Here is a 99,655-nt window from a genome sequence, read left to right on the forward strand (position 1 = left end):
GAATATCCATGATTTATGGCCAAGGGGAATGACATAGACTTAGAAAATATCTCTATGAAGAAATGAAAATATGAGAAAAAGCGAGTTAACAAGAGAAAAACAAAGATTATTATGGGAGGACAGATATGAGTGTTGTTATCGTAGGAGGGCATGACAGGATGGTCTGCCAATATAAAAAAATCTGTAAAGAGTTCAAATGCAAGGCAAAAGTGTTTACACAGATGTCTGCAAATTTAAGCAGTCAGATCGGTTCACCGGATCTGATCATTTTATTTACGAACACCGTTTCACATAAAATGGTTCGCTGTGCAGTTGCCGAAGCAGAGAAGTGCAATGCAGATATTGTAAGATGCCATACAAGCAGCGGAAATGCATTAAATGAAATCTTAGAGAAAGCCTGCTCATAAGAAATATTCTGAAATTATTCTGAAATTATTCTGAAATTGTTAAAAAATTATGAAAAATAACGGAAAAGATTTACTTTAACCTATTCTTGTTATACAATATAAACATACATATTGTATAGAATCAGACAATATAACAATACAAGGAAGATTAAAGGAGGTAGTTTCCAATGGCAAGATTTACATTACCGCGTGATCTCTATCACGGAAAAGGTGCACTTGAGGCTTTAAAATCATTTCAGGGTAAGAAAGCCATGATATGTGTTGGCGGTGGTTCTATGAAACGGTTCGGATTTTTAGACCGTGCAGTAGACTATTTAAAAGAAGCAGGTATGGAAGTAGAATTGTTTGAGGGGATCGAGCCGGACCCATCTGTAGAAACAGTGATGAAGGGTGCAGAAGCAATGCTCCGCTTTGAACCGGACTGGATCATTGCAATGGGCGGTGGTTCACCGATCGATGCAGCAAAGGCAATGTGGATCAAATATGAATATCCGGATATTACCTTTGAAGATATGTGCAAGGTATTTGGTATACCGAGCTTAAGAAAGAAAGCACATTTCTGTGCGATTTCTTCTACATCGGGAACAGCTACAGAAGTAACTGCATTCTCTATCATTACAGATTATGAGAAAGGTATCAAATATCCGATTGCAGACTTTGAGATCACACCGGACGTTGCGATCGTTGATCCTGACTTAGCAGAAACCATGCCGCAGAAATTAGTAGCGCATACCGGAATGGATGCAATGACACATGCGATCGAAGCATATGTATCTACTGCTAATTGTGACTTTACAGATCCGTTAGCATTACATGCGATCAAGATGATCCAGAATGATCTTGTCGATTCATATAACGGAGATATGGCTAAGAGAGATGCAATGCATAATGCACAGTGTTTAGCTGGTATGGCATTCTCAAATGCCCTGCTTGGAATTGTACATTCCATGGCACATAAGACCGGTGCAGCGTTTGCAGATCATGGCGCACATATTATACATGGCGCAGCAAATGCAATGTATCTGCCGAAAGTTATCGCATTTAATGCAAAAGATGAAACAGCAAAGAAACGTTATGGCGATATTGCAGATTTCATGGGATTAGGCGGCAATAGCTTAGATGAAAAAGTAACATTATTGATCGATTATCTTAGAAAGATGAATGATGATCTTAAGATCCCGCACTGTATTAAGAATTATGGTGCAGACAGCTATCCGGCAGAACAGGGATTTGTACCGGAAGATGTATTCTTAGAAAGACTGCCAGAGATTGCAGCTAATGCGATCTTAGATGCCTGTACAGGTTCGAATCCTCGTCAGCCGAGTCAGGAGGAGATGGAGAAACTGTTGAAATGCTGTTACTATGATACAGAAGTGGATTTCTAAGCAAACATTAAAAAGTGTTCACATATGGACTGCATCCGGAACATATTCCGGGTGCAGTTTTTTTCGGAGGCGGAATACGGCCGAAAAAGACATCATTTAATGCCGTCATTATAATATGGCAGAATAGTTATCAAAAATCCCGGGTTATTTCTTGCATAATCAAAAAAAACGTGTGATAATAGTAAGAGAACGTTCATACTTGTGTAAAGGAGAAGTGATATGAGAAAAAGTATCGGTAAGAAGATCACGGCATGGATCACGTTATTAGGTGTGTTTATGATCTTGATTTGTGTATTGGATTTGGGGGCATTAAACAAGATAAATCAGTACAAAGTAGGGATTGTACAGAATGTGGAAACGATAAAAACCGCAGGGAGCGGTGGTGATGCGGCAGATCTGGCAGCAGTGCAGGAGAGTACGGACTATCTGTTAGATAGGATAGGTATCCGGATCGAAGGGACGGTGCTGTTCAATATCATTTTGATCGTTGTTGCAATCATGATCTATGTGGTAATACTGATCGTTATCCGGCAGACAATAACGAAGCCTGCACAAGATGCCAGCAGGCATTTAGGCGAAATGGTGGATAAAATAGAAAATGACGAAGGGGATCTGACACAAAGACTTGCAGTACGATCTAAGGATGAGATTGGTCAGATGGCAAATGGGGTCAATGAATTTATCGCACAGTTACAGGGATTGATGTTAAAGGTACAGGAAGAGTCAGCAAACATACTGCAGTCAGTATCGGAAGTATCCTCGCAGGTCAGCGATTCAAACCAGAGTGCACTGAGTATTTCTTCTGCAATGGAAGAATTAGCAGCAAGTATGGAGGAGATTTCTGCTACAGTAGAACATATCGCAGCAGGAACAACAGAGATTTTAGGCAGTATTCAGGACATCAGTACACGGGCAGACAATGGTGCAGAAACGATCGCTTCCATCAAAGGACATGCTGAGGAACTGCATACACAGACGATAGACAGCAAGGAAAAGACTACGGCTATATTTGAGGAGATCAGCAGAGTATTAAATGCATCTGTGGAAGAAAGTAAAAATGTAGAAAAGATCAACGAGCTGACCGGAAATATCTTAGATATTGCAAGTCAGACAAATCTGTTAGCATTGAATGCATCGATCGAAGCGGCAAGGGCAGGTGAAGCAGGAAAAGGATTTGCAGTTGTAGCAGACGAGATCCGTAACCTTGCAGATAACAGCAGAGATACCGCAAATGATATCCAGAATATCAGCAACATGGTAACAGGTGCGGTTGATGCACTTGCAGGCAATGCAGAGAAGATGATACAGTTTATCTCAGAGCATGTAATGAAAGATTATGATGGTTTTGTGGATGTGGCAGACCAGTATCAGAATGATGCAGATGAAATGAACCTGATTCTGATGGATTTTGCAAAGAAAGCATCTACAATCGCAAATACCATGACAGAGATGGACAGCGGTATCCGTAACATTTCCGTTACGGTAGATGAGAGTGCAAATGCCGTCACGCAGGTAGCCAATGATACAGCAACACTTGTCAACGCTATGTCACAGATCCAGACAGAAACAGATCATAATCAGGATATCTCTGTTAAATTGGGAAATGAAGTAAAACGTTTTAAACAGGTATAAGGAATCAACCGTATGGAAGGACATCGGTATTCACAGACATTATGTTTGTGGGTGCAGATGTCTTTTTTGGATTATAATAGCAAATTACAATAAAACTCTTATTTTATACGCAGAATGAGTATATTATGTGCAAATCGAACATGGAAAATAATAGAAAAACCCTGCGGTGATATAATTAATCTGTAATTGTCTGGCTTTTTGAAATACTTTACAGATGATAAATAAGGAGAATGTATGTTACAGATAGCCATTTGTGATGATGTAGTAGAACAGACTCTTGTGTTACAAAATTATGTACGTGAGTACTGTGAAAGGAGAAAAATAGAATATAAATTGTATATTTATACGTCAGGAATCGAAATGCTCGCTGATGCAGAGAAAATGGATATTGTTTTCTTAGATATTGAAATGCCAAATTTAGATGGGATCGAAACAGGCAGACAGATACGGAAGAAAAATAGTGTCTGTCGGATCATAATGGCAACCTGTATGGTCGAGAGGATGAAAGAAGCCTTTTTCATTGAGGCTTTTCGTTTTATTGTCAAACCATTTGATCAGAAAGAGGTGGAAGAAGCATTAGATGCCTGCATGAAAAAGATATTAGGAAGCAGGAGTATTTTATTGTATCTTAATCGGAATATCTATGAAGTTCATCAAAGTGAAATTCAATATATTATCACCTATGATAGTGCGTGTGAATACAGAGTCAGGGACAAGATGCTGAGAAGTGAAACTTCTTTAAGAGAGCTAGAAAGCCAGCTTGATAACAGACTCTTTTTTCGTGTGCACAGAAAATATATTGTGAATATGGCGCATATCCGTTCTTACAAAAATGGGCAGATCCAGATGAAAGATGTGAAACTGCCTGTTTCAAGGAGAAGAAAGAAGGAGTTCGAACAGGCATACATGGAATTTGACTTGAAATATCGTTGAGGTGGAATATGCAGATTTTAATACTTTGTGGAATTTATGCAGTGGAACTGTTTTGTTATCAGTTGGGATTGCGGATTTTATTTGAGGTTCAGTTAAAGACGAAGGTATGGATGTTTGTAGGGCTGGTATTGCCGGTGCTGATCGGGGTGATGGCGGTGGATGCATCGGGGAAGAATGTGCTGGTGTCTTTGGTAGTGATCGCAGTTACGTTTTTGACTGTTGAGGGCAGAGTGCTGGAAAAAGGAGTGCGTATTATTTTGACACTCCTGTTATTGATGTGTGTAGAAGAAGTTTTTGCATATATTTGTAAAGAATTCGTTGTGTTTCAGAGTGCATACCGCATTAACATAAATTACTTGAAAATTAAGTGTTGTGCAGGGATTGGGACGCTGTTGCTAAATCAGATTAAGTTGAAAATAGTAAAAAATGAAAAGATACATATAAACTCGATGATTTATTTTGTATTGGGTATTATCGTGTTTTCAATGATGACCTGTTTAACAGCTTTGAATTATACAAAAACCTTACTTAAAGATACAAATTTTAAAATGTTCTGCAATATATTAGATATTGTAATTTGTTGTGGAATATTCTTATTGATTGTTTTTGTTGTATATATTAAAAATACTCATGAACGCATGGAACGTTTACTTAAAACAGAGCAGTTAATGAAAGAATCGCAGGTAAACTATTATAAACAGCTTTTGAAAAAAGAAAGTGAAACCAGAAAATATAGACATGATATGGTGAATCATCTGGTATATTTGCAGGAAGTTCTTAAGAACGATCAAGTGGAGAATGCCAGAAAATATGTAGAAGATATTTTAGGTGGGTTTAAACGAATCCAAAATACCTATTATGTAACTGGAAATGAAATGGTCGATACGATCATGAATTATTTTTTAGGAATGCTGCCGGAGAGTGTAGATATAGAAATTCATGGAAAGTATCCGGTTGAACTTGCCATGGAAGACATTGATATATGTACAATATTTGCCAATGTCTTTCAGAATGCAGTAGAAGAAATTATAGAAAATCCGATACAAGAGGCGGCAGTAAAAGTAGAAATCACAAAGGGAAAACAGTATGTGGAATATAAAATCAAAAATTCCATATATACAGATATTGTGATTGGCAGAAATGGTCTGCCAAAATCAGAAAAGAGTGATAAGAAAAATCATGGAATTGGTATGGTGAATGTGAAAGAAACCATAGAAAGGAATGAGGGAAGATTTCAGTGGTGTCAAAAAGAAGGATTTTTCTGTGTGGTACTTACATTACCGATAAAAAATATGACCGCTTAGGGGGAAAAGTGACCGTTTAGGGTGTTATCCTAGTGCAGAGAAATATGAACATCTACTCTATTTATGTAGCTTTGAAACAGGTGATAAATAGAGGAGGGTGTCATGTACAGTATAGTCGCTTTAACTATATTAGATGAGTTATTTAGATGGATTTTTGGTTAATTCAGTACAGAATCATACGAGGTGTCTGCATCAGCAATGAAGCAGACACCTAAATTATTTTACATGTAAAATCGGGAGAGATACATATGACAACGCATGAAGCCAAAGAAATCTATTTAAATTCGGATTGTTCATATTTTTTGATGTGTACAAATGATTATTCGGGATATATTGAGTACCGGCAGTTAGGACTGCAAAAGGCACAGGAAGAAGTCTGGAAAAATGAAAAGCTGCAGATGCTTTCCATGGAAATCAAAAGAACCGGAGATTACAGGCTCTTTCGCAGAATGTATGAGATTGCAAAAGAATTTCATGATCATGAAAAGTTGAATATCATGTTAGATGCCCTTTCAAGGATCAAAAGTCCGATGACACCGGAGCAGAGAGTGGATGTTGCAGAAACGATTTTAGGAAGAAAGTTTATGCGTGTGAGAAGCGGGCTGATCTACTGGGCATATGATACCGGACAGAAAGGAATCGCCATTTTGTTAGCAGATGCAGTGATCACTTATTTGAATCTTTCGACTGTGACATCTGTCGATTTAGATAAAAGGATTCAAAAAGGAAGAAGGCTCTGCCATAAGATCACAGAAGAATTGAAATTGAATTTTTCGGAAAGAGACTTTGCAGAAGGGGAAGATTATTACAAAAAAGCATATGTCACAGAGAATGCAAAACCGACGGATATCTGGAAGAGGGCTTGAGGAACATGCTGATTTGTATGTGATATTAAATGATAGATCAAATAGATCCAAACCATGAAAAAATGCAAATTTGTTGATTTATGCATATTCAGTCAGGATATGTATAATTTATCATAAATAGGTCATAAATAGGATAAGCTCAATATAAAACAATAAAATGTTTAGGCATTGAAAATTAAAGCATAATACTGTAATATATGACTTGGGTAAAACAAAAAACTGGTTTGGAGGTATACTATGGTATTGAATTATAAATTTGAAAATTTTCTGTCATTTCGTGATGAAGTCGAATTTTCGATGTTAGCTCCAAAGACAAAAGTAAAAAATAGATTTCCTAATAATTATATTTCTGCAGAAAATGGAAGTGAGATATTAAAAACGGCTGTGATTGTAGGGGAAAATGCAGGTGGAAAGTCTAATTTTGTTAGGAGTCTGGACTATTTTAAATCGCTTTTTAAAGATAATGAGGCTAGAACCTTTAAAGGACTGATAAATATTAATAATATTGAGGGAAACTGTCCAAGATGTTTTAATACGTGTTCAAAATTTGAAATTGAAGTTCTGGTAAATGGGGATTGTTTTTACTTATATCATTTGGAAATAGATTTTACAGGTATAGTAAAGGAAGTACTAAGTTATAAAAAAGGGTATAAGCAAAAATATCAACAGATATTATCAGTCAGCCGAACAGAATTAGATTATAAGTGTAATGAAGCTGAATGTAAAGAAAGTTCCAGATGCAAGCCAAGTACATCAGGTACTTATGAATTACAAATTGAAGAATTTGATTCAGATTTAGAAGAACCATTGAAGAATGCCACACAAAATCAAAAGAATATTGGATTGTTTATTACAAAATTAGCAATATTGGGAAGTGAACACGCCATTCGATTTACTGAATGGATAAAACATGATCTTTGCCCAGAAACAAATGTGATCAATTATGATCTATATAAATCCATGCGTAATGAAGAAGAAGATCTTAGAATATTAAATGATGCAAGATATTTAGAAATATTTCGAATGATTGATTACAGTATCAGAGAGATTAAAGTGGATGAAGAAAAGCCATTTTCTAAAACGATAGTAATAAGAAAAAAGAAAGATGGAAGTATTTTTTCACGAGAGATAGGACATGATTCTAGTGGGGTCAGAGAGTTTTTTGCATGGGCAGTTCAGATATTTAAAGTTATTTATGAGAATAAGGTTGTTTTTGCAGATGAGATGGATAGAGTCTTAAATCCGGTACTATCGGATAGAGTCATTGCATTTATCAATGGGAAAAAACATTATGGACAGTTTATTTTTACAACACATAATGTTTTACATCTGAATTTAAAGAACTATATGAAGGAACAGATTTATTTTATAACAAAAGATGCGGAAAATCTTGAATCAGAGTTATATTCACTGGCTGATTTTCCAGAGATCCGTTATGAAACTACAAAAATATATGAATTTTATATGAAGGGTATTTTAGGGGGAACTGCTGTTGAGTAGAAAAATACGCAAGATAGAAAAACATTTTAAAGTTTTTTGCGAGGGAGATACGGAGTATCATTATATTGATGCAATGAAAGTCAATATGATCTGGAATTGGGAAAAATTAGGGCGTAGAGGTTCAAATATAAATGAGTTTTTTGACGTTATCACAAGTTTTTAATGCATATTCAAATACACCACCCAAGGAGCAATAGAACATGAACATAAACAATATCCCGCAGCTATCCATAAAAAACAACCACCTGCACATGGACGGCAGGGACATCGTAGAAATTGCCGGTCATTACGGTACACCACTATACATCGGTTCCGAACAGCGGATCGAGGATAATGTCAGAGAAGTGCAGCAGGCATTCCAAAAATATCATGCCAACACGACGGTGCATTATGCAGCAAAAGCAGAAACATCGCTTGCAACATTAGAGATCGTCCATATGGCAGGCGGTAGTTTAGAGGTCAATTCCGGTGGGGAACTGTATAAGGGTATGCGTGCCGGATTTGCAGGAAAAAATATCATATTCAATGGTGTGGCAAAAACAGAAAAAGAGATAGAATCTGCGATCGTAAATGAGATCAAGGCGATCAACGTCGATTCTCCATTTGAATTAGAGCGGATCGTAGAAACAGCCATGGCATGTAAAAAGCAGGCAAATGTCCTGCTTAGGATTGTGCCGGATGTGGCGAGTGGAGTTGCAAAAGGAGTGGAAACCGGTACACATGAATGTAAATTCGGAACGATGCTAGAAGATGTTCCGGCAATGCTTCACTATGCAAAAGAACATGAGAAGTGGGTGTGTGTGCGGGGATTTCATTTCCATATCGGGACACAGACATATCATCTTACATCTTTTTTGGAGTCTTTACAGGTACTTTTGGAGTTTGCCGCAAATATCTATAAAGAGATGCAGTTTTTGCCGGAGATCATAGATATAGGTGGAGGACTGCCAATCCCGTATTTTATAGATGCGACGGCAAGCCAGTATATGCAGCCATCGATCTATCAGATGCTTCGTGGTGTGCTGACAACAGACGAGATCGCAGAAGCGGTTGCAGGAAAACTTCATGCGTATGATGGAATATTTAAAGACTGTGAATTACTGTTAGAACCGGGACGCAAGATCGTCGGAGATGCATTTGTGATGGTCAGCCGTGTGGAAAATAAGAAATACCGCAGAGCAATGAATGAAAACTGGATCATGTTAGATGCCGGATTGAATGTTATGTCAGAAGTGAAAAATTATCATTGGTATTTCCCGATGGTATGTGCAAATAAGATTACAGAACCACATATGTATCCTGTTAAAATTGCAGGCCCGTTATGCGAGTCGGGTGACGTGTGGATGGACTATGACGGACATAAAGACTTGCCGGATTTTCGTATGATGCCGGAATCGGTTACCGTCGGAGATTATATTGCAATGTTAGAAACGGGTGCTTATGGTACTTCCATGATGAGCCGTTACAATGGAAGACCGATGGCAGGTGTGATTATCATCCGGAAAGACGGTTCCCTGTTTATGGCAAAAAAACCGGAAACATATGAGGATCTTCTGACGGGTGAGTTTTCTATTGCGGAATGATAATATAAAATGATACACATGAGGAAGTAGAGATTTCCCTTCAAAATAGGCGGATTCCGAATGTGCATTAAATGGCGGGAACTGTGTGGCAGCTCCCGCCATTTCTTAGGATATATTGTATAAAAATTTACTCATACCGCAATGCTTCGATCGGATTTAATTTTGCAGCACGGCTGGCTGGATAATATCCAAAGAAGATACCGAATGCCATAGAGAATGCAACACAGAAGGTAATGCTGCCGATAGAAGCAGTTCCGCTGTAACCCATGAAATGTACAGCAACCATACCAAGTGCGATTCCGATAAGGACTCCGATAAATCCACCGATCATACAGATCACAACAGCTTCGGTGATAAACTGCAGGCGGATAGATCCGTTCGTTGCACCTAAGGCTTTTCTTGTACCGATCTCTCTGGTACGCTCTGTGATGGAAACAATCATAATGTTCATAACACCGATACCACCAACTAAAAGCGAAATTCCGGCAATGGCTGCAACTGCTAATTTGATCGTCGAGATCATGCTTGTAAGCTCAGAAAGCATAGCATCCATACTGTAAGTGCTTACCTGAAAATATTCACTGTCTTTATAATATCTCTGGTTAAAATAGTTCGCAATTTCATTAGACAGACTTTGGGAATCTGCCCCTTCTTTGGCAATGATCGTAAAGTCGGTAAGGGTTTCCTCAGCATGGCTTTGTTTGACACCTGTTTTGTAGGGGATATAACAGTTCGTCGTAATATCTTTTCCGCCGGTTTTCGAAAAACCGTCCTGTGACTCACTGTATTCATAGACACCCACTACAGTATAAGTATAGTACCGGTTATCTACTTTAATATCGATCAGCTGTCCGAGTGCGGATTGTGCATCACCGTTAAACATATTTTCTACATAACGGTCGGAGATAACAGCAACTTTTTTCCCATTTTCCTGATCTTTTTTTGCTAAATTTCTTCCTGCAACTATGTTTAATTTTTTATCCAGTAAAAATCCGGTATTTGCACCAATGATACTGACATTGGCATAATCTTTTCCTTCTGTGGCTTTTCCGTCACCGACAGAAACCTGTAAGGAAACGGCTTTGATCTCATCTGAATATTTTTTTAACATTTCTTCGATCATATCAGTGGAAATGCAGTCTTTACCTTCCATAGCCGGAAGATCCTGATTAAAATCGAGATCATCACGATAACCTAAATACAGTTCAATATTGTTAGCACCGATATCGCCCATAGACGAGGTGACGGAATTGTTTACGGCATCACCGACCGTCATAATTGCGATTACGGATGCGATTCCGATAATAATACCGAGCATCGTAAGGAATGAACGCATCTTATTTGCTTTCAGACCTGCCAGTGCAAGTAATATATTTTCTTTTAACAGCATGATATGCTTCCTTTCCTTTCTCCAATGATTTCTCCGTCTTTTAAAGTGATGATACGCTGTGTTTCTTCGGCAAGTTCATTTGAGTGCGTGATCAGAACAATGGTGATGCCCTGTTCTTTGTGGAGTTTATGGAACAAATCCATGATCTTACGGCCTGTAACAGAATCAAGCGCTCCGGTTGGTTCGTCAGCAAGCAGGATCGCAGGGTGGTTGACAAGTGCCCTTGCGATCGCAACTCGTTGTTTCTGACCACCGGAAAGCTCATCCGGTGTATGCTGCATACGTTCTTCCATGTCTACTAATTGCAAAAGTTCTTTTGCGCGTGCCCGTCTGGTCTTTCGGTCGATTCCGGCATAAAGCATAGGTAATTCGACATTTTTTAAGGCAGAAGTCCTAGAGATCAGATTATATGTCTGAAATACAAAACCGATCTTCTTGTTACGGATATGGGAAAGCTCCCTGTCCGGTGCATGGCAGACATCGACATCATCTAAGAAATATTCTCCCTCTGTGGGACGGTCAAGAATGCCGATCAGGTTCATCAGTGTTGTTTTACCGGAACCGGATGCACCGACGATCGATACAAATTCCCCTTCATATACTTTTAGATCTATTCCATGTAAGATCTCAAGTTCATTTGGTTTGCCAACATAAAAACGTTTGACAATATGTTCAAGATTGATGATTACTTTTTCCATGGTTCCTCCTAGTAAACAGAATAGCTCACACTGTCGTCCATGCCTGACATATCGTCCATTTCGGTTACATCAGGAATGATGACATTCATGCCTTCGGCCAGTTCGTCAGAGGAGATCTCTGTGTAGTAATCTGTTTTTAGACCTGTGGTTACAGTAATGCTGCGTGGTTCTCCATTTTCTAATATCTGAATGGCAGAATTGCCATCTTCGTCTTCACTGATGCAGTCATCCGGTACAGCAAATACATTTTTTACTTCTTCCTGTATCAGCGTGACTTTGGCAGTCATACCGATTCTTAAACGTTCACTTGGATTGTCTACAGTAATACGGATTTCATATCCATTGCCGGAAGAACCTGATGAGGAGTCAGAATTGTCAGAACTTGCAGCCATGGAAGCTGGAACCGGAGAAACAAAAGTAACTGTTCCGTTCATTTCTTCTTCACCGGTCGTATCTGTCTTGATCAGTGCTTTCATATCTTTTGTGATATCACTGATATCATATTGATCGACCATTGCCGTTACTACATAATTTTTTTCATCCTGTATCGTTGCTAAGACACCGTTATTATAGGTATCACCGACTTTTGCACTGACAGTTGTGATAACACCGCTGCTGGCAGCTTTTACGGTACATTGTTCTAATTGCTCCTCATAGCTTTTTACGTCCTGGCCGGACTGGCTGTCGGCGGAACTGGAACGTCTGGCATTATCAAGTGTATCTTTGCTGTCTGCAACACTTTTTGCATTGCTCCGATTGCTGTCATCTCTGTCGTTTTGTGCCTGCTGCAGACTGCTCGAAGCGGAGTTTACGACATCACCGGCGGAAGTTACCTGTGACTGGCGTTCTGCCTCTGCAGCTTTTAAAGAAGCAAGTGTTGCCTGTGCACTTTCTAATGATTTGTCTGCCTGTTTCTTCTGGCTGGCAGCAGCATCATAAGCAGCCTGTGCAGATGCGATTGCCTGCTCATCACCGCTCTTTTGGGCTTCTTCTAGGCTTTTCTTTGCACTCTTTTCATCTTTTTTTGCATTAGCAGCAGCTTCTTTTGCTTTCTTTACAGCTTTTTCCTGTGATTTCCGGTCAGAAACAGCAGACTGGTAAGCACTTTCTGCAGTGGCTTTTGAGGAAACAGCAGCGTTATAAGCGTCAGCTGCCTGATTGACTGACTGGTCACTCCGTCCGGATTCTACATTCTGCGTTGTCTGTGCATCAGCATAGTTTCTTTCATTGCTTGCAATTTCAGCAGCGTTGGCTGCCTGTTCATTTGCTAAAGCCTTTTTGGCAGCTTCTAATTTCTGCTCGATCTCACTGCTGTCAAAGCGGAACAGGACATCGCCTTCATTTACAGTATCACCGACCTGTACGCAGACTTCTTTTACTTTTACTCCTTCTAAGGTAGAAGAAACACTTTCGCTGTGGGCACTGTCAAGTGTACCGCTTAGACCGATCTCTTTAGTGACATCCTGTTTTTCAAGCGGAGTCGTCTGATAGGCTTCTTCTGCGACAGTATCGGTAGAAGCCGCTTTTCCTTTACGCATCAGGGAAACGACTACAATTATGATAACAAGCAGCAGAACAATACCTGCGATCAGAAAGGTGGTTTTTTTCTTATTTGTAACATGTAACTTCATAATAATCTGAATCCTCCATTTTTTACTTATAAACTGGTATTTATTTTATCGTGAAAATATGAAGTTTGTCGGTTTAATTGCTTAATATTTACCTCGGAAATAGTTAATTATTTCTTAATATAGAAGAATGCCTATGTAAAAAATATGTAAATTCTTCATGCAGCCGTCACATAGACCTGCTAGAATCCATAGTGAAGGGAAAAAATTACAGTGAGCAGGGGGCTCTGAAATCTGTAAGAAGGAGGAGGACAATGATCCCACAGGAAACTTTTAAGTGATATGAGAAAAAGTATCTGTTAAACGAAGTGCAGATGCAGAGTGAATTAGAATATGCAATCGAAAAATATGGATTAAAGCCGGCAGTCTACCTTTCTTATGAAAGAATGGCTTATTTTGGAAAAGAACAGCTTGATCTTCGGGAAGGCAGTTTCGGAATACCTTTATTAGAGCAGGGAGAAAAACTCATGGAGATAAAGATTCCGGAAACAATGCCATTATGGCTTGCCCATGCGTTATCGGAATGTGGGATCTTTCCAATCTCGTTCTCGATAGATGCTGCGTAATTTAAATATAGTAGATTTTACAGTCTCCAAAATTGATATTTCCCCGAACAGTTACCTTTGGAACCGCATCAGCAGGAATGGATAGTTTATGGATTTCTGCAATATCTCCGAATGAAGTAGTGACAGATACGTTCACATTCCAGTCTTTTGGCAGGAATAAAACAGTTTCACCAAAAGAATTCTCTACAAAGATTTCAGCAGACTCGCCGGCAATTGTGGTGTGGTCAAAGTAGACCTTTAAAGAACCGAAACTGCATTTTAAGTAAGCTCTTTTAAAAGCGGCAGCATTGATATATTTTGTACTTCCGGCAAAAGAAACATTGCAGTTGACATCAGAGCCGGTCATACGCTCACCAGAAGCATTATCATTTGGTTTCACGGGTTCTTCCGGCTGAAAAAGAGGCTTTTTCGGAAATAGGAAAGTAAGACCGATACTGCCTAATACTGCAGCTGCAAGCAGTGGAAATGGCGAAACGGAAGTCAGATGAAGTTCTTCATCATACATGATCAGGATGACAGCAAGTGGTAACAGTACGCCAAAGAACTCCCGTACGGGGATGTTTTTTAACATTATGTAAACAAGAAGCAGTGCAATAATGATTTTTGTAATGTGGATATCTTCGAAGTAACCTAAATTACTGAGCAGTACAAAAGCTGCTGCGAGGATGAAGATCACTCCCCAGAAAAAATTTTTGTTTTTCATAGATATTACCCGTCTTTCCTTTTTTTATGTACTCTCGGAATCTTTTAAACGAAGAATTCCGAGAGTATATTTTTATTGTCTGGTATGCCGGAGAGTTTTCCCCGGCAGTTCTATCGTATCTGATTTTGGGTGGATTGTAAACCAAAGTTTGATAAATTAAAAAAATATTAACTTACAGGCGTTTGCATTGACACGTAAAATAGATACAGATACAATAGAAAATCATTAGATCAATAAGAAAGAAGAGTGGTAAAAATAATGAAACAGTCAACAAAATACTGGAAAATTTTCTGTAATCTGGCTTATGCAGCGGTTTTACTTTTAGCAGCCGTTTTTTTACTGCCGAGGGTGCTGGTTTTCTTTATGCCGTTTGTAGTTGGATTTATCTTATCATTGATTGCAAATCCGATGGTACGTTTTTTAGAAAATAAGATCAAAATGAAGCGTAAATATGGTACGGTTTTGATCATAATCGCAGTCATTGCAGTTATTGTACTGCTGTGTTATGGTGCCGGTGCGGCTTTAGTCGCAGGCTTAAAAGGTTTTTTTGATTATCTGCCGACAATGACTGTAAATGCACAAAGCGAGATCACTTCTGCTATCGACGGTGTGCAGAATGCGATTGACAAAATACCGTTTCTGCATAATGTAGATATCCGTGAATGGGGCGTGGAATTAAAAAATGTATTCGGTTCTCTTGTATCGGGTGGAGATTCGCCGACGATCATGGCACTCAGCGGATTTGCAAAAAGTATCCCAAATGTGTTAGTAAGCGTTGTTATGGGGCTTTTAGCGACATACTTCTTTATTGCAGACAGGGATAAATTAGCGGAATTGATCACCGCACATCTGCCGGAATCTTTCCGGAAAAAAACAATGCAGATGTACAGTCAGATCTTAACGGCAGTCGGCGGATATTTTAAAGCACAGTTTAAGATCATGATCGTGATCTATGTGGTGATCACGGTAGGGTTAGTACTGCTTAAAGTAGATTATGCATGGCTGATCGGGTTTGGAATAGCCTTTTTGGATATGCTGCCGGTTTTTGGAACAGGAACAGTATTAGTGCCCTGGGCAGCCGTAAAACTATTTTCCGGTGCTTATGGGACGGCGGCCGGCATGATCGTTTTATATGTGGTATCGTTACTTGTCCATCAGCTGATACAGCCGAAACTAATCGGGGAATCCGTTGGCATGAATCCATTTGCAGCACTGTTTTTCATGTATATCGGTTATCAGTTTGCAGGGGTATTAGGAATGATCATTGCAGTACCGGTGGGGATGCTGCTTATCAATTTTTATAAAGCAGGTGCATTTGATACATTAGTCTGGTGTATAAAAGAGATTGTAGGTGATTTCAACAAATTTCGGAAAGTCAAATAGTTACAGATGGAAAAATGAGGAGATCACTAATGAAAAAGTTACAAGTTAGAAATTCTATTTTATTGCTGATCACGGCAACGATCTGGGGCTGTGCTTTTGTAGCACAGAGTGTTGGCATGGACTATGTCGGTCCGTTTACATTCACTGCCATCCGTTCTCTGATCGGAAGTGTATTTTTAGTGCCGTGTATCTGGATGCTTGGAAAGTTTAAAAATACAGAAAAGCAAGTAGAAAAAACGTCTGTAGAAACGCAGAAAGATAGAAAAGAACTGCTTGTAGGTGGTATCCTCTGCGGGATCGTGATCTGTGTGGCATCGAATCTACAGCAGTTTGGAATTATGTATGCAAGCGTGGGGAAATCCGGATTTTTGACAGCACTTTATATCATACTTGTACCGGTGCTTGGTATTTTTATAGGAAGAAAGCCGGGAAAAAAGATCTGTTTAGCGGTATTTTTAGCGGTCATCGGACTGTATCTGCTCTGCATGAAAAGCGGTATGTTAAAGATTGAATTTGGCGACATTTTACTTTTACTGGGTGCTTTGACATTTTCAATCCATATTATGGTGGTGGATCATTTTACACAGAAAACAGACGGCGTGAAATTATCCTGTATACAGTTCTTAGTTTGTGGAATGCTATCAGCTATTGTGATGTTTCTGTTTGAAAAACCGTCATGGACGGATATTTTTACGGCATGGGCACCGATCCTCTATGCTGGAATCTTATCCTGTGGTGTTGCATATACGCTTCAGATCGTAGGACAAAAGGGCATGAATCCAACCATTGCATCCCTGATCATGAGTTTAGAATCAGTCGTATCTGCAATCGCAGGCTGGATCATTTTAGGGCAGGTATTATCGGCAGGAGAAATCGCAGGGTGCATCATTATGTTTGCGGCAATCATATTGGCACAATTGCCTGAGAAAAGTTGAAATTGTGTAGGAAAGCTGTTAAAATTATGTGTAGGATTGTGGGAGTTGCACAGCAACGGAGCAATTCGTGTATCATATATATGAAGTAGGATGATGTTGATTCTGTAATATAAGAAGGAAAGAAGGAGTTGCCCATGACCGTATTTATCTGGTTAGGAATTATGATCATACTGCTGTTGGCAGAAGCTGCAACCGTGGGACTTACAACCATCTGGTTTGCTGCAGGAGCATTAGCAGCGATGGTACTCTGTGCACTGGGTGTCGGAGCGTTTGGACAGTGGACGGTATTTTTTGTTGTATCACTGGTGCTTTTATATTTTACAAGACCGATCGCATTAAAATGGATGACACCGCACAAGCTGCGTACAAATTATGAAAATGCTGTGGATAAGACCGTCAGGATCACAGAACGTGTAGATAATATTGCCGGAACAGGAACAGCTGTATTAAATGGACAGGAATGGACGGCGAGGATGCAGCAGGATGATGTGACTTTAGAGCCAGGAGAACTTGCAACGGTAGCAGCAGTAGAAGGCGTAAAACTGATACTGATACCTTTTGACAAAAAAGAATGATATAACTATGAGTGTACTGCATAGTTATCAATATAGTAGTGCTTAAAGTACAGAAGAAAGGGGAACTTACGTATGGAAGCAAAAAAGAAAAAAGGACTACAGTTAATGGGAAAGATCTCTGTAGTAGTCGCAATACCGATGGCAGCATTAGTGCTCTTAGGTTGTCTGATAGGTGTCAGCGGAATGAATGGAGTATCGGATATCCTGATGAAGGAACAGTTAGAGAGTGCAGAATATTCATTTGGACAGATCATGGATGGACTGTCCGATGGTGATTACCGTTATGAAAACGGTACCTTATATAAAGGCGATTATGACGTGACGGCAAATGAAAATGTCTTAACAGAATTTAAAGAGAACACAGGCATTGAAGTTTCTATTGTTGTAGGAAATGTCCGTGGTGCAACGACAATGTCGGATGCTGATGGAAAAAGCATGAAAGGTCAGTCGATCTCTGAAACTGTATATGAAAAGTTAAAGGCAGGGGAAGCTGACTATGACCAGAAGTTAAAGATCGGTTCTAAGAACTATCTGGCTTATTATATGCCAATCAAAAATGCATCCGGTGAAATCTATGGCAGTTTGTTTGTCGGATACGACAAGAATACTGTTTCTGCTATGACACGCAGTAATATCTATAAGATGGTAGGAACGCTTTGTGTGATCGCAGTAGCTGTGATGGCAGTCATAGCTTTTCTGATGCGTTCCATTGGAAAAGTACTGCACAATACCGTAGACCACTTAGAAGAAGTGGCTGATGGTTCCCTGAATGTTATGGTACAGAATAAAGTCTTAGAGAGAAATGACGAGTTAGGCGAAGTATCAAGGTCACTTCAGAAGTTAGTATCATCCTTTAAAGAGATTGTAAAAAATATTATGACTGCATCTGCTGAGTTGGATAGTTTCTCAGGAGAATTTAAAGAATCATTTGATAATATCAAGGAGTCGATCAGTAATATCAATACGGCAGTCGATGAGATCGCTAACGGAGCTACACAACAGGCCGGGGATACCCAGAAAGCTAATGAAGAAGTCATTAACATGGGTGATGCACTTGATGCTACGGCAGGCAATGTCATTGCATTGACAGACAGTGCACAGAAAATGAGTGATTATAACAGTTCTGCAAATGAAATCTTAGAGGAACTGTTAGAGATCAGTAAAAAGACAAACCAGTCGGTGGATGATGTACAGAAACAGACAGATGAAACAAACCGTTCTGCAATGGAGATTCAGGAGGCAACAGAACTGATTGCAAGTATTGCAAGCCAGACGAACCTGCTTTCCTTAAATGCAAGTATTGAAGCGGCGAGAGCCGGAGAACAAGGAAGGGGATTTGCAGTTGTAGCAGGTGAGATCCGTACCTTAGCAGACCAGTGTAGTGAATCCGCAGACAAGATCGCAAATGTTGTCCACGAACTACTGGATAATTCAAACCAGAGTGTACATACCATGAATGAAGTCATGGTATCGATCGAACAGCAGAATGAGAAATTAGAAAATACATTAAAGATGTATGCACAGTTAAATGATGAGATCCATATTGTCAGTCAGGCGATCCATGAGATTTCTGCACAGGTAGACGGTTTAGGAGATACAAAGAATGCAGTATTAGAACTGTTAGAGAGTTTATCAGCAATCTCCGAAGAAAATGCAGCAAGTACACAGCAGACATCTGCTTCTATGATCGAACTTAGCAATATCGTAGAAGAATGTACCGAAAAGACAGCAGGACTTTTAACACTCTCTGCAAACTTAAGAGATAATACAACAAAATTCAGTATTGATGTTATCAAAGATAATATCAATGATATGAAACTGTAAATAAAAAACTCTGCATAGGAACACAATTGGGATTTTGTGGACTTATACAGGGTTTTTGAAATGGAGCGTTCAATATGAAACTTGGAGTTGTGATGGAAGGCGGTGCGAGCAGGACAGTATTTTCCTGTGGCGTAACGGACTGCTTTTTAGAAGAAGGCATTATGCCGGATTATTTTGTAGGTGTATCGGCAGGAATTGCTTATGGAGTATCCTATCTGTCCGGCCAGATAGGAAGAAATAGGGAAATATTTGAAAAATATATGCCGGACAAGCGGTATATGGGACTGAAATACTTATTTGACCGGCATATGAAATCTTACTATAATATCCCATTTGTATTTGGGGAAGTACCAAATAAATTGGTTCCGTTCAATTTTGATGCTTTTCGTGCATATCAGGGAGAAGCAGAGGCAGTTGTTACGAATATCCGTACCGGCAAGGCAGAGTATCTTCCGGTTGACCGCAATGATACGGATTTTAAGACGATCGTGGCAAGCTGTGCACTTCCGGTTTTATTTCAGCCGGTCAAGATCGGAAAAAGATATTATTTAGACGGCGGAGTGGCGGATTCGGTACCTTACCGCCATGCCTTAGAAAAAGGCTGTGATAAGCTGATCGTGATCTTAACAAGAGAACGCAATTATATTAAGACGACAGAGCGTTCTATTAAGATGGCGGCAAAATTATATAAGCATTACCCGAATCTTGTGGAGAGCTTGGAAAATCGTGCTGCTTCATATAATCAGTGTATGAAGGAACTGTATCAGGCAGAAAAAGAAGGTAAGGTATTTATTATTGCACCTAAAAGCACACTTAGAGTCGGACGTACGGAGTCCTCTCCTAAAAAACTGCTTGAACTATATGACGAAGGGTATTATCAGGCAAAAGAAAGCATGCATGCATTAGATTTGTATCTGAATGATTACAAATGATCAGAAGTTACTGTTTCACAGTACCCAAACACTTGCTGTTTGGGTACGTAAGAAAGTGATTCAGGTGTTTGCAGGATTCTTTTGCGAAGCAAAATATAAATAAGCCTGCAAATGTTAGAGTTTACTGGTATGCCAGTAAACTCTAACCAGACAGAGGATAAGGAGAACACATGGAATCTGGGAAACAGTATAATAATGCAAAATATTGGCAGATCGGATTTTTTTCTTTGAATAATGCAGCAACAAATTTATATCTGGCATTGATGGGATATGTGTCTTATTATGCGAATTCCATGGCAGGTTTTGGTGTGGTTTTGGTATCTGGACTTTTAACAGGCTTAAATGTCTTTGATGCAGTCACAGATCCGGTCGTAGGATTTATGGTAGACAGGACAAAGGGGCGATTTGGTAAATTTCGCCCTTTTATGCTATGCGGAAATATCATTATGGCAGTCAGTGCGGTTTTATTGTACTTTACGACACATGAAGTCAATCATTATATCCGGGTGGTGTATTTTGTACTGATCTATGGTTTGTTTATCTTAGGCTATACCTGTCAGACAGTCGTGGCAAAATCCGGTCAGGCAGTAATTACAGACAATCCGAAACAGCGTCCGGTATCAACCTATTTTGACTCATTATTTATCATGGCAGCTTATGGCGGAACGGCTGTATTTGTTGCTAATTATTTAGTCCCGAAATATGGCGGGTTTACCAACGAAGCGCTTTATCAGGAATATGTTTTATGGGTAGTAGGATTGTCTTTCATCTGTACGGTCTTAGCAATGATCGGGATCGCAAAAAAGGACAGGGCAGATATTTTGGCAAATCATACAAAAGTGCCTAAGATCAAAGTACGTGATTACTGGGAGATCATATGCCATAATAAACCGATCCGTATGCTGATCATCGCAGCCTGCACCGATAAATTTGCAGCTACGGTCTATTCGCATACGACGGTCGGTGTCATGCTCTATGGGATTATGATGGAAAATTATGGGATATCGGGGCTGATTGGTTTGGTCACAGCCATTCCGACACTATTTGTTGTCAGCGCCGGCATACAGGTGGCACGACGGATGGGACAGAAAAAAGCATTGGTCTTATTTACTGCGTTAGGGATCGTATTCCAGACGGTCATGCTGTTTGTGCTGATGCAGGAAAATATCAACACGATCAGTTTTTCACTGAAAAAGATCAATGGGATCACGTTATGGTTTGTCGGAATTTACATATTATTAAACGGCTGTAAGTCCATCACAAATAATATGGTCGTGCCGATGATCGCAGACTGTTCCGATTATGAGCGGTATCGGAGCGGTAAATTTGTACCGGGACTGATGGGAGCGTTGTTTTCCTTTGTGGATAAAGTGTTTGCGGCACTTGGTACAGCGTTCGTTGGAGTTGTCATGTTTATTATGGGATATAACAGCAGACTTCCGCAGGTCGGTGATCCTATGACAGCAGAGATCAAGTGGATCACACTCTTTCTCTATTGCGGGATTCCGGTTTTAGGCTGGGTTTGTTCGCTGATCTCCATGCGGTACTATACCTTAGATAAGCGGAAAATGTATGAGATCACACAGGAACTTCACAGGGAGAGCCTGGGAGAAAAACTGCGTGACAAGCGGGAAGAATGGAAAGAACACCAGAAAGAACATCAGATACAAAAGAAGATAAAAAAAGGAGAATAGCTATGAAAATCGTATTTTTAGATGCAAAATCGATTGGTGAGGATATCGATCTGTCAGGTTTTGATGTATTAGGGGAGGTTGTAAAATATGATTTTACAACCGATGAAGAAGTACCAAAGCGGGCAGCCGATGCAGATATCATTATCGTCAATAAAGTCAATATCAATGAAAAAACAATCGGTGGTGCAGAACATGTAAAAATGGTATGCGTGACTGCCACCGGTACAAATAATCTCGATAAGGAATATTTAGAGAGCCGTAAGATCATCTGGCACAATGTAGCCGGATATTCGACAGAATCCGTTACACAGCATACATTTGCAATGGCGTTTTATCTGTTAGAGAAACTGCGTTATTATGATGATTATGTCAAAGATGAAAAATATATTGATGATACGATCTTTACACATTTTGCAAACCGGTTTTTTGAATTAAGTGGGAAAACATGGGGGATCATCGGTCTTGGCAACATCGGAAGAAGGGTTGCAGGGATCGCAAAATCGTTTGGCTGTCGTGTGATCTATTATTCAACATCGGGAAAAAATCATAATAAAGAATATGAAGAAGTGGATTTTGATACGTTATTAGCAGAATCTGATATCTTATCCGTCCATGCACCATTAGATGAGAACACACAAAATCTGATGGACAAAGATGCGTTTGAAAAAATGAAGAATACGGCGATCTTCTTAAATTTAGGACGGGGACCGATCGTCGTTGAAGCGGATTTAGCAGATGCCTTAGAGCAGGGACGCATTGCGGCAGCAGGACTTGATGTATTGTGCATAGAGCCGATGAGTCCTGATAATCCGCTGCGTCGTATCAAAGACAGTGATAAACTTCTGATCACACCGCATATCGGCTGGGCGAGCGTAGAAGCACGTACCAGACTGATGCAGACGATCTTAGGTTACTGCTCAGAAGCAAAATGATAAAAGTCATGATCTAAGCAGTATGTCACAGGGTATCTAAACCGCTGTGATAAGAGCGTTTCCCAAGTGAAGCTGATAATTTTTCAAGAGCCGTTTCTGCTTCAGGCAGGGACGGTTCTTTTTCAAAAAAGTCCGCAACAGCATTTAAAATGTCAGCGTATTCCTCCTGTGCTGCTTCAAAAAGATCAAAGAAACTTTCACTTGATGAATGGTCTGATGCCCATGGATTCTGCCATATCGCATGTCTGCTGTTGCAGGGATCTTTGTGGAAAAGTAACGTATCACTTGGAATCATTGGGGATATCACGGGATATCCCGGACAGATCGATTCTATCCTGCGTAAAAGCAGTTTTTTCCGCCCACTCGGATCGTAGAGCAGTTTTGTCCCTTTCTGCATGGCATGGATCGCAAGTAAGATCCGGTGTCTGTTCAGGTGAAGATTGGGATAAGTGTTCGAAAAAGCATAACTTAAGGCAGCAGAAATCACATCTGCCTGTTCTTTGGAGAGTGCGATACTTTCATTCTGATGAAATTCACTTGGATGCCTGCGCTGGTAAAACCACAAAAGTGTGCTGTCAATGTCTGTTTCTAAACGGATATGATGTGCTAAGTATCCTTTTTTTTCTTTTTTGGGACAGTCATAATGCGTTCTTGCATAAATGTATGGATGGCAGGCGGCATCTAACAGATAATGTCCGATAAAACCTAAGATATAGGCATGGGCGATCAGTTGTTCCTCTTTCGTACAAAAAATAACAGGACTTTTCAAAAGATGTTTCAGAAACGTTCCGGTACTTGTTGTATGGGCGATCGAACCCGGATGTATACGGCATACTGCGGAAAGCGGATCATAGAAAAAAATATCCGGTCCCTGTAAACCTAAACAGAAAGCAGTATGATTCTTCTGGATCGTGCGTTTTAAAGTTGATGTATGAAGCTGCTGGTAAGTCTGCTGACCAAACAGATAATGTGTTGTAAAACCCGGCATGAAAAAAACTCCTTTATCTACTAACAATAATTTTTTAAATAGTATACCCCCGAATGCTGGAAAAAACCAGTCCGATATGCTATACTTACGGACTGGATAAAGATAATGATATATTGACAAAAGAAGGATTGATATGAAAGTAAAAGTAAATATTACAAAAAAAAATCTCATATGTGCGGCAGTGGTCGCCGTGATCACCATTGGTGCACGTATTTTCTCAGGCATTTCGATATTTAATGTATTCCTGTTTATCCTGTCGTATCTTTTTGTAAAAAATTTAGAAGTAGAATTAAGCGAAAAATTAAGCGGATTGTATACGGCAGCAGCCATGGCAGCAGGAAGTGTGATCACGACATATCTGATGCAGTATCTGTTGCTGGTAGAAGATCTAAGAAGCAGGATCTCCCATGAAAAAATGTTTTTGAATATCTGTAGTACGCTGATCGTCTATCTTTTCATACAGGCATGTACGAATAATGCAGGACTGACCTGTATTATTTCACATATCCTGCTGATCGTATTTGCAGGTGCAAATTATTTTGTCTATGCATTCCGTGGAAATGAACTGACCTTTGGTGACTTGAAAACCGTATTTACCGGCCTAAGCGTTGCATCGAATTACCGGTTTTCGTTAAATGCACAGGCAATGAATACTGTACTTGTGACTGTCGTGCTTGTCGCAGCAGCCAGGAAGATCAAAGTAAAATGCAAGTACCACTGGGTTATGCGTGCCCTCTGTATTTCCCTGGCCATACTTTCTTTTTTCTATGTGACAAATAAAACGACAGGTACGATGACGGAAACATGGGAACAGAAAGGAACTTACCGGAACGGCTATCTGTTAAACTTCATATTAAGTATACGTGATTCCTTTATTGATAAGCCGGAAGGCTATACAGAAGAAGTCATTGCGGCATTAGAGAAAACCTATGCAAAAGAGAATGAAACAGATGCAGCAGAAAAACCGACGATCATTGCGATCATGAATGAGTCGTTTGCAGATTTCCGGGTGATCGGCAATTTAGAAACAAATCAGGAAGTGATGCCGTTTTATGATTCCCTGGCAGAAAATACGACAAAGGGATATGCTTTATCCTCTGTATTTGGTGCGAAAACACCGGATTCTGAATGGGAATTTCTGACAGGAAACAGCATGGCATTCCTGCCTGCAGGTTCTGTACCATATCAGCAATATGTCAGTGAAAAAAATGCATATTCACTTGTGGATATTTTAAAACAGCAGGATTACACTTGCGTAGCCATGCATCCGTATTATGCAACCGGATGGAGCAGAGATAAAGTATATCCGGAATTAGGATTTGACGAGATGTATTTTTTAGATGATTTTGACCAGAGTAACCTGATGCGTAAATATGTGTCGGATTCTACGATGTATCAGAAACTGATTTCCCGCTATGAAGAAGGAAAAGGAAAAGAAAATTTATTCTTAATGGGGATCACCATGCAGAATCATGGAGGATATACAGATACCTATGATAATTTTAAAGCAGATGTCTATGGCACGAATATCCGTTACTTTGATGTAAACCAGTATTTATCTTTGGCGCATCAGAGTGATCTTGCCCTAAAAGAACTGATCACGTATTTTTCAAATGTCGATGAACCTGTGGCAATCTGCTTTTTCGGGGATCATCAGCCGAGTTTAAACACATCGTTCTACCAAAGATTAAATGGAAAAGGTTTGTCAGGACTGACACTCGAAGAATTAGAAGCATTGTTTGAAGTGCCATATTTTATCTGGACAAATTATGAGAGTGAAAGCAGCGAGGGAGAAATGGCAAGCCTGAACTTCTTATCGACGATGCTGTTAGAAAAAGCCGGGATCGACCTGCCATCCTATCAGTCATTTTTAAAGGATCTGAAAGAAGTGATCCCGGCAATGAATGCAAGAGGGTATTATTCGAAAACGTTAGGTGAATATGTACACTATGGTGATGGTACGGCAGAAGAAGACGAGTGGTTAAAGAAATATCAGATTTTACAATACAATGACCTGTTTGATAATAAAAACAGAAGTCAGGTATTTTTCAGAACACAGAAAGCAGGTAAAAAATGAAAACAGTACTAACGATCGCAGGGAGTGACTGCAGCGGCGGTGCAGGAATTCAGGCAGATATTAAGACGATCACAATGCATGGTGCATATGCCATGAGTGCCATTACAGCATTGACCGCACAGAATACGACAGGGGTATATGGAATTTTTGAAGTGACACCGGAGTTTTTAAAACAGCAGTTAGACTGCATATTTACCGATATTTTTCCGGATGCAGTAAAGATCGGAATGGTTTCCGATGCGAAACTTATCCATACGATCGCAGAAGCATTAAAGCAGTATCAGGCGAAAAAGATCGTGTTAGATCCGGTCATGGTATCTACGAGCGGTTCAAAATTGTTAAAAGATGATGCGGCAGATGCACTGGTAACAGAACTGATCCCATTAGCCGGTCTGATCACGCCGAATATCCCGGAAGCGGAAGTGCTCACAGGCATACAGATCCACAGTGCAGAAGATATGGTTTCAGCGGCAGAGCGTTTAGCGGAAAAATATCTGGGCGCCGTACTGATAAAGGGCGGTCATGGAAAAAATACGGCAAATGACCTTCTGTATGAAACTGGGAAAAGCAGCTGGTTTTATGGAGAACGGATAGATAATCCGAATACCCATGGTACAGGCTGTACGTTATCGTCAGCGATCGCATCGAATCTTGCAAAAGGATATGATATGGAAAACAGTATCCGCAAGGCAAAAGGGTATCTGACAGAAGCATTAAAGGCAGGACTTGACCTTGGCAGGGGAGATGGCCCGCTGATGCATAACTATGTGTTAAACACTAAGACAGAAGTATCGGAATATTAAAAATAGTTACAATATTACAAAAGATAAGAAGGAGTAGAATATGAAAAACAAGATCAACATAAGAAAGATCACATTAACCGGAATTTTTATTGCAATCTCAGTCGTAGGTTCTTTATTTTCGTTTCCGGTATTAGGTTCAAAGTGTGCACCGATACAGCATCTGATGAATATCATGGGTGCAGTATTTTTAGGTCCATGGTATACATTAGCAGCAGCGTTTATTACAAGTATTCTTCGTAACCTGTTAGGACTTGGAACACTGATGGCATTTCCGGGCAGTATGTGCGGGGCACTTTTATCCGGCGTACTTTATTATTATAGTAAGAAATTGTATCTTGCATATATCGGAGAAGTTGTCGGTACAGGGATCATCGGCGGGCTTTTAGCATATCCGGTGGCAGCATTTGTACTTGGAAATACACAGGCAGCAGTATTTGCATTTGTTGTGCCGTTTCTGATCAGTACCTGCGGAGGTGCAGTTTTAGCAGTCATCATAGTAGGCGGTATGAAAAAGAGCGGTATTGTGGAACGATTCGATTTTTAATGTGGTTATAGACAATTTACAGATATGCAGGAGGCAGAATAGATGGAGTCATATGCATTGATGATAGAAGAAATGAGAGAAAAAGCTGCTGCCATATGGAAACGGATGCAGCAGAAAGCACCGTTGGTACATTGTATTACCAATATTGTTACCGTCAATGACTGTGCCAATATTCTCTTAGCAGCAGGTGCAAGACCAACCATGGCACACCATGAAGCAGAAGTGCAGGAAGTGACAGGCGGATGTGAAGCACTTGTCTGTAATTTAGGAGCTACAGAAAACTATCATGCAATGGAGCTTGCGGCAGCAGAAAGCATCAAAGAGAAGCACCCGGTCATTATCGATCCGGTAGGTGCAGGCGGTTCATCATTCCGCAGAGAACAGATAGAAAAACTGCTTTCTTATGGAAATATTGCAGCGATTCGGGGAAATGCCTCAGAAATGCGTGCGGTATTTGAAAACTGCAGGACAGTCACAGGCGTAGATGTGGGCGTGGAAGATCTGATCCATCCTGAAAAGCTGATAGAGGCAGCCCGCCGGTTTTCGAAGGAACATGATTGCGTCAGCATTATTTCAGGGGAAAAAGACATTATTACAGATGGCGATATGGTGTTATCGGCTGCAAACGGAGATCAGCTGATGTCAAAAATTACAGGAACAGGCTGTATGTCGAGTGTTTTATTAGGAGCAGCATTTGCAGTCTGCGAAAAGGGTGAGTATGTGCAGGCGGCGGCAGCAGTTACAAGTGCCATGGGGATCTGCGGAGAATTTGCAGCAGAAAAATGCAGGGAAAAACAGGCTGGAATCATGAGTTTTCATCTTTATCTGATCGATGAAATGTCGAAATTTTCAGAAAATATACTACAAAAGCATAGTAAAATCGATGTATTTATATAACCCAAAATAAGTAGAAAATGAAATTTTTGTGTACTAAACTTGCAAAAAAAGGCTTTTTTACAATAAAGTTGCAAAGATTTAAAGAAATAAAGAAAAAAGCATTGCCAAATTATTCATTTCATAATAAAATAGATGCAACGGGCAACTATCCATTTTTCTATTTTATAGAAAAACGATCGGAATATTAGGGTCGGATGAGATAGTAGCGGAAGAAAGAATAAAAAAGGAGATTGAAAAATGAGTTACGTTGATGAAGTACTTGAGAGAGTAAAAGCAAAAAATGCATCTGAACCAGAATTTTTACAGGCTGTTGAGGAAGTATTAGAATCCTTAAGACCGGTAATCGAAGCAAATGAAGAAACTTACCGTAAAGAAGCTCTGTTAGAGAGATTAACTGAGCCGGACAGACAGTTCAAATTCCGTGTACCTTGGGTTGATGACAAGGGACAGGTTCAGGTAAATACAGGATACAGAGTTCAGTTTAACAATGCAATCGGACCTTACAAGGGAGGATTACGTTTACATCCATCTGTTAATATCGGAATCATCAAATTCTTAGGATTTGAGCAGATCTTCAAAAACTCTCTGACAGGACTTCCAATCGGCGGTGGTAAAGGTGGTTCTGACTTTGATCCTAAGGGCAAATCAGACAGAGAAGTTATGGCATTCTGCCAGAGCTTTATGACAGAACTTTGCAAATATATCGGAGCAGATGTAGACGTTCCAGCTGGTGATATCGGAACAGGTGCAAGAGAGATCGGATATATGTTCGGACAGTATAAGAGAATCCGTGGTATGTATGAAGGTGTACTTACAGGAAAAGGTTTAACATACGGTGGATCTTTAGCACGTACAGAAGCTACAGGATATGGTTTATTATACATCACAGAAGAACTGATGAAATGCCATGGAGAATCTATGGAAGGCAAGACCGTTGTTGTATCTGGAGCAGGTAATGTAGCAATCTACGCAATCCAGAAAGCACAGCAGATGGGTGCAAAAGTTGTAACATGCTCTGATTCTACAGGCTGGATTTATGATCCGGAAGGAATCGATGTAGCATTATTAAAAGAAGTAAAAGAAGTAAAACGTGCTCGTTTAACAGAGTATGCTGCTGCACGTAAGAGCGCAGAATACCATGAAGGACGTGGCGTATGGTCTGTCAAGTGTGATATCGCATTACCATGTGCAACACAGAATGAGTTACTGATCGACGATGCTAAGACATTAGTGGCAAACGGCTGTAAAGCAGTTTGTGAAGGTGCTAATATGCCTACTACATTAGATGCAACAAAATACTTACAGGATAACGGAGTATGGTTCATCTGTGGTAAAGCATCTAACGCAGGCGGTGTTGCTACTTCCGCACTTGAAATGACACAGAACAGCGAGAGATTAAGCTGGACATTCGAAGAAGTAGATGCAAAATTAAAAGACATCATGGTAAATATCTACCACAACATCGACGATGCTGCAAAACGTTACGGACATGAAGGAAACTATGTCATGGGTGCTAACATTGCAGGATTTGAGAAGGTTGCAAAGGCTATGTTAGCTCAGGGTGTTTGCTAATCAATAAAAATAAGATGTAAAAATATCAGAAAACCTCGGAATTGTAGTGATTCCGGGGTTTCCTTTTTGCTATTGAAAAATATTTTGTGCCTATAGATTTATTTTCTGCATTGAATTTAACTGCCTTTTGCGTATACTATAATTATTGAAAAATACGATCAAATTTGACAAAACAGCAGAAAACGGAGGCTCTATGATTCAGGATATTGCACCACACCAATACGATGTCACATATAAAAATGCAAAAGCAGAACCGGATAACATCATGCTGATCTATGACAAAGGAAGCCTTTTATGTCATATGGAAGGAAATCAGATCAGTTATCCGACAGTACGGGAAATAGCAGAAGTATTTCCGATGATATACGAAAAAGCAAAATTTTTATTCCATATAGATGAAGAAGATTATTTTGAACTGCATCAGCCGAAAATCGAGCCATTTGGCAAATGGCAGTATCTTCCAAAAGAAGGACTGCGGAATGCCAGACCGATCTGGATGGCGTATGCCGGAATTACGGGATTCCAGATACATAAGTGGTATACCGAGCATAGATTTTGCGGAAAATGCGGAAAAAAGATGAAAGCAAAGCAGACAGAAAGAGCCATGCAGTGCCTGGATTGTGGAAGGGTGGTATATCCACAGATCTGTCCAAGTGTGATCGTTGGGATCACAGACGGCAGCCGGATACTGATGACAAAATATGCAAGCAGCCATAGTAACTATAAAAAATACGCTTTAGTTGCAGGCTATGCGGAAATCGGCGAAAGTTTAGAGAATACAGTTGCAAGAGAAGTCATGGAAGAAGTCGGATTGAAAGTAAAAAATATCCGTTATTATAAAAGCCAGCCATGGTCGTTCAGTGATGCGTTACTGGTGGGCTTTTTCTGCGAAGTGGACGGAAATGCAGAGATTAAAATGGATACAGAAGAACTTTCGGCAGCAGAGTGGTTTGAGAGAGATGCGCTGCCAAAAGAACGTTCAGAAGCGTCGATCAGCCTTACAGGAGAAATGATCGATGCATTTCGGGACGGCATAATCTAAATTCATGCTTGACAAGAATAGTTGTCATATGTATAATCAGAAATGACAAGAATAATTGTCAATATGACAATGAAAATAGGCAAGCTGAATGGAGGTATGAATATGCCATTGTATAACCGGTTGAAAGAATACCGTGCAAAGATCTCAGTGAACCAGCATGAAATGGGAAAACTGGTAGGGGTTTCCAGACAGACGATCAGCCAGATCGAACGGGGAGATTATTCGCCATCTGTTTCACTGGCGCTAAAAATTGCAAAAGTATTTGAAGTTCCTGTAGAGGAGATATTTCAGTATAAGGAGGATGCATATGAGTCAGGAAAGCATGAGGATTAAATCAGAAGATAAAAAAGCATTTGGAAAGTTTGCGGCATATATGGCTGCGGCACTTATTATCGGAGTATTACTTGGCGTTGGTATGGGATTTGCAAAATTAAATGGAATGGATATGACAGGTCATACCGTATTAAATGCCATCTTTTTTGCATTGCCCTATGGAATACCGGTCGTTACGCTGTTTATTCTCGTTGTGGTTGCTGTGATATACCACAGATCAAAAAAAGTATTTTTAGCATGGAATGGTGAAGATGAAGAATGTATGGATGCAGTAGAAAAGCAGTTATCCTGTGCATTATGGCTTTCATCGATCAATATGATCTGGAATTTCTGCCTGTTTGGTATGGGATTTTGTTTAGATAATGCGGAATCCATGGAAGTACATTATGAATTAGAAACATCCATGTTGTTGATCGGTGTGTTTGTAGCAGGACTTATCATTCTTACCATAGAACAGCAGAAACTTGTCAATTTGACAAAAGAGATCAACCCGGAGAAAAAGGGAAGTATTTACGATGTCAAATTTCAGAAAAAATGGGAGGCAAGCTGTGATGAAGCAGAATTATTTGCAATCTACAAAAGTGCGTACCGGTCATACTGCATTACACAAAGACTTTGTATTATTTTGTGGCTGTTCTGTATCATAGGTGGATTTGTCTGGGGATTTGGAGCAGTACCAGTCCTGCTCGTGTCCATAATCTGGGGAACGATGATCACAAGTTACAGTTATTATGCGATACATTTGAGCAACTAATTTGAAAAAAGAGTGACGATTTCTTGGTTTAGCGTTATACTAGAAAGTACAAATGAAAAAAAGCATATAACTATCAAGGGCTTGAATAGTTAGGAAGGATAAGGAAATCATTATGGCAAAACAGAGTGCAGGAGAAAAAAGGCAGGGGGAAGAATCGGCAGTGAAAGAAGTGATAAGCTGGGTGGTTACGATTGTGCTTGCGGTTGCCGCAGCATTGGTCATCAAAAATTACGTGATCATCAATGCAAATATACCATCAGGATCTATGGAGAATACGATTATGACAGATGACCGGTTGTTTGGAAATAGATTAGCCTATAATAAAAACAGAACTCCGCAGCGGGGAGATATTATCATTTTTAAGTTTCCCGATGATGAAAGCGAAAATTTTATCAAACGTGTCATAGGATTACCGGGAGAAACCGTTGTGATTGAGGATGCCAAGATCTATATTGATGGATCACCTGTTCCGTTAGATGAAGATTATCTGAAAGAAGAATGGGTGATCGCCACAGGTCCATATACGTTTGAAGTACCTGAGGACAGTTATCTGGTATTAGGAGATAATCGAAATAATTCAAAAGATGCAAGATTTTGGGAAAATACCTATGTTAAGAGCAATAAGATCCTTGGAAAAGCAGTTTTTAGATATTATCCATTCAACAGAATGGGAACTTTGCATTAAAATGACATCAGATAAGTTGTTTTGGGTGTAACACAGGGTGATCAGGGAAACAAAACTTAAGCGAGAAAATCCTTGACACACCGGGTTACGTGTACTATAATGTCTAAGTCTGTAAATAGTATAGAAATGCAAACCAAAGCCCCGGCGAGCATTTGACTATAGATTTGACTTTTGAATTGGCAGAAGGATAGCGTCCGGACATACGAGATTCTGATGCCGACAGAAACATGGCAGTTTGATAATTTCAAGGAGGTAAACCAATGAAAACATTTATGGCCAGCCCTGCTACGATCGACAGAAAATGGTATGTAGTTGACGCTGATGGAATGACATTAGGACGTTTAGCATCTGAAGTTGCTAAAGTATTAAGAGGAAAAAATAAACCGATTTTCACACCACACATCGATACAGGTGATTATGTGATCGTAATCAATGCAGAGAAGATCAAAGTAACCGGTAAGAAGATGGATCAGAAGATTTACTATCATCACTCCGATTATGTAGGTGGAATGAAAGAAACTACATTAAAAGAAATGTTAGCAAAGCATCCTGACAGAGTAATTGAGTTAGCAGTAAAAGGAATGCTTCCAAAGGGACCTTTAGGAAGACAGATGTATAAGAAATTATTCGTATACGCTGGACCGGATCACAAACATGCAGCTCAGAAGCCAGAAGCTTTAACATTTTAATCGGTAAGGAGGTAAATTACAGTGGCTAATACAAAGTATTACGGAACAGGAAGAAGAAAATCATCTGTTGCCAGAGTATATTTAGTACCGGGAACAGGTAAAATCACAATCAACAAAAGAGATATTGATGAATATTTTGGTTTAGAAACCTTAAAAGTTATCGTTCGTCAGCCATTAGTAGCTACAGAAACAGCAGATAAATTTGACGTTTTAGTAAACGTAAAAGGTGGCGGATATACAGGTCAGGCTGGTGCAGTACGTCATGGTATCGCAAGAGCATTACTTCAGGTAGATGCTGACTACAGACCGGTATTAAAATCAAACGGATACTTAACTCGTGATCCAAGAATGAAAGAGAGAAAGAAGTACGGCTTAAAAGCAGCTCGTCGTGCTCCACAGTTCTCAAAGAGATAATCATTTGGAACAAAAAAAGACATACAAAACCCCAGAAACCGCGTGCTTCTGGGGTTTTTCTTTACCCATTGATTTCTCTCGGACGCCCAGATATGTGGTGGGAATTTTTGTGAAATATTTTTGTACACTAGATAATCACATAATTGAGATTATTTCTTTTTTAGCCATACCAAGGAAAAATCTGTGGTACAATATGGAAAATATTATTGATATACAGGGATAGCATTGTGAGTATCCGTACCGGAGGAAATAGGATTTGCAAAATATATTAGTTGTCGAAGATGATTATGATTTGAATCAGGCAATCTGTTATTGCTTAAAAAAATCAGGATATGGTGTTTATGGTGTGACTTATATGGAGAAAGGAAAGCAGATTTTTATTGAGAATCAGATAGATATGGTTCTTCTGGATGTGAATCTTCCGGATGGAGAGGGCTTCTCTTTTTGCCGGTGGGTAAAAGAGCAAAAAGAAGTTCCGGTGATTTACCTGACAGCCAGAGATATTGAGGAGGATGCTCTGATAGGATATGAATCTGGAGCTGAAGACTATATTACAAAGCCATTTTCAATGAAAATTTTACTCAAAAAAATAGATGTTATTTTAAAAAGAACTGCTTCGATAAATCGATTGATTTTTGTAGATGAGAATTTATACATAGATTTGGATAATGCGAGAATGACGGTAAAAGGTCAGGAGTGTCTCATCACACCAACAGAGTGCCGTCTGCTTCGTCAATTTCTTATGAACCGGGGACAGCTTCTGACTTATGATCTGTTATTGGAGCGGTTGTGGGACAGTGGAGGACAGTTTGTGGACAAGCACACACTGGCAGTAAATGTGAATCGTCTGAGAGGAAAGATTGAAGATAAGAATCACAGGTATATTTCAAATGTATATGGGATGGGATATCAATGGATTGGCTGATGTGTGTCATGATGATAATTTTATTTGCAGCAGTACTGGTATTGTTATGGAAAAACTACCGGATAAAAAAAGAAGCGAAGTCGTTTGCTGAAAAGGTGGAAGATGCTCTGGATGCTATCGTAACAGGAAAAGAATGGAATTTAGAAGAGGAATTGGAAGATAGTCTTTGGGGAAGAACAGGAACACAATTAGCGAAAGCTGGGCACGTATTTCGGAAAAAAGAAGAAGACGGTTTTCGTGAGAAAGAAAGAGTAAAGGGATTGATTTCTGATATATCCCATCAGACAAGGACGCCCATTGCCAATATAAAACTATACCTGGAACTCCTTGAGGACGAGGAGTTTTCGCAAAACGGTCAGGAGTTTTTGGAAAAAATCAAAGGACAGGTGGAAAAAATTGATTTTTTAATGCAGAGCATGGTAAAAATGTCAAGGCTTGAAACGGGAATTCTGCAAATACATAAGGAAGACCAAAATCTATACGAAACAATTCGCCACGCAGTTGCCGATGTGGTTCCGGAGGCGGCGTTGAAGGGGATTGATCTATATGTGAACTGCGAAGAAAACATGATGATTCGTCATGACAGCAAATGGACGGAGGAAGCAATTTATAATATTCTGGATAATGCACTCAAGTATACCGAACCCGGTGGAAAGATCCATATTCAGACAGAAAGACAGGAATTATTTTTTAAGATCAGTATTTCCGATACTGGAAAAGGGATTGCCCCGGAGAGGCAGGCAGAAATCTTTACAAGATTTTACCGCGAGCCGGAGGTTCATGATAAACCAGGAGTTGGGATCGGATTATATCTTGCAAGAACAATCATGGAGCTTCAGAAGGGCTACATAGAAGTACAGTCTGAAATGGGAAAAGGAGCGTGTTTTCGCCTGTATTTTCCAGTGAATGAATCGTAACATAACCGATCGGAGATTGTCACAATCTTGTGATAATTGAGAATTGAGACAGGTTTGTGATTATTAGGAGATATTCTATAGAATATCAAAAGAAGGAGGCAAACCAATGGAAAAATACATTGTAGAGACAAGAAACTTAAAAAAATACTATCAAATGGGTGAAAATACGGTAAAGGCATTGGATGGCGTAGATTTTCGTGTGAAAGATCAGGAATTTGTTGCTATTATCGGAAAAAGCGGATCCGGGAAAAGCACACTTTTGCATATGCTGGGTGGACTGGATGTGCCAACAGAAGGGGAGGTGTTGGTAGAGGGTAAGTGCCTTCTGGGTCTGAAAAAAGAACAGCTTGCCATATTCCGCAGAAGAAAGATCGGGTTTATTTTTCAAAATTATAATCTTGTCCCGGATCTTAATGTATATGAGAATGTTATTCTTCCGGTGGAACTGGATGGGAGAAAGGTTGATGTGGAGTATGTGGATGGGATACTCGAACTGTTAGGGTTGTCAGAGAAGAGGGAAGCTCTTCCTGGAACATTATCTGGTGGACAGCAGCAGAGGGCTGCGATTGCCAGGGCGCTTGCGGCGAAGCCCGCCATTATTCTGGCTGATGAACCGACGGGAAATCTGGATTCGGTTACCAGCCATGATGTACTTGGACTTTTGAAAATGGCAGCAAGACAGTTCAGCCAGACATTGATCCTGATCACGCATGACAGAGACATTGCACAGCTTGCAGATCGTATCGTACATATTGAGAACGGAAAGATTGTAGGAGATACCAGGAAGGGAAGTGATTCCTATGCTTAAGAATCCGAATCAGAAAGTGATCAAGAGGATGGCACGGAATGCTTTAAAAGAAAACAGGAGAAAGACCATTACTTTGTTCCTGGCGGTTCTTCTTTCTTCCTTTTTGGTATTTACAATATTCACAGTTGGAGATTCTTATTTTAGATTTCAGAAAATTCAGAACATCCGTATGTCAGGAGCTGAATTTGATGCAATCATGTATGGAGTGACGGATGAACAGAAGCAAATGTGTGAGAACAACCCGGATATTGTTTTGACTGGTACGGCGGGAGTCTGTGGATGGGTAGAAAAAACAGATCAGGATTCCACACCTAATGTGGGACTGATCTGGGCAGATGATGGATATTGGACACAGATGATGGAGCCGGTCAGAGAAAAGCTGGAAGGAAGCTATCCGACAGCTTTGGATGAGATAATGGTAACAAAATCTGCTTTAAAAGAATGTGGTTATGAAGATCTTGAGGTAGGTGATACCCTTGATATGTCTTACGGAACACAGAAGGGAATCTTTACAGGGACTTTTCGAATTAGTGGAATCTGGGACGGATATGGACCAAAGAAACAGTTTTTTGTCTCGAAAGAATTCTACGATCAATCGGGCTGTAAGCTTTCTGAGGCATCTTCCGGTCGTTACTTTATGGATTTTAAGCAAAAAATAATGACAAAAACACAACAGAATGCTTTTATCGAAAGTATGAACCTTGGAAAGCAGCAGAATCTTTTCTTTATGGGTGATCTTGGCGCATCTGTTCAGATCTTGGCTGGCATTATTGGCTTGATTGTGGTTACCTGTTTGTGTGCGTATCTGCTTATTTATAATATTATGTATCTTTCCGTAGCTGGAAAAGTTCGTTATTATGGGCTGCTTCAAACGGTCGGAATGACTGAAAAGCAGGTGAAAAAGATGATGAGGGACCAGATGTTTCTAATAGGATCTGCGGGGACAGTAATAGGATGTCTGTCAGGTGGACTGGTATCCTTTTTCCTGATTCCAGTTGTAGTAAAATCACTTGGAATCAAAAGTGGCTATGTTGGAGCAGAGATGATTCGTTTTCACCCGGCTGTTCTGCTAGTAACCATCTTACTGGTTGGAGTCACCCTCTTATTGGCCTGTCAAAAACCGGCAAAAATGGCAGCAGATATTTCTCCAATAGAAGCGCTTGGTTATCGGCCGACCCACAAAATCGTAAAAGCAAGAAAAGTAGGGAAGAGGAAAGTAATAGCCGGACTTTCCTTGAGGCAGTTTACAAAGGATAAGAAAAGAACTGCGGTGGTACTGTTGTCTTTGGCGGCAAGTTTGTCAGTGTACCTTTGTATTGTGACCATGCTGGATAGTCAGGCGGCAAGAACCATAGTGTCAAATTATATGGATACAGATATGGTTATTACAAACGATACGGCATGCAAAGAAAAATCAGAAGACAGAAGAGACATTCTGGATGATTCTTTTGTGAAGTCAATCAAAGAAAATACTGGAGTCTCTGAAGTACATTCTGTGGAATTTGCCGAGATTACAGTTCCATGGGAACCGGATTTCGCTGAAATGTGGATGAAAGAATTTTATGCAAAGTGGATGAGTGTTCCATATAGTCAGGATAGAGATGAGTATCAGAATCATCCTGAGAATTTTGGCTCATCTTTGATTGGAATCGATGAACAGGAATTTGATTATTTAAATAACAGCCTTGAACATCCGATAAATAAAGAGAATTTCCTTTGTGGAAAAGCATGTATTGTTTATCGAAATGGTTTGGATTTTGCAGATGCTGACATAATAGGAAAAAATGTAACATGTGCGTTGTATGAAGATCAGCAAACGACAAAAACTTTTGTTATAGAAGGAGTTACGGACGAGAATTATTATACGGCACTTCTGGGATATCCACCGACTATTATAACCAGTGATCAGGTGGTGAATACATTTGCCAATAATCCAATTAGGCTAAAGACCGGCATAAAATATCACAAAGAATATGATAGAGATACAGAGCAAGAAATTTTGTCGTTATTAGAAGAAAATGACAATGCAAAAGATTTTTCCTGGGAATCCAAAATCGAAGATGCGGATGAGATTGAAAAAGCACAGGGCTATATGCCACAAGTGGGAATCGGGATTGTGTTGATTCTTGCTTTTATCGGAATTATGAACTATATGAACACTTTTGTAGTAAATGTGCAGAGCCGAATGACGGAGCTTTCGGTTATGGAGAGTATCGGGATGACTCCGAAGCAGCTTCTTGGAATGCTGGTCAGGGAAGGTATTCTCTATGTAGGCGGCGCATGGCTTGTTACACTAACAGTAGGACTGGGAGGAACGTATCTTCTGTATGAATCTATGAATTATCGGGGAATTACGTTTTCAGTGCCAATACTTCCGTTTTTATTTACAGTAGGAATTAGTGTGCTGGTTTGCACTATGATTCCGGTGCTTACCTGGGTAATTTTGGAAAAGAATGGAACTGTTGTTGAGAGAATTAAGGGTGTTGAGTGATATTGAAGCAACGCACCATAATGGTGACACCATAATTTAAGGTGGTGCTTGATGTTGTTTTGGATTTAGGTGATACTATAATCACATCTGCAGATGATAAAATCAAAATGAAAGGAGCAGATTTGATATGGTCGAATTTGGCGAACAACTAAGAAGAGCAAGAGAAGGTAAGGGAATGACTCAACAATCTCTTGCAGAGCAATTATACGTAACAAGGCAGTCTGTTTCCAGATGGGAATGTGGTGACAGATATCCTGATTTGCTTACAACAAAGAAAATATCTCAGATTCTGGATGTAAGTCTTGACGATCTACTGGCTGGAAAAGATATGGTAAAATTGGTAGAAAGAAATCCTGTAATAGAAAAAAAGAGTGCAAATTATATAATGATTGCTCTCTATACGTTTATTGTATTCTCATTCTTAATTACAATAATTGATATGATAATTAGGTTTCCGCTGCAATCACAGGCAGTTGGTTACAGTGATATTCAGCTTATTGTGATTAATATATTGGGAATAATCATTCAGATTGTATTTTTTACTTATGGATTATATCAAGCTGTAAAGGGCACATTATCTCCAAAAAGGATGGGGGTTGTTATTGTAGCGTATTTTGGTGCAATGTGTATAACAGGATCTGAAAATATTATTAGATATGCAACATGGCAACTTGTTTGTGTTGGAATTGCTTTAATAATTCCAAGCATCATAGGTGCTATTGCATCCTTTTACTATTTTATACGTTGTAAGAATGATAAGATATGGTCGCGTTTGATTTCGGTGGCAGCAATCTGGGGAATTATCCGAATTGTAATCAATAATTATCAGATGATTAGGTATGCAGAACAGTATTTGTCAATGAACACCACAGTAAGATTAGTATTACAAATGGCCATCTATGGATTGATTCTATATCAAACATTTACGTTGACCAAGAAGCGAAAGAATGCTATAGAGATTAGCAATACAGAAAAGCAATAAAAATTGATTGACTAAAAACCGTAGTCACAATATAATATGTGTAGGAGAGAAGCCTGCGTAAGCGAAGTAAAAGTAGACGGGACAGCCTACTTCCTGATGGGGGGCAAATAATAGCCATAGAAGATTGACCGGTGTATTCCGATCCGCTGTCCATATTAAGAGATTAGGCGTCTGTGAAATATCAGACGCTTTTCTTTTACATGAGAATATGGAAAGATTTCTAAAACGAAATTCTTTGAAGAAATCGAAAACGGACTTGATTTAGATTCATTCATGGAGAATAAAAAAGCGTTTGAATGATTTTAAACATAGAATTCGGATGTTTGGATGCATATATCAGATCATGAAAGATGAGGAATTGTTTTATATTAAAGACAAACAACTTAAGGATAGTTCCGTAAAAGCTGATTATATTAAATATGCTCTGATCGATAACAATGGAGCCAATGTGGGAATCAGATGTTTTGAGAATCAGTATATTGCATATACAATGTTGATTGACAGAAGTATCAATCCAACTGCAACAGTTGAAGGGTTAATCCCAATACGAATAGAAAAATTGGAAATAATTCGAGACGGTGAGATTGTTGAGACGATAGTACATAAATAAAAGCCAGATACCATCTCTGATACCTGGCTGTGAAGAGAAGTGCTCAGTTGTTATAGGATGCTGTGGGTTTGCAGCAAGTATGCAGCACATATATCCGCAAAGCCTTATTTTACGGGTTTCCACAGTTTCGCAAACGTTAATTTCGGTTCACAAAGAGATAATCTTTTACAATCCAAAACGTTTTATGGCGTTTCAGAAAAGTATGTTACACCTCGGAATTCCGATTCCGGGGTTTTTTTTGTGAACTATGATAGAAAAGAGTTACTGTTCACACCTGACAGTGTAACCAGCAACGATTACAGCCCATTTAAAATGCCTCTACGAAGCAGTCTTCGTCTGAAATGGCGGGTACTAGGTTGCGGTTTGGGATTTCCTGTGGTATCTTTAATGTGTCTTTATACCGTCGTAGTGCCGCCGGCAAAAAACGAGGGTGGAGAAGGCACACATTACGAAAATAAGAAAATCTAAGTTTCACCCGAATCTAAAAATAAATCAAAAGGAGAATCCAAAACATGAAATTTGCAATATTAGCACCGGGAAAAATTGCACATATGATGGCAAAAACCGTTACACAGTTAGAAGAAGTAGAATGTTATGCAGTAGCATCCAGAAGCTATGACAGGGCAGAAGTATTTGCAAAACAGTGGAATTTTGAAAAAGCCTATGGTTCGTATGAGGAATTAGCAGAAGATCCGGAAGTGGAACTGGTATATATTGCATCGCCACATTCCCATCATTATGAACACGCAAAATTATGTTTAGAACATGGTAAACATGTACTGTTAGAAAAAGCATTTACAGTCAATGCAGCACAGGCAGAAGAACTCATTGCACTTGCAAAAGAGAAAAAACTGTTGCTTGCAGAAGCAATCTGGACAAGATATATGCCGGGCAGAAAACTCTTAGATGATCTTTTAGCAGATGGTGTGATCGGAAACGTGACATCATTAACAGCCAATTTAGGATATGTCCTGACAAATGTAGAACGTATGATAAAACCGGAATTAGCAGGTGGAGCATTGTTAGATGTTGGAGTATATCCGATTAATTTTGCATTGATGACATTTCACAGTGAGGTTGCAGAAATCGACACAACCGCAGTGATGTCTGATAAGGGCGTAGATCTGATGAACAGTGTTACACTGACGTTTGCAGATGGAAAAATGGCAGTTTTACACAGCAGTATGCAGTCTTTGACAGACAGGGAAGGTGTGATATTCGGAGATCAGGGATATATCGAAGTGCAGAATATCAATAACTGTGAAGAAATCCGGATCTATGATCTTGACAGAAATTTAGTCAGACGCGTCAATGTTCCGGAGCAGATCACCGGTTATGAATACGAAGTATTATCCTGTATCAAAGCGATCAGAGAAGGAAAAAGCGAATGTCCGGAAATGCCGCATGAGGAAACACTCCGTGTTATGCGCCTGCTCGATGAGATCCGCAGTAAATGGGCGTGACATATTACTGCCTGCTGTCAGCCGATGAACAGTAACGAACAGTCACTATTATGAACAAGTTCCCTACAGATTCTCTTGAAAAATCTCCATTGCCTTGTTACAATCGTTTAATACGATTTCATATGTGCAGCAAAGGAGAGCAGACAGATGAATGAAGAAGCCTATTTAGATCTTGTGATGGATGCGCTGCATCAGAAGATTAAGGAGATCAATACCAAAATAGCAGGCAATGAAAAAGATATTGAAAGTATGCATGACTATTTCTGGGAAAATTATACAGAATTTGATGAATATGGTTATGAGATATACGATAACAGCAATGCCTTAAAAAGCAGAATGAAAGAACAGGACGATTATGCGAAAATGCGTATCCGGTATGAAAAAATGCTGGACGCACCATATTTTGGCAGAGTGGATTTCTGCTATGAGGGAGAAGATGAACCGGAAACTTATTACATTGGCATTGCAAATCTGGCGAAAAAGCGTGCAGAGAATCCATATGTATTTGACTGGAGAGCACCGGTGTCAGGGCTTTTTTATGATTATGATAAAGGTGCAGCACAGTTTACGGCACCATCTGGCGTATTGACCGGTGAAATCACTAAGAAGAAACAGTATAAGATCCGCTATGGAAAGATCATTTATATTTTAGAAAATGATATGAATATCGACGATGAGATCTTACAGCAGACCTTGTCGGAACATGCAGATGCCAGTTTAAAGAGCATCGTTACGACGATCCAGAAGGAACAGAATAGCATTATCCGTGATACCACACACAGGATTCTTGCTGTTCAGGGCTGTGCCGGAAGCGGAAAAACATCTGTTGCCTTGCACAGGATCGCTTATCTGCTCTATCATAACCGGAAAAATTTAAGTGCCGCACAGGTATTGATCTTATCCCCAAACAGTATTTTTGCAGATTATATTTCAAGGATACTGCCTGAATTAGGAGAGGAAAATATCTGCGAAATGACACTTGATGACTTTGCCTATCGGGAACTGCGTTCCTATGGGGAGGCAGAAGACCGCTACGATGAAATTGAAAAACGTCTGCACATGGATAGCATGGGGGATTTCCTGACAGAAGAAGCAGATGCGAAACAGACCAAAGAATACGTGGAAGAATTGAATGCATTTGCCCTAAGTTTGGAGTGGGAACTGATGAACTTTAAAGATTTTCATTATAAAAAAATGGAAATGAAAGAAAGTGAGATCTCCGATCTGTTTTATGAAAAATTTGCAGATGTTCCGATCTTAAGCCGTATGGAAAAAATCGGGGAATATCTGATCGATGCCGAGGAAACCTTGCGGAATAAAAATATGGAAGACGATCAGAAACAGGAAATTTTTGACCGTTTAAACCGTATGTATGAAACGAGAAATATTCTGAAATTGTATCTGCGTTTCCTCTCAGAAAGTAACAGAGATGGCTTTTGCATCAGAAATGGCATGATACGTTATGAAGATGTATATCCGCTTTTGTATTTAAAATATACATTATTAGAAGCACCAAAACGCAGGGAAGTCAAGCATCTTGTGATCGATGAGATGCAGGACTATTCTTATTTGCAATATGTATTGTTATCCCGGATATTCCACTGCCCGATGACGATCCTTGGCGATAAAGTACAGACTATGGCAGAAAACAGGCAGGACGTACTTACATTTTTGCCAAAGATCTTTGGAAAAGAAGTACACCGGGTATATCTGAACAAGAGTTACCGTTCCACATCGGAAATCACAGAATTTGCCAGCCGTTTGCTGCAGGAAGAAAATGTTCAGACCGTAGAGCGTCATGGAGAATTGCCGCAGACAATCTCCTGCTACAGCACAGAAGAAATGTATGAAACGCTGGCAGAAGATATAAAGGGCAGAGAAGATGCGGAAACAATCGCAGTACTTTGTTTAGATGCAGCAGATGCCAAAAAGACAGCAGAACAGTTGCAGGCAAAACTCCCAGAAGATATACCGGTCACATTGCTGACAAAAGACAGTATGAAGTTTGGCAGGGGGATTTCCGTAATGCCATTTTATCTGGCAAAAGGACTGGAATTTGATGCGGTCTTTATACCGGAAACAGAAAAATATGTGACATCGCTCCATAAGCAGGCACTTTATATTGATGCGACGAGGGCATTACATTTTCTGCGTCTGTATGAGGTACAGATTTAACAGGAGTTTTTTGACAAATCATAAAAGCCGTGATAGTATAAAAAAAGAGTAAGTCAATCAAAATTTTAGGAGGTGCATACAATGGATATTGCAGGATTATCAATGGCATTAGCACAGACAAGTGTGCAGAATGATGTCAGTATGGCAGTGTTAAGTAAAGCAATGGACGCAAATGAAACAATGGGAGATGGCATCGCAAAGATGATCGATGCTGCTGCAATGGAGCGTTCCGTAACACCTCATATCGGCGGCAATATCGATATTTCCATCTAAAATTATTGCTTTACAGATGAAGAAGCGTATGCTATAATGAGCGGCAGAGTGATAAAGAGAGTTTATTCTGGTTGTCACAAAAGATAATTACATAATGATACATAGAGTGAATGACAGCATGAGCTGCGAAGATATTGAGGTTCACGAAGGGGTACACCACCGCGGGTGTATTCTTTCGTGAACTTTTTTTGTGTCTTTGGGCTCATAAAATGCACCGCAAATGGTTTTTATTTTGTCTGCTCTTATGTATCCGTACAGAAAGGAAAACAAAACATGACACTTACAGTAAATGGAAAAACAATGCAGTGTAATGATGCGGTCACAGTCGCAGATCTGTTAGCCGAAACCGGCTACAAAGAAGTCTACGTTGCCGTAGAATTAAATGAGGAGATCGTGCCAAGAGAGAATTTTAAGACATGTGTTTTAAAAGAGAACGACGTTGTTGAGATTGTTACATTTATGGGTGGCGGCAGTCAGGAATACAAAAAAGAAGAAGATACATTCAAATTAGGAGGACATGAATTTACGTCCCGTTTTATCTTAGGTTCCGGAAAATATTCATTAGATCTGATCGAAGCAGCCGTAGAACATGCAGGGGCACAGATCATCACGCTTGCTCTCCGCCGGGCATATCAGGGTGGAGCCGCAAATATCATGGATTACATTCCAAAGGGAGTCACTTTACTGCCGAATACTTCCGGTGCAAGAAATGCCAAAGAAGCTGTCCGCATTGCAAGATTATCCAGAGAGATCGGCTGTGGGGATTTTGTAAAAATCGAAATCATGCGGGATTCGAAGTATCTTTTACCGGATAATCAGGAAACGATCAAGGCAACTGAAATGTTAGCTAACGAAGGATTCGTGGTCATGCCATATATGTATCCGGATCTGAATGTTGCAAGGGATCTAAAAGAAGCGGGAGCAGCCTGCATCATGCCACTTGGAGCACCGATCGGTTCAAATAAGGGACTCTGTACAAAAGATTTTATCAAGATACTGATCGATGAGATCGATCTGCCGATCATTGTAGATGCCGGTATCGGCTGTCCGTCGCAGGCTTGTGAAGCTATGGAAATGGGAGCTGCTGCAATTATGAGCAATACCGCTATCGCAACCGCCGGAAATATTCCATTGATGGCTGAAGCTATGAAAGATGCGATCGCAGCAGGAAGAAAAGCATTTTTAGCCGGAAAAGGACGCGTGATCGAATCCGGTGCACAGGCATCTTCCCCATTAACCGGATTTTTACATGACTGATCAGAATAAAGGAGCAGAATATGAGCACCAAAGTAAATGAAAGTATTTTAAATGATGAAATCAGGGAACACCAGAAAGAAAACCGGATCGACCATATGAAATATCTGCCGGGTATGGAAGTATTAGATTCTGACATTCCGGATCAGGTGATCACGGCAATGGATGCATATGACTATGACCGTTATACTGATGCAGATGTAAAAGCGGCATTATCACATGAAGTCTGTACGGTAGAAGATTTTAAGGCGCTTCTTTCACCGGCAGCACTGCCGCATTTAGAGGAAATGGCAAAGCGGGCACAGCAGGAAACCAGAAAGCATTTTGGAAATTCCGTCTATATGTTTACGCCGAGTTATATTGCAAATTACTGCGAAAACTATTGTATTTATTGTGGATTTAACTGTCACAACCATATCCACCGTGCAAAATTAGATGCAGATCAGATCGATGAGGAAATGAAGATCATCGCAGAAAGCGGTTTGGAAGAAATTTTGATCTTAACCGGAGAGAGCCGGAAAATGTCTGATGTGGCTTATATCGGAGAAGCCTGCAAGATCGCAAAAAAATATTTTAAAGTGATCGGTCTTGAAGTCTATCCGATGAACAGTGATGAATATGCGTATCTCCATGAATGTGGAGCAGATTATGTCACTGTTTTTCAGGAAACATATAATTCTGACAAATACGAAACCCTGCATTTAGCCGGACATAAACGTATTTTCCCATATCGTGTCAATGCACAGGAGAGAGCGATCTTAGGCGGTATGCGGGGGGTAGGATTTGCGGCTTTGTTAGGTTTAGATGATTTCCGCAAAGATGCATTTGCCACAGGCTATCATGCATATCTGATCCAGAAAAAATATCCACATGCAGAGATCGCTTTTTCCTGTCCAAGACTGCGGCCGATCATCAACAATGATAAGATCAATCCGATGGATGTCCACGAACCACAGTTATTACAGGTCGTATCGGCATACCGTATTTTCATGCCATTTGCAAGTATTACGGTATCAACCAGAGAATGTGCGAGGGTCCGGGATAATCTGATCCAGATCGCAGCAACGAAAATTTCCGCAGGTGTTTCTGTGGGCATCGGAGAGCACTTAGAGGAAGAAGATGCAAAAGGTGACGGCCAGTTTGAAATTTCTGATGGACGAAGCGTAGATGAAGTGTATCAGGCGATTTTAAATGTAGGAATGCAGCCGGTCATGAGTGATTATATCTATGTGTGATCTGATCGCAGTTACCAACAGACATTTGTGTAAGGGAGATTTTTTAGACCGGATCCGTCTGCTTGTGGATTGCAGAGTGCCAAAGATATTGCTGCGGGAAAAAGATCTTTTGCCGGAAGCATATGAAGAACTATCACACAAAGTCTTAGAGATCTGCCGTGCCACAGATACAAAATGTATTTTACATAATTATGTAGATGCAGCTTTGCACGAAAAAGCAGATGCGATCCATCTTCCCTTACAGACTGCCCTGACAGAAAAAGAGAAGCTGACTGCATTTTCGCATCTGGGAATTTCTACGCATTCCATAGAACAGGTAAGAAAAGCAGAAGATATCGGGGCAGCATATGTGACGTATGGTCATGTATTTGCAACAGACTGTAAAAAAGATGTACCGCCAAGAGGACTTGCATCACTTGCAGAGATTACAGCACAGACCGAACTTCCGGTATATGCGATCGGCGGAATCCATATAGAAAACGTAAGATCGGCTCTTGCAGCCGGAGCAAAAGGTGTCTGTATCATGTCAACGGCGATGCAGGCAGAGCAAAAGGAAATTCAGAAATTTTTAGAATTGTAAAATAGAATAGAAAAAGCTATACTAGATTCATGGTGTCATGCAGATACTGCATGAGATGTTCATAGGATGGGGGATACTTATGAAAAAAGGAAGGATCGTATGGCTTTTTCTATTTTTTTTGATACTTTTTTGCACAGTACCGGCAGATGCAAAAGAAGGATCATATGGGCGTGTATTATTTATCAGTTCTTATGATTATTCGTTTAATACCGTACCGTCACAGATGAAAGGGATCGAAGAAGCCTTAGATAAAGACGTACTGTTAAATTATGAATTTATGGATACAAAGTCCGTCAATGATGAAAAGAGCATAGCACTTTTTCATGACAGGCTTTCTTATAAGTTAGAGAAGACGGCACCGTATGATGTTGTGATCGTCGGAGATGATGCGGCATTACAGTTTGTGATCGACTACCGGGAGGAATTATTTTCAGGGATACCGGTTGTATTTGAAGGGATCAATGATACAGAACGTGCGAAGACCGCCGCTGCAGATGGTCTTACAACAGGGGTGATAGAACAGGTTCCCTATAAAGAAAATTTAGAATTAGCTGCTTCTTTATATCCTGACGCAGACAGGATCGTTGCGATCACAGATGATTCGATCAGCGGTTTAGGGGAGATCAAGGAATTTCAGAACTTAGCAGAGTCCTATACAGATTTTCAGTTTGAGGAATTAAATGCTTCCTTATATAGTAAGAAAGAATTTGCAGCAGAATTAGAAAAATTTGATAAACATACGATCGTGATCTTTCTGATCTGCAGCGAAGATAAAGACGGTAATGCCTATACCAACAGAGAAGTAGAAGAAATGATCAAAGAACATGCGAATGTGCCGATCTTCCGCGTAGTGCAGGAAGGTGTCGGAAACGGATTTTTCGGCGGCGCAGTCGTATCATTTGAAGATGCAGGGCAGCTTGCAGGTGAGATGGCAATGAAGATCTTAGAAGGAACGGAACCATCTGAGATCGCTATGGTCGAAAGCAGTACAAATTTATATTATTTTGATGAAGAAGTGGTGAACCGCTATCATATCATAAAGACACAGCTTCCGAAAAAAGCTGAGTTTGTCAATGCAAAGGTTTCCCTGATAGAAAAAAATGCCCATGTGATCGTAGGTATTTTAGTGGTGGCACTGATCTTATCGTTAGTAATTGGGATCGTCGTGATCCTGATGCATTTAGAGGACAGAAATCGGGCAAATGAGGCAAAGACGATCTTTTTATCGAGAATGTCCCATGAGATACGGACACCGATGAATGCGATCCTTGGCATTACAAGTCTGACAAAACAGGCAACGGATGATGAAAAAGTCTTAGGGAATTTAGATAAGATCGAAGGGGCTTCGAAGTTACTGCTTAGTATCTTAAATGATGTATTAGATATGTCGGCAATCGAGAATGGAAAGTTGAAGATCGGAAAAGAGGCGTTTCATTTAGAAACTGCCCTGACACCGGCAGTTGAATTATACGAAACGCTCTGTGCTAAAAAAGGCATTGCTTATACAGTAAAATATGAAGGAGAAGTACCGGAACTGCTCTTAGGTGATGCTCTCCGCTTAAACCAGATCTTAAACAATCTTTTATCAAATGCATTTAAGTTTACAAAAGCAGGCGGAACGGTCAATTTAACGATACGTCCGGTGGAGCGTGTAAATGGTACAGTTTATATTCAGTTTGAAGTGCAGGATACCGGCTGCGGTATGAGCGAAGATATGAAACAGCGTATTTTCCAGCCATTTGAGCAGGAAAGTGCAAAAACAGCATTTTCCCATGGTGGTTCGGGCTTAGGCATGGCGATCACAAAGAATCTGACAGAACTGATGAATGGAACGATTCAGGTAGAAAGTAAAAAGGGGGAGGGAACTGCATTTACAGTGCAGATCCCTTTTGAGGTCGCAGAGAATGAAGCAGATGTGCAGATAGACAGGATAGATGGCACCGCATCAGAAACAGCGTATGACCTGCAGGGCGTGCATATTCTCTTAGCAGATGATACGGAATTGAATTTAGATGTGGCGAGAGAACTGCTAGAACTTGCCGGTGCAGATGTAGACTGTGCAAAGAATGGGCAGGAAGCAGTTGATAAATTTAAGGCTTCTGCAGAAGGAACATATGATATGATATTGATGGATGTACAGATGCCTGTGATAAATGGCTATCAGGCAACAGAACAGATACGGAATTTAGAACGGCAGGATGCGAAGGATATTCCAATCTTAGCAATGACGGCAAATGCATTTACAGAAGATATAGAAGCATCGAAACAAGCCGGAATGGACGATCATATCTCTAAACCGATCGATACGATCCTTCTGTATGCAAAAATAGAACAGTACTGTCACACCAGGACTGCATAAAATAAAGAAAAGAGGATATAGTAAAGGGTAAAATAAATTTGGTGGTGGGATTTTATGCAGCAGAATGATGACCAGTATGAAAAAATGATAAAGACACCGATCCCGAAACTGATCCTGACATTAGCAGTCCCGACGATTATCGGTATGCTCATAACTTCGGCATATAATATGGCAGATGCGTATTTTGTGTCAAAATTAGGAACGAGTGCTTCGGGTGCGATCGGCATTGTTTTTTCCCTGATGGCGATCATACAGGCACTCGGTTTTACCGTCGGTATGGGGAGTGGAAGTACGATCTCAAGGCTTCTTGGAAAAAAAGAAAATGACAAAGCACAGGAAATGGCATCATCAGCACTTGCAGTATCGTTCATACTTGGTATAATTTTAAGTGTAACAGGATTGCTGATGTTAGAAAAAATGATGATGCTTCTTGGTGCAACCAAAAGTATCCTGCCTTATGCGGTGGAATATGCAAAATATATTTTATATGCGGCACCGGTGATGATGGCATCGTTTGTATTAAATAATCTGCTGCGGGCAGAGGGCAAAACGAAACTTGCCATGACCGGTATCGGTATCGGCGGTATTTTAAATATTGCATTAGATCCACTTCTTATATTCGGATTTGGCATGGATATCGGTGGAGCAGCGGTTGCAACGCTGATCAGTCAGGTGATCGGATTTATCGTCCTGCTGTCATTTTTCAGGAAAAAGACGATCCTCCGGTTTTCTATCCGTAAGATTTCGAAAAAATTTACCATTTACAAAGAATTTATCGGAAATGGGATGCCCTCACTTTTCAGACAGGGACTTGCAAGTGTTGCATCTGTAGCTTTAAACCGTGTGGCAGCAGCACAGTCGGATGCGGCAGTAGCAGCCATGTCGATCGTTGGTAAGATTTTTATGATGGTATTCTGTGTACTGATCGGGTTCGGGCAGGGGTATCAGCCGGCAGCCGGTTATAATTATGGTGCGAAGGAATATGGACGGGTGAAAAAAGCATACCGTTTTATGCTCTGGGCAGGAACCGGTGTGATGACGGTACTTGGCATTTTACTTTATGCAGCAGCCCCATGGCTGTTAGAACAGTTTGTATCAGATGACCCAAAAGTAATGGGAATCGGAGTCCGGGCACTTCGGATGCAGTGTGCCGTAATGCCGTTTATGCCGCTTGGAGTGGCTTGTAATATGACATTTCAGGCAGTCGGAAGATCTGCAATGGCTTCTTTTCTTGCAGCGTGCAGACAGGGAGTGTTCTTTCTGCCACTCATCTGGGTACTGCCGAAATTCTATGGGATCGTCGGCATGGAAATTGCCCAGCCGGCAGCAGATGCCGCCACTTTTCTGGTATGTCTGCCTGTGATCCGGCATTTTTTGAAAGGTTTAAAAACAGAAAAATAGTACTTTAGTACTATAATAATTCTGTTAAGATTTTACGATATATGTACTATAAGTATATCTAGATAACGCATAGTGTCGCTATTAGCAGAAAACTGCTTTATCAATATCAGATTTTTCATGGAATGAAAGGGAGAAAGACTATGTACAAGGATGTAGCAAAACGAATTCTAGCCTCAATTCTTATCTTATGTATGATTGGGAGTACGCCGGATCTTACGCTTCTGGCTGGAACGGAAGGAGGAAGCACCGGTGCAGAACACACCTATGCATATGGCAGCAGTGAATCGGCAACAACGAATAATTATATCAATGCCGGAGAATGGATCGCAAATGCGTATACGGTTGAAGCGAATACAGACAGTACGATGAATGTGCAAAAACTTCAGTCAGTTGCATTTGCACTGGACAAGAGTGCACAGAATGGTGACAGCACACAACATATCAAGAGTGCGGATTACCGGATTGATATTTATAAATATAAACCGACAGAGGAAGCAGCAGATGTACTGACTGCCGGAACGCCGGCGGCGACTCTGACAGGTACTTACGAAGCAGATAAGTGTACAGATGGTACTACATATTACAGTGTGGATCTTGCAGATCAGGGTAAGAGCGTTGTACTGGGAAATGGGGAATGTTTTGCAGTAAAAGTAACGCTTTCGAATGCTTTTTCCAAGGCAGATGATGGAACAGCGGAAACGCCTGCAACACAGATTCATTATGAATCTTCCAATGACAATGGTGCAGTCAGCTTTGCAAACGGAAAAAGGCTGACAAATCGTGCAGTCCATATCAAAGCAGTTACCGTAGAGAGTACACAGGAGATCCCAATCGAAGGAGTTCAGTTTACACAGAACAGTCTTACTTTAGTAAAAGGGGAAGAACAGCAGCTTACGGTAGACTATACACCGGCTACCACATCCCAGAGAGGACTGAAATGGGAATCTGATGATAAAAGTGTTGTAACAGTAGATGATAACGGAAAAGTAACAGCCGTTGCAGCAGGAAATGCGAATGTAACAGTAAAATCAGCCGTAGATGACAGCATATCCGATACGATTGGAATTGAAGTCTGCAAAGATATTGCAAATCTTACTTATTCCGTGATCAGTGACCAGACTTATCAGGGGGTGGCCTTAGAACCGACATTTGAAGTGAAAGACGGGGACACAGTACTTGATAAGGCGGCAGGAGATTACGCAGTAACTTACGACAAAAATACCAATGTTGGTCAGGCGTCTGTAAAAGTAACTGCAAATGGTAATGGCTATAAGGGTGAGAAGATCGTCAATTTTAATATCGTACCGGCAGATTTAGGAAATGGAAGTGTAACAGCAGCATGTGCTTCGACTTATCCTGCAACGGGATCGAAAATTGAATTAAGTGATCCTGCAGCAGAATTGACAGTTACTTATACCAATAAGAGCGGTACAAACATCAATCTTAATTATGCAGAAGATGGAAGTGCAGATTTTAAGATCAAAGAATACAAGAACAATATTGCAGCAGGAAATCAGGCTTGCGTTGTATTAGAAGGAACCGGAAATTATACAGGAACGATTGAATGTTATTTCCAGATCAAGGCATCGGCTGCTACAGTCAAAGCATCAGTAGATACACCATCATATACATATGATGGTTCTGCCCAGCGTTCCGATGTGACAGTGAAAGATGGAGAAACTGTATTAAAGAAAGGTCGTGACTATAAGGTAACATATCCTTCTGATGTGACAAGTGCAGGTACAAAGACCATACATATTGAAGGAATCGATGCATACGATGCATATGCAGAAGATGTTACTTATGTGATCCATTCCAGAAGACTGACAAATGGAGTAAAATTTGCTGATCTTCCGAATCAGGTCAGTCCTGTAACAAAAGACAGCTTAGAAGGTTTAAGTGTTACCTATCTTGGAAAAGAACTGACGGTTGATCAGGACTATACGATTGATGTTACAGAAACAACAGGAGAAGTTACTGTTACACTGACAGGAATCGGTAATTTTCAGGGAACAGATTCAAAGACAGTAAAGACAGGTATCAATATTGCAAACTGCACGATTACAGTGGCAAAGGCAACTTATACAGGCAGTGCATTGACACCGGAAGTTACGGTTACGAATGCATCCGGTGATGTTGTGGATGAGAGCAATTGTACGCTGGCATGGCGTAATAATGTGAATGCCGGGGATGCTGCTTCCGTAACAGTGTCCGGTATTAAAGATTATGCCGGTGTGAAAACACAGACATTTCCGATTGATGCAAGAGATATCAATACGGCATCACTTGCTTATACCACTCCGGTTGTTTATCAGAAACCGGCAGATCCTACAGAGCCGGGAATCATCAGTGAACCGACACTGACCTATAATGGACGTACCCTAAAGAAAGGCACGGACTATGATGTAACATTTGAGAATAATGAAGCGGTAGGACAGGCAAAATTCACAGTAAAAGGAAAGGGCAACTTTACCGGAAACGTTGAGAAAAACTATAGTATTTCTACAGCAGATATCAACGACACTACATATATGACATACAGTGGTGTGGATGCAGAATATACTTACACAGGTACAGCAATCGAACCGACTGTGATCTTAAAACAGAATGGTGTACAGTTAGAGAAAGGTACAGATTACAGTGTAACTTACAGCAACAATACAAAGATCGGTACTGCACATATTTATATCAGTGGTGAGGGTAATTACAAGAATTCAGAAACAGAACTCACATTTGAAATCACAAAAGCAAAAATTACAGCAGCGGTTGTAGATGCGATCGATGATCAGGAGTTTACCGGAAAAGCCATAAAGCCGGCATTTGCAGTATCTGTAGATGGTGTAGCGTTGACAGCAGGCGTAGACTTTGATGTAGACTACGCAGATAACATTGAGGCAGGAAAAGCAACCATTACTTTAACCGGAAAGAATAATTATACCGGAACAAAGACAACTTCTTTCGGGATCTTAAAAGATATCAGTACGAATACGAATACCGTTAAGATTGCACCGATTGAAGCACAGGAATATGCAGGAGATGCTGTGAAACCGGATATTGTTGTTACAGATACTTATCAGGATGGAACAACAGTTTATACCTTAGAAGCATCGAAAGACTACACAGTAGACTATGCAGCCAATAATGATATTGGAACTGCAACAGTGACAGTAACTGGCAAAGGATATTATAAAAACAGCCTGACAGCTAATTTTGAGATCGTTCAGGGTGATCTTGGTGAAGATAATACATTGGTGAAAGCAGTTCTTACAAATGCAAATCCAAATGCATTGCGTTTTACAGGAAGTGAAATCAGACCGGAGATCAAGGTTACCTGCAATGGACATGTCCTTTCAAATCCGACAGATTATAAAACGAATTATTTTTATAATACGGATGTGACAAATAGTGGAAGTACGAGAGTAAGGATTTATGGTGCAGGTAAATTTGCAGGAACAAGAACCATATACTTTAAGATCATACCAAAAGATATTTCCTATGATCGTGCAATTGCTGTAGAGGTGCCCGCCATTGATGCACTTGTGCTCGAAGCAAAAGGACATCCTGATGTAACCGTAAAGGATATGGACAGAAACAGCTCTGGCGGCAAATTGTCCGCAGGAGAAACAGCTGGCTATCTTCTTACGGAGGGAGAATCAAAAGATTACACATTAGGTGATGTGAAAGTAAATGCAGATGGAAGTGCGACCGTCGAGATCATAGGACAGAATAATTATGCCGGCAGCCTGATTGTTCCATTTACAGTAAATAAGACAGATACCGGAAATGTGACGATCAAATCCTCCCTTCCGGCTGATCAGAAGTCATTTACTTACACTGGAAACACGATTATTCCAAAACCGGAAGTTACCATGTCTGTAGATGGACTGACAACAACATTAGAGGAAGGCACAGATTATACTGTATCCTCAGATGCAGTAGATGTAGGTACAGGATATACCTATACAATAAACTTTACTGGTAAATATACCGGAACCTATATAGGAAAAGATACCTTTGCAGTTACAGCAAAAAATATCAGTGATGCAGATGTAACAGTAGATGATATCCCAAATCAGGTATATACCGGTCTGCCACTGAAACCGGCAGTTACCGTAAGATATAATGGAAATGTAGTCAATAAGAGCAATTATACAATAGATTATTCTAACAACACAGAGTCAGGTGCAACTGCAACCGTAGCGATCACAGGACAGAAGAACTTTACCGGCAGCAGGACGGCAGTCTTCCAGATCAGACAGAGTTTTGAAGGCGAGATCTCAGTAACAGGTCTTGAAAATGCATTTGTATATACTTCAAAACCGATCGAACCACAGGTAGAAGTACTTGCAAATGGGAAACCGTTAGTAAATGGTGTTGATTATACGTTAAGTTATAAGAATAATATCAATGCAAATGATGTTTCCGGAGGGAAACCTGCATACGTGATCGTAAATGGTGCAGGGGAATATGCCGGTGAAAAGCGGTTTAAATTTACGATCAGTCGTAAGAATGTATTAGATGACGATGTAGATATTGAAGTAGAAGATGCGACATTTACAGGTGGAATGATCCAGCCGAAAGTGAAGATCACTTACCATCTTCCGGATGGAAGTGATTATGTACTCAAAAATCAGGCAACAGCAGGTAATAATAGGGATTATGATGCAGATATCGGATCGTCGTCAAGTGTAGGAGAACAGGTTACAGTTAAGATCATCCCATCTGGTATAAACTTTTATGTAGAAGATGGATATTTTACAAAAACGTTTAGAATTTTACCAAAAGATCTGACAGGCAGCGATCAGGCATTATTATCTGATTACACGATCACTTGTCCGGCAGAGGTACAGTATGATGCAGCCATAACCGTTTATGAACCGAACGTTATATTAAAAGATAAGTCAAGAGCTTCTGATGGAACACCGCAGACTTCAGGAAGTACATTCTATCAGTTAGAAAAAGGTAAAGATTATACGATCACATACCAGAATAATACACGACCGGGAACTGCTACTTATACGATTGAAGGAAAGGGTAATTATACAGGCACATACAAAGGCAGCTTTACGATCTTAGCGAACTTAAAAGATGCTACTGTAGTGATCAAAGACCAGACCTATACAGGAAATCCGATCACACCATCCTTTACCGTATCATTTGGTGACATGACACTTCGGAATGAAGTTGATTATACATATGAGTTTAGCGACAATACCAATGCAGGAACGGCAACACTGACTATTATTGGAACAGGAAGTTATGCAGGCTCACGAAAAGACCAGACATTTAAGATCCTGCAGAAACCGATCGGTGATGCCGATGTGATCATGAGCCATGTATATGGTTCCTACAGCTATACCGGTGAGGATGTACATCCGGATCCGCATTTTACATATAATGGTAAGAAACTAGCTTTAAATACAGACTTTACCTGTACTTATCAGGATGGATGCTCAAAAGCAGGCGAATGGTACAGCTTTACAGTAGAAGGTATTGGAAACTTTACCGGTACATTAAATAAAGAATATCAGATCGGTAATAATTATACAGACAGTACCGTAAAAGTTACATTGTCTGATTATTCCTTTGAATATACCGGCAAACCGATCACACCGATGGTAAGAGTTACAGAGATCAATGCTCCGTATACAGAATTAAAACAGAATATTGATTATCAGTTTGAGTATGAGGATAATGTGGATGCAGGAACAGCTTATGTCAATACATGGGGGGATCCGAAACAGAGCAAATATGCAGGAAATGTATCAGTTCCATTTGAGATCACACCAAAGAGTATCAGTGATGATGATGTAGCAGTTGCTTCTGTAGCAGATACGACTTATACAAGAGAAGCGATCGAGCCGACACCGGTTGTTACATGGAATGGCAAAGAACTGATCGCAGGTGAAGATTTTAACTATGTATATAAAAATAATAAAGATGCCGGAACAGCAACGGTAACGATTGAGGGAATTGGCAACTTTACCGGATCGAAATCAGTAGATTTTGAGATCAAAAGAAAAGATATCAGCGGAGTTGCTTCTGATATTACGATCGCAGATGTCCCAGACCAGATCTATACCGGAAAAGCATCAGAACCGAAGCCGGAGATCACATGGAATGATGTGGCATTAGATCCAAGAAGTGATTATACACTTACTTATGATAATAATATCGAATTAGGTGAAGCAACCGTAACGATCGAAGGTATTGGCAATTATACCGGTACTGTGGTTAAGAAGTTTAATATTATCAAAGTCCCGGTAGAACGTATGGAAATGGAATACCAGAAGGTATGGCAGTATACCGGTAATCCGATCGAGCCGCCAGTGAAGATCTCTTATGAAGATACAGCAGGCAATAAGATCTCATTAGATAACAGTGAATTTACGATCACATATAAGAATACAATAGACTGTGGTGTAGAAACCGGTTTGATCACAATAACCGGAAATGGCAATTACGAAGGAACGAAGAAATGTTTCTATACGATTGAGCAGCGTGCATTGACCGATGCAGCGGTCACAATGGATAAGATCCCAAGTCAGGTATTAGATGCGGATAATAAAGCAGAGCCGAAGCCGGTGATCATATTCAGACCGGATTCAAAGACAACATATACCCTGATCGAAGGTGCTGACTATGAAATTTCCTATACAAACAATACTGTAGTAGGTGGAAATGGAACGATCACGATCAAAGGTCTGCATAATTTCACAGGAACGCTTTCACAGCAGTTTTATATCGGAAAAGATATCAAACAGTATATTGACAGCATAGAATTTGTAGACACACCGGATTATATCTATAATGGTAAAGCACATACACCGGCGATCAAGGTCAACTTAAAAGATGGTGTCAGTGCAGATTTAGTAGAAGGCAGGGATTACGAAGTCTTATACGATGGTCAGTCAAAAGACAGCATCACAGATGATACTTATGCAACAAAAGCAGGTCTGCATAAAGTCTCTCTCAGCGGCTTAGATCCATATGGCGGTGGAATAGAACTTACTTATGAGATCAGTAAACGTGATATCAATAAAGTGAAATTTGATATTGAAGACCAGTCTTATACAGGAAGTGAAGTACATCCGTTTATCATGGGTATTGATGTAGATGCAAATACCACATTAGGCGAAGATGAATCTACAGCAGTAAACACCGGAGATATCAGCAGAGATGGTATGCTTGTAAATAAAAATGCATTTACGACTTCATACGAAGGTAACTGCACAGATATCGGTACTGTAAAAGTGACGATCACAGCAACGGATGCTTCAAACTATACAGGCAGCAGGGAATTAGAATTTAAGATTGTGCCAAAGGATCTTAACAGTGATGCAGTTTTAAGCAGTACAGTTGAGAAGCAGGAGTATACCGGAAAAGCAGTCACACCGGGTGTAGAGCTGACCGACTTACAGAGAAATCCGGATGGAGAAGTTTTTGATCCGGCAGTAGATACCAAGTATTATACCTTAGTAGAAGGAGTAGATTATAACGTAGAATATACGGATAACATTTATCCAGGTGTAGTGACGATGACGATTACAGGTGTAAACCACTATACCGGAACACTTGCTAAGCGGTTTGAGATCACCGCTGATCTTGCAAATGCAGTGATCGCTCCGATACCGGCACAGATGTACCAGAATGGAACACCGGTCACACCGGAATTAACCGTAACATTAGGAGACCGTACCTTATTATTGAACTTTGATTATACCGTTACTTACAGTAACAATACCGGACGCGGAACAGCAACAGCTACGATCTATCCGGTAGCAGGAAGTATGTATACCGGAAGCCAGTCAGCAACATTCGAGATCAGCCGTGAATTATCATCCGATACAGTAACGGTTATGATGATCGACCGCAGTTTCAGTTATACTGGTTCTGCGATCACTCCGGAGATCGGTGTGATCTATGGTGACAACCAGAGATTGACCGCAGGTGTAGATTATACGGTATCTTATGAAAATAATGTCAATGTCGGTACAGCAACTGCAAGGATCACAGGAACAGGAGTCTTTACAGGAACAGTACTTGTGAACTTCACGATCATCAAACGTAGCATTATAAGGTGTAACTTTGGTAATATTTTAGAGCAGTTATATAATGGAAGTGCAACAGACCAGACACCGTTAGTTACCGATGGAGGACGTACGTTAACAGCAGGTACAGACTATACGGTCGCTTATGTAAATAATACACAGCCGGGTATTGCAACGATGACGATTACCGGTAAAGGAAATTATGGCGGTATTAAGACGATCCGCTATCTGATCAATGTAAAAGACATGACAGAAATAACAGCAAGTGCAGCAAGCAGTAAAGTAAAACTGTCATGGGATCCGGTAGATGGAGCTGGCGGATATGCGATCTATACAGCAGATAATAAGCTGATCGCAAAGACAACGGCAACATCTTATACACATAAGAAGTTGAAATCCATGAAGACATATACATATAAAGTAAGACCATATGTTGTGTCAGACGGAGCATGTTATTATGGAGGATTCTCCAACACGATCAGTATTATGACAAAACCTGCAAAAGTATCGAAAGTGAAGCTGAAGGCAGGGAACGGTCAGACCACAATAAAATGGAAGAAGATCAAAGGTGTCAGCGGTTATGCAATTTACAGAAGCACGAAGAAGTCCGGCAGTTACAAGAAAATCAAGACAGTAAAGAAAGCTTCGACAACCAGCTACACGAATAAGAACTTAAGCAGCAATAAGAAATATTATTATAAAGTCAGAGCATACAAAAAGGTAAAGGGCAAGAAGGTTTACGGCAGTTATTCTTCCGTAAAATCAGTCAGAACAAAATAAAGGGTAGCTTTTTATGGCGGAAAAATACAGAATAGGTGCATATGAGTTTGAAACTCGTGAAGCATGGGAAAATGCCCTTGATGATGTCAAAAAAATTGAATCCATTGTGGATCGGATAGATATTGATGATCCCGAACATGTATTGTCGATCTATAAACTGATCCGCAATGGAAAGATAAAGTTTAAAAGTGAATTAGGAGCAGTTTTTCTCTGCGATCTGTCAGACCGGGTGGCACAGTATTCACAGATGAAGATGGCAGAAAAACCGTCGGGAAAGACGTTTCTATATAAAGTGGCAGGAATTGCCTTTATGGTACTTGCCATAATCTGTTTTTTGGTATATGGTTATTTTGGATACCGTGAAAAGCAGGCAACACGTAAGTTAGAAGAACAGCAGAACCAGAAGGATATCTCGCGTGCGATCGGCTGGTACGTTGACAGAGTCAAAGAGAAGAACCAGACATCGGAAGGTGATGCAGCTGCAACACCACAGACCACAGAGGCAGAAAGCAGGAAAACTCTTGAGATCTTACAGGAGTATCAGGTCTGGTGCGATAGAAATCCCGATTTTGCAGGATGGTTACAGATCGATGATACACAGATCAATCTGCCGGTTCTTAAGACAACGGATAATGAATATTATCTTCACAAAGATATTGATAAAAATGATGATATCAATGGAACACTTTTTTTAGATTATCGTGATAACATCGAAACACCGAGTACAAATATGATCATCTATGGTCATAATATGAAAAGCGGTGAGATGTTTGGGGGACTGAAAAAGTATTTAGATGCAGATTATGTGGCATCCCATGACAAGATCCATTTCGATACGATTTATGAGAAACGGGTATATCAGGTGATTGCTGTATGCCTTTCAGAAGTTGGATATCAGGATGATGCAACGGAACGGTATTACAATTTTATTGATGCAGATGATACAGGAAATCTACAGACATTCTTAAGTACGATCCGGGAATGTGCTGTATATGATAAAACACAGGATGTGACAGATGACGACAGTTTTCTGACGTTATCTACCTGTAACAGCTATGTCGAAGATGGAAGACTCTTTGTCGTAGCAAAAAAAATACAATAGCAGGGAAGCTATGGAGTATAGGAGTGGTGAAAATGAAAAAAAGTCTATTAGTACGTGCAGGAGCTATTGTCATGATGCTGGTCGCAACATTCTTTCTGCTTGTACCTGATATGGTACGTGCAGGCGGGGATGCTGCAGGAGAGCCATCAACAGAAGTGACAGCTGAGACACCAGCGGGGGAACCGGAACAACCGGCAGCGAAGCCGGAAACACCATCAGAACCGGCAACAGAGCAACCATCGACAGAGCCGGCAGAACCGGAACAGCCGGCAACAGAACAACCGGAACAAGAACCGGAAACACCGTCAGAGCCATCGACAGAACAGCCGGCGACGGAACAGCCATCGACAGAACAACCGGCAACGGAGCAGCCATCGACAGAACAGCCGGCAACGGAGCAGCCATCGACAGAACAGCCGGCGACCGAACAGCCAGCGGCAGAGCAGCCGGTAGAAGAAACCCCATCAACAGAACAGACAGCTACAGAAACACCGGCAGCAGAAGATACTGCACAGAATACAGAAGAAGTGCAGAAAAGATTAGCTGAACTGAGAAAAGGTTTAGATGCAGACGTGTCTACAAGGACAGTCACACCGATCAGTAATGATAAATTAGTGATCGGAAGTGATGCAACAGATGGATTTATCATTGAAGGAACGACGATCACCGGATATCAGGGAATAGGTGGACATATAATTATTCCGGAAGGAATTACAACGATCGGTGATAATGCATTTTTTGGAGTTACGTCTATTACAGGCGTAACATTCCCGGGTAGTTTACAGACAATCGGAAGTTCTGCATTTAATGGATGTAGTAATCTTGCAGAAGTTACGATTCCTGCAAGTGTGACAACCGTTGGAGTATCCGCCTTTGCAAATTGTACAGGACTAGGTTCTGTTGGACTTACATCTTCAACAGGTACAGTCGTACAGGGAGAATTTTATAATTGTATCAGTCTGACAAGTATTGCAGTTCCGGAAGGAGTATCAAGCGTGGCATCACAGGCATTTGGAAACTGCAGTAACTTAACGGCGGTATCATTACCGGCTTCATTAGCAAGTTTAGATATGAATGCATTTGCCGGAGATGTAAACCTTGGATCTATTTCAGTTGCAGAGGGAAATGGCAGCTATTCATCATATGATGGCTGTGTATATACTGCAGGTGGAGCACAGATGCTTTTGTGCCCGGCAGGTAAGACATCTGTAACGTTCAGTTCCGGTATCCAGGGTATCTCATCAGGAGCGTTTACAGGATGCAATTATCTGACAAGCGTAACAGTTCCGGCATCTGCAAGCACGATCGCATCTGATGCATTTGCAGGAAGTGCGATCCGTTCCGTAACAATTCCGTCACAGGTAACTGCAATTGGATCACAGTCTGCATGGACTCCGAATGTCGTATATGGTTACAGTGGTTCTACAGCGGAATCATGGGCAGATGAAAACAATTATGTATTTGAAACATTAGATGGTTCAAATAGTAATAAACCAGATCATGATGACGATGATCCGGTAAAGCCGGATGATCCGGAAAAGCCAGGTAATGGCAATGGTGGCAGTTCTAACAGTGGAACAAATACCACAACCGTAACAGCCGCAGGACCTGCTGTAGCAACCGGTACTTATGCAACAATTTCTTCAAATGGCGGAAACCATGTAAAGGATGCAACACCAAAGACCGGTGTAGAAGATTATGGAAGATATTTCCTGTTTTCAGCAATATTACTGATCGGAGCAGCATTTTTTGCATACAGTATGAAACTTAGTTACGAGGGAAAATAATTTAGATTTCTAGTGCCGATGGAAGATCAGTGCACGTACAAAAGACTTTTTAAGATAGAGAGATATGACTGAGGCAGAATGGCGGTCATATCTCTTTTTACATAATAGGAAAGCTGGCAGATTTAAACGCACAAAGCGAAGGCGACATCAAATGCTTTATTCGATGCCGCCTTCTAAACTATACTGTCCATGGGACTGTACCTTCCTTATTTAATTATTTTCCATTACCAAAATCCGTAATACGATTTCCCTTTTGTTTTCCATGAAGTTTTGAACTGGAATCATATCTGAATATTTCATCTGATCCTCCATTCACGGTTCTCTTTTCTTTCGTTTCATGGTATCGTCCGGATTCATTTCACGAATCTGTTGTCTGGAATCTCTTTTTCGGAAATCTGTAATTCTTATTTAAAAATTCTGTGAATTTCCGACTCCTTTTTGTTATTTCAAAAGGATGTTTGAAGTGTTACGTTACTGTTTTGGTGGACTGTACCTCCTTTGTATGAAATTTGTTTTTGATTGTTAAGTAATCGTTTCTGGTGGAATCTCCCTCTTTCATTCCCGTTTCTTCTCCGGTTATTTTTAATTGTCTTTCTTTGTTTTGTTGTATTCATTTTATCTAATAATCATTGAAATGTCAATGCAAAATTTAGATTTTATTATTTAGTAATTCTTATAATTAGAAAAAGATTCATAATCTATAGAATATTCTGACAATTATAGAATACTGAAAAAGACGTTCAATATTGCGGTTATATTCTTATGTATCTGAACAGTGGGTGTTCAGGTACATAAGAAATGTATATGGTGCTGTACATCAGGCATTCTGCTCAAGTGCTGCACGACAGGCTTTGGCAAGCTGGTCGCCGCAGGATGTATTCTTAAAGCCACAATGGATGCCGCTGATACGGCTTTCAATTTCTTCAACGGTCATGCCTTCTACCAGTTTTGGAATGGCTTTTAAGTTGCCGTCACAGCCGCCGGTAAATTTCACATTGTGTACGACATTGCCATCTAATTCTAATTCAATCTGTGAAGAACAGGTTCCTTTGGTGCGGTAAGTAAATTTCTTCATAAAGAAAACTCCTTTCTGACATATTTGTGATTATTTTTAATGTCTGCGGATCTAAAGATCCGCCTTTGCTGCATACGAGGGATTATAGCACGATTTTTTTGATTCGTCCATGCAGGTGTGATATGAGAAAAGTTAGCATCTGTTATTAAAAATTTAACAATTCGTTCACGGCTTTCTCTATTGTGAATAATGCGGGAAAGTGGTACAATAAACGTTGTGTGCAGTAAACAGGCACACGTTTGACAGTAAAATCTGTCAGCACGTATAACGCTGGCAGAAAGAGATTTGATAGGAGTAGTATATGAACGCATTTACAAAGATATTTGGTACACACAGCGAAAGAGAGCTGAAGAGAATTTATCCGATCGTGGATAAGATTGAATCTTATCAGGATGCAATGAGAGCGTTGACGGACGAGCAGTTGAAAGATAAGACCAAAGAGTTCAAGAAACGTTTGCAGGATGGGGAAACTTTAGACGACCTTCTTCCGGAAGCATTTGCAACAGTAAGAGAAGCAGCAAAGCGTGTACTGAACATGGAACATTATAGAGTACAGTTGATCGGTGGTATTATTTTATCTCAGGGACGTATTGCAGAGATGCGTACCGGTGAAGGTAAGACATTGGTATCTACCCTTCCGGCATATCTGAATGCATTAGAGGGCAAGGGAGTTTACATCGTAACAGTGAATGATTACCTTGCAAAACGTGATGCTGAGTGGATGGGTAAGGTACATGAGTTTTTAGGACTGACTGTTGGTGTTGTGTTAAATTCCATGGATAATGACGAACGCCGTGAAGCATATAATTGTGATATCACTTATATTACAAATAATGAGTTAGGATTTGATTACTTAAGAGATAACATGGTGATCTATAAAGAGCAGCTTGTACAGAGAGGGCTTCATTATGCGATCATCGATGAGGTGGACTCTGTATTGATCGACGAAGCAAGGACACCGCTTATCATTTCCGGTCAGAGTGGCAAATCCACACGTTTATACGAAGCCTGTGATATTTTAGCACACCAGTTGATCCGTGGTGAAGAAAGTCAGGAATTTTCCAAGATGGATGCCATCATGGGCGTTGAGATCGAAGAGACAGGTGACTTTATCGTCAATGAAAAAGACAAAGTCATAAATCTGACACAGGAAGGTGTAAAAAAGGTAGAGCAGTTCTTCCGTATTGATAACCTTGCAGATGCAGAAAACTTAGAGATCCAGCATAATATCATTCTTGCCCTGCGTGCAAATTACCTGATGTTCAAGGATCAGGATTATGTTGTGCAAGATGATGAAGTTCTGATCGTAGATGACTTTACCGGACGTATCATGCCGGGACGACGCTATTCTGATGGACTGCATCAGGCGATTGAAGCGAAGGAACATGTAAAAGTTAAGAGAGAGAGTAAGACACTTGCAACGATCACATTCCAGAACTTCTTTAATAAATTTGAAAAGAAATCCGGTATGACAGGTACTGCACTTACCGAAGAAAAAGAATTTCGTGATATTTACGCTATGGACGTTGTGGAAATCCCGACGAACCGTCCGGTACAGCGTATTGACCTGCAGGATGTTGTATATAAGACAAAAAAAGAAAAATTCCATGCTGTCTGTGATGCTGTAGAAGAAGCACATGCAAAAGGACAGCCGGTATTAGTTGGTACGATCACGATCGAAACATCTGAGGAGATCAGTAAGATGTTGAAACGCCGTGGAATAGAGCATAATGTTTTGAATGCAAAATTCCATGAATTAGAAGCTGAGATCGTTGCACAGGCAGGACAGCATGGTGCAGTTACGATCGCAACAAACATGGCAGGCCGTGGTACGGATATCAAGTTAGATGATGAAGCAAGAGCAGCAGGTGGCCTTAAGATCATCGGTACAGAACGCCATGAATCCAGACGTATTGATAACCAGCTGCGTGGACGTTCCGGTCGTCAGGGTGATCCGGGTGAATCCCAGTTCTACATCTCCTTAGAGGATGATCTGATGCGCCTGTTCGGATCCGAGAAGCTGATGTCAATGTTTAATGCTTTAGGAGTGCCGGATGGAGAACAGATCCAGCATAAGATGTTATCCAGTGCGATTGAAAAGGCACAGAGCAAGATTGAATTTAACAACTTTGGTATTCGTAAGAATCTGTTAGAATACGATCAGGTTATGAACGACCAGAGAGAGATCATTTATGCAGAACGTCTGCGTGTGTTAAATGGTGAAAGTATGCGTGATGTGATCTTTAAGATGATCACAGACCGTGTAGAAGCTACGGTAGATATGTGCATTTCCAATGAACTTTCCGCCGATGAGTGGGATGTCAAGGAATTAAATGAAGTCCTGCTCCCGATGATTCCGGTTGAACCAGTCACACCAGATACTGTAAAAGGTATGAGAAACAGCAAGGAACTGAAACATCTTTTAAAAGAACAGGCAGTCAAGTTATATGAAGAAAAGGAAACAGAGTTCCCTGATCCGGAACAGTTCCGTGAATTAGAACGTGTAGTCCTGTTGAAAGTGATCGACAGAAAATGGATGGATCATATCGACGATATGGATCAGCTGCGTCAGGGTATCGGTTTACAGGCTTATGGTCAGCGTGATCCGTTAGTAGAGTATAAGACAAGAGGATTCGATATGTTTGATCATATGATTTCAGGCATTCAGGAAGATACAGTCCGTCTGTTATATCATGTACGCATTGAAGAAAAAGTAGAGCGTGAGCAGGTAGCAAAAGTGACAGGAACAAATAAAGATGATTCTGTTGCAAGTGCACCGAAAAAGCGTGACAAGGCAAAAGTATATCCAAACGACCCATGCCCATGCGGAAGCGGCAAGAAATATAAACAGTGCTGTGGCAGAAAAATGTAATCGAACAAATATTCGAAAAAATATTGTAATTACAAAATTGCTATGTTATAATAAGGGAACAGGTGTAAAAGCCTGTTCCCTTTGTCATACTAAAGGTAATATCATTTGGAGGAATGTGTATGGATCATTTTGTCTTACATTCAAAATATAAACCCACCGGCGACCAGCCGCAGGCGATAGAAGCCCTTACCAAGGGATTCCTGGAGGGTAACCAGTTTCAGACATTACTAGGTGTTACAGGTTCCGGTAAGACATTTACAATGGCGAACATCATAGAACGGTTGAACCGTCCGACATTGATCATTTCACATAATAAGACACTCGCTGCACAGCTTTATGGTGAATTTAAGGAGTTTTTTCCGGAAAATGCGGTAGAATACTTTGTGTCATATTATGACTACTATCAGCCGGAAGCCTATGTGCCGTCAACAGATACTTATATAGCGAAAGATTCTGCGATCAACGAGGAGATTGATAAACTGCGTTTATCAGCAACAGCGGCACTTGTAGAGCGTAGAGATGTGATCATCATTGCGAGTGTATCATGTATCTACGGTTTAGGAAGTCCGGTCGATTATCAGAACATGATGGTATCACTGCGCCCGGGACAGGAGAAAGACCGTGACGAAGTCATTCAGAAGCTGATCAGTATCCAGTATACGAGAAATGATATGGATTTTCATAGAGGTACTTTCCGTGTCAGAGGAGATGTACTTGAGATCTTCCCGGCAAATTTCAGTGATACAGCATATCGTGTGGAATTTTTTGGAGATGAGATCGACCGCATCACAGAAGTAGATGTGCTGACAGGTGAGATCAAGAATGAATTAGAGCATATTGCAGTATTTCCGGCATCCCACTATGTTGTGCCACAGGAGAAGATCAATCAGGCATGTGTGGAGATTGAAAAAGAAATGGAAGAACGTGTGCGCTATTTTAAGGGCAATGACAAGCTGTTAGAAGCACAGCGGATCGCAGAACGCACGAATTTTGATGTTGAGATGCTGCGGGAAACCGGATTTTGCAGCGGGATCGAGAATTATTCCAGACATTTAGCAGGAATGCCCGCAGGAGCAACGCCACATACATTGATGGATTATTTTCCGGATGATTTTCTGATCATGGTAGACGAGTCACATATTACGATCCCACAGGTCAGGGGCATGTATGCAGGTGACCAGTCGAGGAAAAGCACATTGGTGGATTATGGCTTCCGCCTGCCATCTGCAAAAGATAACCGTCCGCTTAATTTTGATGAATTTGAGAGTAAGATCAATCAGATGCTGTTTGTATCCGCAACACCGAATGTCTATGAAGATGAACATGAATTATTGCGTGTAGAACAGATCATCAGACCGACAGGTCTGCTTGATCCAAAGGTTGAAGTCCGTCCGGTAGAAGGACAGATTGACGATCTGATCGCAGAGGTGAAAAAAGAAACTGCACAGCATCATAAGATCCTGATCACGACACTGACGAAACGCATGGCGGAAGATCTGACCGATTATATGAATGAAGTCGGCATCAGAGTCAAGTATCTGCATTCGGACATTGATACCTTAGAGCGTTCAGAGATCATCCGTGATATGCGTTTAGATGTATTTGATGTACTGGTCGGAATCAACCTGTTAAGAGAAGGACTTGATATACCGGAGATCACACTGGTAGCTATTTTAGATGCGGATAAAGAAGGTTTTTTACGTTCTGAAACCTCCCTGATCCAGACAATCGGACGGGCAGCACGTAATTCAGAAGGCCATGTTATCATGTATGCTGATAATATAACAGATTCCATGCGTGTTGCGATGGAAGAAACAGAACGAAGACGTAAGATCCAGCAGCAATATAATGAAGAACATGGGATCACGCCTCAGACGATCCAGAAGTCCGTACGTGATCTGATCAGTATTTCCAGAAAAGTTGCCAGAGAAGAACAGCGGTTTGAGAAAGATCCGGAATCCATGAACCGGAAAGAATTAGAAAAACTGATCGGAGAAGTAAAACGTAAAATGGAACGTGCAGCAGCAGATCTTGATTTTGAGAACGCAGCACAATTGAGAGACCAGATGATAGATTTGAAGAAATTACTGAATGATATAGATGCATGATCAAGGATAATATACATGGCTGATGTATGAGAGGATCAATCATGATCAGGTACTGTAGATATATGACAAGAACAGGAGTACAGAAAGCACGATGAAAGAAAGAAAATATATTAAGATCAGGGGAGCAAGAGAACATAATCTAAAAGGCATTGATATTGATATCCCAAGAAATGAGTTAGTAGTACTGACCGGACTGAGTGGTTCAGGAAAATCTTCCCTTGCTTTTGACACAATCTATGCAGAGGGACAGCGGCGGTATATGGAATCACTGTCGTCTTATGCAAGACAGTTCTTAGGACAGATGGAAAAACCGAATGTTGACAAGATTGAAGGTCTGCCACCGGCAATCTCGATCGACCAGAAGTCAACCAACCGCAATCCGAGATCTACAGTGGGTACAGTTACAGAGATATATGATTACTTCCGTCTGCTCTATGCAAGGATCGGTATCCCGCACTGTCCGAAATGTGGCAGGGAGATCAAAAAACAGACCGTAGACCAGATGGTAGACCAGATCCTGTCCCTGCCGGAAAGGACAAAGATACAGCTGTTAGCACCTGTTGTCAGAGGCAGAAAAGGAGAGCACCAGAAACTCTTTGAAAAAGCAAAGAAAAGCGGCTATGTACGTGTACAGGTTGATGGTAATATCTATGAACTGACAGAGGAGATCAAATTAGAGAAAAACAAAAAGCATAATATCGAGATCGTGGTAGACCGTCTGGTAGTAAAAGATGGAATCGAAAAACGTCTGACAGATTCCATTGAAAATGTATTGGAGTTATCTGATGGACTGTTAATGGTAGAAGTTATTGGCGGGGAAGTGATGAATTTTTCACAGAGTTTTTCCTGCCCTGACTGTGAGATCAGCATTGATGAGATAGAGCCGAGGAGTTTTTCATTCAACAATCCATTTGGAGCGTGTCCGGTCTGCTATGGATTAGGATATAAGATGGAATTTGACGAGGATCTGATGATACCGGATAAGAGTCTTAGTATTGCCGAAGGTGCAATCCAGGTCATGGGCTGGCAGTCCTGTACAGATCCGTCGAGTTATACGTATGCAACGTTGAAGGCACTGTCTTTAGAATATGATTTTGATCTGAATACGCCATATCAGGATCTAAGCGAAGAAGTCCGCCATATGCTGATCCATGGAACCGATGGCAGACAGGTAAAAGTATATTATAAAGGACAGCGGGGAGAAGGTGTCTATGATGTGGCATTTGAGGGACTGATACGGAATGTCCAGCGCAGATACCGTGAAACAGGTTCTGATATCATGAAGCAGGAATATGAACAGTTCATGCGTATCACACCATGTCAGGAATGTGGCGGACAGCGTTTGAAAAAATCCTCACTTGCAGTAACTGTCTGTGATAAAAATATTTACGAGATCACGAACTTGTCGATCAAGAATCTCCAGAGATATTTAGCAGAGATGGAATTGAGTGAACAACAGCAACTGATCGGAAAACAGATCTTAAAAGAAATTACATCACGAGTCGGATTTTTAGTAGATGTCGGACTGGATTATTTAAGCCTTTCAAGAGCAACAGGAACATTATCCGGTGGTGAAGCGCAGCGTATCCGTTTAGCAACACAGATCGGTTCCGGTTTAGTCGGTGTGGCTTATATTTTAGATGAACCGAGTATCGGATTGCACCAGAGGGATAATGATAAACTGCTTGCAACGTTAAAGAACTTACGTGATCTTGGCAATACACTGATCGTAGTAGAGCATGATGAAGATACGATGCGTGAAGCAGATTATATTGTGGATATCGGTCCTGGAGCCGGAGAACATGGTGGAAAAGTGATCGCAGCAGGAACCGCAGAGGAGATCATGCAGAATCCGGATTCGATCACAGGTGCATATTTAAGCGGACGGATTCAGATACCGGTACCGAAAGAACGGAGAAAACCGACCGGATTTTTAAAAGTGATCGGAGCATCAGAAAATAATCTGAAAAACGTAAATGTGGATATTCCGTTGGGAGTTATGACCTGTGTTACCGGTGTGTCAGGTTCCGGAAAAAGTTCTCTGACCAATGAAGTATTGTATAAGACACTTCAGCGGAAACTGAATCGGGCAAGAACGATACCGGGCAAGCATAAAGATATTAAAGGCTTAGAGCAGTTAGATAAAGTTATTGACATTGACCAGTCACCGATTGGAAGGACACCACGTTCAAATCCTGCAACCTATACAGGTGTTTTTGATATGATACGTGAGCTGTTTGCAGCAACACCGGATGCAAAGGCAAAAGGATATAAAAAGGGCAGATTCAGCTTTAATGTCAAAGGGGGACGGTGTGAAGCCTGTTCCGGTGACGGAATCTTAAAGATTGAGATGCATTTTCTGCCGGATGTTTATGTACCGTGTGAAGTCTGTGGTGGAAAACGTTATAACAGAGAAACCTTAGAAGTCAAATACAAAGGAAAAAGTATCTATGATGTTTTGAACATGACAGTAGAAGAAGCCTTGGAATTTTTCAAGAATGTACCGTCGATCGAGAGAAAGATCCAGACACTTTATGATGTAGGATTATCCTATATCCGTCTGGGACAGCCTTCTACAGAACTATCCGGTGGTGAGGCGCAGAGGATCAAATTAGCCACAGAATTGAGCAGAAGAAGTACCGGAAAAACAATCTATATTTTAGATGAACCGACAACCGGACTGCATTTTGCAGATGTGCATAAGCTGATCGAGATCTTGCACCGGCTGTCAGATGGCGGTAATACCGTTGTTGTGATTGAACATAATCTCGATGTGATAAAAACCGCAGATTATATCATCGATATGGGACCGGAAGGCGGAGATGGCGGTGGAACTGTTGTTGCAAAAGGAACACCGGAAGAAGTTGCAAAAGTAGAGAAATCCTATACCGGGAAATATTTACAGAAGTTTTTGAAATCATAATATAAGGAACATTTACCATACAAAAAGAGGCTGTCCGTCATGGAACAGCCTCTTATATTATTAGGGAGTTTTATATTAGGGGAGTACCCCCTGAACTAAAAGCTCAGGGAGCGTGAGTTATGAAAACTATAATAGCTTTATCAGCTAATACATATAGAAGTATAGTGAACAAATGTGATGATAATGTGACCAAAATGTAAAATGTATCTAAACTTATATAAAACATAATATTTCAGCTGTATCACATTTTTTTGGATCCTATACTATTTTTGTTATTTACTGAAAAAAGCTTTGGTTTCTTTCACAACAACTCCGCTTAAGGCAAACAGTGCGATCATATTTGGAACTGCCATCAATCCGTTAAAGATATCAGCGATCGTCCACACAGCACTGACTGTCATATAAGGTCCGATAAATACAGCAAAAATGTAGATCCAGCGGTAAATTTTTACATGTTTCATATTGCCGCCGCTTAAGTATTCCAGACAGCGTTCACTGTAGTAATCCCAACCGAGGATCGTCGTAAAGGCGAAGAATACCAGACAAAGCATCAGGATAAAGGAAGATACTTCTGCCGGGAAAGGAAGACCATTCTGGAACGCATATGTAGTTACCTGTACACCTTCTAAACCTTCGACCTGCCATGCTCCTGTAACGACAATGGAAAGTCCGGTCAGCGTACAGATCACGATCGTATCGATAAAAGTTCCGGTCATGCTGACAAGTCCCTGTCTTACAGGCTCTTTTGTCTGTGCGGCAGCCGCAGCGATCGGAGCACTACCCAGACCGGCTTCGTTTGAGAAAATACCCCGGGCAACACCTTTTTGCATAGCAACTAACATACTGCCGACGACACCGCCGGTTATTGCTTTTGGTGAAAAGGCAGCAACTACGATCGTCTTAAATGCCATCGGAACTTCGCTGATATTACAGATGATCAGGATAATTGTAAATAAGAAGTAAATGATCGCCATAAAAGGTACGATGATCTGGCTTACACTTGCAATACGTTTCACACCACCGATCAATACGGCAGCAACACAGATTGCAAGAATGAAAGATGCAATAACAACTGACCATGAGTAGCTGCCAAGGAACGGAATGGCAACACAATGTTTATCCTGTGCATCAAAGAAATTGTGAATAGCACTTGAAATACCATTTACCTGGCTGAATGTACCAATACCAAACAGACCAACACAGACACCGAAGAAAGCAAATATTTTTGCCAGCCATTTCCATTTTTCGCCCATGCCCTGTTCAATATAATAAAAAGGACCGCCAAGGCTGTGTCCGTCTTTTGCAACAATACGGTATTTTACAGCTAAAAGACCTTCAGAATATTTTGTTGCCATACCAAAGAAAGCAGTAATAACCATCCAGAATAAAGCACCCGGACCACCTGCACATACAGCCGTTGCCACACCAACGATATTTCCGGTACCGATCGTAGCACTCAATGCGGTACATAATGCGGAAAAGCTTGAGATCTCACCCTCGCCTTCTTCTTCGTTTTGTATCATCCACTTTAAGGCAAGCGGAAGTTTACGGATCTGTAAGAAACCAAGTCTTGCAGTCAACAGGATGCCACCTGCAATGATCAGGATCATTAACGGGACACCCCATACAAAATTATCAACAGTTACTAAAAAATGATTGATCGCACTCCACATGAAATTTTTCCTTCCTCTCGTTAAATTTTGGGAATTTGCGTGATGTGCCTGAACGATAGAAAAATCAGAAACCATAAGAATGGTGACAATCCCAAAAGGGAATGTAAAATATACGAATACCATCTCCGTCCTTTTACCTGAGAGATTTCATGCCGCATGGCATGTTGCCCCTTCGGTCCCCGGCATGAGCGGGTGTCTCCAGAGAGTCGATCCATTTACAGTTGCGCCGGAGTGCCCGGCACCTGAGAGTTTTACTCCTTCGGTAGACTGTTGTCATTTTCCTGCAAATTTCATCTCGAACAATAGCACTAAACTAAAATATACTGCGTATATCACATTTTTTCAAGGTGATTTATTTAGAAATTCTTAATATTATGCGATTTTTTGCAGTTTTTGGAAAAAAATTATTTGAAAAATGGAAGCATTTGTATATAATAGTGTAGTATAAGAAAAAATATGATTAAATGCACATTTTGTGCTCACAATAAATTGCAGAATAATGAAAGGGGAATCACAGCATGATTTCAACAGATATAGGAATTGATTTAGGTACTGCGAGTATTTTAGTTTATATCAAAGGCAAGGGTGTTGTATTAAAAGAGCCTTCAGTAGTTGCTTTTGACAGAGATACAAATAAGATAAAAGCGATCGGAGAAGAAGCACGTCTGATGTTAGGAAGGACACCGGGGAACATTGTTGCAGTCCGTCCACTTCGTCAGGGTGTTATTTCAGATTATACAGTTACAGAGAAAATGATCAAATATTTTATCCAGAAGGCAATCGGTAAAAAAAGTTTCCGCAAGCCGCGTATCAGTGTCTGCGTACCAAGTGGTGTTACCGAAGTAGAAAAAAAAGCAGTTGAAGATGCTACTTATAGTGCCGGAGCAAGAGAAGTTACGATCATAGAAGAACCGATTGCAGCAGCGATCGGAGCCGGAATCGATATTGCAAGACCGTGTGGTAACATGATCGTAGATATCGGTGGTGGTACAGCAGATATCGCAGTTATTTCTTTAGGCGGTTCTGTAGTAAGTACTTCGATCAAGATCGCAGGGGATGATTTTGACGAAGCAATCGTGCGTTATATGCGTAAAAAACATAATCTGCTGATCGGTGAAAGAACAGCGGAAGATATCAAGATCAAGATTGGTTCCTGTTTCCCGAACGGACGCAATGAAACGATGGATGTACGCGGACGTAACTTAGTAACAGGACTTCCTAAGACAGTTACAGTTTCTTCTGAAGAAACCGAAGATGCGCTTCGTGAACCGACATTACAGATCGTAGAAGCGGTACACAGCGTATTAGAGAAAACACCGCCAGAGTTAGCTGCTGATGTTGCAGACAGAGGAATCGTGTTGACCGGAGGCGGAGCACTGTTAAGAGGGTTAGAGGAACTGTTAGAAGACAGAACCGGAATCAATACCATGACAGCGGAAGAACCGATGACCTGCGTGGCGATCGGAACCGGAAAATTCGTAGAATTTTTAGCTGGAAAAAGAGATGAAGACTAAGGCTGGTATGTGATCTTGCCGATATAATATAGTAAGAGTATGCAGGATGCAGAACAGTTCATGGATGAGCAGGCAAACATCAATGGGAAGGAGAACTGTAGATGGTTAAAGGGTTATATACCGCTTATACCGGTATGATAGAAGAAATGCGTCGTATGGACGTTATGACAAATAACCTTGCGAATGCAAGTACGACCGGATATAAGAAAGAAGGTACGGTAAATCAGTCATTTGACGATCAGTTAGCGATTAAGATCAAAGACCGGTCAGAGGTTTTGCGAGCGAAGCGTTTAGGAGATGTTAATTTAGGTGTAAAAGTAGGAGAAACCTATAGAGATTACAGTCAGGGTTCCTTTTCTGTTACCGACAATCCATATGATCTTGCATTAGACGGAAACGGATTTTTTGCAATCGAGTTTCGGAATAAAAATGGCGAAACGTCTATCAAATATACAAGAGATGGTTCATTTACAGTAGACCAGAATGGCTATCTGATGACAAAAGACGGTGATTATGTCTTAAATGCAAATGGTGCGAGAAATACTGCCGGCGGACAGGCGAATTATGTACACATAGATCCGAATCAGGATGTGACGATCGAGAGAAACGGAGCCGTCATGCAGAATGATGTTCAGGTAGGACAGATCGGACTTGTCGATTTTGAAGATTATAATTACCTTGAAAAATATGGTGAGAACTTATATGATGCCGTAGCTGGCAGCAGGATCACTGCATCAACTGCAGGGATTGAACAGGGCTGCTTAGAAATGTCAAATGTAAATATTGTTTCAGAAATGGTAGATATGATCACGATCACCAGAGCATATGAAGCAAATCAGAAGATTATTACAACAGTCGATGAGACATTAGACAAAGCTGTAAATACAGTAGGACAGGTATAGGAGGATAAGCTGTTATGATGAGAGCTCTTTGGTCAGCAGCATCAGGAATGATTGCCCAGCAGACAAACGTAGATACAATTTCAAATAATATTGCCAATGTCAATACAACCGGATATAAATCCCAGCGTGCAGAATTTAAGTCATTGCTGTATCAGAATTTACAGACAAGAACAACAACAGCAAATGGTGAGAATAAACCGGTTCCGGCACAGGTAGGACTTGGTACAAGAGTAGCAGCAACAAATACTTTCTATACACAGGGTGCGATGCAGGCAAGTGAAAACGATACGGATTTTGCGATTGAAGGAGATGGCTTCTTTGCAGTTCGTGGAGAAGATAGAAACGTATATTATACACGTAACGGAAGTTTTAACTGGTCAGTTGGCAACAATGGAATGACACTTTGTACTTCGGAAGGTTATCCGGTGTTAGATTCCAATGGGAATGAAATCCGTATTCCAAATGGTGTTACAAGTGGCAGTATGGTCATTTCAACAGATGGAGCAGTCGGCTACCGCACAACCGCAGGTACTTATGTAGCTATGAACCAGACGATTGGATTATATCAGTTTAACAATCCGGCAGGTTTAGAGAAGATGTCAAGAAGCCTGTTAGCACAGACGGCAGCATCAGGAGCAGCATTGAATGAAGCAACAGCAAATGGTCTGACAAAGAGTGTGATACATCAGAATTATTTAGAAGGTTCGAATGTGCAGATTGCAGATGAAATGGTCAATCTGATCGTTGCACAGAGAGCGTATGAATTAAATTCAAAAGCAATTCAGGCATCTGATGAAATGTTACAGCAGGCAAACAGCTTAAGGCGATAAGCGGCAGATAGGAGGAATTGCAGATGGGAATAGGCATTAACAGTATTTCAGCAATGATAGACCAGACAAACAGTTCTGCTGCAAATAGTAAGACAAATGCATTACAGAGTAAGTTAGACGGTGATCTTTCTACTGCTTCTGATGAAGAACTGATGGATGTATGTAAGGATTTTGAAGCCTATTTTGTGGAACAGGTATTAAAAGAAGTAGAAAAGACCATTCCAAAGCAGGAAGATGAAGATTCATCCATGTCACAGCTGACAGATTATTTTAAGGATGAGATGATACAGGAACTTGCAACAGAAGTTTGTGACCAGCAAAGTTTAGGACTTGCACAGCAGATGTATGAGCAGATGAAACGTAATTATTCTTTATAAAAGTTGTAACTAGGAAGGTACTGGAATAGTTACAGAAAGATAAGCATTGGATGTATGGGTAACGTACATCCATTCTTTTTATTTGAATGTTCTATCAGGGAGGAACGGAAGTGGAAGAACTCAAAGGCTATGTAGACCATATTATTTTTCGGAATCCAGACAATGGCTATACCGTATTTGTCATGGTATGTGATGAAGAACTGACTTGTGTCGGCACCTTTTCCATGCTCAGTGAAGGAGAGAATATCATGGTAAAGGGAGAATACACAGAGCATCCGATGTATGGAAAGCAGTTTACGGTTCAGACATTAGAAGAATGTGAACCGGAAGATGAAGCGTCAATGGAACGCTATTTAGGTTCCGGTGCGATCAAAGGAATCGGAGCTGCATTGGCAGCAAGGATTGTCCGGCGTTTTAAGAAAGATACCTTTCGGATCATAGAAGAAGAACCGGAACGCTTAGTAGAGGTAAAAGGTATCAGTGAACGTAAGGCGATGGAGATTTCAGATCAGGTTGCAGAAAAAAGAGATCTGCGGCAGGCAATGATATTTTTACAGCAGTATGGAATTTCGTTAAATCTGGCAGTTAAGATCTATGGAATATATCAGCAGGATATTTACCGCATTATCAAAGAAAATCCATATCAGCTAGCAGATGATGTGCAGGGAGTCGGATTTAAGATCGCAGACGAGATTGCGGCAAAAGCAGGCATACGGACTGATTCGGATTTCCGTATCAGAAGCGGGATATTATACACATTGTTACAGGCAACGGCAGAAGGCCACACATATCTTCCACAAAAAGAATTGACAAAACGTACCGTAGAGCTCTTAGGAGTAGAACCGGAACATATTGAAGAACATTACATGAATCTTTCCATTGATAAAAAGATCATTATAAAAGGCGACCATATTTACGGAGCGGCATATTACTATATGGAAGCTTCTGTTGCGTCCATGCTGCAGGAATTAGATATCAAATATGATGTGCCGGAAATAGAAATGGAACTGCGTATCAGCCAGATTGAGAAACACAGCGGTATGGAACCGGATGAGATGCAGATACTTGCAGTAAAAGAGGCGGTGAAAAACGGTCTTTTGGTCATCACCGGTGGTCCGGGAACAGGAAAGACGACGACGATCAATACGATCATTCGATATTTTGAATCAGAGGGCATGGATATTGCACTTGCGGCACCGACAGGACGGGCGGCAAAGCGGATGAGTGATACAACAGGATATGAAGCAAGGACGATCCACCGCATGTTAGAGTTAAACGGTGGAATGGATGGTAATGCAGGATTTTCGAGAAATGCAGATCATCCGTTAGAAACAGATGTTATCATCATTGACGAGATGTCCATGGTAGACATCAATCTGATGTATGCCCTGTTAAAAGCAGTAACAGCAGGGACACGCCTGATCTTAGTAGGAGATGTGAACCAGCTTCCGAGTGTAGGACCGGGCAGCGTCTTAAAGGATATCATAGATTCAGAAGCATTTCCGGTTGTAAAATTAACGAAGATCTTCAGACAGGCAACGCAGAGTGACATTATCATCAATGCACATAAGATCAATGATGGAGAAGAAGTGGTACTGGATAATAAAAGTATGGATTTCTTCTTTTTAAAACGGTATGAAGCAGATAAGATCATCAATGTGACAATCCAGCTGATCGCCCAGAAATTACCAAAATTCGTAGATGCATCTCCGTTTGACATTCAGGTATTGACACCGATGCGGAAAGGACTGCTGGGCGTGGAGCGGCTGAATGGTATTTTGCAGCAGTATTTGAATCCAAAGTCTGAGGATAAAAAAGAACGGGAGCATGGCAGTCATATTTTCCGGGAGGGCGATAAAGTCATGCAGACTAAAAATAACTATCAGTTAGAATGGGAGATCCGAAGTAAATACGGTTTTGCGATCGATAAAGGCTTAGGGGTGTTTAATGGTGATATGGGGATCATCAAAGAGATCAATGAATATGCGGAAACCATGACGGTAGAGTTTGATGAGGGAAGAATGGTAGATTATTCGTTAAAAAATTTAGATGAACTCGAACTCGCCTATGCGATCACCATTCATAAGTCGCAGGGATCTGAATATCCGGCAGTTGTGATCCCGTTATTAAACGGTCCGCAAATGTTGATGAACCGGAATCTGTTGTATACAGCCGTTACAAGGGCAAAAAAATGTGTAACATTAGTCGGGGACGAAAACACCTTTGTTTCCATGATACAAAATACCAGACAGCAGAAGCGTTACACCGGTCTTGGTGAGGAAATCAGAAAATTGGTGAGTGCATGATCGCCCCGCAGAAATTGACAAAAAATGACATTTAAAGCATAAATAATTACAAGTGGAAAAAAACAGAGGTAACACAATGTATAATGTGTTACCTCTGTTTCACTATATATATCGGCTGACAGAGAGAATACTTAACCCCTAATCATATTTTTTTTATAATTCGGTGAAAAAGTACCATAGGTGTCTTTACGAATAGTGCAGAATGGACTGCTGTTTTATAGAAAAAAATATGATGGTTTACATCTGCAAAAAGTAAGGAGAACGATTATGAACACAGCACAGCCTATCAGAAAGCAACAGGATCTAGAAGCATTTATGGATTATTACAAGACAGTCAACCAAAATCCGAGAAACCAGTTATTGATCAGCATGGGACTAAATACGGCACTTCGGATATCGGATCTGTTATCATTGAAGTGGGAAAATGTGTATGACGAAAAGAAAAACAGATTTTTAGGTCATATTGAACTGATCGAAGCAAAGACCGGAAAGCTAAACTGCATTTATATGAATGACAGCATCAAACAGGCACTTCTTGCATATGGCAGCTATGTCAGAGAGCATACCGGCAGAAAATTAAGCGGCAGTGATTATTTGTTTAAGGGTAATAAAAACACACCCATTTCAAGAGTACAGGCGTACCGTATTATTCGTAAAGCAGCCGATGGCTGTGAACTATCCGGAGTGATCAGTCCGCATTCCCTGCGGAAAACATTTGGTTATCATGCATGGAAACAGGGAACACCGCCGGTGCTTTTAATGGAGATCTATCATCATTCTTCATTCAGCATTACACAGCGTTATCTCGGTATAGAACAGGATGACCGGGATGAAGTTTTTAAAAATATCTGTCTGTAAATGCAAAAATCAGCTGTAAGTTCAGATATTTCTCTGAATCTTACGGCTGATTTTATGATTACTGTGGTATCCTTCAGAATATATTACTGATCAGTGTTCTGGCTATTAAATCGATCTAAAAATTCTTCCGCATTGCTGCAGGCAATAGCAGTGTGATGCATTTCTGTCAGAATTTTCGTATCAGAGGTATTATCCAGTAAATGTGTGATCGCATCAGAAGTGATATGCCGAATATTAAAAATATCCAGTACGGCTGCTCTTAATGCTTCGGCTTTACCTTTCTGTATACCTTTCTGTATGCCTTTTTGTATACCTTCCTGTTTTCCTTCTTCCTTACCGGCTTGAAACTCCTCCTGCATCAATTCTTCGATCATCATAAAGCGTTCCTCCATCTGACGGCTGTTCTTTATATCATGAACACTTTTTTGGAGTTGTCTGACATAAGAATCACCGTAATCTTCTGAAAATACTGTTTCCTCTGCTTCAATGTAATGTAACAGTTCAACTAATTCTTCCGGCACTTCGGATTCGTTTGTTCCCTTTGTACTTAAGAATATCGTATGTCTGCCATTCTGTAAAGGACTATTTGTTTCTTTACAGATTTCTTCAAAGGTATAGCGGTATTTCCTGTCCCCAAATGGATCAAAATCACACACGAAAATCACATATGCCTCTGGTAAGGTTTCATATCCCTCAGAAGGGCATAGTTCACACATGTCGATCTGATCGTGATAATAACGGGTTCTGCGTGGCAGATTATGTTTTGGCTGGATCTGCATTTCGATATTAAATGCTTTTGAATTTCCCTTTGCATAGACATCCAGACGGATACCATGATAGTCGGGATGATAGATAAGACTTTTCTCTTTGTCTACAACAACATGATCAATCTGCATGTCAAGTGCCCGTTCTAAAAATCCTAAACAGTTGGCTTCATCTGTCATGACTGTTGTAAACATGAAATTATCTTTAATTGTAAGCTGCTGTAAGGTTCGTTTTTTCCCCATAGATAGTTTCCTCCATGCGAAGGATACCACGAGAAGACTGTAACACAAAATCATGCCTGATACAATTCGATCGCAGGATAGTTTATAGAACTTTTAGAACTGTTGTATTTCATTGAACTGAGCAAAGCAAAAACCTGAAAATTAAACTGCATTATATGAATGACAGCATCAAACAGGCATTTCTTGCATATGGCAGTGATGCCGGAGAATATACCGCATTATTTGAAAATCAGCCGTAAGATCCAGAGAAATCTCTGGGCTTACGGCTGATTTTATGATTACTGTGGTATCCTTCAGAATATATTACTGATCAGTATTCTGGCTATTAAATCGATCTAAAAATTCTTCCGCATTGCTGCAGGCAATAGCAGTGTGATGCATTTCTGTCAGAATTTTCGTATCAGAGGTATTATCCAGTAAATGTGTGATCGCATCAGAAGTGATATGCCGAATATTAAAAATATCCAGTACGGCTGCTCTTAATGCTTCAGCTTTACCTTTCTGTTGTATACCTTCCTGTTTCCCTTCTTCCTTACCGGCTTGAAACTCCTCCTGCATCAATTCTTCGATCATCATAAAGCGTTCCTCCATCTGACGGTTGTTCTTTATATCATGAACACTTTTTTGGAGCTGTCTGACATAAGAATCACCGTAATCTTCTGAAAATACTGTTTCCTCTGCATCAATGTAGTGTAACAGTTCAACTAATTCTTCCGGCACTTCGGATTCGTTTGTTCCCTTTGTACTTAAGAATATCGTATGTCTGCCATTCTGTAAAGGACTATTTGTTTCTTTACAGATTTCTTCAAAAGTATAGCGGTATTTCCTGTCCCCAAATGGATCAAAATCACACACGAAAATCACATATGCCTCTGGTAAGGTTTCATATCCCTCAGAAGGGCATAGTTCACACATGTCGATCTGATCGTGATAATAACGGGTTCTGCGTGGCAGATTATGTTTTGGCTGGATCTGCATTTCGATATTAAATGCTTTTGAAATTCCCTTTGCATAGACATCCAGACGGATACCATGATAGTCGGGATGATAGATAAGACTTTTCTCTTTGTCTACAACAACATGATCAATCTGCATGTCAAGTGCCCGTTCTAAAAATCCTAAACAGTTGGCTTCATCTGTCATGACTGTTGTAAACATGAAATTATCTTTAATTGTAAGCTGCTGTAAGGTTCGTTTTTTCCCCATAGATAGTTTCCTCCATGCGAAGGATACCACGAGAAGACTGTAACACAAAATCATGTCCGATACAATTCGATCGCAGGATAGTTTATAGAACTTTTATGTTTATTGGAACATCAGTAAACAGCAGTATTTTTGAGCGTACCACTAACAGGATGTAACACAATATACATTGTGTTACATCCTCATCATAAATATACGACTGGCATTTCGAAGTTAGTATACCACGGTATTTATGGATAAATACATGAAAACAAGGAGGTTCAAATGCTGAAATTAACGTTAAAACCGGGAGAGTACATTGATATAGGAAAAGATATCAGAGTTGTTTTTTCGGGAGGTTCTGCAAATAACATTCATCTGCTCGTAGATGCACCAAGGGAATTGGATATCGCCAGAAGTAATTCAACTACATATAAAAAGAAAAATCAGTATTTTGCTGAAAAACCAATTTCAAAAGAAGCACAAAAAGAGATAGCTGATATTCTAAAGCGGGAAAAACGTACAGAAAAAGTTATTTACAGAGTAGAACACAATCGGTAATAACACCGGGCTAACCTAGGGGCACGGTTTATTATATAACATTCGGGAAAGGAATCCCGAAACAAAAATCATATCACATGGAGGTACATATTATGGTAGTACAACACAATTTACAGGCAATGAATGCCAACAGAATGTTAGGAATCACAACAAGCGCACAGAGCAAATCCACAGAGAAATTATCATCCGGCTATAGAATCAACCGTGCAGCAGATGATGCAGCAGGACTTTCCATTTCTGAGAAAATGAGAAAACAGATCCGTGGATTAGATCAGGCATCTACAAATGCACAGGATGGTATCTCCTGCGTGCAGACAGCAGAAGGTGCATTGACAGAAGTTCATTCCATGTTACAGAGAATGAATGAGTTAGCTGTGCAGGCTTCTAATGGAACATTATCTAATGAAACAGATCGTCAGGCAATTCAGGATGAAATCGATCAGTTAGTTACAGAAATTGACCGTGTATCTGAAACAACCAAGTTTAATGATATTTATCTGTTAAAGGGCGATGGATCAGAAACAAGGACAAAAGATGTGACTACAGGTATGACGGCTGCATATAAAACTGCACCGACCAAGACAGTCGAAACGATAGCTGGTAAGACTGCTGCTGACGTTGCAGCTTTAGGTCTTTATGAAGCTGGAAGTGCAACTAAAATACAAACATTAGATGACTTAAAAGCCTTGGTTGAAGTTGGATCTGATGGAAATTTGAAATTAAAAGATGGAAAGGCTTTGTATACAGCAGCACCAGATACTACAGGTCAGTATGGCGCACAAGTGACAGCAAAAAAGGCTGATTTTGCTACTACAGTTGGAACGATTTTTACAGTTGGTTCTTCATCATTGAAAGATAGTTCTGGAAACGAGGTTAAGGATGCAGATTTAAAGAATTATTTTAATGAGGACGGAACTTATAAAGGTGGACTTTATAAAAATAATGATGCAGGTGCATCAACAGAAGTTGGTGCAGAGCAGATTAAAACTTATGTGAATGTAACAGCAGGAACCACAACGCAGGAAGATTATGAAGCAACAAAAGCCTTAGAGTTTAAATTACATGTAGGTGCAGAAAGTGCAGTCGATAACAAGATTGGTGTCAAGATTGAGGCTATGTCCGCAAAAGGAATCGGTGTTGATGTCCTTTCAGGCAGCGGACTAAAGACACAGGACGATGCAACAAATGCTATTGATACAATTTCTAATGCAATCCAGAAAGTATCTTCCCAGCGTTCTGCTCTTGGTGCAGTCCAGAACCGTTTGGAGCATACGATCGCTAACTTAGACAACGTTGTTGAAAATACCACAGCAGCAGAATCCCGTATCCGTGATACAGATATGGCAGAAGAAATGGTTACTTACTCTAAGAACAACATTCTTGCTCAGGCTGGTCAGTCTATGCTTGCACAGGCAAATCAGTCTACACAGGGCGTTCTTTCCTTATTACAGTAATTGTAACCACAACGAATATAAGTACATATGCAAAAGGAACCACTTTGGTTCCTTTTGTTTTATAAGATGCACAATCGGAATCTTTTGAAAAGAAACTTTTTTGACTTGATTTTCGAGAGAACATGAAGATGTCTGGGAGGAAAATATATGCAATTACAAAATGAAGTACGATATAAAGATGAATCATTTTATATTGGAAATGGGACATTTGTAACATCTGATATTTGTATTCCTTTAAATGCAATTTCTACGATCAAAGTTCAAGGAAAGAAAACGATCAATCTCAATCTGGTTCTTCCTATGATAGCGATTGGGGTGCTGTTATTATTGATCCCTTCTTTGCGGATTGCAGGATGTTTTCTTTTTGCTTGTGGATTGATAACATTAGGATGTTTGTTCCTGGTTCGATATCTGGATAAATATGGTCTTGTGATCCAGGTAAATTCCGGAGTATCATATCTGTTTGAACATGAAGATTTAGAGTTTATACGAAAAATAGCAGATATCATTAGAAAGGGGTTAGATGATTCAATGAAGAATACGACATTTGTGGATATGAGTAATTCTATGATCAAACCAAATTTTAATGGCAATCCATCATTTCAGAATTTTGGGGAAAATAACCAATTTGACAATACCATGATAACTGGTAGTACAGGAGAGGCTAGAAAGGATTCACGCGATACGATTTCAAATACGACTGTAAATGCTTTTTCTGAAGAAGAATGGCATAAAATGGAAACATATTTTCATAAGCGTGCAGCAGATCTTGGTGAGGGGAATCAGGCTTATCTGCCATGTAAGAAGATGGAATTATGTGCAAGAAAAAAGGATCTTCAAGGTCTGTGGAAATTGATGAAAGGTATAGGCAAAACAACATTAGTCACTGTGCTTGAGAAAATGTCAGAATCTGGCGTGGAAGCAATATTCCGTAAACTGATCAGCATGATGCCAAAATAAAATGTTGTTAGACTCATGGAGAACTAAATAAAATGATAGCTATGAAATGAAGCGGCCAGCTTAGAGAATGGATGGTATGTTTGACATATTGCCAAAATTCAGAGCTGGTCATTTTTTTATGCGAAAATATGTTTTGCAAATACATAGTATTTGCAAAACAAAAGAATCCATGTTACACTCAGAAAAAGCATATTTTCTAAACTTCAAATCAAGAAATCTGTTAAATTCTAAACATTCAGAAAACCCATGCTTTTAAATCCAAAAAACAAAAAAGAGCAGGGGTACTGAAGACTCCTGCATCATAAGGAGGACAAGAAATGACAGAAGCAAAAGTAAACCGGAAGTATAAGGACACCATATTTCGTATGCTGTTTAAAGAGAAAGAGAATCTTTTAAGTTTGTACAATGCGGTAAATGGAACATCGTACGTTGATACAGATGGATTAGAGATCACGACTTTGCAGGATGCGGTATATATGAACTACAAAAACGATGTTTCATTTGTATTTGATTTTGAACTGAATTTGTATGAACATCAGTCCACTGTCAATCCCAATATGCCATTGCGGGATCTGATCTACGTTACAACAGTCTTACAGGGCATTATCCGAGATGAGGATTTTTATAGTTCAAAGCTGATCAAACTGCCGACACCGAGATTTGTAGTCTTTTATAACGGTACAGAACCACAACCGCACAAGCAGATATTAAGATTATCAGATGCCTATGAAAAACAGTTAGATCTGCCGGAATTAGAATTATGTGTTACAGTTTATAATATAAACTATGAAGAAAATAAAGAGTTGTTAGAAGCGTGCAAGGTATTGAAAGAATATGCACAATATGTAGCGATGGTTCGAAAATTTGCAATGGAAAAACCACTTGCAGAAGCAGTAGAACAGGCAGTCGATACCTGCATAAAAAACGGTATCTTAGAAGATTTTCTAAGGAAGAACCGAGCGGAGGCGATAGAAATGAGTATTTTTGAATATGATGAAGAAAAGCATTTGACGAGTGAGAGGGAAATCTGGAAGCAGGAAGGTATTTTAGAAGGACGGAAAGCTGGGATTCACGAAGGAAGGCAAGAAGGCGAATCCAGATTAGCAAAATTATTAGAGTTAATGCTACAAGGGAATAAAAAGGACAATGTAGAAAAAGCACTTGCAGATGCAGAGTATCGAGAAAAATTATACAAAGAATATCACTTATAACATTCGAACTGGGTAACACTGAGTATATGCGGCAAAGCATTTGACAAATAACTAAAAAAACGATATACTTAAATCTCCGAGCAGCCGGGGTGGCAGCGGTACCCTGTATCAGCAATCCGCTATAGCTGAGGTGATATTCTGCCGAGGGTCTTTTGATTGCAAAGCTGCCCTTTATAAGTGGCGATGACGCTTGGGTCTTGCGCAACAGGAATTTACGAACCGGGTCAGGTCAGGAATGGAGCAGCCCTAAGTAAACACTCTTGTGTGCCGTGAGGGTGCCTGGGCTGAGTTAACTGTAAAGGTAACGTTTGTGATCAGGATTCGAAGCAGGATGCTCGGTTTAAAATGTTTATAATAATGATATACAAATCCCCATTTGACATATAAATGTCAGATGGGGATTTTTGCTGACTGAAAAACTGGTCAATACAGATGAAAACACATATCTCTATAATAGAAAATATATGATATGAAAAGTCAATTCTTAGATAGAATCAAATTCCTTCAAAATTTCTTCATCCGGTGCTTCTGTAAGCAGACTTACAACAATAATGAATACACAGGCAACTAAGAATGCCGGAAGTAATTCATAAACGTTCCAAGCACCACCAATCGGACGTACCAGATATTTCCAGATAAATACCATAGCACCACCGGAGATCATGCCGGCAAGCGCACCAAAGCGGTTCGTTCTTCTCCAGAAAAGAGAAAACAGCATAACCGGACCAAAAGAAGCTCCAAATCCTGCCCATGCAAAGGATACAATACCGAAAACAGAACTGTTCGGATCTCTTGCAATAATGACACCGATAACGGCGATGATGATAACCGTAAGACGGGCGGACAACATTTTCGCTTTTTGTGACATATCAAGATGAAGCACTTCTTTTAAAATATTTTCAGAAATACTAGATGAAGCAGCTAAAAGCTGGGAATCTGCTGTTGACATCGTAGATGCAAGGATTCCGGCAAGGATCACGCCTGCTAAGAGTACAGCGATAGTACTGTGCTGGCTTAATAACTGTGCAGTTTTGATGATCAGTGTTTCAGAATTTGATCCTTCAAGCACCTCTAAAGCACCATTTTTTGTCATGCTGTATCCAACAATACCGATGAATACGGCAACTGCCATGGAAATGACAACCCAGATAGAAGCAACCCTTCTTGAAAGCGTTAATTTACGTTCATCTTCAATCGCCATAAAACGAAGAAGGATATGTGGCATACCAAAGTAACCAAGCCCCCATGCGATCGTAGATACAATGCTGATAAAACCATAATTGTTAGCGGTATTATTTGCTGCATCATGGATATGTGTCAAAGAAAGATATCCCGGAAGGGCAGATGCATTAGCCATAACAGCATCTAAACCGCCTGCAGTTGATACTCCAAAACATACTACGATAATCAAAGCAATCGTCATAACGATACTTTGGATAAAATCGGTAGTACTTGCTGCTAAAAATCCGCCTAATGCTGTATAGCCAACGATAACAATGGCACTGATGATCATGGCTGGCAGGTAAGAAATACCAAATAAGCTGGAAAACAGCTTTCCGCAGGCTGCAAAGCCGGATGCAGTGTATGGAATAAAGAAAATTACGATAATAATGGCAGAAATACCTAATAAAGTGTGACTTTTATCACGGAAACGATTGGAAAAGAAATCCGGTACTGTGATGGCATTTCCGGCAACGGCTGAATAACGGCGCAGACGTTTTGCAACGATCAGCCAGTTTAAATAAGTTCCGATTGCAAGACCAATGGCTGTCCAGCCCGCATCTGCAATACCGGTTAAATAAGCTACTCCCGGAAGTCCCATCAACAGCCAGCTGCTCATATCTGAAGCCTCAGCACTCATTGCTGTTACAAGAGGTCCTAATTTACGTCCCCCTAAATAGAAGTCGTTTACATCATTTGTTTTTTTGGAAAACCAGATACCAATGCCTATCATGCCAAGCAGGTAGACAAGGATAACTATGAAAATTCCTACTGTTGTTCCTGTCATATTTCTCTCCTTTTTTTGTTTTTTCATGGAAACTGCAAAAAAATACTTTTTTCGATATCTCATGCAAAAATCCTATGCTAGTATAGCATTTTTGCATAAATATCACAATAAAAATAAATAGGTGTTGACAAAATAATATTATACAGTATATAGTATTAAATATAAAATAGTATTGCACATAAAATAATACTATATGGCAAGGAGTGATGGAATGGTATTTAACACAGGGGCAGCATTATTAGACGCGATCGTTCTTGCTGTTGTTGCCAAGGAAGAAGAAGGGACATATGGATACCGGATCACACAGGATGTCCGTAAAGCGATCGATATATCTGAATCTACATTATATCCAGTATTAAGACGTCTACAAAAAGACAGGTATCTGGCTGTCTACGATTTAGAATGTGGAGGGCGAAACCGCAGGTACTATAAACTGACAGATGCAGGTGCAGTAAAATTAGAAGACTATAAAAGAGAATGGGCAGATTATTCAAAAAAAATATCCAGCCTGTTTTCAGGAGAGGAGTTAGAATGAACAGAAAGGAATTTCTAAAACAGCTGGAGGAACTGTTAAGTGACATACCCGAAGCGGAACGCAGAGATGCGATGAATTATTATCAGAATTATTTTGATGATGCCGGAGTTGAACAGGAACAGACAATTTTAGAAGAACTTGGTTCGCCGGAAAAGGTAGCAGAGAGTATCAAAAGAGATCTGTTTGGAGAGAACTACGATGCTTATGTAAAAGCAAAGCAGGAAAAACAGCAGGAAACGATCGAAAAACAGCAGCGTGAGAATCGGACACTGCGAAATATACTGATCGTTGTTGCCTTAGTACTTACCTTTCCCATCTGGATTGGTCTTGTCGCATTAGCATTTGGCATTTTAGTTACGGTTTTTGCAGGTTTGTTTGGTGTTGCAGTTGCAGTCATTGCGGTTGTGGCAGCGTGTCTGTTTGCAGGTGTTGCTGTAACAGTCATCGGTATGATCAAGGCAGTTGCAGGATTTCCGGCAGTTGGGCTGATCGTCATAGCGGGTGGACTGCTGGTATTTATGATCGGCATCTTAGGAGTTGTTGCATTGGTATGGATCTTTGGAAGAATTTTCCCATGGCTGATACGTGCGATTGTCAGACTGTGTAAAAGACCATTTCAGAAAAGGGGGGCTTCAATATGAAAATTTTCACAAAAATATGCCTGATCATCAGCGCAGTATGTTTAGGGCTTGCCATCGTATGCTTAGGTGTAGGAACAGCACTTGGCAGTGGCGTGAGGGAAGTAAAACAGATGGCAGATAATGGTGAACTTGATATGGGTAACTGGCATATTGGCAACTGGGGATTTTATTATGGTTCAGATGAAACAGATACGGTGAACCAGACAGGAACTCTTTCAAAAGAGGATATAGATTCACTGGAAATTGATCTTGATTACGGAGAGATTTATTTGGAAAAAAGTGAATCCGAAGATATTGAGATCAAAGTAAATGCACCGGAATCGTTTCGTTATAAATGCGAAAACAATGACGGAACTCTTCTGTTAAAAAGTAAAAATTCTTCAAGAAAGTGGCGTAATTCTGAAATTACAATTACAGTTGCTATTCCAAGTGGAATGGAATTTGATGAAGTAGATATAAATACAGATGCAGGCAGAGTGGAAAGCAACTGTGAATTAGTGGCAGATATGATCGACCTGAATGTGGATGCCGGGGAATTGGTGGCAGAAGATGTAGAAGCTGATGATGTATCAATCGATATCGGAGCAGGAAGAGTTGAGATTGACAATTTAGAGGCGGATACTTTAAAGGTAGACTGTGGAGTCGGAAAAGCAGAGATTTCCGGCACAGTTTCCGATAAAGTTAAAGCAGACTGTGGTGTTGGAAGCGTTTTGATGCACCTTGACGGAAAGGAGGAAGATTACGATTATAAGATCAGCTGTGGTCCGGGATCAGTTAACGTAAATGGTGAAACCTATCGTTCCCTTTCTACGGACAAAAAGATCAATAATCATAGTGACAGAGAAATTGATTTGGATTGCGGTATCGGTGAAATTGAAGTATTATTAAGTGAATAACAGGAGGTAAAGGATATGGAACAGAAAAGATTATATAAATCATCAACAAATCGGGTATTATGTGGTGTATGCGGTGGAATCGGAGAATATTTTAATATTGATCCTACGATCATCCGTTTAATATTTGTATTATTTATATTTGGAGTAGGAAGCGGACTTCTGGCATATATTGTTGCGGCGATCATCATGCCGGAGCAGAAATATTAAAACAGATGATTCGTAACGGAATTTATACAGATGGAAGAATTCTGCCGTTTGGTAATGGAACGATCTGTCTGAAACGTATCAGAAACCGGGATGATAAGCATATCCGCATATACCGGAAACATGCAGAAGACGGCTCTTATCTATTGTGTATGGTATCAGGGATAGAAAATAATGAGCCGGCATACCGGGCAGCCGTAACAGGCTGGTTTCGGGAATATGCGAGAGTACATCTGAAAGAAAAAGCAGACTTTTATGCAAAAGAAATGCAGGTGACTTTTAATCGGATAGCGATCAAAGAGCAGAAAACCCGCTGGGGAAGCTGCAGTTCGAAAGGGAATATCAATTTCAACTGGAAACTGATGCTGATGCCGGAACAGATACAGGATTATGTGGTTGTACATGAACTCGCGCACCGCATTCAGATGAATCATTCGGAAGCCTTCTGGCAGATCGTGGAGTCCATTCTGCCGGAGTACCAGACATGTATACAGTGGATGCGGAAACATGAGAGAGAGATTATGCAATATTAAGAAAAGTGCCGGAAACCATTGATTTTACGAACAAAATCACGATTCCCGGCACTTTTTCACATACCGCAGACGGCGGGATTCGAACCCGCGTGCCGGTTGCCCGGCTAACTGATTTCGAGTCAGCCCCGTTATGACCACTTCGATACGTCTGCATACTGGTGTAGCGGTAAAACTGCTACCCGGTAACTATACCATATAATTTCATACAGTTCAATAAAGAAAGTTGTATAAGATAAAAAAATATACTATAATAAATTGTAAATTGTTTTTTCATCCAACAGAAAAAGAGAAAGGACTGCATGACTTATGAAACGAATTGGTATGTTGACAAGTGGTGGTGACTGCCAGGCATTAAATGCAGCAATGCGTGGGGTAGTCAAGGGGTTAAGTAATAATGTTGATGAATTGGAAGTATATGGTTTTTATGATGGATATAAAGGTCTGATCTATGGAAAATACAGACTGCTGACAGCAGCGGATTTTTCAGGAATCCTTACAAAAGGCGGCACGATCTTAGGATCTTCCAGACAGCCGTTTAAACTGATGAGAGTACCGGATGAAAATGGTCTTGATAAGGTAGAAGCGATGAAGCAGACCTATTACAAATTAAATCTTGACTGTTTAGTCATTCTTGGGGGAAATGGTACACAGAAAACAGCCAATCTGCTTCGGGAAGAAGGCTTAAATATCATCCATCTGCCGAAGACGATCGATAATGACATCTATGGCACAGATGTGACATTTGGTTTCCAGAGTGCGATCAATATTGCAGCAGAAGCCATCGATTGTATCCATACGACAGCCGCATCCCATAACCGCGTATTTATTGTGGAAGTCATGGGACATAAAGTAGGCTGGCTGACACTTTATGCAGGAATTGCAGCAGGTGCAGATATCATTCTTTTGCCGGAGATCCCATATGATATCGACAAGGTGACAGAAGCGATCCAGAAACGTACCAATGCAGGAAAAGGATTTACGATCCTTGCAGTCGCAGAAGGTGCGATCTCCAAAGAAGATGCACAGCTTACAAAGAAAGAATATAAAAAGAAATTAGAAAAATCTCCATACCCTTCTGTATCGTATGAGGTAGCAGAGAGAATCAGGGAAAAAACAGGAACCGAAGTGCGCGTGGCAGTTCCGGGACATACACAAAGAGGGGGAAGCCCATGTCCGTATGACCGTGTACTCTGCAGCCGTTTAGGTGCAGCAGCAGCACAGGCAATCTTAGAAGAAGATTATGGTTATATGATCGCTATGATCAATAATAAGACAACCCGTGTTCCACTTGGCGATGTAGCCGGAAAATTAAAAACAGTAGAACCGGATTCCCAGATCATCAAAGAAGCAAAGACCATGGGAATCAGTTTTGGAGATTAAACTAGAATAGTGAGGAATTGTCATGTCTTATACTGCGCTGTATAGAAAGTTCCGTCCGCAGGAATTTAAAGATGTTAAGGGACAGGATCATATTGTGACAACATTAAAGAACCAGATTGAAGCTGACAGGATCGGACATGCATATCTGTTTTGTGGAACAAGAGGAACCGGTAAAACAACGATTGCGAAAATATTTGCAAAAGCAGTCAACTGTGAACATCCGGTAGATGGAAGCCCCTGTGGGGAATGTGCGTCATGCAAAGCGGTGGCAGATGGAACGTCCATGAATGTCATCGAGATCGATGCAGCGTCTAATAACGGTGTGGAAAGCATCAGAGAGATTCGTGAAGAAGTCACGTACCGTCCTACAGAGGGCAAATATAAAGTCTACATCATCGATGAAGTGCATATGCTTTCTATCGGGGCGTTTAATGCGCTTCTTAAGACCTTAGAAGAACCGCCTTCTTATGTGATCTTTATTTTAGCGACAACGGAAGTGCATAAGATACCGGTGACGATCCTTTCAAGATGCCAGCGGTATGACTTTAAACGTATTTCTGTAGAGACAATCTATGAGCGTTTAGAAGAGTTATTAGAAAAAGAACAGATCACAGCAGAAGAAAAAGCCATCCGCTACATTGCCAAGGCGGCTGATGGAGCGATGCGTGATGCCTTAAGTCTTTTAGATCAGTGTATTGCCTTCTATTTAGGGCAGACACTGACATATGATAAAGTATTAGAAGTGCTTGGAGCCGTCGATACAGAAGTATTCAGCAGTCTGTTAGATAAAGTACTGCGGCAGGATGTATCAGGTGCGATGGCAAGTGTGGAAGAACTGATTGCAGATGGCAGGGAATTAGGACAGTTTGTGATAGATTTCACATGGTATCTGCGGAATCTTTTACTTTTAAAAAGTTCAGATGAGATGAGCGAAGCATTAGATATGTCTTCCGAGAATATGGAAAAGCTCAAAGAAGAAGCAGGACAGATGGAAGAAGAAACCATTATCCGGTATATCCGTATTTTTTCAGAACTTTCTAATCAGATCAAATATTCGACACAGAAAAGAATATTGCTTGAGATCGCTCTGATCAAACTTTGCAGACCGCAGATGGAACAGGATTATAGTTCCATAATAGGCAGATTAGAACAGCTAGAAAAAAAGATCGAACAGAGTGTGCCCGTTATGGCGGCAAATACCATAACAGTTGACAGACAGCAGCAGTCTGTGGTACAAGAAAAGCCAGTGCTGCCAAAAGCAGTTCCGGAAGAAGTGGAACAGGCAGTCAAAAACTGGCGGAACATCGTATCTTCCATGCCGGGACTATCAAAAAGCTATCTAAGCAAAGCCAGACTGACATTAGGCGGGGGCAATGAACTTGTCGTTGTATTTGATGATCCGATGGCAGCAGGATATTTTACAAGGGAAGAAGAAAGAAAGCAGTTAGAAGATACGATCGCAGAACATATCGACAGGCAGGTAGCTGTGATCATCAAAGAAAATGATACGAACCGTCCATTTGAGGATTCTCATGTGGATTTAGAGCAGGTGATCCATATGGATATTACCTACGAAGATGAATAAACAGCATTGCAGCTATGGAAAGTGCACAATAGTTGTGCAGAAACAGAAAACAGGAGGAAATGAAATGGCAAAAAGAGGTGGATTTCCGGGTGGAATGCCGGGAAATATGAATAATCTTATGAAGCAGGCACAGAAGATGCAGCGTCAGATGGAAGAAGCACAGAAAGAGTTAGAGGAAAAAGAAATCACAGCTACAGCAGGTGGTGGAGCTGTTGAAGTTACTGTATCCGGTAAAAGAGAGATCACAAAGATCAAATTATCAGAAGAAGTTGTAGATCCTGATGATATTGAAATGTTAGAAGATCTGATCATGGCTGCAACAAACGAAGCACTTCGTCAGCTAGAAGATTTTTCAGCATCATCCATGTCTAAGATCACAGGTGGAATCGGCGGCGGATTAGGCGGTCTGCCATTCTAGGAGCATAGAAAAATGGATTATTACAGTAAACAGATCAATAAGCTGGTACAGGAACTTTCAAGTCTTCCCGGAATCGGAAGTAAGTCCGCACAGCGTCTTGCATTCCATATTTTAAATATGCCAAAGGAAAATGTAGAACAGCTTTCAAATGCGATCATGGAGGCACGGAATAATGTGCGTTACTGCAAAGAGTGTTTTACATTAACAGACGAAGAACTCTGCCCGATCTGCAGGAATCATGAGCGTGACCATCATACGATCATGGTGGTAGAAAACAGCAGGGATTTAGCGGCATATGAGAAAACCGGCAAATATGAGGGAGTATATCATGTACTGCATGGAGCCATTTCCCCGATGTTAGGGATCGGTCCCGGAGATATCCGTTTAAAAGAATTGATGCAGCGGCTTCAGGGAGATGTAGAAGAAGTGATCATTGCAACGAATTCAAGTTTAGAGGGGGAAACGACTGCCATGTATATCAGTAAACTGATCAAGCCTACCGGAATCCGTGTGACGAGGATCGCAAGCGGAGTTCCAGTCGGAGGAGATCTAGAATATATTGATGAAGTCACACTGCTTCGTGCATTAGAAGGCAGAAGAACACTTTGAATAAGAGAAAGATAGAAACACGTTGGATTTTTAGATCTGACGTGTTTTTTTGTCGATATATTTTCAATGCCGCTTCCAAGGATTTCCAAAATATTTAAATAACCTGTGTTAAGGTTAAAGTCGGAACAAAACGTGATGTCTGCAAAGTGGGACAGGCTTTTTGCAGATGACAGGATATAGGAAGAAGGGGTAGAAGATGATTGAGATTATACAGCAGACAGAGAAAAAAGAAGAAAAATCAGAAGGCAGACTGCCGAATAATATACGTCAGATAGGAAACCCTGAAAAAGATTTCCGGATTTATATGGAAGATTATGTGTATACATATCTGCATCCGGCACAGATACAAGGCATGGAGATCGTGATCGTTCCAAGGCTTTTGATCTTATTAGGCGAGATCAATCATTTTGCAGACCGGAGTTGTGCATTTATCAGCGGTGCGGTCTCAGTGGAAAATGACGGAAAAACAGAAGGACTTCCCGAATTAAATGACCGGACATGGAGAGAGATACACAGAGAAATAGGTCAGTTTTTTGAAAAATGTGAGATCGTAGGCTGGGTATTAGATATTCCAGGCAATACCTTAGCCGTAACAAAAGAAATGGAAATCGTACACAGAAAGAACTTTGTCAGCCCATATCAGTTTTTCTTTTTAATGGATTCAAAAGAACGCGAAGAAGCATTTTATACATGGAAAGAAGGACAACTGACCAGAAAAGAAGGGTATTTTATCTATTATGAAAAAAATCCGCAGATGCAGGAATATATGATCAGTAAGCGGGAGGCAATGTATGGAAAAGAACCGGTCATAGAACAGGTGTCAGATGAAGCGGCAAGAAATTATCGTGCGATGATGTTAAAAAAGAAAGAGCATACCTATAAACGGGGAATGGGGTTTCTTTCTTATCTGACCTCGATATTGATGGTCGTTGTATTGTCGTCTGTCAGCGTTGTGCTGATTTCTTATATTCACAGAATGGATTCGATGGAGCAGGCAATATCGACAATGTCAGAAGGCATAGATGTCACAGAGGAAGAAAAAGAAAATGAAAAGAATCAGGTAGCAGTAGAAGCAATCAGCGGCAATGTATATCCGGTGGATGAAAGCCAGTTGGAAAAGCAGAGTGATGCACAGGGAGAGGAGCAGTCCTCAAATACTGATACACAATCCCAAAATGAGGATACAACGGCACAGGGGCAGTCAGAAGAAACAAATATGGCAGGTACAGAGCAGACAAAACAATCAGGAAATGCAGATGCCTCACAGCCGGAAAATGGGAATACAATAGCCCGGACACAGCCGGAAAATACGGAAATGACAGGCACAGACGGAGTACGGCAGTCACAGGAAAATAATACAGTGGGACAAGCAGGAAGTGCAGACATGTCTACACAGACAGGGGATACAAATGCCACAGCATCAGCAGAAACCAGCAATGCCGCTACGCAGGCAGGAAGTACGGACACAGCATCAGGAAGCAGTGAGGTATCAACACAGACAGGAAATACGGATGCAGAATCAGCCGTTGCAGCACCCCAGACATCAGCAGGGAGCAATGATACCGCATCCACACAGACAGATGCTGCCGCACAGTCGGAAGCAGCACAGACATACCGCAAGCAGGGATATTACATTGTACAGGCGGGGGACAGCTTACGACAGATCAGCTATAGTGTATATCAGACATATACTATGGTAGATGCGATCTGTAAAGCAAATCATATTACAGATCAGGATGCCATCATGGCAGGGCAAAAACTCATTCTTCCATAAAAAAATATGTGCATCTGCTTCAGATATGATATAATGAGCGAAAATGAGGACATTGCATGAGGAATCATGCATTGTGGGTAACAGGAGTACAGATGCATGGCAGACACAAGAAAACAAGGTTTCTATACCGTTGAAACTAATATAGAAGAAATGGAGGAGAAGATCCGTAAGCACCGCAGAAAAATAGCCATTACAATAGCGGTTATTGTCATTACAGTAGCAGCAGTGGCAGCGGCAGCAGGGATCTATTTCTCTTTAAAAGAGTATCAGGATTATGAAGTACGTTCAGAGATAGAACGGAATGACAGTGAAGCAACACAATATGAATTGTTTGCAGGAAATATCCTGCGTTATAATAATGATGGGGCATTTTATGCAGATATGTCAGACCGTCTGATCTGGAATCAAGCATATGAAATGCAGGTACCGGTGGTAGATATCTGTGAAAATTATGCGGTGATCGCAGATCTTCAGGGAACGCAGATCTATATTATGAATACCAGTGGTGTGCAGGGAGAGATCGAAACAAGTAAGCCGATCGAGGCGGTATGTGTAGCGAATCAGGGAACAATCGCCGTTCTGACGCAGGAAGATGGGACAAGTTATCTCGAATTATATAACAAGAGCGGGGAAAATTTAGCATCAGGAGAGATTCATCTTGAAAACAGCGGATATCCGATCGATATCGCACTTTCAAATGATGCAAAAAAACTGGCAGTTTCCATTTTAGATATCAGTAAAGGAAAAGCACAGACAACCGTTGCCTTTTATAATTTTGATTCCGTAGGGCAGAATGAAATTGATAATATCGTAGCTTCTTATTCTTATGCAGATACTGTAATGCCGGAGATCGATTTTGTATCGAATGACAGGCTGATCGCATTTGGAGATACACAGGTTATTTTATTTGAAGGCACACAGAAGCCGGAAGAAGTTTTAGTACATAAAGTAGAAAAAGAAGTAAAAAGCATATTTTATGATAAAGATTATTATGGGCTTGTATATAGTAATGGAGAATCCAATGAAAGCCACACAATGGAAGTCTATGATATGAAAGGAAAACTCTGTTTAGAGCAGAAGTTTAAGATATCCTACCAGAATATCGAGCTGCTCGAAAACCACGAGATCTGCGTGCGTGATGAATATCGCTGCGAAATCTATACATTAAAAGGTGTAAAGAAGTTTTCTTATAAATTTGATGATGAACTATACAGAGTATTTTCCGGAGGTACAGACAGAAACTATACCTTTATTTTAGACGGAGTTATGGAAAAAGTCAGATTAAAATAAAGGAGCAGATATGAACATACTAGAAATTATCGTACTTATAATAATTGCAATATGTGTATACAGAGGATATCGCATTGGTTTTCTGCGTGTGATATATTCTCTTGTCTCGTGGATATTAGTATTAACTTTTGTCACATGGGCAACCCCCTATCTTACAGATTATTTAGAAAAACATACCCCCCTGTATGGTGTTATTCAGGAGAAGTGTTTAGATTATATAGAAAAACATGCAGAAGAAAAAATACAGGAACAGGCACTTAACTATGGAGGGGATCAGACAGATGGATCTTTAGGCGCAGATATCGGGCTGCCACAGTCATTTTTAGAGGAGATCACAGGTGTTGCAGCAGGAACCGCAGATGAAATTATGAAAAGTGCAGGGATCTATGATGAACTTGCAGCATCGATCGCACATTTTATAGTAGAGGGAATCGCATTTTTTGTGGCACTGATCATAGCGGGGATCATTATGCACTGGATATCAAGTTTTTTAAACGTAATATCTCATATCCCAGTCCTTCATACGACAAATAAAGTATTAGGAGCAGGTGCGGGGGCAATCAAAGGGCTGCTGATCGTATGGTTAGCACTTTACATAGTCACCCTGTTTGCTGCAAGTGAGCAGGGAACACTTCTTTTGTCTTATGTGAAAGAAAGCAGTATATTATCCTATTTATATGAGAATAATATTCTAATGCAGATTATAACAGCGTTCTTCTAGGGAAGTTTTACGGATTTTATATGAAAATGTAAAAAAATGAAAATAATGGTTGACATTCCTGCGTAATGATGATATTATAGTCAAGCTGATGGCAGGGAACAATGAAAAAAGCATTGAAAACAATGTCGGATGCAAAAAAAATAAAATAAAAAAGTCGTTGACAAAGCGAGACAAACGTGCTATTCTATTATAGCTGTCGCAAGAAACGACAACAAATGAACATTGATAACTAAACAGTGAAATAACCTTGAAAGATTTTGAGAATCATAAGAACAGCAACGCAAGTTGCAACCTTAAAACAGTAAACATCACAGAAGTGATGAACGGAACAAGGAAAGCCAAGTTTTTCCTTGAACCAAAGATCAGACATGAACATGAGAGTTTGAT

The 99,655-nt window shown here is 40.4% G+C and carries 81 protein-coding genes, 1 tRNA gene, 1 other RNA gene, 1 pseudogene and 1 riboswitch; of the genes and pseudogenes, 73 read left to right on the forward strand and 11 right to left on the reverse strand.

Translation table 11 applies throughout. The features are described from left to right. Window positions 1-125 precede the first annotated feature (125 nt). The 9 genes from H8S17_RS11165 (at window position 126) to lysA (ending at window position 9,610) form a co-directional block, all read left to right on the forward strand. A complete protein-coding gene (locus H8S17_RS11165; RefSeq protein WP_178050285.1) occupies window positions 126-407 on the forward strand; it encodes a DUF2325 domain-containing protein in 282 nt (93 codons plus the stop codon). Between the two features lie 167 nt (window positions 408-574). Beyond that, complete coding sequence (locus H8S17_RS11170; RefSeq protein ID WP_178050284.1) at window positions 575-1,792, forward strand: iron-containing alcohol dehydrogenase; 1,218 nt, start codon at window positions 575-577, stop codon at window positions 1,790-1,792. A 219-nt stretch (window positions 1,793-2,011) separates the two neighbouring features. After that, complete coding sequence (locus tag H8S17_RS11175) at window positions 2,012-3,424, forward strand: methyl-accepting chemotaxis protein (protein WP_178050283.1); 1,413 nt, start codon at window positions 2,012-2,014, stop codon at window positions 3,422-3,424. Window positions 3,425-3,658: 234 nt separating this feature from the next. After that, window positions 3,659-4,357 (forward strand): LytR/AlgR family response regulator transcription factor, encoded by a 699-nt coding sequence (locus tag H8S17_RS11180; RefSeq protein WP_186867373.1) that lies wholly within the window; start codon window positions 3,659-3,661, stop codon window positions 4,355-4,357. 8 nt (window positions 4,358-4,365) lie between these two features. Beyond that, window positions 4,366-5,661, forward strand: coding sequence for a GHKL domain-containing protein (locus H8S17_RS11185; RefSeq protein ID WP_186867374.1), 1,296 nt, complete (start codon window positions 4,366-4,368; stop codon window positions 5,659-5,661). Between the two features lie 248 nt (window positions 5,662-5,909). Beyond that, window positions 5,910-6,527, forward strand: coding sequence for a hypothetical protein (locus tag H8S17_RS11190; RefSeq protein ID WP_186867375.1), 618 nt, complete (start codon window positions 5,910-5,912; stop codon window positions 6,525-6,527). Window positions 6,528-6,764: 237 nt separating this feature from the next. Next, window positions 6,765-8,027 (forward strand): AAA family ATPase, encoded by a 1,263-nt coding sequence (locus H8S17_RS11195; RefSeq protein ID WP_186867376.1) that lies wholly within the window; start codon window positions 6,765-6,767, stop codon window positions 8,025-8,027. Then, window positions 8,020-8,190 carry a hypothetical protein gene (locus H8S17_RS11200; RefSeq protein WP_186867377.1) on the forward strand — a complete coding sequence of 57 codons (171 nt, stop codon included), beginning with the start codon at window positions 8,020-8,022 and terminating at the stop codon, window positions 8,188-8,190. Before H8S17_RS11195 ends, H8S17_RS11200 begins: the two co-directional genes overlap by 8 nt. 37 nt (window positions 8,191-8,227) lie before the next feature. Beyond that, on the forward strand, window positions 8,228-9,610 hold the full coding sequence (gene lysA, locus H8S17_RS11205; RefSeq protein WP_186867378.1) for a diaminopimelate decarboxylase: 1,383 nt from the start codon (window positions 8,228-8,230) through the stop codon (window positions 9,608-9,610). A 127-nt stretch (window positions 9,611-9,737) separates the two neighbouring features. On the opposite strand, the gene H8S17_RS11210 is transcribed toward lysA, so the two are convergent. Genes H8S17_RS11210 through H8S17_RS11220 form a run of 3 tightly spaced genes read right to left on the reverse strand, consistent with a single transcriptional unit; the run spans window position 9,738 to window position 13,329 of the window. Beyond that, entirely contained in the window at window positions 9,738-11,000 is a 1,263-nt protein-coding gene (locus H8S17_RS11210; protein ID WP_186867379.1) for an ABC transporter permease, read from the reverse strand. Beyond that, entirely contained in the window at window positions 10,991-11,698 is a 708-nt protein-coding gene (locus H8S17_RS11215; protein WP_207723408.1) for an ABC transporter ATP-binding protein, read from the reverse strand. Before H8S17_RS11215 ends, H8S17_RS11210 begins: the two co-directional genes overlap by 10 nt. An 8-nt stretch (window positions 11,699-11,706) precedes the next feature. Continuing rightward, a complete protein-coding gene (locus H8S17_RS11220) occupies window positions 11,707-13,329 on the reverse strand; it encodes an efflux RND transporter periplasmic adaptor subunit (RefSeq protein WP_186867380.1) in 1,623 nt (540 codons plus the stop codon). A 311-nt stretch (window positions 13,330-13,640) separates the two neighbouring features. Here H8S17_RS11220 and H8S17_RS11225 point away from each other — a divergent pair, with 311 nt between their 5' ends. Then, entirely contained in the window at window positions 13,641-13,892 is a 252-nt protein-coding gene (locus tag H8S17_RS11225) for a VTC domain-containing protein (protein WP_186867381.1), read from the forward strand. 1 nt (window position 13,893) lies between these two features. On the opposite strand, the gene H8S17_RS11230 is transcribed toward H8S17_RS11225, so the two are convergent. Further along, on the reverse strand, window positions 13,894-14,595 hold the full coding sequence (locus tag H8S17_RS11230; protein ID WP_186867382.1) for a LiaF transmembrane domain-containing protein: 702 nt from the start codon (window positions 14,593-14,595) through the stop codon (window positions 13,894-13,896). Window positions 14,596-14,853: 258 nt separating this feature from the next. Between H8S17_RS11230 and ytvI the strand changes: the two genes are divergently transcribed. The 7 genes from ytvI to H8S17_RS11265 all read left to right on the forward strand — a co-directional run bounded on the left by ytvI (window position 14,854) and on the right by H8S17_RS11265 (window position 22,870). Next, window positions 14,854-15,978, forward strand: coding sequence for a sporulation integral membrane protein YtvI (gene ytvI, locus H8S17_RS11235; protein WP_186867383.1), 1,125 nt, complete (start codon window positions 14,854-14,856; stop codon window positions 15,976-15,978). Between the two features lie 29 nt (window positions 15,979-16,007). Then, window positions 16,008-16,913: a DMT family transporter gene (locus tag H8S17_RS11240; protein WP_186867384.1), complete on the forward strand. Its 906-nt coding sequence runs from the start codon at window positions 16,008-16,010 to the stop codon at window positions 16,911-16,913. A 134-nt stretch (window positions 16,914-17,047) separates the two neighbouring features. Further along, the gene (locus tag H8S17_RS11245) at window positions 17,048-17,488 is read left to right on the forward strand and encodes an NfeD family protein (protein WP_186867385.1); all 441 of its coding nucleotides are present in this window, start codon (window positions 17,048-17,050) and stop codon (window positions 17,486-17,488) included. A gap of 72 nt (window positions 17,489-17,560) precedes the next feature. Beyond that, window positions 17,561-19,312 (forward strand): methyl-accepting chemotaxis protein, encoded by a 1,752-nt coding sequence (locus H8S17_RS11250; protein ID WP_186867386.1) that lies wholly within the window; start codon window positions 17,561-17,563, stop codon window positions 19,310-19,312. Window positions 19,313-19,386: 74 nt separating this feature from the next. Next, the gene (locus tag H8S17_RS11255) at window positions 19,387-20,244 is read left to right on the forward strand and encodes a patatin-like phospholipase family protein (protein ID WP_186867387.1); all 858 of its coding nucleotides are present in this window, start codon (window positions 19,387-19,389) and stop codon (window positions 20,242-20,244) included. 170 nt (window positions 20,245-20,414) lie between these two features. Continuing rightward, window positions 20,415-21,938, forward strand: coding sequence for an MFS transporter (locus tag H8S17_RS11260; RefSeq protein ID WP_178050268.1), 1,524 nt, complete (start codon window positions 20,415-20,417; stop codon window positions 21,936-21,938). Between the two features lie 2 nt (window positions 21,939-21,940). Continuing rightward, the gene (locus H8S17_RS11265; protein WP_186867388.1) at window positions 21,941-22,870 is read left to right on the forward strand and encodes a D-2-hydroxyacid dehydrogenase; all 930 of its coding nucleotides are present in this window, start codon (window positions 21,941-21,943) and stop codon (window positions 22,868-22,870) included. Window positions 22,871-22,895: 25 nt separating this feature from the next. On the opposite strand, the gene H8S17_RS11270 is transcribed toward H8S17_RS11265, so the two are convergent. Next, the gene (locus H8S17_RS11270) at window positions 22,896-23,858 is read right to left on the reverse strand and encodes a zinc dependent phospholipase C family protein (protein WP_186867389.1); all 963 of its coding nucleotides are present in this window, start codon (window positions 23,856-23,858) and stop codon (window positions 22,896-22,898) included. A gap of 133 nt (window positions 23,859-23,991) precedes the next feature. Here H8S17_RS11270 and H8S17_RS11275 point away from each other — a divergent pair, with 133 nt between their 5' ends. From H8S17_RS11275 to H8S17_RS11415, 30 genes and pseudogenes are all read left to right on the forward strand, one after another. Continuing rightward, window positions 23,992-25,935 carry an LTA synthase family protein gene (locus H8S17_RS11275; RefSeq protein ID WP_186867390.1) on the forward strand — a complete coding sequence of 648 codons (1,944 nt, stop codon included), beginning with the start codon at window positions 23,992-23,994 and terminating at the stop codon, window positions 25,933-25,935. Then, complete coding sequence (gene thiD, locus H8S17_RS11280; RefSeq protein ID WP_186867391.1) at window positions 25,932-26,738, forward strand: bifunctional hydroxymethylpyrimidine kinase/phosphomethylpyrimidine kinase; 807 nt, start codon at window positions 25,932-25,934, stop codon at window positions 26,736-26,738. Before H8S17_RS11275 ends, thiD begins: the two co-directional genes overlap by 4 nt. 40 nt (window positions 26,739-26,778) lie before the next feature. After that, on the forward strand, window positions 26,779-27,282 hold the full coding sequence (thiW, locus tag H8S17_RS11285; RefSeq protein ID WP_186867392.1) for an energy coupling factor transporter S component ThiW: 504 nt from the start codon (window positions 26,779-26,781) through the stop codon (window positions 27,280-27,282). A gap of 42 nt (window positions 27,283-27,324) precedes the next feature. Next, complete coding sequence (gene thiM / locus H8S17_RS11290; protein ID WP_243238070.1) at window positions 27,325-28,179, forward strand: hydroxyethylthiazole kinase; 855 nt, start codon at window positions 27,325-27,327, stop codon at window positions 28,177-28,179. A gap of 237 nt (window positions 28,180-28,416) precedes the next feature. Further along, the gene (gene gdhA / locus H8S17_RS11295) at window positions 28,417-29,751 is read left to right on the forward strand and encodes an NADP-specific glutamate dehydrogenase (protein ID WP_186867393.1); all 1,335 of its coding nucleotides are present in this window, start codon (window positions 28,417-28,419) and stop codon (window positions 29,749-29,751) included. A 193-nt stretch (window positions 29,752-29,944) separates the two neighbouring features. Next, complete coding sequence (nudC, locus tag H8S17_RS11300) at window positions 29,945-30,793, forward strand: NAD(+) diphosphatase (protein ID WP_186867394.1); 849 nt, start codon at window positions 29,945-29,947, stop codon at window positions 30,791-30,793. A gap of 102 nt (window positions 30,794-30,895) precedes the next feature. Beyond that, complete coding sequence (locus H8S17_RS11305; RefSeq protein WP_178050869.1) at window positions 30,896-31,126, forward strand: helix-turn-helix transcriptional regulator; 231 nt, start codon at window positions 30,896-30,898, stop codon at window positions 31,124-31,126. Then, window positions 31,101-31,880 (forward strand): DUF3169 family protein, encoded by a 780-nt coding sequence (locus H8S17_RS11310; RefSeq protein ID WP_186867395.1) that lies wholly within the window; start codon window positions 31,101-31,103, stop codon window positions 31,878-31,880. Before H8S17_RS11305 ends, H8S17_RS11310 begins: the two co-directional genes overlap by 26 nt. A gap of 112 nt (window positions 31,881-31,992) precedes the next feature. Next, on the forward strand, window positions 31,993-32,565 hold the full coding sequence (gene lepB / locus H8S17_RS11315; protein WP_178050844.1) for a signal peptidase I: 573 nt from the start codon (window positions 31,993-31,995) through the stop codon (window positions 32,563-32,565). Between the two features lie 260 nt (window positions 32,566-32,825). Further along, a complete protein-coding gene (rplM, locus tag H8S17_RS11320; RefSeq protein ID WP_178050845.1) occupies window positions 32,826-33,254 on the forward strand; it encodes a 50S ribosomal protein L13 in 429 nt (142 codons plus the stop codon). A 21-nt stretch (window positions 33,255-33,275) separates the two neighbouring features. Further along, window positions 33,276-33,668 carry a 30S ribosomal protein S9 gene (rpsI, locus tag H8S17_RS11325; RefSeq protein WP_178050846.1) on the forward strand — a complete coding sequence of 131 codons (393 nt, stop codon included), beginning with the start codon at window positions 33,276-33,278 and terminating at the stop codon, window positions 33,666-33,668. Window positions 33,669-33,924: 256 nt separating this feature from the next. Continuing rightward, complete coding sequence (locus H8S17_RS11330; protein WP_186867396.1) at window positions 33,925-34,593, forward strand: response regulator transcription factor; 669 nt, start codon at window positions 33,925-33,927, stop codon at window positions 34,591-34,593. After that, entirely contained in the window at window positions 34,581-35,510 is a 930-nt protein-coding gene (locus H8S17_RS11335; RefSeq protein ID WP_186867397.1) for a sensor histidine kinase, read from the forward strand. The genes H8S17_RS11330 and H8S17_RS11335 overlap by 13 nt, the downstream gene beginning before the upstream one ends. Window positions 35,511-35,616: 106 nt before the next feature. After that, window positions 35,617-36,318 carry an ABC transporter ATP-binding protein gene (locus H8S17_RS11340; protein ID WP_186867398.1) on the forward strand — a complete coding sequence of 234 codons (702 nt, stop codon included), beginning with the start codon at window positions 35,617-35,619 and terminating at the stop codon, window positions 36,316-36,318. Beyond that, a complete protein-coding gene (locus tag H8S17_RS11345; RefSeq protein ID WP_186867399.1) occupies window positions 36,311-38,809 on the forward strand; it encodes an ABC transporter permease in 2,499 nt (832 codons plus the stop codon). Before H8S17_RS11340 ends, H8S17_RS11345 begins: the two co-directional genes overlap by 8 nt. A 127-nt stretch (window positions 38,810-38,936) precedes the next feature. Continuing rightward, entirely contained in the window at window positions 38,937-39,791 is an 855-nt protein-coding gene (locus tag H8S17_RS11350; RefSeq protein ID WP_186867400.1) for a helix-turn-helix domain-containing protein, read from the forward strand. 343 nt (window positions 39,792-40,134) lie between these two features. After that, window positions 40,135-40,401 carry a hypothetical protein gene (locus H8S17_RS11355; RefSeq protein ID WP_186867401.1) on the forward strand — a complete coding sequence of 89 codons (267 nt, stop codon included), beginning with the start codon at window positions 40,135-40,137 and terminating at the stop codon, window positions 40,399-40,401. Window positions 40,402-40,641: 240 nt separating this feature from the next. Further along, window positions 40,642-40,869 carry a hypothetical protein gene (locus H8S17_RS11360; RefSeq protein WP_186867402.1) on the forward strand — a complete coding sequence of 76 codons (228 nt, stop codon included), beginning with the start codon at window positions 40,642-40,644 and terminating at the stop codon, window positions 40,867-40,869. Window positions 40,870-40,913: 44 nt separating this feature from the next. Then, entirely contained in the window at window positions 40,914-41,864 is a 951-nt protein-coding gene (locus H8S17_RS11365) for a Gfo/Idh/MocA family protein (RefSeq protein ID WP_186867403.1), read from the forward strand. A gap of 147 nt (window positions 41,865-42,011) precedes the next feature. Then, on the forward strand, window positions 42,012-44,039 hold the full coding sequence (locus tag H8S17_RS11370) for a HelD family protein (protein ID WP_186867404.1): 2,028 nt from the start codon (window positions 42,012-42,014) through the stop codon (window positions 44,037-44,039). Between the two features lie 81 nt (window positions 44,040-44,120). Then, a complete protein-coding gene (locus H8S17_RS11375) occupies window positions 44,121-44,312 on the forward strand; it encodes a YjfB family protein (RefSeq protein WP_178050849.1) in 192 nt (63 codons plus the stop codon). Between the two features lie 273 nt (window positions 44,313-44,585). Beyond that, window positions 44,586-44,771: pseudogene (gene thiS, locus H8S17_RS17275) on the forward strand (sulfur carrier protein ThiS); the annotation flags it as partial. Continuing rightward, on the forward strand, window positions 44,772-45,569 hold the full coding sequence (locus tag H8S17_RS11380) for a thiazole synthase (RefSeq protein ID WP_408639458.1): 798 nt from the start codon (window positions 44,772-44,774) through the stop codon (window positions 45,567-45,569). A 20-nt stretch (window positions 45,570-45,589) separates the two neighbouring features. Continuing rightward, window positions 45,590-46,801, forward strand: a complete 1,212-nt coding sequence (gene thiH, locus H8S17_RS11385) for a 2-iminoacetate synthase ThiH (protein WP_178050851.1) — start codon at window positions 45,590-45,592, stop codon at window positions 46,799-46,801. Next, complete coding sequence (locus H8S17_RS11390) at window positions 46,782-47,381, forward strand: thiamine phosphate synthase (protein ID WP_186867405.1); 600 nt, start codon at window positions 46,782-46,784, stop codon at window positions 47,379-47,381. Before thiH ends, H8S17_RS11390 begins: the two co-directional genes overlap by 20 nt. A gap of 79 nt (window positions 47,382-47,460) precedes the next feature. Further along, window positions 47,461-49,740 (forward strand): ABC transporter substrate binding protein, encoded by a 2,280-nt coding sequence (locus H8S17_RS11395; RefSeq protein ID WP_186867406.1) that lies wholly within the window; start codon window positions 47,461-47,463, stop codon window positions 49,738-49,740. 54 nt (window positions 49,741-49,794) lie between these two features. Next, entirely contained in the window at window positions 49,795-51,141 is a 1,347-nt protein-coding gene (locus tag H8S17_RS11400) for an MATE family efflux transporter (RefSeq protein ID WP_186867407.1), read from the forward strand. Between the two features lie 140 nt (window positions 51,142-51,281). Further along, window positions 51,282-59,972, forward strand: a complete 8,691-nt coding sequence (locus H8S17_RS11405) for an Ig-like domain-containing protein (protein ID WP_186867408.1) — start codon at window positions 51,282-51,284, stop codon at window positions 59,970-59,972. 13 nt (window positions 59,973-59,985) lie between these two features. Next, entirely contained in the window at window positions 59,986-61,074 is a 1,089-nt protein-coding gene (locus H8S17_RS11410) for a class B sortase (protein ID WP_186867409.1), read from the forward strand. Between the two features lie 32 nt (window positions 61,075-61,106). Further along, window positions 61,107-62,861 (forward strand): leucine-rich repeat domain-containing protein, encoded by a 1,755-nt coding sequence (locus tag H8S17_RS11415; RefSeq protein ID WP_186867410.1) that lies wholly within the window; start codon window positions 61,107-61,109, stop codon window positions 62,859-62,861. Between the two features lie 817 nt (window positions 62,862-63,678). Here H8S17_RS11415 and H8S17_RS11420 read toward each other — a convergent pair. Next, the gene (locus tag H8S17_RS11420) at window positions 63,679-63,936 is read right to left on the reverse strand and encodes a TIGR03905 family TSCPD domain-containing protein (protein ID WP_178050858.1); all 258 of its coding nucleotides are present in this window, start codon (window positions 63,934-63,936) and stop codon (window positions 63,679-63,681) included. Window positions 63,937-64,237: 301 nt separating this feature from the next. On the opposite strand from H8S17_RS11420, the gene secA reads away from it, so the two are divergent. The 3 genes from secA to uvrA all read left to right on the forward strand — a co-directional run bounded on the left by secA (window position 64,238) and on the right by uvrA (window position 71,839). Then, the gene (gene secA, locus H8S17_RS11425; RefSeq protein ID WP_186867411.1) at window positions 64,238-66,808 is read left to right on the forward strand and encodes a preprotein translocase subunit SecA; all 2,571 of its coding nucleotides are present in this window, start codon (window positions 64,238-64,240) and stop codon (window positions 66,806-66,808) included. A gap of 119 nt (window positions 66,809-66,927) precedes the next feature. Further along, the gene (gene uvrB / locus H8S17_RS11430; RefSeq protein WP_186867412.1) at window positions 66,928-68,916 is read left to right on the forward strand and encodes an excinuclease ABC subunit UvrB; all 1,989 of its coding nucleotides are present in this window, start codon (window positions 66,928-66,930) and stop codon (window positions 68,914-68,916) included. Window positions 68,917-69,007: 91 nt separating this feature from the next. Then, a complete protein-coding gene (gene uvrA / locus H8S17_RS11435) occupies window positions 69,008-71,839 on the forward strand; it encodes an excinuclease ABC subunit UvrA (protein ID WP_178050861.1) in 2,832 nt (943 codons plus the stop codon). A 272-nt stretch (window positions 71,840-72,111) separates the two neighbouring features. Here uvrA and H8S17_RS11440 read toward each other — a convergent pair whose 3' ends face one another. Continuing rightward, window positions 72,112-73,512, reverse strand: coding sequence for an alanine/glycine:cation symporter family protein (locus tag H8S17_RS11440; RefSeq protein WP_186867413.1), 1,401 nt, complete (start codon window positions 73,510-73,512; stop codon window positions 72,112-72,114). Between the two features lie 115 nt (window positions 73,513-73,627). After that, a riboswitch (glycine riboswitch) is annotated at window positions 73,628-73,724 on the reverse strand. Between the two features lie 306 nt (window positions 73,725-74,030). On the opposite strand from H8S17_RS11440, the gene mreB reads away from it, so the two are divergent. From mreB to H8S17_RS11470, 6 genes are all read left to right on the forward strand, one after another. Then, window positions 74,031-75,026 carry a rod shape-determining protein gene (gene mreB, locus H8S17_RS11445; protein ID WP_178050863.1) on the forward strand — a complete coding sequence of 332 codons (996 nt, stop codon included), beginning with the start codon at window positions 74,031-74,033 and terminating at the stop codon, window positions 75,024-75,026. A 101-nt stretch (window positions 75,027-75,127) separates the two neighbouring features. Then, complete coding sequence (gene flgF, locus H8S17_RS11450) at window positions 75,128-75,928, forward strand: flagellar basal-body rod protein FlgF (protein ID WP_178050864.1); 801 nt, start codon at window positions 75,128-75,130, stop codon at window positions 75,926-75,928. 14 nt (window positions 75,929-75,942) lie between these two features. After that, on the forward strand, window positions 75,943-76,758 hold the full coding sequence (gene flgG, locus H8S17_RS11455) for a flagellar basal-body rod protein FlgG (RefSeq protein WP_178050865.1): 816 nt from the start codon (window positions 75,943-75,945) through the stop codon (window positions 76,756-76,758). Window positions 76,759-76,781: 23 nt separating this feature from the next. Continuing rightward, complete coding sequence (locus tag H8S17_RS11460) at window positions 76,782-77,135, forward strand: rod-binding protein (RefSeq protein ID WP_178050866.1); 354 nt, start codon at window positions 76,782-76,784, stop codon at window positions 77,133-77,135. Window positions 77,136-77,221: 86 nt separating this feature from the next. Continuing rightward, window positions 77,222-79,441: an SF1B family DNA helicase RecD2 gene (recD2, locus tag H8S17_RS11465; protein WP_178050867.1), complete on the forward strand. Its 2,220-nt coding sequence runs from the start codon at window positions 77,222-77,224 to the stop codon at window positions 79,439-79,441. A 267-nt stretch (window positions 79,442-79,708) separates the two neighbouring features. Beyond that, window positions 79,709-80,299, forward strand: a complete 591-nt coding sequence (locus H8S17_RS11470) for a tyrosine-type recombinase/integrase (protein ID WP_186867414.1) — start codon at window positions 79,709-79,711, stop codon at window positions 80,297-80,299. 83 nt (window positions 80,300-80,382) lie between these two features. On the opposite strand, the gene H8S17_RS11475 is transcribed toward H8S17_RS11470, so the two are convergent. Beyond that, window positions 80,383-81,306, reverse strand: a complete 924-nt coding sequence (locus H8S17_RS11475) for an Rpn family recombination-promoting nuclease/putative transposase (RefSeq protein ID WP_186867415.1) — start codon at window positions 81,304-81,306, stop codon at window positions 80,383-80,385. Window positions 81,307-81,609: 303 nt separating this feature from the next. Beyond that, window positions 81,610-82,512, reverse strand: a complete 903-nt coding sequence (locus H8S17_RS11480) for an Rpn family recombination-promoting nuclease/putative transposase (RefSeq protein ID WP_186867416.1) — start codon at window positions 82,510-82,512, stop codon at window positions 81,610-81,612. A gap of 261 nt (window positions 82,513-82,773) precedes the next feature. Between H8S17_RS11480 and H8S17_RS11485 the strand changes: the two genes are divergently transcribed. The 5 genes from H8S17_RS11485 (at window position 82,774) to ffs (ending at window position 87,013) form a co-directional block, all read left to right on the forward strand. Then, window positions 82,774-83,049 carry a carbon storage regulator gene (locus tag H8S17_RS11485; RefSeq protein ID WP_186867417.1) on the forward strand — a complete coding sequence of 92 codons (276 nt, stop codon included), beginning with the start codon at window positions 82,774-82,776 and terminating at the stop codon, window positions 83,047-83,049. A 92-nt stretch (window positions 83,050-83,141) separates the two neighbouring features. Then, window positions 83,142-84,503, forward strand: a complete 1,362-nt coding sequence (locus H8S17_RS11490) for a flagellin N-terminal helical domain-containing protein (protein ID WP_186867418.1) — start codon at window positions 83,142-83,144, stop codon at window positions 84,501-84,503. Between the two features lie 147 nt (window positions 84,504-84,650). Beyond that, window positions 84,651-85,463, forward strand: coding sequence for a hypothetical protein (locus H8S17_RS11495; protein WP_186867419.1), 813 nt, complete (start codon window positions 84,651-84,653; stop codon window positions 85,461-85,463). A gap of 317 nt (window positions 85,464-85,780) precedes the next feature. After that, a complete protein-coding gene (locus H8S17_RS11500) occupies window positions 85,781-86,674 on the forward strand; it encodes an Rpn family recombination-promoting nuclease/putative transposase (RefSeq protein WP_186867420.1) in 894 nt (297 codons plus the stop codon). Window positions 86,675-86,750: 76 nt separating this feature from the next. Beyond that, an RNA gene (gene ffs, locus H8S17_RS11505) (signal recognition particle sRNA large type) lies at window positions 86,751-87,013 on the forward strand. Window positions 87,014-87,158: 145 nt separating this feature from the next. Here the strand turns inward: ffs and putP are convergent. Continuing rightward, window positions 87,159-88,682, reverse strand: a complete 1,524-nt coding sequence (gene putP, locus H8S17_RS11510) for a sodium/proline symporter PutP (RefSeq protein ID WP_186867421.1) — start codon at window positions 88,680-88,682, stop codon at window positions 87,159-87,161. Window positions 88,683-88,893: 211 nt separating this feature from the next. Between putP and H8S17_RS11515 the strand changes: the two genes are divergently transcribed. The 5 genes from H8S17_RS11515 to H8S17_RS11535 are packed head-to-tail and all read left to right on the forward strand — an operon-like array spanning window position 88,894 to window position 91,491. Then, window positions 88,894-89,217 (forward strand): PadR family transcriptional regulator, encoded by a 324-nt coding sequence (locus tag H8S17_RS11515; protein ID WP_186867422.1) that lies wholly within the window; start codon window positions 88,894-88,896, stop codon window positions 89,215-89,217. Next, window positions 89,214-89,858, forward strand: a complete 645-nt coding sequence (locus tag H8S17_RS11520; RefSeq protein ID WP_186867423.1) for a DUF1700 domain-containing protein — start codon at window positions 89,214-89,216, stop codon at window positions 89,856-89,858. The genes H8S17_RS11515 and H8S17_RS11520 overlap by 4 nt, the downstream gene beginning before the upstream one ends. Next, window positions 89,855-90,754 carry a DUF4097 family beta strand repeat-containing protein gene (locus tag H8S17_RS11525; protein WP_186867424.1) on the forward strand — a complete coding sequence of 300 codons (900 nt, stop codon included), beginning with the start codon at window positions 89,855-89,857 and terminating at the stop codon, window positions 90,752-90,754. Before H8S17_RS11520 ends, H8S17_RS11525 begins: the two co-directional genes overlap by 4 nt. A 15-nt stretch (window positions 90,755-90,769) precedes the next feature. Further along, window positions 90,770-90,961: a PspC domain-containing protein gene (locus H8S17_RS11530; protein ID WP_186867425.1), complete on the forward strand. Its 192-nt coding sequence runs from the start codon at window positions 90,770-90,772 to the stop codon at window positions 90,959-90,961. A 5-nt stretch (window positions 90,962-90,966) separates the two neighbouring features. After that, window positions 90,967-91,491 (forward strand): M48 family metallopeptidase, encoded by a 525-nt coding sequence (locus H8S17_RS11535; protein ID WP_186867426.1) that lies wholly within the window; start codon window positions 90,967-90,969, stop codon window positions 91,489-91,491. Window positions 91,492-91,555: 64 nt separating this feature from the next. Here the strand turns inward: H8S17_RS11535 and H8S17_RS11540 are convergent. Next, window positions 91,556-91,643: transfer RNA gene (locus H8S17_RS11540), tRNA-Ser, on the reverse strand. A gap of 154 nt (window positions 91,644-91,797) precedes the next feature. Here H8S17_RS11540 and H8S17_RS11545 point away from each other — a divergent pair. The 7 genes from H8S17_RS11545 to H8S17_RS11575 all read left to right on the forward strand — a co-directional run bounded on the left by H8S17_RS11545 (window position 91,798) and on the right by H8S17_RS11575 (window position 99,268). Then, a complete protein-coding gene (locus H8S17_RS11545) occupies window positions 91,798-92,871 on the forward strand; it encodes a 6-phosphofructokinase (protein ID WP_178051175.1) in 1,074 nt (357 codons plus the stop codon). 22 nt (window positions 92,872-92,893) lie between these two features. Further along, the gene (gene dnaX / locus H8S17_RS11550; RefSeq protein WP_186867427.1) at window positions 92,894-94,456 is read left to right on the forward strand and encodes a DNA polymerase III subunit gamma/tau; all 1,563 of its coding nucleotides are present in this window, start codon (window positions 92,894-92,896) and stop codon (window positions 94,454-94,456) included. A gap of 64 nt (window positions 94,457-94,520) precedes the next feature. Further along, window positions 94,521-94,874, forward strand: coding sequence for a YbaB/EbfC family nucleoid-associated protein (locus H8S17_RS11555; protein ID WP_178051173.1), 354 nt, complete (start codon window positions 94,521-94,523; stop codon window positions 94,872-94,874). Between the two features lie 12 nt (window positions 94,875-94,886). Further along, window positions 94,887-95,483 carry a recombination mediator RecR gene (gene recR, locus H8S17_RS11560; RefSeq protein ID WP_178051172.1) on the forward strand — a complete coding sequence of 199 codons (597 nt, stop codon included), beginning with the start codon at window positions 94,887-94,889 and terminating at the stop codon, window positions 95,481-95,483. Between the two features lie 196 nt (window positions 95,484-95,679). Further along, window positions 95,680-97,257 (forward strand): LysM peptidoglycan-binding domain-containing protein, encoded by a 1,578-nt coding sequence (locus H8S17_RS11565; protein WP_186867428.1) that lies wholly within the window; start codon window positions 95,680-95,682, stop codon window positions 97,255-97,257. A gap of 96 nt (window positions 97,258-97,353) precedes the next feature. After that, on the forward strand, window positions 97,354-98,547 hold the full coding sequence (locus tag H8S17_RS11570) for a DUF5711 family protein (RefSeq protein WP_186867429.1): 1,194 nt from the start codon (window positions 97,354-97,356) through the stop codon (window positions 98,545-98,547). 10 nt (window positions 98,548-98,557) lie between these two features. Continuing rightward, on the forward strand, window positions 98,558-99,268 hold the full coding sequence (locus H8S17_RS11575; protein ID WP_186867430.1) for a CvpA family protein: 711 nt from the start codon (window positions 98,558-98,560) through the stop codon (window positions 99,266-99,268). The last annotated feature ends 387 nt before the right edge of the window (window positions 99,269-99,655 follow it).

It is taken from the genome of Roseburia zhanii (assembly GCF_014287635.1).
Classification (GTDB): domain Bacteria; phylum Bacillota; class Clostridia; order Lachnospirales; family Lachnospiraceae; genus Roseburia_B; species Roseburia_B zhanii.

Coding starts and splice junctions, on each gene's coding strand:
- H8S17_RS11165 (WP_178050285.1), top strand. CDS start 126: ATGAGTGTTGTTATCGTAGGAGGGCATGACAGGATGGTCTGCCAATAT.
- H8S17_RS11170 (WP_178050284.1), top strand. CDS start 575: ATGGCAAGATTTACATTACCGCGTGATCTCTATCACGGAAAAGGTGCA.
- H8S17_RS11175 (WP_178050283.1), top strand. CDS start 2,012: ATGAGAAAAAGTATCGGTAAGAAGATCACGGCATGGATCACGTTATTA.
- H8S17_RS11180 (WP_186867373.1), top strand. CDS start 3,659: ATGTTACAGATAGCCATTTGTGATGATGTAGTAGAACAGACTCTTGTG.
- H8S17_RS11185 (WP_186867374.1), top strand. CDS start 4,366: ATGCAGATTTTAATACTTTGTGGAATTTATGCAGTGGAACTGTTTTGT.
- H8S17_RS11190 (WP_186867375.1), top strand. CDS start 5,910: ATGACAACGCATGAAGCCAAAGAAATCTATTTAAATTCGGATTGTTCA.
- H8S17_RS11195 (WP_186867376.1), top strand. CDS start 6,765: ATGGTATTGAATTATAAATTTGAAAATTTTCTGTCATTTCGTGATGAA.
- lysA (WP_186867378.1), top strand. CDS start 8,228: ATGAACATAAACAATATCCCGCAGCTATCCATAAAAAACAACCACCTG.
- H8S17_RS11210 (WP_186867379.1), bottom strand. CDS start 11,000: ATGCTGTTAAAAGAAAATATATTACTTGCACTGGCAGGTCTGAAAGCA.
- H8S17_RS11215 (WP_207723408.1), bottom strand. CDS start 11,698: ATGGAAAAAGTAATCATCAATCTTGAACATATTGTCAAACGTTTTTAT.
- H8S17_RS11220 (WP_186867380.1), bottom strand. CDS start 13,329: ATGAAGTTACATGTTACAAATAAGAAAAAAACCACCTTTCTGATCGCA.
- H8S17_RS11225 (WP_186867381.1), top strand. CDS start 13,641: ATGCAGAGTGAATTAGAATATGCAATCGAAAAATATGGATTAAAGCCG.
- H8S17_RS11230 (WP_186867382.1), bottom strand. CDS start 14,595: ATGAAAAACAAAAATTTTTTCTGGGGAGTGATCTTCATCCTCGCAGCA.
- ytvI (WP_186867383.1), top strand. CDS start 14,854: ATGAAACAGTCAACAAAATACTGGAAAATTTTCTGTAATCTGGCTTAT.
- H8S17_RS11240 (WP_186867384.1), top strand. CDS start 16,008: ATGAAAAAGTTACAAGTTAGAAATTCTATTTTATTGCTGATCACGGCA.
- H8S17_RS11245 (WP_186867385.1), top strand. CDS start 17,048: ATGACCGTATTTATCTGGTTAGGAATTATGATCATACTGCTGTTGGCA.
- H8S17_RS11250 (WP_186867386.1), top strand. CDS start 17,561: ATGGAAGCAAAAAAGAAAAAAGGACTACAGTTAATGGGAAAGATCTCT.
- H8S17_RS11255 (WP_186867387.1), top strand. CDS start 19,387: ATGAAACTTGGAGTTGTGATGGAAGGCGGTGCGAGCAGGACAGTATTT.
- H8S17_RS11260 (WP_178050268.1), top strand. CDS start 20,415: ATGGAATCTGGGAAACAGTATAATAATGCAAAATATTGGCAGATCGGA.
- H8S17_RS11265 (WP_186867388.1), top strand. CDS start 21,941: ATGAAAATCGTATTTTTAGATGCAAAATCGATTGGTGAGGATATCGAT.
- H8S17_RS11270 (WP_186867389.1), bottom strand. CDS start 23,858: ATGCCGGGTTTTACAACACATTATCTGTTTGGTCAGCAGACTTACCAG.
- H8S17_RS11275 (WP_186867390.1), top strand. CDS start 23,992: ATGAAAGTAAAAGTAAATATTACAAAAAAAAATCTCATATGTGCGGCA.
- thiD (WP_186867391.1), top strand. CDS start 25,932: ATGAAAACAGTACTAACGATCGCAGGGAGTGACTGCAGCGGCGGTGCA.
- thiW (WP_186867392.1), top strand. CDS start 26,779: ATGAAAAACAAGATCAACATAAGAAAGATCACATTAACCGGAATTTTT.
- thiM (WP_243238070.1), top strand. CDS start 27,325: ATGGAGTCATATGCATTGATGATAGAAGAAATGAGAGAAAAAGCTGCT.
- gdhA (WP_186867393.1), top strand. CDS start 28,417: ATGAGTTACGTTGATGAAGTACTTGAGAGAGTAAAAGCAAAAAATGCA.
- nudC (WP_186867394.1), top strand. CDS start 29,945: ATGATTCAGGATATTGCACCACACCAATACGATGTCACATATAAAAAT.
- H8S17_RS11305 (WP_178050869.1), top strand. CDS start 30,896: ATGCCATTGTATAACCGGTTGAAAGAATACCGTGCAAAGATCTCAGTG.
- H8S17_RS11310 (WP_186867395.1), top strand. CDS start 31,101: ATGAGTCAGGAAAGCATGAGGATTAAATCAGAAGATAAAAAAGCATTT.
- lepB (WP_178050844.1), top strand. CDS start 31,993: ATGGCAAAACAGAGTGCAGGAGAAAAAAGGCAGGGGGAAGAATCGGCA.
- rplM (WP_178050845.1), top strand. CDS start 32,826: ATGAAAACATTTATGGCCAGCCCTGCTACGATCGACAGAAAATGGTAT.
- H8S17_RS11335 (WP_186867397.1), top strand. CDS start 34,581: ATGGATTGGCTGATGTGTGTCATGATGATAATTTTATTTGCAGCAGTA.
- H8S17_RS11340 (WP_186867398.1), top strand. CDS start 35,617: ATGGAAAAATACATTGTAGAGACAAGAAACTTAAAAAAATACTATCAA.
- H8S17_RS11345 (WP_186867399.1), top strand. CDS start 36,311: ATGCTTAAGAATCCGAATCAGAAAGTGATCAAGAGGATGGCACGGAAT.
- H8S17_RS11350 (WP_186867400.1), top strand. CDS start 38,937: ATGGTCGAATTTGGCGAACAACTAAGAAGAGCAAGAGAAGGTAAGGGA.
- H8S17_RS11355 (WP_186867401.1), top strand. CDS start 40,135: ATGAAAGATGAGGAATTGTTTTATATTAAAGACAAACAACTTAAGGAT.
- H8S17_RS11365 (WP_186867403.1), top strand. CDS start 40,914: ATGAAATTTGCAATATTAGCACCGGGAAAAATTGCACATATGATGGCA.
- H8S17_RS11370 (WP_186867404.1), top strand. CDS start 42,012: ATGAATGAAGAAGCCTATTTAGATCTTGTGATGGATGCGCTGCATCAG.
- H8S17_RS11375 (WP_178050849.1), top strand. CDS start 44,121: ATGGATATTGCAGGATTATCAATGGCATTAGCACAGACAAGTGTGCAG.
- H8S17_RS11380 (WP_408639458.1), top strand. CDS start 44,772: ATGGGTGGCGGCAGTCAGGAATACAAAAAAGAAGAAGATACATTCAAA.
- thiH (WP_178050851.1), top strand. CDS start 45,590: ATGAGCACCAAAGTAAATGAAAGTATTTTAAATGATGAAATCAGGGAA.
- H8S17_RS11395 (WP_186867406.1), top strand. CDS start 47,461: ATGAAAAAAGGAAGGATCGTATGGCTTTTTCTATTTTTTTTGATACTT.
- H8S17_RS11400 (WP_186867407.1), top strand. CDS start 49,795: ATGCAGCAGAATGATGACCAGTATGAAAAAATGATAAAGACACCGATC.
- H8S17_RS11405 (WP_186867408.1), top strand. CDS start 51,282: ATGTACAAGGATGTAGCAAAACGAATTCTAGCCTCAATTCTTATCTTA.
- H8S17_RS11410 (WP_186867409.1), top strand. CDS start 59,986: ATGGCGGAAAAATACAGAATAGGTGCATATGAGTTTGAAACTCGTGAA.
- H8S17_RS11415 (WP_186867410.1), top strand. CDS start 61,107: ATGAAAAAAAGTCTATTAGTACGTGCAGGAGCTATTGTCATGATGCTG.
- H8S17_RS11420 (WP_178050858.1), bottom strand. CDS start 63,936: ATGAAGAAATTTACTTACCGCACCAAAGGAACCTGTTCTTCACAGATT.
- secA (WP_186867411.1), top strand. CDS start 64,238: ATGAACGCATTTACAAAGATATTTGGTACACACAGCGAAAGAGAGCTG.
- uvrB (WP_186867412.1), top strand. CDS start 66,928: ATGGATCATTTTGTCTTACATTCAAAATATAAACCCACCGGCGACCAG.
- uvrA (WP_178050861.1), top strand. CDS start 69,008: ATGAAAGAAAGAAAATATATTAAGATCAGGGGAGCAAGAGAACATAAT.
- H8S17_RS11440 (WP_186867413.1), bottom strand. CDS start 73,512: ATGTGGAGTGCGATCAATCATTTTTTAGTAACTGTTGATAATTTTGTA.
- mreB (WP_178050863.1), top strand. CDS start 74,031: ATGATTTCAACAGATATAGGAATTGATTTAGGTACTGCGAGTATTTTA.
- flgF (WP_178050864.1), top strand. CDS start 75,128: ATGGTTAAAGGGTTATATACCGCTTATACCGGTATGATAGAAGAAATG.
- flgG (WP_178050865.1), top strand. CDS start 75,943: ATGATGAGAGCTCTTTGGTCAGCAGCATCAGGAATGATTGCCCAGCAG.
- H8S17_RS11460 (WP_178050866.1), top strand. CDS start 76,782: ATGGGAATAGGCATTAACAGTATTTCAGCAATGATAGACCAGACAAAC.
- recD2 (WP_178050867.1), top strand. CDS start 77,222: ATGTTCTATCAGGGAGGAACGGAAGTGGAAGAACTCAAAGGCTATGTA.
- H8S17_RS11470 (WP_186867414.1), top strand. CDS start 79,709: ATGAACACAGCACAGCCTATCAGAAAGCAACAGGATCTAGAAGCATTT.
- H8S17_RS11475 (WP_186867415.1), bottom strand. CDS start 81,306: ATGGGGAAAAAACGAACCTTACAGCAGCTTACAATTAAAGATAATTTC.
- H8S17_RS11480 (WP_186867416.1), bottom strand. CDS start 82,512: ATGGGGAAAAAACGAACCTTACAGCAGCTTACAATTAAAGATAATTTC.
- H8S17_RS11485 (WP_186867417.1), top strand. CDS start 82,774: ATGCTGAAATTAACGTTAAAACCGGGAGAGTACATTGATATAGGAAAA.
- H8S17_RS11490 (WP_186867418.1), top strand. CDS start 83,142: ATGGTAGTACAACACAATTTACAGGCAATGAATGCCAACAGAATGTTA.
- H8S17_RS11495 (WP_186867419.1), top strand. CDS start 84,651: ATGCAATTACAAAATGAAGTACGATATAAAGATGAATCATTTTATATT.
- H8S17_RS11500 (WP_186867420.1), top strand. CDS start 85,781: ATGACAGAAGCAAAAGTAAACCGGAAGTATAAGGACACCATATTTCGT.
- putP (WP_186867421.1), bottom strand. CDS start 88,682: ATGACAGGAACAACAGTAGGAATTTTCATAGTTATCCTTGTCTACCTG.
- H8S17_RS11515 (WP_186867422.1), top strand. CDS start 88,894: ATGGTATTTAACACAGGGGCAGCATTATTAGACGCGATCGTTCTTGCT.
- H8S17_RS11520 (WP_186867423.1), top strand. CDS start 89,214: ATGAACAGAAAGGAATTTCTAAAACAGCTGGAGGAACTGTTAAGTGAC.
- H8S17_RS11525 (WP_186867424.1), top strand. CDS start 89,855: ATGAAAATTTTCACAAAAATATGCCTGATCATCAGCGCAGTATGTTTA.
- H8S17_RS11530 (WP_186867425.1), top strand. CDS start 90,770: ATGGAACAGAAAAGATTATATAAATCATCAACAAATCGGGTATTATGT.
- H8S17_RS11535 (WP_186867426.1), top strand. CDS start 90,967: ATGATTCGTAACGGAATTTATACAGATGGAAGAATTCTGCCGTTTGGT.
- H8S17_RS11545 (WP_178051175.1), top strand. CDS start 91,798: ATGAAACGAATTGGTATGTTGACAAGTGGTGGTGACTGCCAGGCATTA.
- dnaX (WP_186867427.1), top strand. CDS start 92,894: ATGTCTTATACTGCGCTGTATAGAAAGTTCCGTCCGCAGGAATTTAAA.
- H8S17_RS11555 (WP_178051173.1), top strand. CDS start 94,521: ATGGCAAAAAGAGGTGGATTTCCGGGTGGAATGCCGGGAAATATGAAT.
- recR (WP_178051172.1), top strand. CDS start 94,887: ATGGATTATTACAGTAAACAGATCAATAAGCTGGTACAGGAACTTTCA.
- H8S17_RS11565 (WP_186867428.1), top strand. CDS start 95,680: ATGATTGAGATTATACAGCAGACAGAGAAAAAAGAAGAAAAATCAGAA.
- H8S17_RS11570 (WP_186867429.1), top strand. CDS start 97,354: ATGGCAGACACAAGAAAACAAGGTTTCTATACCGTTGAAACTAATATA.
- H8S17_RS11575 (WP_186867430.1), top strand. CDS start 98,558: ATGAACATACTAGAAATTATCGTACTTATAATAATTGCAATATGTGTA.